Origin of the sequence: Planktothrix pseudagardhii (assembly GCF_904830925.1) — a bacterium.
GTDB classification, from domain to species: Bacteria; Cyanobacteriota; Cyanobacteriia; order Cyanobacteriales; family Microcoleaceae; genus Planktothrix; species Planktothrix tepida.
This window is the reverse complement of the sequence record NZ_LR882967.1, coordinates 1,499,460-1,614,802: the sequence shown is the minus strand read 5'-3', so window position 1 is coordinate 1,614,802 and position 115,343 is coordinate 1,499,460. Positions and strand designations below refer to the sequence as shown.

103 protein-coding genes, 1 tRNA gene and 1 pseudogene (2 of these 105 cut by a window edge) are annotated in these 115,343 nt (G+C 39.2%); 48 read left to right on the top strand and 57 right to left on the bottom strand.

The genetic code is table 11. The features are described 5' to 3' along the window. From NMK36_RS06860 to fghA, 5 genes are all read right to left on the bottom strand, one after another. On the bottom strand, nt 1-174 hold the start of the coding sequence (locus NMK36_RS06860) for a tetratricopeptide repeat protein (RefSeq protein ID WP_245824140.1). Its footprint begins 699 nt before the window's first position; only the first 174 of its 873 coding nucleotides appear in the window; the start codon lies at nt 172-174; its stop codon lies beyond the left edge, outside the window. Nucleotides 175-255: 81 nt separating this feature from the next. Continuing rightward, nucleotides 256-1,656, bottom strand: a complete 1,401-nt coding sequence (locus NMK36_RS06855) for an ATP-binding protein (RefSeq protein WP_254173385.1) — start codon at nt 1,654-1,656, stop codon at nt 256-258. A gap of 117 nt (nt 1,657-1,773) precedes the next feature. Next, nucleotides 1,774-3,630, bottom strand: a complete 1,857-nt coding sequence (locus NMK36_RS06850) for a two-component system response regulator (RefSeq protein ID WP_072717104.1) — start codon at nt 3,628-3,630, stop codon at nt 1,774-1,776. Then, nucleotides 3,627-6,401 (bottom strand): response regulator, encoded by a 2,775-nt coding sequence (locus NMK36_RS06845; RefSeq protein ID WP_254173384.1) that lies wholly within the window; start codon nt 6,399-6,401, stop codon nt 3,627-3,629. The genes NMK36_RS06850 and NMK36_RS06845 overlap by 4 nt, the downstream gene beginning before the upstream one ends. A 365-nt stretch (nt 6,402-6,766) precedes the next feature. After that, nucleotides 6,767-7,612, bottom strand: a complete 846-nt coding sequence (fghA, locus tag NMK36_RS06840) for an S-formylglutathione hydrolase (RefSeq protein ID WP_072717105.1) — start codon at nt 7,610-7,612, stop codon at nt 6,767-6,769. Nucleotides 7,613-7,771: 159 nt separating this feature from the next. Between fghA and NMK36_RS06835 the strand changes: the two genes are divergently transcribed. After that, nucleotides 7,772-8,395: a ribonuclease III domain-containing protein gene (locus NMK36_RS06835; RefSeq protein WP_254173383.1), complete on the top strand. Its 624-nt coding sequence runs from the start codon at nt 7,772-7,774 to the stop codon at nt 8,393-8,395. Between the two features lie 46 nt (nt 8,396-8,441). Then, nucleotides 8,442-8,774, top strand: a complete 333-nt coding sequence (locus NMK36_RS06830; RefSeq protein ID WP_254173382.1) for a YnfA family protein — start codon at nt 8,442-8,444, stop codon at nt 8,772-8,774. On the opposite strand, the gene NMK36_RS06825 is transcribed toward NMK36_RS06830, so the two are convergent. The 10 genes from NMK36_RS06825 to NMK36_RS06785 form a co-directional block, all read right to left on the bottom strand. Further along, nucleotides 8,771-9,880, bottom strand: a complete 1,110-nt coding sequence (locus tag NMK36_RS06825; RefSeq protein WP_254173381.1) for an S-(hydroxymethyl)glutathione dehydrogenase/class III alcohol dehydrogenase — start codon at nt 9,878-9,880, stop codon at nt 8,771-8,773. The genes NMK36_RS06830 and NMK36_RS06825 overlap by 4 nt on opposite strands. A gap of 138 nt (nt 9,881-10,018) precedes the next feature. Beyond that, nucleotides 10,019-11,536: an MFS transporter gene (locus NMK36_RS06820; protein ID WP_254173380.1), complete on the bottom strand. Its 1,518-nt coding sequence runs from the start codon at nt 11,534-11,536 to the stop codon at nt 10,019-10,021. A 184-nt stretch (nt 11,537-11,720) separates the two neighbouring features. Continuing rightward, the gene (recO, locus tag NMK36_RS06815) at nt 11,721-12,665 is read right to left on the bottom strand and encodes a DNA repair protein RecO (RefSeq protein ID WP_072717109.1); all 945 of its coding nucleotides are present in this window, start codon (nt 12,663-12,665) and stop codon (nt 11,721-11,723) included. Between the two features lie 69 nt (nt 12,666-12,734). Continuing rightward, nucleotides 12,735-13,421: a deoxyribose-phosphate aldolase gene (gene deoC, locus NMK36_RS06810; protein ID WP_254173379.1), complete on the bottom strand. Its 687-nt coding sequence runs from the start codon at nt 13,419-13,421 to the stop codon at nt 12,735-12,737. A 71-nt stretch (nt 13,422-13,492) separates the two neighbouring features. Next, nucleotides 13,493-14,812: a DNA cytosine methyltransferase gene (locus NMK36_RS06805; protein ID WP_254173378.1), complete on the bottom strand. Its 1,320-nt coding sequence runs from the start codon at nt 14,810-14,812 to the stop codon at nt 13,493-13,495. Between the two features lie 48 nt (nt 14,813-14,860). After that, the gene (locus tag NMK36_RS06800) at nt 14,861-15,286 is read right to left on the bottom strand and encodes a type II toxin-antitoxin system VapC family toxin (RefSeq protein ID WP_072717113.1); all 426 of its coding nucleotides are present in this window, start codon (nt 15,284-15,286) and stop codon (nt 14,861-14,863) included. Further along, a complete protein-coding gene (locus tag NMK36_RS06795; RefSeq protein WP_072717114.1) occupies nt 15,265-15,531 on the bottom strand; it encodes a hypothetical protein in 267 nt (88 codons plus the stop codon). Before NMK36_RS06795 ends, NMK36_RS06800 begins: the two co-directional genes overlap by 22 nt. Before the next feature lie 89 nt (nt 15,532-15,620). Continuing rightward, on the bottom strand, nt 15,621-15,863 hold the full coding sequence (locus NMK36_RS06790; protein ID WP_254173377.1) for a DUF4926 domain-containing protein: 243 nt from the start codon (nt 15,861-15,863) through the stop codon (nt 15,621-15,623). Between the two features lie 10 nt (nt 15,864-15,873). Further along, a complete protein-coding gene (locus NMK36_RS28935; protein ID WP_367997206.1) occupies nt 15,874-16,071 on the bottom strand; it encodes a DUF6883 domain-containing protein in 198 nt (65 codons plus the stop codon). A 740-nt stretch (nt 16,072-16,811) separates the two neighbouring features. After that, the gene (locus tag NMK36_RS06785) at nt 16,812-17,042 is read right to left on the bottom strand and encodes a hypothetical protein (protein WP_254173376.1); all 231 of its coding nucleotides are present in this window, start codon (nt 17,040-17,042) and stop codon (nt 16,812-16,814) included. Nucleotides 17,043-17,269: 227 nt separating this feature from the next. Here NMK36_RS06785 and NMK36_RS06780 point away from each other — a divergent pair, with 227 nt between their 5' ends. Then, entirely contained in the window at nt 17,270-17,743 is a 474-nt protein-coding gene (locus tag NMK36_RS06780; RefSeq protein WP_254173375.1) for a hypothetical protein, read from the top strand. A 76-nt stretch (nt 17,744-17,819) separates the two neighbouring features. Here NMK36_RS06780 and NMK36_RS06775 read toward each other — a convergent pair whose 3' ends face one another. The 3 genes from NMK36_RS06775 to NMK36_RS06765 form a co-directional block, all read right to left on the bottom strand. Next, nucleotides 17,820-18,440, bottom strand: a complete 621-nt coding sequence (locus NMK36_RS06775) for a J domain-containing protein (RefSeq protein WP_072717117.1) — start codon at nt 18,438-18,440, stop codon at nt 17,820-17,822. A 93-nt stretch (nt 18,441-18,533) separates the two neighbouring features. Then, nucleotides 18,534-19,148, bottom strand: a complete 615-nt coding sequence (locus NMK36_RS06770) for an ATP-dependent Clp protease proteolytic subunit (RefSeq protein WP_072717118.1) — start codon at nt 19,146-19,148, stop codon at nt 18,534-18,536. 30 nt (nt 19,149-19,178) lie between these two features. After that, a complete protein-coding gene (locus NMK36_RS06765; protein ID WP_072717119.1) occupies nt 19,179-19,865 on the bottom strand; it encodes an ATP-dependent Clp protease proteolytic subunit in 687 nt (228 codons plus the stop codon). Nucleotides 19,866-19,920: 55 nt separating this feature from the next. Between NMK36_RS06765 and NMK36_RS06760 the strand changes: the two genes are divergently transcribed. The 3 genes from NMK36_RS06760 to NMK36_RS06750 all read left to right on the top strand — a co-directional run bounded on the left by NMK36_RS06760 (nt 19,921) and on the right by NMK36_RS06750 (nt 22,398). Further along, complete coding sequence (locus NMK36_RS06760) at nt 19,921-21,159, top strand: vWA domain-containing protein (RefSeq protein ID WP_254173374.1); 1,239 nt, start codon at nt 19,921-19,923, stop codon at nt 21,157-21,159. 275 nt (nt 21,160-21,434) lie between these two features. Beyond that, nucleotides 21,435-21,518 (top strand) — tRNA-Leu (locus tag NMK36_RS06755). Between the two features lie 100 nt (nt 21,519-21,618). Beyond that, nucleotides 21,619-22,398 (top strand): TrmH family RNA methyltransferase, encoded by a 780-nt coding sequence (locus NMK36_RS06750; RefSeq protein WP_072717121.1) that lies wholly within the window; start codon nt 21,619-21,621, stop codon nt 22,396-22,398. A 49-nt stretch (nt 22,399-22,447) separates the two neighbouring features. Here the strand turns inward: NMK36_RS06750 and NMK36_RS06745 are convergent, their stop codons facing one another. Next, nucleotides 22,448-22,696, bottom strand: a complete 249-nt coding sequence (locus NMK36_RS06745) for a hypothetical protein (RefSeq protein ID WP_072717122.1) — start codon at nt 22,694-22,696, stop codon at nt 22,448-22,450. A gap of 281 nt (nt 22,697-22,977) precedes the next feature. Between NMK36_RS06745 and NMK36_RS06740 the strand changes: the two genes are divergently transcribed. The 4 genes from NMK36_RS06740 to hisH all read left to right on the top strand — a co-directional run bounded on the left by NMK36_RS06740 (nt 22,978) and on the right by hisH (nt 30,867). After that, complete coding sequence (locus NMK36_RS06740) at nt 22,978-23,376, top strand: hypothetical protein (protein ID WP_072717123.1); 399 nt, start codon at nt 22,978-22,980, stop codon at nt 23,374-23,376. Between the two features lie 126 nt (nt 23,377-23,502). Then, nucleotides 23,503-28,323, top strand: coding sequence for a PAS domain S-box protein (locus NMK36_RS06735; RefSeq protein WP_254173373.1), 4,821 nt, complete (start codon nt 23,503-23,505; stop codon nt 28,321-28,323). Further along, nucleotides 28,320-30,110 carry a two-component system response regulator gene (locus NMK36_RS06730; protein ID WP_254173372.1) on the top strand — a complete coding sequence of 597 codons (1,791 nt, stop codon included), beginning with the start codon at nt 28,320-28,322 and terminating at the stop codon, nt 30,108-30,110. The genes NMK36_RS06735 and NMK36_RS06730 overlap by 4 nt, the downstream gene beginning before the upstream one ends. Before the next feature lie 91 nt (nt 30,111-30,201). After that, entirely contained in the window at nt 30,202-30,867 is a 666-nt protein-coding gene (hisH, locus tag NMK36_RS06725; RefSeq protein WP_254173371.1) for an imidazole glycerol phosphate synthase subunit HisH, read from the top strand. 2 nt (nt 30,868-30,869) lie between these two features. On the opposite strand, the gene NMK36_RS06720 is transcribed toward hisH, so the two are convergent. Further along, complete coding sequence (locus NMK36_RS06720; RefSeq protein WP_072717127.1) at nt 30,870-31,616, bottom strand: phosphate ABC transporter permease; 747 nt, start codon at nt 31,614-31,616, stop codon at nt 30,870-30,872. Between the two features lie 188 nt (nt 31,617-31,804). After that, nucleotides 31,805-32,632 (bottom strand): 4-hydroxy-tetrahydrodipicolinate reductase, encoded by an 828-nt coding sequence (gene dapB, locus NMK36_RS06715; protein ID WP_254173370.1) that lies wholly within the window; start codon nt 32,630-32,632, stop codon nt 31,805-31,807. 217 nt (nt 32,633-32,849) lie between these two features. Here dapB and NMK36_RS06710 point away from each other — a divergent pair, with 217 nt between their 5' ends. Then, the gene (locus tag NMK36_RS06710) at nt 32,850-33,305 is read left to right on the top strand and encodes a CHASE2 domain-containing protein (RefSeq protein WP_254173369.1); all 456 of its coding nucleotides are present in this window, start codon (nt 32,850-32,852) and stop codon (nt 33,303-33,305) included. A 35-nt stretch (nt 33,306-33,340) separates the two neighbouring features. Here NMK36_RS06710 and NMK36_RS06705 read toward each other — a convergent pair whose 3' ends face one another. Continuing rightward, nucleotides 33,341-33,559, bottom strand: coding sequence for a transposase (locus tag NMK36_RS06705; protein WP_254175168.1), 219 nt, complete (start codon nt 33,557-33,559; stop codon nt 33,341-33,343). Nucleotides 33,560-33,597: 38 nt separating this feature from the next. On the opposite strand from NMK36_RS06705, the pseudogene NMK36_RS06700 reads away from it, so the two are divergent. Then, nucleotides 33,598-33,933: pseudogene (locus NMK36_RS06700) on the top strand (EAL domain-containing protein); the annotation flags it as partial. Between the two features lie 42 nt (nt 33,934-33,975). Here NMK36_RS06700 and NMK36_RS06695 read toward each other — a convergent pair. The 4 genes from NMK36_RS06695 to NMK36_RS06680 form a co-directional block, all read right to left on the bottom strand. Next, nucleotides 33,976-34,569, bottom strand: coding sequence for a DUF4276 family protein (locus NMK36_RS06695; RefSeq protein ID WP_254173368.1), 594 nt, complete (start codon nt 34,567-34,569; stop codon nt 33,976-33,978). After that, the gene (locus NMK36_RS06690) at nt 34,566-35,753 is read right to left on the bottom strand and encodes an AAA family ATPase (protein WP_254173367.1); all 1,188 of its coding nucleotides are present in this window, start codon (nt 35,751-35,753) and stop codon (nt 34,566-34,568) included. The genes NMK36_RS06695 and NMK36_RS06690 overlap by 4 nt, the downstream gene beginning before the upstream one ends. A 234-nt stretch (nt 35,754-35,987) precedes the next feature. After that, nucleotides 35,988-37,565, bottom strand: coding sequence for a sodium:solute symporter family transporter (locus NMK36_RS06685; RefSeq protein ID WP_254173366.1), 1,578 nt, complete (start codon nt 37,563-37,565; stop codon nt 35,988-35,990). A gap of 3 nt (nt 37,566-37,568) precedes the next feature. Beyond that, nucleotides 37,569-37,844: a DUF485 domain-containing protein gene (locus tag NMK36_RS06680; RefSeq protein WP_083626695.1), complete on the bottom strand. Its 276-nt coding sequence runs from the start codon at nt 37,842-37,844 to the stop codon at nt 37,569-37,571. 306 nt (nt 37,845-38,150) lie between these two features. On the opposite strand from NMK36_RS06680, the gene NMK36_RS06675 reads away from it, so the two are divergent. Further along, entirely contained in the window at nt 38,151-38,801 is a 651-nt protein-coding gene (locus NMK36_RS06675) for a DUF938 domain-containing protein (RefSeq protein WP_193868206.1), read from the top strand. A gap of 17 nt (nt 38,802-38,818) precedes the next feature. On the opposite strand, the gene NMK36_RS06670 is transcribed toward NMK36_RS06675, so the two are convergent. From NMK36_RS06670 to NMK36_RS06660, 3 genes are all read right to left on the bottom strand, one after another. Further along, a complete protein-coding gene (locus NMK36_RS06670) occupies nt 38,819-39,937 on the bottom strand; it encodes a helix-turn-helix domain-containing protein (protein ID WP_254173365.1) in 1,119 nt (372 codons plus the stop codon). A 102-nt stretch (nt 39,938-40,039) separates the two neighbouring features. Further along, a complete protein-coding gene (locus NMK36_RS06665) occupies nt 40,040-41,224 on the bottom strand; it encodes a CapA family protein (protein ID WP_254173364.1) in 1,185 nt (394 codons plus the stop codon). Nucleotides 41,225-41,363: 139 nt separating this feature from the next. Continuing rightward, on the bottom strand, nt 41,364-42,158 hold the full coding sequence (locus NMK36_RS06660; protein WP_254173363.1) for an ABC transporter ATP-binding protein: 795 nt from the start codon (nt 42,156-42,158) through the stop codon (nt 41,364-41,366). Between the two features lie 317 nt (nt 42,159-42,475). Here NMK36_RS06660 and NMK36_RS06655 point away from each other — a divergent pair, with 317 nt between their 5' ends. Continuing rightward, entirely contained in the window at nt 42,476-43,642 is a 1,167-nt protein-coding gene (locus tag NMK36_RS06655; RefSeq protein WP_254173362.1) for a GIY-YIG nuclease family protein, read from the top strand. A gap of 115 nt (nt 43,643-43,757) precedes the next feature. Here NMK36_RS06655 and NMK36_RS06650 read toward each other — a convergent pair whose 3' ends face one another. After that, nucleotides 43,758-45,137: a YegS/Rv2252/BmrU family lipid kinase gene (locus NMK36_RS06650; protein ID WP_190524131.1), complete on the bottom strand. Its 1,380-nt coding sequence runs from the start codon at nt 45,135-45,137 to the stop codon at nt 43,758-43,760. Between the two features lie 839 nt (nt 45,138-45,976). On the opposite strand from NMK36_RS06650, the gene NMK36_RS06645 reads away from it, so the two are divergent. Then, a complete protein-coding gene (locus NMK36_RS06645) occupies nt 45,977-46,393 on the top strand; it encodes a hypothetical protein (protein WP_254173361.1) in 417 nt (138 codons plus the stop codon). Between the two features lie 9 nt (nt 46,394-46,402). Here the strand turns inward: NMK36_RS06645 and ruvB are convergent, their stop codons facing one another. Continuing rightward, nucleotides 46,403-47,536 (bottom strand): Holliday junction branch migration DNA helicase RuvB, encoded by a 1,134-nt coding sequence (gene ruvB, locus NMK36_RS06640; protein ID WP_072717140.1) that lies wholly within the window; start codon nt 47,534-47,536, stop codon nt 46,403-46,405. A 225-nt stretch (nt 47,537-47,761) separates the two neighbouring features. Between ruvB and NMK36_RS06635 the strand changes: the two genes are divergently transcribed. Further along, nucleotides 47,762-47,989: a hypothetical protein gene (locus NMK36_RS06635; RefSeq protein WP_072717141.1), complete on the top strand. Its 228-nt coding sequence runs from the start codon at nt 47,762-47,764 to the stop codon at nt 47,987-47,989. A gap of 133 nt (nt 47,990-48,122) precedes the next feature. Next, nucleotides 48,123-49,727: a HEAT repeat domain-containing protein gene (locus NMK36_RS06630; RefSeq protein ID WP_254173360.1), complete on the top strand. Its 1,605-nt coding sequence runs from the start codon at nt 48,123-48,125 to the stop codon at nt 49,725-49,727. A 365-nt stretch (nt 49,728-50,092) separates the two neighbouring features. Here NMK36_RS06630 and NMK36_RS06625 read toward each other — a convergent pair whose 3' ends face one another. Then, entirely contained in the window at nt 50,093-50,578 is a 486-nt protein-coding gene (locus NMK36_RS06625) for an allophycocyanin subunit alpha-B (protein WP_072717143.1), read from the bottom strand. Between the two features lie 166 nt (nt 50,579-50,744). On the opposite strand from NMK36_RS06625, the gene rlmD reads away from it, so the two are divergent. From rlmD to NMK36_RS06560, 13 genes are all read left to right on the top strand, one after another. Continuing rightward, a complete protein-coding gene (rlmD, locus tag NMK36_RS06620; RefSeq protein ID WP_254173359.1) occupies nt 50,745-52,148 on the top strand; it encodes a 23S rRNA (uracil(1939)-C(5))-methyltransferase RlmD in 1,404 nt (467 codons plus the stop codon). A gap of 284 nt (nt 52,149-52,432) precedes the next feature. After that, a complete protein-coding gene (locus NMK36_RS06615) occupies nt 52,433-52,918 on the top strand; it encodes a universal stress protein (RefSeq protein WP_072717145.1) in 486 nt (161 codons plus the stop codon). 41 nt (nt 52,919-52,959) lie between these two features. Further along, on the top strand, nt 52,960-54,006 hold the full coding sequence (gene lpxD / locus NMK36_RS06610) for a UDP-3-O-(3-hydroxymyristoyl)glucosamine N-acyltransferase (protein ID WP_072717146.1): 1,047 nt from the start codon (nt 52,960-52,962) through the stop codon (nt 54,004-54,006). A 509-nt stretch (nt 54,007-54,515) separates the two neighbouring features. Continuing rightward, nucleotides 54,516-54,917 carry an AbrB family transcriptional regulator gene (locus tag NMK36_RS06605; protein WP_072717147.1) on the top strand — a complete coding sequence of 134 codons (402 nt, stop codon included), beginning with the start codon at nt 54,516-54,518 and terminating at the stop codon, nt 54,915-54,917. Nucleotides 54,918-54,940: 23 nt separating this feature from the next. Next, complete coding sequence (locus NMK36_RS06600; protein ID WP_072717148.1) at nt 54,941-55,831, top strand: CPBP family intramembrane glutamic endopeptidase; 891 nt, start codon at nt 54,941-54,943, stop codon at nt 55,829-55,831. 40 nt (nt 55,832-55,871) lie between these two features. After that, nucleotides 55,872-56,684 (top strand): radical SAM protein, encoded by an 813-nt coding sequence (locus NMK36_RS06595; protein ID WP_072717149.1) that lies wholly within the window; start codon nt 55,872-55,874, stop codon nt 56,682-56,684. 220 nt (nt 56,685-56,904) lie between these two features. Continuing rightward, the gene (locus NMK36_RS06590) at nt 56,905-57,318 is read left to right on the top strand and encodes an AbrB family transcriptional regulator (protein WP_072717150.1); all 414 of its coding nucleotides are present in this window, start codon (nt 56,905-56,907) and stop codon (nt 57,316-57,318) included. Between the two features lie 171 nt (nt 57,319-57,489). Next, nucleotides 57,490-57,927 (top strand): secondary thiamine-phosphate synthase enzyme YjbQ, encoded by a 438-nt coding sequence (locus NMK36_RS06585; RefSeq protein ID WP_072717151.1) that lies wholly within the window; start codon nt 57,490-57,492, stop codon nt 57,925-57,927. Between the two features lie 5 nt (nt 57,928-57,932). Further along, nucleotides 57,933-58,376 carry a DUF2358 domain-containing protein gene (locus NMK36_RS06580; protein WP_072717152.1) on the top strand — a complete coding sequence of 148 codons (444 nt, stop codon included), beginning with the start codon at nt 57,933-57,935 and terminating at the stop codon, nt 58,374-58,376. A 128-nt stretch (nt 58,377-58,504) separates the two neighbouring features. Next, nucleotides 58,505-58,813 (top strand): DUF760 domain-containing protein, encoded by a 309-nt coding sequence (locus NMK36_RS06575; protein WP_072717153.1) that lies wholly within the window; start codon nt 58,505-58,507, stop codon nt 58,811-58,813. A gap of 141 nt (nt 58,814-58,954) precedes the next feature. Then, on the top strand, nt 58,955-60,121 hold the full coding sequence (locus tag NMK36_RS06570) for a DHH family phosphoesterase (protein ID WP_072717154.1): 1,167 nt from the start codon (nt 58,955-58,957) through the stop codon (nt 60,119-60,121). Between the two features lie 175 nt (nt 60,122-60,296). Next, entirely contained in the window at nt 60,297-60,611 is a 315-nt protein-coding gene (locus NMK36_RS06565) for a hypothetical protein (protein ID WP_072717155.1), read from the top strand. A 9-nt stretch (nt 60,612-60,620) separates the two neighbouring features. After that, on the top strand, nt 60,621-60,896 hold the full coding sequence (locus tag NMK36_RS06560) for a type II toxin-antitoxin system HicA family toxin (protein ID WP_072717156.1): 276 nt from the start codon (nt 60,621-60,623) through the stop codon (nt 60,894-60,896). A 461-nt stretch (nt 60,897-61,357) separates the two neighbouring features. On the opposite strand, the gene NMK36_RS06555 is transcribed toward NMK36_RS06560, so the two are convergent. The 5 genes from NMK36_RS06555 to trpB all read right to left on the bottom strand — a co-directional run bounded on the left by NMK36_RS06555 (nt 61,358) and on the right by trpB (nt 66,021). Continuing rightward, on the bottom strand, nt 61,358-61,984 hold the full coding sequence (locus NMK36_RS06555; RefSeq protein ID WP_072717157.1) for a ribonuclease D: 627 nt from the start codon (nt 61,982-61,984) through the stop codon (nt 61,358-61,360). A 127-nt stretch (nt 61,985-62,111) separates the two neighbouring features. Beyond that, nucleotides 62,112-62,633, bottom strand: a complete 522-nt coding sequence (locus NMK36_RS06550) for a CAP domain-containing protein (RefSeq protein ID WP_254173358.1) — start codon at nt 62,631-62,633, stop codon at nt 62,112-62,114. Between the two features lie 791 nt (nt 62,634-63,424). Beyond that, complete coding sequence (locus NMK36_RS06545; protein WP_072717159.1) at nt 63,425-63,838, bottom strand: hypothetical protein; 414 nt, start codon at nt 63,836-63,838, stop codon at nt 63,425-63,427. Between the two features lie 113 nt (nt 63,839-63,951). Next, on the bottom strand, nt 63,952-64,647 hold the full coding sequence (locus NMK36_RS06540; RefSeq protein WP_139294931.1) for a hypothetical protein: 696 nt from the start codon (nt 64,645-64,647) through the stop codon (nt 63,952-63,954). A gap of 123 nt (nt 64,648-64,770) precedes the next feature. Further along, a complete protein-coding gene (gene trpB / locus NMK36_RS06535) occupies nt 64,771-66,021 on the bottom strand; it encodes a tryptophan synthase subunit beta (RefSeq protein WP_072717161.1) in 1,251 nt (416 codons plus the stop codon). Nucleotides 66,022-66,171: 150 nt separating this feature from the next. Between trpB and NMK36_RS06530 the strand changes: the two genes are divergently transcribed. Next, nucleotides 66,172-67,251, top strand: coding sequence for a hypothetical protein (locus NMK36_RS06530; RefSeq protein ID WP_254173357.1), 1,080 nt, complete (start codon nt 66,172-66,174; stop codon nt 67,249-67,251). Nucleotides 67,252-67,281: 30 nt separating this feature from the next. Here the strand turns inward: NMK36_RS06530 and NMK36_RS06525 are convergent, their stop codons facing one another. Further along, nucleotides 67,282-67,686 carry a hypothetical protein gene (locus NMK36_RS06525; RefSeq protein ID WP_254173356.1) on the bottom strand — a complete coding sequence of 135 codons (405 nt, stop codon included), beginning with the start codon at nt 67,684-67,686 and terminating at the stop codon, nt 67,282-67,284. A 100-nt stretch (nt 67,687-67,786) separates the two neighbouring features. Here NMK36_RS06525 and NMK36_RS06520 point away from each other — a divergent pair, with 100 nt between their 5' ends. Further along, nucleotides 67,787-69,352: a GUN4 domain-containing protein gene (locus NMK36_RS06520; RefSeq protein WP_254173355.1), complete on the top strand. Its 1,566-nt coding sequence runs from the start codon at nt 67,787-67,789 to the stop codon at nt 69,350-69,352. A gap of 44 nt (nt 69,353-69,396) precedes the next feature. On the opposite strand, the gene NMK36_RS06515 is transcribed toward NMK36_RS06520, so the two are convergent. Then, nucleotides 69,397-70,722, bottom strand: a complete 1,326-nt coding sequence (locus NMK36_RS06515) for an IS4 family transposase (RefSeq protein ID WP_254173354.1) — start codon at nt 70,720-70,722, stop codon at nt 69,397-69,399. Between the two features lie 334 nt (nt 70,723-71,056). After that, complete coding sequence (locus NMK36_RS06510) at nt 71,057-72,283, bottom strand: response regulator transcription factor (RefSeq protein ID WP_254173353.1); 1,227 nt, start codon at nt 72,281-72,283, stop codon at nt 71,057-71,059. Between the two features lie 122 nt (nt 72,284-72,405). Here NMK36_RS06510 and NMK36_RS06505 point away from each other — a divergent pair, with 122 nt between their 5' ends. The 4 genes from NMK36_RS06505 to NMK36_RS06490 all read left to right on the top strand — a co-directional run bounded on the left by NMK36_RS06505 (nt 72,406) and on the right by NMK36_RS06490 (nt 75,374). Next, nucleotides 72,406-72,900: a permease gene (locus tag NMK36_RS06505; protein WP_072717165.1), complete on the top strand. Its 495-nt coding sequence runs from the start codon at nt 72,406-72,408 to the stop codon at nt 72,898-72,900. 91 nt (nt 72,901-72,991) lie between these two features. Continuing rightward, nucleotides 72,992-73,759 (top strand): 7-alpha-hydroxysteroid dehydrogenase, encoded by a 768-nt coding sequence (gene hdhA, locus NMK36_RS06500; protein ID WP_072717166.1) that lies wholly within the window; start codon nt 72,992-72,994, stop codon nt 73,757-73,759. A 45-nt stretch (nt 73,760-73,804) separates the two neighbouring features. Beyond that, a complete protein-coding gene (locus NMK36_RS06495) occupies nt 73,805-74,602 on the top strand; it encodes an SDR family oxidoreductase (protein WP_254173351.1) in 798 nt (265 codons plus the stop codon). A 199-nt stretch (nt 74,603-74,801) separates the two neighbouring features. Further along, nucleotides 74,802-75,374 (top strand): Uma2 family endonuclease, encoded by a 573-nt coding sequence (locus NMK36_RS06490; protein WP_254173350.1) that lies wholly within the window; start codon nt 74,802-74,804, stop codon nt 75,372-75,374. Nucleotides 75,375-75,444: 70 nt separating this feature from the next. On the opposite strand, the gene NMK36_RS06485 is transcribed toward NMK36_RS06490, so the two are convergent. Further along, the gene (locus NMK36_RS06485) at nt 75,445-77,436 is read right to left on the bottom strand and encodes a serine/threonine-protein kinase (RefSeq protein ID WP_254173349.1); all 1,992 of its coding nucleotides are present in this window, start codon (nt 77,434-77,436) and stop codon (nt 75,445-75,447) included. Nucleotides 77,437-77,781: 345 nt separating this feature from the next. Here NMK36_RS06485 and msrP point away from each other — a divergent pair, with 345 nt between their 5' ends. Beyond that, nucleotides 77,782-78,762, top strand: coding sequence for a protein-methionine-sulfoxide reductase catalytic subunit MsrP (gene msrP / locus NMK36_RS06480; RefSeq protein WP_254173348.1), 981 nt, complete (start codon nt 77,782-77,784; stop codon nt 78,760-78,762). Between the two features lie 107 nt (nt 78,763-78,869). On the opposite strand, the gene NMK36_RS06475 is transcribed toward msrP, so the two are convergent. Together NMK36_RS06475 and NMK36_RS06470 are read right to left on the bottom strand one after the other, a co-directional pair. Further along, nucleotides 78,870-79,265 (bottom strand): DUF3119 family protein, encoded by a 396-nt coding sequence (locus NMK36_RS06475; protein WP_254173347.1) that lies wholly within the window; start codon nt 79,263-79,265, stop codon nt 78,870-78,872. 110 nt (nt 79,266-79,375) lie between these two features. After that, the gene (locus tag NMK36_RS06470; RefSeq protein ID WP_190521728.1) at nt 79,376-80,167 is read right to left on the bottom strand and encodes an MlaE family lipid ABC transporter permease subunit; all 792 of its coding nucleotides are present in this window, start codon (nt 80,165-80,167) and stop codon (nt 79,376-79,378) included. Between the two features lie 246 nt (nt 80,168-80,413). On the opposite strand from NMK36_RS06470, the gene NMK36_RS06465 reads away from it, so the two are divergent. From NMK36_RS06465 to NMK36_RS06450, 4 genes are all read left to right on the top strand, one after another. After that, complete coding sequence (locus NMK36_RS06465) at nt 80,414-80,701, top strand: hypothetical protein (protein ID WP_190521730.1); 288 nt, start codon at nt 80,414-80,416, stop codon at nt 80,699-80,701. 412 nt (nt 80,702-81,113) lie between these two features. Then, nucleotides 81,114-82,817, top strand: a complete 1,704-nt coding sequence (locus NMK36_RS06460; RefSeq protein ID WP_254173346.1) for a hypothetical protein — start codon at nt 81,114-81,116, stop codon at nt 82,815-82,817. A 96-nt stretch (nt 82,818-82,913) separates the two neighbouring features. After that, on the top strand, nt 82,914-83,315 hold the full coding sequence (locus NMK36_RS06455) for a fasciclin domain-containing protein (RefSeq protein WP_254173345.1): 402 nt from the start codon (nt 82,914-82,916) through the stop codon (nt 83,313-83,315). 103 nt (nt 83,316-83,418) lie between these two features. Then, nucleotides 83,419-84,612, top strand: a complete 1,194-nt coding sequence (locus NMK36_RS06450; RefSeq protein WP_254173344.1) for a DNA cytosine methyltransferase — start codon at nt 83,419-83,421, stop codon at nt 84,610-84,612. 8 nt (nt 84,613-84,620) lie between these two features. On the opposite strand, the gene NMK36_RS06445 is transcribed toward NMK36_RS06450, so the two are convergent. The 5 genes from NMK36_RS06445 to NMK36_RS06425 all read right to left on the bottom strand — a co-directional run bounded on the left by NMK36_RS06445 (nt 84,621) and on the right by NMK36_RS06425 (nt 91,141). Then, on the bottom strand, nt 84,621-85,913 hold the full coding sequence (locus NMK36_RS06445) for a CO2 hydration protein (RefSeq protein ID WP_254173343.1): 1,293 nt from the start codon (nt 85,911-85,913) through the stop codon (nt 84,621-84,623). 112 nt (nt 85,914-86,025) lie between these two features. Further along, nucleotides 86,026-87,519 carry an NADH-quinone oxidoreductase subunit M gene (locus tag NMK36_RS06440; RefSeq protein ID WP_254173342.1) on the bottom strand — a complete coding sequence of 498 codons (1,494 nt, stop codon included), beginning with the start codon at nt 87,517-87,519 and terminating at the stop codon, nt 86,026-86,028. Between the two features lie 213 nt (nt 87,520-87,732). Then, on the bottom strand, nt 87,733-88,455 hold the full coding sequence (locus tag NMK36_RS06435) for a carbonic anhydrase (protein WP_190521739.1): 723 nt from the start codon (nt 88,453-88,455) through the stop codon (nt 87,733-87,735). 92 nt (nt 88,456-88,547) lie between these two features. Continuing rightward, nucleotides 88,548-89,252 carry a carbonic anhydrase gene (locus NMK36_RS06430; RefSeq protein ID WP_254173341.1) on the bottom strand — a complete coding sequence of 235 codons (705 nt, stop codon included), beginning with the start codon at nt 89,250-89,252 and terminating at the stop codon, nt 88,548-88,550. Between the two features lie 53 nt (nt 89,253-89,305). After that, complete coding sequence (locus tag NMK36_RS06425) at nt 89,306-91,141, bottom strand: NAD(P)H-quinone oxidoreductase subunit F (protein ID WP_254173340.1); 1,836 nt, start codon at nt 91,139-91,141, stop codon at nt 89,306-89,308. A 374-nt stretch (nt 91,142-91,515) separates the two neighbouring features. On the opposite strand from NMK36_RS06425, the gene NMK36_RS06420 reads away from it, so the two are divergent. Then, on the top strand, nt 91,516-92,154 hold the full coding sequence (locus NMK36_RS06420; RefSeq protein WP_072717184.1) for a glutathione S-transferase family protein: 639 nt from the start codon (nt 91,516-91,518) through the stop codon (nt 92,152-92,154). Between the two features lie 178 nt (nt 92,155-92,332). Here NMK36_RS06420 and NMK36_RS06415 read toward each other — a convergent pair whose 3' ends face one another. Then, nucleotides 92,333-93,097, bottom strand: coding sequence for an alpha/beta hydrolase (locus NMK36_RS06415; RefSeq protein WP_254173339.1), 765 nt, complete (start codon nt 93,095-93,097; stop codon nt 92,333-92,335). A gap of 148 nt (nt 93,098-93,245) precedes the next feature. On the opposite strand from NMK36_RS06415, the gene gcvH reads away from it, so the two are divergent. The 3 genes from gcvH to NMK36_RS06400 all read left to right on the top strand — a co-directional run bounded on the left by gcvH (nt 93,246) and on the right by NMK36_RS06400 (nt 95,369). After that, nucleotides 93,246-93,635, top strand: a complete 390-nt coding sequence (gene gcvH, locus NMK36_RS06410; protein ID WP_222425193.1) for a glycine cleavage system protein GcvH — start codon at nt 93,246-93,248, stop codon at nt 93,633-93,635. 71 nt (nt 93,636-93,706) lie between these two features. Beyond that, nucleotides 93,707-94,243: a hypothetical protein gene (locus tag NMK36_RS06405; RefSeq protein WP_072717187.1), complete on the top strand. Its 537-nt coding sequence runs from the start codon at nt 93,707-93,709 to the stop codon at nt 94,241-94,243. Nucleotides 94,244-94,295: 52 nt separating this feature from the next. Beyond that, nucleotides 94,296-95,369 carry a class I SAM-dependent methyltransferase gene (locus NMK36_RS06400; protein ID WP_072717188.1) on the top strand — a complete coding sequence of 358 codons (1,074 nt, stop codon included), beginning with the start codon at nt 94,296-94,298 and terminating at the stop codon, nt 95,367-95,369. Between the two features lie 184 nt (nt 95,370-95,553). On the opposite strand, the gene NMK36_RS06395 is transcribed toward NMK36_RS06400, so the two are convergent. Then, entirely contained in the window at nt 95,554-96,453 is a 900-nt protein-coding gene (locus tag NMK36_RS06395) for a GUN4 domain-containing protein (protein ID WP_254173338.1), read from the bottom strand. Nucleotides 96,454-96,739: 286 nt separating this feature from the next. Here NMK36_RS06395 and NMK36_RS06390 point away from each other — a divergent pair, with 286 nt between their 5' ends. Together NMK36_RS06390 and NMK36_RS06385 are read left to right on the top strand one after the other, a co-directional pair. After that, nucleotides 96,740-98,269 (top strand): ATP-binding protein, encoded by a 1,530-nt coding sequence (locus NMK36_RS06390; protein ID WP_254173337.1) that lies wholly within the window; start codon nt 96,740-96,742, stop codon nt 98,267-98,269. Between the two features lie 57 nt (nt 98,270-98,326). Then, nucleotides 98,327-101,134: a beta strand repeat-containing protein gene (locus NMK36_RS06385; protein WP_254173336.1), complete on the top strand. Its 2,808-nt coding sequence runs from the start codon at nt 98,327-98,329 to the stop codon at nt 101,132-101,134. Here NMK36_RS06385 and NMK36_RS06380 read toward each other — a convergent pair. From NMK36_RS06380 to NMK36_RS06370, 3 genes are read right to left on the bottom strand one after another with little or no spacing between them, the layout of a single operon-like run. Beyond that, entirely contained in the window at nt 101,097-102,836 is a 1,740-nt protein-coding gene (locus NMK36_RS06380; RefSeq protein WP_254173335.1) for an ATP-binding protein, read from the bottom strand. The genes NMK36_RS06385 and NMK36_RS06380 overlap by 38 nt on opposite strands. Next, the gene (locus tag NMK36_RS06375) at nt 102,833-103,846 is read right to left on the bottom strand and encodes an ABC transporter substrate-binding protein (RefSeq protein ID WP_072717192.1); all 1,014 of its coding nucleotides are present in this window, start codon (nt 103,844-103,846) and stop codon (nt 102,833-102,835) included. Before NMK36_RS06375 ends, NMK36_RS06380 begins: the two co-directional genes overlap by 4 nt. A 3-nt stretch (nt 103,847-103,849) precedes the next feature. After that, on the bottom strand, nt 103,850-107,992 hold the full coding sequence (locus NMK36_RS06370) for a PAS domain S-box protein (RefSeq protein ID WP_254173334.1): 4,143 nt from the start codon (nt 107,990-107,992) through the stop codon (nt 103,850-103,852). Between the two features lie 230 nt (nt 107,993-108,222). Here NMK36_RS06370 and NMK36_RS06365 point away from each other — a divergent pair, with 230 nt between their 5' ends. Next, nucleotides 108,223-109,434, top strand: a complete 1,212-nt coding sequence (locus tag NMK36_RS06365) for an ISAzo13 family transposase (RefSeq protein WP_072721577.1) — start codon at nt 108,223-108,225, stop codon at nt 109,432-109,434. Between the two features lie 5 nt (nt 109,435-109,439). On the opposite strand, the gene NMK36_RS06360 is transcribed toward NMK36_RS06365, so the two are convergent. From NMK36_RS06360 to gyrA, 4 genes are all read right to left on the bottom strand, one after another. Next, nucleotides 109,440-110,366 (bottom strand): CBS domain-containing protein, encoded by a 927-nt coding sequence (locus NMK36_RS06360; RefSeq protein WP_254173333.1) that lies wholly within the window; start codon nt 110,364-110,366, stop codon nt 109,440-109,442. A 4-nt stretch (nt 110,367-110,370) separates the two neighbouring features. Further along, the gene (locus tag NMK36_RS06355) at nt 110,371-111,492 is read right to left on the bottom strand and encodes a hybrid sensor histidine kinase/response regulator (protein ID WP_254173332.1); all 1,122 of its coding nucleotides are present in this window, start codon (nt 111,490-111,492) and stop codon (nt 110,371-110,373) included. A 128-nt stretch (nt 111,493-111,620) separates the two neighbouring features. Further along, a complete protein-coding gene (gene lnt, locus NMK36_RS06350; protein WP_072717195.1) occupies nt 111,621-113,237 on the bottom strand; it encodes an apolipoprotein N-acyltransferase in 1,617 nt (538 codons plus the stop codon). A gap of 174 nt (nt 113,238-113,411) precedes the next feature. Then, nucleotides 113,412-115,343: the 3' portion of a DNA topoisomerase (ATP-hydrolyzing) subunit A gene (gene gyrA / locus NMK36_RS06345; protein ID WP_072717196.1), read on the bottom strand. Its footprint extends 702 nt past the window's final position; only the last 1,932 of its 2,634 coding nucleotides appear in the window; its start codon lies beyond the right edge, outside the window; it ends in the stop codon at nt 113,412-113,414.

Below are 115,343 nucleotides of genomic sequence, written 5' to 3'. Positions count from 1 at the left end.
TTGAAATCGCGTTAACTGAGCCGCTTCTTCCAGCAATCCTAATCCGGTTTGTTCAAGTTGTTCCGAGTTTAGTGGCGGGGTATAGGGAACTAAAGCTTGTCCCATCACGGGTTGAGCGACATTCCACAAACTAAGGGTGACGGCAACGGACAGAATCAGAGTTCGATTGGGCACAGTAAGAGCCTTAATGCAATGCGTTTCCTTTACTTTTATACCACAGAGAGAACAATCCCTTCTTCATCCCCAGGCTAATTCCTAAATAAATGGTAATAAAATCTCAAATTCTGTCCCAATTCCCGGTTGTGATCGCAATTTTAACTGTCCGCCATGTTTAGCGGTGACAATATGATAACTCAAGGATAAACTGGTTTCTTTTTGAGGGCGTTTGGGACTAGAAAAGGAGTCTAATATCTTTTGTTGTTCTTCAGCAGAAAGTCCGGGGCTATTATCAGCAATGCAAATTGAAACCCAACGTTCAGGGGTATTAACACGATCCGTCGAAGATGAATCTAAATTAATCATCCCGGTGGTAATTATAATTTGGGGAAGCTCAGAAGGCTCAATTCGTTGAGTATTTCCATATTCATCCACCCAATCTTGTTTAATGGCTTGATTGAGCAGGGAATCAAATCCATGAATCAAAATATTAATAAATGCTTGGTTTAATTGTCCAATATAGCAGGTAACAGGAGGCAAATGACCATAGTTTTTGATGATTTTAATGTCCCGATTAATCCGGCTTTTCATCAAGAGCAAAATACTATCTAAATGGCTATGCAAATCTGCTGGCTTGGGATGCACTTCATCAATATGGCAAAAGTTTTGTAAACTGGTAGCTAATTTACTGAGTCGTTCCGTTCCACTTTTAATACTGGATAAAATTCGGGGAAAATCTTGGCGTAAAAAATCAAATTCAATCTCTTCTTTCAACGCTTCAATAGCAACAACAGGTTGAGGATAATTTGTTGCATAAGCATCCAAAAGCTCAATTAAACTATCACTATAGGTAATTAAATGGGTTAAATTTCCCCAAATAAATCCAACGGGATCTAAAATTTCATGGGCGACCCCATCCACTAATCGCCCTAAACTTGCCATTTTTTCACTTTGTAATAGTTGAACTTGGGTACGTTCATAACGAACTTGGGTTTCAATTCCTCGAATTTGCCAATAAGCAAGATTCAGTTCATGACTATTTAAAAGCCGATAGGGTACCATCCAAGGATAATCCGCAGAAGCAAGCCAATTTCCTTGTACGACAATTGGGTCTGCATATCCCGGCGCGGAGCGTTTCAAAGATTGTTGAGTTGCGGTTAAAATAGAAGTCTGTGCTGGTAATACTAATACCGGAGTTCGGATATAGCTATAAACCACATCAAGGGATTGATCCAGAAACAATTCTAACCCCTTCGGACGTAAAAAAAATTCCAAAAGACCTCGCCGAGAAATCATCCCCAAAAATTCTGAAGTGCCGTTTTCTTTTGGATCTACAATAATCACACCCGGAAGTAAGGGATGTCGTTCAAAGTGTTGAACTAAATCCCGAACAGAACACCCCAAAACCACTTGAAAATCATACAAAGGTAAATCTTCTAGGGTAGACTCTAAACCTAAATCTCCCCCGGTTTGATTTTCCCATAAATACGGTATAGACACTCTCGTCAAGGTAGTTTCCCGCAGTATCAATTACACAGTTACCTATAGCTTAGACTAACATTAAGTTGAAAAAAATTGCCAAAAATCAATGATTTTTAACGAATTCATTCATCTCTATTACCAATGGGGATTATCCTGGAGTAAGGCTTGAGCAGCATTAGCATCTACTGGCGGAGAAAAATAGTAACCTTGCCCTTCTTCACATCCTAGATTTTTCAGTAAGGACAACTGTTCTTCGGTTTCTACTCCTTCGGCGGTAATTGTCATATTCAAATGATGAGCCAGGGTAATAATCGCATGAATAATTTCTAAATTTTGGCGAGTTTCAGTAATTCGCTTAATAAAGGATCGATCAATTTTTAAATTATGCAGGGGAAACCGATGTAAATAACTCAGGGATGAATATCCGGTTCCAAAATCATCAATACTTAACTGAATATCTCGGTCTCGGAGTTGTTGTAAAAGTTCCGTTGCTGATTCAGGATGATCCATAATCGCACTTTCGGTAATTTCTAATTTTAGATAACTGCTATTTAACTGAGTCCTTAAAAGAATTTTATCAATATTTTGAATTAAATTAACTTGAGAGAATTGTTTAACAGAGAGATTAACACTCATTTTAATTTTATCTTTAAATAAACCTTGATCTTGCCACGTTTTTAACTGTTGACACGCTTCTTTTAACACCCATAACCCAATGGGAATAATTAATCCGGTTTCTTCGGCTGCTGGAATAAATTCCCCCGGAGAAACTAACCCTTTTTGGGGATGATACCACCGGATTAAAGCTTCAAATCCATTAATTCTTCCCGTTGTTAAGGAAATAATGGGTTGATAATATAAGAGAAATTCTTCACGATGTAAAGCCCGTCTTAAATCGGTTTCTAATTCTAAGCGTTGTTGGGCGTGATAGTGCATTTGAGTATCAAAAATTTGATACCGAGCTTTTCCCAAAGCTTTAGCTTGATACATGGCAATATCTGCATCTCTTAACAAATGTTCGGGCTGTTCATAGGTTTGATCACCAACAACAATTCCAATACTGGCATTAATAAATAATTCTTGATCATCAAATTGAAACGGCCAACTCATGGAGGTTTGAATTTTTTGAGCTAAACGGCTGGCATCCTCGGAACCCTGAATATTTTCTAATAAAATTGTGAATTCATCTCCCCCAAATCGAGCTAACATATCTGTAGTGGTTAAATGGGTTTTAAGACGACGTGCGATCGCAATTAATAACCGATCTCCGGCAAAATGTCCTAAAGAATCATTCACCACTTTAAAGCGATCGCAATCCAAAAATAACACCGCAAATTGATAATTTGGTTCCTGCTGCGTTCGTTGTAAAGCTTGAATTAATCGATTCATAAATAACACCCGGTTGGGTAAACTGGTGAGCGCATCATGGGAAGCCATGTGCAGTAATCGTTTTTGAGTCTTTTGATGTTCTGTTATCTCTTGTTCTAACCGTTGGTTTAAGGTTTTTAATTGCAAATTTGCCGATTCTAATTCTTGAGTTCGTTCTTGAACTCGTTGTTCTAATTCTTCATTCAATTGCCGAATTTCTGCCTTCGCCATTTGTAATGCCATTTGATTTTCAATCCGAGCAATCACTTCTTCAAATTGAAAAGGTTTAGTAATATAATCGGCTCCCCCGACTTCAAAAGCTCTAACTTTATCAATGACTTCATTCAAAGCACTTAAAAAAATCACCGGAATATCACGAGATAGCTCATTGCTTTTGAGATGTTGACAAATCGTATACCCATCCATATCCGACATTTTAATATCGAGGAGAATTAAATCTGGCGGGAGGGTTTGCACTGCCATAATTGCCATTTGTCCGGTCATCACCCCGCGAACTTTATATCCTAGCTGCATTAAAGTCGTAGACAAAAGCCGTAGATTTTCTAAGGTGTCATCTACGATTAAAATATCTGCTTTAAAAGATCGATGGAAAGAATAATTCATTGCTGGGTTGCTGTTTGCGCTAAATCTATTATCTGATCAAAAGAAAAATTATTCACCAGTACCATGAGAGACTGAGCCACATGGCGATGGGATGGGGGAATTTGTTGCAGGAGTTGTACAATTTGCTCCCCGTCGGCAGCGGCGGCACCGTAGCGCAGGGCAATTAACCAGTCGGAAGACATAATTTTCAAAGCGTCGGGGGTTAAAATAGGGGGGTCGATTTTGAGGCCTGACTCGGAACAGTCAATTTCAGGAGCATATAAGTACCGTACCCCTAAATGGTGAGCAATGGTTTCTAAAAGTTGTTCTTCTCGACAAGGTTTTCTGACGAAATCATCGCACCCTGCGGATAAAACAACAGTCCGTTCTTCTTCAAAAACGCTTCCTGTTAAGGCAATAATCACTGTGGCTTCACCTTTTAAATGGGATTTAATCTGTTTGGTTGCTTCATAACCATCCATCACAGGCATTCGCATATCCATGAAGATTAAATGGGGTTGCCAATGATTCCAAATTCCGACAGCTTCTTGACCATTTTCAGCTTCACGCAGATCAAACCCTAAAGGCGATAATAAGTGAAGTAACAGTTGTCGATTTGTTAGATGATCATCCACAATTAAAATTCGATAGTTCGGTTGATTGGGTTCGAGTCCGATCACCTGTTTAGGAGAAATTAAGGGTTTTAAATTCAAAAAATGAACAGGATAAATATTAATATAAAACCGAAATAAGGTTCCTTGATTAAGCCTACTTTCTACTTGAATCTCTCCTCCCATCAAGCGAATAAATTTTTGGCTAATGGTTAATCCTAATCCGGTTCCTTGTTGAGATTTTTTTCCCGTTTCGGTTTGGATAAAGGCTTCAAATAATTGAGTGAGTTCCTCCGGTGCTATCCCAGGGCCAGTATCTTCAATTTCAAAATATAAATAAGTTTGTTCGGATTCATTTTGCTCCCAAAAAGAAGAGTCAAACACTAAAATGCTTTGTTCTAAAGGAGGTTTAATTTTTGCTCTTAATATAACTTGTCCTTGGGATGTAAATTTAATCGCGTTTCCCAATAAATTAATTAAAACTTGACGGAGTTTTCCTTCATCCGATTGAATATATTGAGGCAAGGTTGTATCCCATTCAAAAATAAGCTTGATTCCTTTAGATTTTGCTTTTAATTCAAACAGTTGCTTTAAGGACGTTAAGCAAGAGTAAAGATCAAAAGAACTTAAATTTAAAACCGTTCTTCCTGATTCAATTTTGGTTAAGTCTAAAATTTCATTAATTAACTTGAGTAAATGTTCGCCAGAACGATTAATAATTTCTAAATTTTCTAATTGTTTAGACTCAGCCTTGGACTGACGCAGCATTAATTGGGTAAAGCCTAAAATGGCGTGTAAGGGTGTTCTTAATTCATGACTCATATTGGCTAAAAATATACTTTTAGCACGGTTAGCTAATTCCGCCGATTCTTTAGCTTGTTTGAGTTCAGTGGTTCGTTCTTCAACTTTAACTTCCAGGGTTTCAAAGGAATCTTTGAGTTGAGATACCATTTGATTAAAAGATTGGGATAACAATTCTAACTCATAAATTCCTTGAGAGTGAATTTCTTGTTGAATTTGTTCTAATTCTCCTTGAGCTATTTTTTGAGCCGCTTGATTTAATTCTAAAATCGGTTTCATAATCCATCGTGTCGTTAAAAATCCGAAAATCAGAGCAATAAATAAGGCAAAGAAGCACAGAAAAATAGTTTGATAGTTATTTTTTTTAATTCGTTCCATAAAGTTAGATTCGGGAACGACCAAAATAATTAACCAATCTAATCCGCGTTGATCTGAGTAAGGAATAACTTGTATCAATTGTCGTTCTTTTTGATAAATAAAATTAGACTGATATACCGCTTTAATTCTGTTAAAATTGCCAAATAATTTTAGCAAATATTTACAGGAATCTTGTAAAAGTGGATCAGTGCTATTCAGAGCTTGAATTCGTTGAGTTTTGCCATTTTTATCAATTAAAAAAGGTCGAGACAAGGTGGAACTTGCCACAATTAATCCTTGACGGTCAATAATAAAAATTTGCCCAGATTTACTAACTTTTAAATCTTTAAGAAAGTCACTCAGTTGATTTAAAAATACGTTATTTGCTAATACGCCTAAAATTTTGCCTTGTTTATTCTTCACAATTACGCTGGCAGATAAGGCAATTTGGGGATAAGCATGATAAGTAAAAATCGGGCTCCAAACCGAATGGTTACTCATGATTGCTGCTTTGTACCAAGGTCGTTGACGAATGGGGAAATTAGGCGTTTCTCGAACTAATTTTTTGGGGTTTCCTTGAGCATCTAATTCAAAAAAATGAATCCCCCCTTGGGTAGATTTACCTGCTTTCATCATCAGTAAAGGAGACTGATTAAATCTCCCACTTCCGATAAATTCATTTTTTTCACTAGCAAAAAATACAAAATTGATTGTTTTAAACCGTTGCACTTGGAGCCAAAAGTGATGGTGCAACTGTTGGGGATTATTAATATCAATATAACCGTTATTAATCGCATCTAAATTAATTTGATTAATCAGATGGGGAATTTCTAAAAATTGATTCAATTTTTGTTCAATTCGATCTGAAGTTTCCCGGTGCATTTGATTCACGACATCTTCTACAGAAGCTTGGCTGGAACGAAAGGACATCCACCCAACCAGCCCAACAGTTGTAAAAAGTTGTACAACAAAGGGAACAATTAGTACCCATCGTAAAGGTAGTTTAAGCCATAAAATAGTCATTAAATGAATTTTATCAATAAATGGAGAATTGTTAACTTTTATTAAAATTTTGATCAAGGTTTAACTCTTAGTTTGATCATAAAGCAAAAGCTTTGCTGAACAGCAATTATTAGTCTAAAAAGTTACAATGAGGAACCAAACGGATGAGTCAGGAAGGATTTAAACGGTACAGTCAGTAGCCAGCAGTCCCACCAACACGGTGATTAACTCATACTGATGTAACCAACCTAAACAGTAAAATCTTTTTTTATCGGCTCTATTTTCTTTAATCTCATCGTTTCTGTTTCCCTGTATTCTATCTTTTTTCTTTAATACTACAATTTTAGCGATGAGTATTAATATTATTTCCGGTTTGATTTAGAAATTTAAGTTAATAAACTCGCATGGTGACGAATATGATCCTCGATAAAGGTAGCGATAAAATAATAACTATGATCATATCCGGGCTGCATTCGTAAGGTTAAAACCTGCCCAACGGCTGCACAAGCTCTTTCAAAGACTTCCGGTAATAATTGTTCTGTTAAAAACGGATCAGCCGTACCAATATCAATTAAAATTGGCTGATTAAATTGTCCTCGCTGCACTAATTCACTCGCGTCATAATTGCGCCATTCTTCTTGATTTGCTCCTAAATAAGCATTAAAAGCTTTTTGACCCCAAGGACAACGCATTGGCGCCAGAATCGGAGCAAAAGCAGAAACGGATAAATAGTGTTCAGGGTTGCGTAACGCACAGACCAGCGCCCCATGTCCCCCCATAGAATGACCGAAAATTCCTTGTTTATCAGGAATAGCTGGAAACTGTTCGGCGATGAGTTGGGGTAACTCCTCCACGACATAACTGTACATTTGATAATGACGACTCCAGGGTTCTACCGTCGCATCGAGATAAAATCCCGCCCCAGTTCCTAAGTCCCAGTCCTTATCTTCCCCTGGTGTTCCCGTATTGCGGGGACTGGTATCGGGTACAACCACCATTAAGCCGTATTTTGCAGCTAATCGTTGGACACCTGCTTTAATCGTAAAGTTTTCTTCCGTACAGGTTAACCCCGAAAGGTAGTAAAGTACGGGAACAGCGTGAGATTGAGCTTGGGGCGGTTGATAGACGGAAAATCCCATCTCGCTATCACAAATTGCGGAAAAATGGCGATAGAAGCCTACTTTACCGCCAAAGCATAAACTTTCACTGATTGGGTTCAGGGCAGCGATCATTTGTAAACTCCCAATAGGTAGAGGTTGATGGTTGACGATTACCCTCTACACGATTACAAACTTATTTTATCAATCGGAAAACCAGAGTTTGCTTTTCCGTAACTTCTCTTTAATATCCTGTAGATCACTTTTAATTAACCTTTAAATTTTTCTCGAATCATGATTAATTCAAATTTTGTCAAACACCAACTTGGAATCAAGGCTTTTCATCATCAAGAATTGTTAGAAATTGCTTTAACTCATCCTGATGCTATTGCAGAAAGCGTAGGATTAACGAGGGAACAACAAAAGTCAAGAACCTTAGAATATTTGGGAATTAATCGTTTAGGTTCTAACTTATTCAGTCAGATGGTGGATGATTATTTATATCTGCACTGTTCCCATTTAGGATCAGCAACCCGTATTCTGCTCAAAAGTGATTTGGTTAGTCCTGCTATTTTAGCACAATTAACGATAAAAATCAATCTTGATCAGGGAAGTGATTTGGGGAAAAATTATCCGTTAAAACCCGACTTTGAACAAGAAAAAATATTAGCGGAACTATTTGAAGCGGTGGTCGGTGCTGTTTATTTAGAGTGGGATCGAGATTTTGAAAAAACCTATAATTGGTTAGCCAATCAATTTTTGGCAGAAAGGGTGAATCAAATTTTAATGGATTTGTTTGTTGAGTTTGTCCCGGCTGCGGAGTGGGATGCTAATTTTTATCCCTGGTTTGGTTCTAATCATTTAACCTGTCCTTCTCAAAACTCATCCTCAAAATCCAATTCTCTTTCCTGCTCATAACCGATAAAATTGTTAAGATTAACTTCTATTTTATACTTCAAGCTGAATGCAATCACTGTTTTTTTTCTTCGTTGCAGCTTTGGGGGAAATTTCGGGCTGCTATGCTTTTTGGGCTTGGTTACGTTTAGGAAAAAGTATCCTCTGGCTCATTCCCGGTTTAATCTCGCTGATTATTTTTGCTTCTGCTTTGACCAAAGTTGATGTTTCCTATGCGGCAAGAGCCTATGCAGCTTATGGCGGAATTTACATCTTTTTTTCTATTTTTTGGCTGTGGATAGTTGAAGGAGTCAAACCCGATAGATGGGACTTACTGGGAGCAATAATTTGTCTGGTAGGTACTATTATTATTCTGTTTGCTCCCCATCGAAATCCCGTTTAAAACGTTACTACAGTCCGAATTGATTCTCCTTGGTGCATTAACTCAAACGCTTCATTAATTCGCTCAACAGGCATAACATGGGTAATTAAATCATCAATATTAATTTTCCCTTCCATATACCAATCCACAATTTTAGGCACATCCGTTCGACCTTTTGCGCCGCCAAAAGCCGTTCCTTTCCAAACCCTTCCCGTGACTAATTGAAACGGACGGGTACTAATTTCTTGACCTGCACCCGCGACCCCAATAATGACACTTACCCCCCAACCTTTATGGCAACATTCTAAGGCTTGACGCATCACCTTTACGTTACCAATACATTCAAAACTATAATCCGCGCCGCCTTGGGTTAATTCGACTAAATAAGAGACTAAATCCCCTTCAATTTCTTTCGGGTTCACAAAATGGGTCATACCAAATTTTTCAGCAATTTGTTTTTTCGCGGGGTTAAGATCTACACCAATAATTTTATTAGCGCCCACCATTTTTGCCCCTTGAATTACATTTAATCCAATCCCCCCCAAGCCAAAAACCACAACATTTGCTCCGGGTTCAACTTTAGCGGTATTAATCACAGCACCCAGACCCGTTGTTACCCCACAACCAATATAACAAACCTTATCAAAGGGGGCATCTTCTCGAATTTTAGCTAAGGCAATTTCGGGTAAAACGGTATAATTAGAAAAGGTAGATGTTCCCATATAATGATGAATCATCTGACCATTTTTTGAAAAACGACTACTACCATCCGGCATTAAACCTTTGCCTTGAGTTCCCCGAATCGCTTGACACAAATTGGTTTTAAAACTTAAGCAATATTCACATTGACGACATTCGGGAATATATAAAGGAATCACATGATCTCCGGGTTTAAGACTTTTGACCCCAGAACCCACTTCAACGACAATTCCGGCGCCTTCATGACCTAAAATAGCCGGAAATAACCCTTCAGGATCATCACCCGAAAGGGTATAAGCATCGGTATGACAAATTCCGGTTGCTTTAATTTCAACTAAGACTTCTCCCTCTTTTGGCCCTTCAAGTTGAACGGTTTCTAAAGTTAAAGGTTTTCCAACTTCCCACGCAACAGCAGCTTTAACGTCCATAATTGACCTTCGATAAAGTTAGCAGTTTAACACTTTTATTGAATAGATTTTAATATCCTATTCTCCTAATTAAACTTGGATTTTAGCAGATTGAAATTAAATCTCAACCCCTGATCAGTTCCCAATTTCCCTTATCCCTTACTCAGCAATATGGGGAGCATTTCGAGAGATTAACCAAGTCAGGAAACCCCCGGCGATCGCTAATCCTGCTAAACTTAAAAAGACATTGGATAATCCTATTAAAGTTTCAGCAAATCCTGCTAAGGCGAGAGGTAAACTTAAGGCAATATTAATCGCATTATTCTGAAGTCCAAAGACTTTCCCTCGCATTTCTTCCGGGGTTTCAGCTTGAATAGTGGTTTGCATGGGAATGGCAACAATAGCCCCAAAAATTCCTAAGCATAAAATCAAGCTCAAAGTCGGCCATAATTGTTGATTAAAAATGGATAACCCCACTAATGATCCCGCCACACCTAAAGAACCCATTAATGCCAGTTGGAAATGGGCAAACCGATGACCGAGATGACCGAGAATGGTTGCTCCAATCCCCATTCCTGCCCCTCCAGCCGCTAATAAAAAGCCAAATTGGGAGGAACTAATTTCAGGAATAATTTCCGCTAAACGTACAGCTAAAACCGCTAAGGCTGCAAAAATAGAAAATAGAATGATTAATTGTAATAACGCATTCCTAATTAACGTATGATTGCTTAAATATCGAATTCCATCCCGTAAATCTGCTAAAATATGGGGTTGTTCATGGGGGGAATTATTGTTTTGTTCTTTTGGATTTAACAACAGCAGAATTAACCCAGCAATGACATATTCTCCGCCGACAATCAATTCTTTACCAATGGCTTCAAAACCGAGTAAATTACCCATGAAATCAGCCAAAGCTAATAAAGGTTCTCCGACGGCAAACCCAACAATGACGGAAGCCATCATGGTTGTTGTATAAAGAGAATTCGCGGATAATAAATGACGTTTTTCAACAACTAAAGGAATCGCTGATTGTTCAGCAGGCGCGAAAAATTGAGTTAAAGTAGAAACTAAAAAAGTTGTGATTAATAAAATATAAAACCCAACGGGTAATTGACCCAAGTGTTGACCCTGGAATAGCCACAAAACGACGGGTAAAGCGAGAACGAGTCCCCCTCGTAATAAATTAGTAATCACTAATACGGCTTTTTTTGACCATCGATCAACAAATACCCCCGCCCCCGCCCCAAACAAAACCGCCGGGATAGTAAATGCCATCATAATGGCTGATACCCACCCACTAATCGTTTGATCAGCCTGTTGAAAGCGGGTGGAAATAATCGCAATCATTAACACTAAATACACTTTATCGGCCAATTGGGAGAACAGTTGTCCACTCCAAAGCGCCAGAAAATTCTTGTTTCTCAGAACAGGTAAAAATCCTCGTTCTTCATCATCTTGGGGCAGCTTAGGAAAACTCCCATTGTTGTCAGTTCTGGTGTCCTCGACCTCTGGAGAAACGTGGGGAAAAGAAGGCGTCGAATGCCCATTTTTTACCGGGTCTAATTCTACAGAGGTAGAAGCGGGAATTTCTAACAAGGAGTCAGTCTCCCAATCTTTCATGATGGCCCAGGGTTGATGGAATTTAAACTGTTTTTCTAAATCTTGCGATCGCATCATACATACTATTAAAGCAGCATTCTCAAAGGAGTCAGGCTTGAGGGAAAAATCACGGGAATTCCTGGAGGCGGAAAATTCCGTTCAGGGCTTCTCATCATTTCACACTCTCCTTAACAGTTTAATGATCAATTGGATCAGTCGCGTCACTCTGAACCAAACAAAGGGGAGAAATCCGAACCAATTCTTAAAACGGTGGGTCTACAATAAATTGGTGGGTAAAGGTATCAATCAGTAACCCTGACCGGATCGGATAGCCTAAATGATATTCTGTATATTGTCGTAATATCCGTTCTACCGTCATCCAATCAAGGGCGGAAATTGAGGGAGAAAAAGATAAAGCCCCGGTGTCCAGGAGTTGCGGTTGGGCTAAATGTTGCAAAATCGCTAATTGCGGGGCGGTGAGTTTGGTATTAATCTTAAGTTTGGGTTGAGCAACCGTTTCAATGGTGTAAGAGTTCTCCAACTCAGCAACAGCAATGGGTTTGGAGGCTACAGGAATGGGTTTTTGAGGCTGGGGAGAAGAGGGACGGTGTAATTTTGTCCACTCGGACAGGTTAATAATTCCTCCCGCATCTACGCTAAACCCCACTCGCCACTGTTCATCAGTAAAATTAGGACGCAGCAGACGTTGAGTTAAACAGCATAATTGAACTTGGGGGGCTGTTCCTGCTAAGGCGAGAAGATGGAAAATACCCTGAGTTAAACTGGCAATAATTTGGGTGGAATGGGCAATTAAGGGAGAATTGGGGAGATTTTGTAAACGGTTTAAATGTTCATTCAGGAGAACAAATAAATCCTCTTGGGGATGTTCGCTTAAGGCTTGGTTGAGGACTACTTCTGCTAAATATTGACTCGCGGCTAATTTCCCTAAATTTTTGCCTAATCCTGAATAGGTGGTTAGAGTTTCGGCTTGTGTTATTTTATCAAGCGATCGCCCTTTAGCAATTAATAATTGATTAACAACAAATAATTCACTTCTTCCCCCTAACCAGGATTTCGCTTTTCTAGCTCCCGGTGCAATCACTCGAATTAATCCAAATTCTCTCGTTAAAATCGTTAAAAGGCGATCCGATTCTCCAAAGGGTTTACCTTTTAAATTAATCCCCGTAGCAATATAAGTTTTATTCATTGAATTTTGATGATCAGTTATCAGTTATCAGTTATCAGTTATCAGTTATCAGTTATCAGTTATCAGTTATCAGTAACTATCTTCTTCTTGGATATTTGTAGTCAAAATCTCAACACCACGAGAAGTCCCTAAACGAGTAGCTCCAGCTATAATTAAATCAACCGCTTGTTGGTAGGTTCTAATTCCACCAGAAGCTTTAATTCCTACTCGTCCTTTAGCAATGGATTTAATCAGTTGAATATCGGCAACGGTTGCTCCTCCATACCAACCTGTACTGGTTTTAATATAAGCAATTCCCGCATCCATTAACACTTCAACGGCTAGGCGTTTTTCATCTTCTGTGAGAATTGTCGTTTCAATAATAGCTTTTACCGTTTGCCCAGTTTCTTCACAAATTTCAGCAATTTCTTGATATAATTCCTCGGTTTTACCGGTTTTTAACCAACTTAAATTAATCACAATATCTAATTCCGTTGCTCCATTTTCAACCGCTTCTTGAGCTTCATAGAGTTTAACTTTAGAAGTTGTGGCTCCCGTTGGAAACCCGATCACCGTTGAGACTTTTGGCGGTTTTCCTTGCAGTAGTTCTTTAGCAAGTTTAACATAACTGGGAAATACACAAACGGAAGCAAATTTATAACGTTCTGCTTGATAACAAAACTGTTGAATTTCTTCCGGGGTTGCGGTTTGATTGAGTAAGGTATGGTCAATATAGGGAGCAATATCTAAATCACTATAACTAATTGTTTTAACCATAAGATTTAGGGGAACTGATGAACTAAATTTTATTTTATCTTCTTTAATTTTACCAGGGATTACCTGATTTTTTAAACTTTATTTTTATTTTCTCTTCTTCGGGGTTCTATAATATTAGGATCAACATTATACCATTTTGCCGCTTGTAATCGATTTAGATACAGTAACGTATCATTTCCTAATCGTTTTTCTTCTGTGGGTTGAGTTAAATTAATCCCTAAAACACGAATAATCTCAGCCGCTATCGCTTTTGCTAATAACGGGGGAACTGAGTTTCCAACTTGTCGAAATCCATGCCATTTTGTCCCCTGAAATCTAAACCAGTCAGGATAGGAATGTAAACGCGCAGCTTCTCGAACCGTAATACAACGGGGAGAATAGGGATGAATGGGACGAGGGGAAGTAAACGCGCCTCGGTTACTCGGTGTTCCGGCTCTTAAAGTATTACATAATCCGGTCGGATCGAGTTTATGAAATCGACTAATTTTTTCTATTTTTCCCCATTCTGTCGCTTCAAATCTAGCGATAGATGTTGGGTTATGTTGCGATCGCAAACTACAGGTTAATAAATTTTTATCGTAAATTCGAGGATAAGAAAAATCAGTTTTTAATCGAGATATATTATGCAATATTTTAGCATATTGGCTCGGTTTTTTATACTCTACAAAGGTATAATCTTTTGATTTCAACTCTTGATATTGTTCAATTTCGGGTAAATCTCCAATGGCATCCCAAACCGTCGGACAGGGGAGAAGATGCTTGAATTTCTCCTCTATTTTAGGATTAACCTTTGGGGGTTTAGTTATGGCTGGGGGATAACTCGGTAAAGGTAAATCTTGCCGACAGCCTAAAAGAAATAAACGCGACCGATCTTGAGGAACACCATAATAAGAAGCATTTAAAACTTGATAAGGTTCTACGACTTGATACCCAGTATTGTGCAATGTCTCAATAATCTCAGCCATAAATTGCTGATGTTTACCAATAGTTAACCCCGGAACATTTTCTAAAACAAAATATTTCGGCTGTAATTCCTGAATTAACCGGATAAAATGAAACATTAAACTATTTCTGGGATCATCAAACGCTCGTTTTCCAATTAAGGAAAACCCCTGACACGGTGGCCCCCCAAATACAACATCAATCTCTCGATCACCAATTTCAGAATCCTTCCTAATTTCTAATCCCTTCACCTGTTCAATATTGCCACATAAAACCGTCCAAAAGGGGAAATTATATTCATGGGTTGCACAATGAATAGGATCAAGTTCTACTGCTGCTAAAACATCAAACCCAGCCTGTTCAAAGCCTAGGGTCATTCCTCCAGCACCCGCAAATAAATCGACAGCAATAGGTCGTTGTTGAGTCTGCACAATTAATCGTTCTAACATTCAAACACGGACAGCAAAAATATTATTATAAACTAAGCAAGTTATTCTTTAAGGTAAAATTTCAAAACTCAGACAATGTTGCGGACGAAACAAGCGAAAATCTCGCTGATCTAAAGTCAAAACTGTTGTGATTTTATAACGTTCTGCTACTGCCATAACAGTTGCATCAACAAAATCAATGCGACTATCTTGATATTGTTCTAAAATTTCTGCAACTCGGAGTAAATCTCTATCGGTTAATTCGATTAATTGAAAACGGCTAACAGATAAACCTCGCAAAAATTTAGCAACTGTGGGAATTCCGGCATCCCGACCCACTAAATAAGCCACTTCAGTTAGTACGGTTTGAGGGAGTATTATTTTGGGATATTGGCTATAAATCCTAACAGCATCTTGGTGTTTAATATCACTACGATTTAACAAGGCAACAACAAAACCAGTATCACCAATCACTAAGGTTTTTTCCACGTCCATCCTGAAGTTTGAGTCATTTCTTGCTGTAATTGATTCTCTGCATCACTCGCTAAATTAGGAGAACCAGCAAAGAGTCCAACTAAAGGATCAGATTCTAAATCAGGAACTTTTAATTGCTCCTGTATGTAGAGTTTGACTGCTTCTGTAATTAAGGATTCAACCGATTGATGACGTTGATCCGCTAAAGTCAAGAGTTGATCTAATATTGTTGGATCAGGGTTCCAACTTAAAGTGTTCTCTGGCATGACTTGAATTAATTTCAGTTAAACCTAATTAATTATAGCTGATTCAACTTTGTAGTTAATTAAATCAGGGTCTAGCGGCACGGTTAGTGCTAACTTACAGAGTCTACTAATTCATAATGTAAAAGCATTAACATTGTAGCGGGAATCGTCTCCATTGCATAAGTAGTGCCATCTTGATGAGAAAATTCTACCTCAAAGGCACTGCCATCAAATTCCATCACCACTGTTCCTACTTGTCCTTTAGATAATTTAATGATTTCTTTAGTTTCAAAATGGGTTGCTTCTATGTCTTCTGTTAAAGCAACAATATCTAGGTCTTTAATTGTTTCCATTGTTTTTGCCTCACTTTTTGACGGGATAACAATTTGTTAATCTGGGGAAATTTTCACCCTCGCGGACGATCCAAGCTGCTAGAATCAGAGACTTACCTACTGCGGTTTGAAGCCAGAATTTCATGTTGTAATGTGTGCCGTATTCATTGGTTTTATGAATAACAACATCTTTGTTGATAGCAGCTTCTTTTAAAGCCTGTTTGAGCAGTCCAGCATTAATAATATGAATTGTTATCTAAGTTCTTTGCAATAAAATCAAAAACCCGGTTTCTTCAAGAAACCGGGTTTTTGATGTGTACCTGAAGCACCCCCAAATCGCTATGATTTTTGAAACAGGAAGTGATTTCTCAATAGATACAAACTGATCAGGTTTACAACGGTTATCAGTAAGAATTAGAACGGTAAATGAAAGATTATCTAGAGAATAAATACAAAACTTTTATGCTATGCTGAGTTTCTACGCTTAGACCACTTCAACAGAAATATGTCTCGACTTGCTCTTCTAAAAGACAATTCATGTTTTTTACCTGCAAGCATCGCTCCAGTGTATGTTCCAAGCCAAGCTACGAAAACTACCATGCAAAAGATTAAGAAACCTTCCGAGCTTTCCATTACAATTCACCTTATCCCAATAAAAGGTAATCAATCTCTGGTCAGAGCAAGCAACTTTAATACTTAATAACAGCTACACTCTAACCTTAAACCTTAAATTAATCTCACCGATTTTTGAAAAACGAAATTACAGCAAAAACCACAAAAATAACCAATAGTATCCCAATAACAGACATATAAAAATACCTTAAAGTTGAATTTTCCCAGTTTTTTATGCTTTTATAACAGCAAGAGTAAAAGACTTAAGGTAAAAGGAATAGGCAAAATATTCCTTCAATAATATTTAAGATACCTATTCCAAAGCAAATGATATCTGAAATACTCTTGCTAGAGTAATCATGAATTGAAGTCGGGGGATGTACTTTCAGCTAATTCGTACACATTTTCAGCAAAATGAACTGTGTGTGTTACATCTAGTGCCGTGTGAAATGTGTTCTTTAGCAAATTTTTCTTAGCTTGCTGATGCGTCTTGCCTGCAAGACGAGCGCCTACATAAGTTCCGGCAGAAGCAGCAGCCGTCATACCAGCTACAACTGCTGCCAAAGGCCCTAAATTATGCTGAGTCATAACATTCACTCTAAATTTTCTTCTATACTAAACTCTTCCTAGACCACATGACAAGATACAAAAGGGAGGAAAAGGGAGGATCTTTTTAAAAGTTGTGTAAAAATTTTTAAACTTAAGGCGGAAAAGAGCAGCTTGGGGCGGATTAAGTCAGCTATAATAACTCCAGTTCTCTTACATTTTCACAGATGGACAGTCACGAGGTATCACCACAATTTGTAGATGAAATTGTGTACGCTCAAACAGGCAAGCATCTCAATGATTTGCAACAAGGGATTATCGAGGGAACACTGAATCGGCAAAAGTATTCAGACATTGCTAAAAATTATGGCTTTACAACGGCTCATACTAAAGAAGTCGGTTATAAGCTTTGGAAAATGTTATCTGATATTTTTGATGAACCTGTGGATAAAAAAAATCTTGAATCTGTTTTGAAAAGAAAATCAAATCACAAGACTGTTTTTGGCAATAAAATTACAAATAATATAATTAGTTGTAGCTGTATAAACTTTGGTTCAGAACAACCCAATCCTAGCTCTGTTATAAATCAACATGAAAATTCAGAGTTTGAAAAAAATTGTAACAATTCAATTAGAGTTGCCCTAATTAATAAGTTACGGAAGTTTAAATTAAGCGATGAGCAAATTTCCGAGGTGCTAGAGCTACCTTTGGGCATCGTTAAACAGATAGATTATGAGGATTAAACAAGGTTGATTTCTGAAATTGTATTTTTTTACAAATCTTCACAAAAGTATAATTTAGACATCAGCTTTCTAAAGACTAATAAATTTTCTCCAACTGCCTAAAATCTCGTTCCACTTCTGCCCATAAGGCTCGATTATGGGGATCGGTTTTCAACGCTTTCTTTAAATAATTTCTGGCTTTTTCAACTTGCTTTTCTACAATCAATTGTCGTCCCCAACGTTGATAGGAAATCGCTTGCCATTGGCGAATTTCAGGGTCATGAGGAATCCGTTGGGCTAACCCTTCAATTAAAGCGATCGCACGGGGAAAACGCTTATTTTTTAATAAATTTTGTAACTCTAAATAGAAATTTTGTTTAATTTTTTGTTCTTCTTTAGTTAATTCAACATTAAATTGAATCGGTGGACTTTTAGGTTTAATTGTAACTTTTGGAGCTTGATAGTGAGAAAATCCTGACTGAGATCCTCCGGGTTTAGTCGAAGCCGTCACAGGTTCTAATTCTGCTTCCGGTTTGGCTACCGTTAACAAAAATTTATAAGCTTCTGTAATCGCCATAAACTTTTCTCTGGCGACTTCATTTCCCGGATTCACATCAGGATGATATTGTCTTGCTAACTTCCGATAAGACGATTTCACCGCCTCTAAACTAGCGCCGAATCTTAATCCTAATTGTCGATAGTAATCTGTTGCATCCATCACTAATTTTATCAGTGATTTGATTAATTTAGAAAAATAATTACAGGGTGAATTGGTGGGCAAAACCCACCAATTGTTGTGAATAATAAACAGTTAACCGGCGGTTAATGCCACTGGAACTCGTTCTTCAATCACTTGGTCAATTAAACCATAATCCTTGGCTTCTTGGGCAGAGAGGAAATAATCTCGATCCGTATCTTTCTGAATTTTTTCCAACGTTTGCCCAGTACGACTAGCTAAAATATCATTCAACAAGCTGCGGATTCTCAAAATTTCTTTTGCTTCAATTTCGATATCCGTTGCTTGACCCCTTGCCCCTCCTAAAGGTTGGTGAATCATAATCCGAGCATGAGGTAAAGCCAAACGTTTTCCAGGGCTTCCTGCGGCTAATAAAAACGCTCCCATTGAAGCCGCCAAACCCACACAAATGGTAATCACATCGGCTTTAATGTATTGCATGGTATCGTAAATTGCCATCCCTGCTGTTACCGATCCTCCGGGAGAATTGATATACAAATAAATGGGTTTATTAGAATCTTCCGCATCTAAATACAGCATTTGGGCGACAATGCGATTGGCTAACCCATCGGTGACTTCTTGACCTAAAAATAAAATCCGTTCTACACCCAAACGGGTATAAATATCAATCCATCTTTCGTATTGACTACCTGGAAGACGATAAGGAACACTCGGAATCCCAATAGGCATAGCTTTACCCCTTTTGAAGTCTAATCAATTTTAAACCGTTACCGCCAAGGAAGGCAGTTCTTTTCGACTTTTTAACACCCGGTCAATCAAACCATATTCTTTGGCTTCATCGGGTGTCAAATAGAACATCCGATCTGTATCTTTAGAAATTTTTTCCACCGATTGTCCGGTACTTTTTGACAAAATTTCTAACATTGTTCTTTTATTATCAAGAACTTCTTTCGCCCGAATTTGAATATCCGTTGCTTGACCTCTAGCCCCGCTTTTCGCTTGATTTAAAACAATGGTGGCATGGGGTAAACTCGCCCGATATCCTTTGGTTCCGGCTGCTAAAATCATGGCAGCAGTTCCCATAGCTTGACCAATACAAATGGTATGAACCGGAGGCTTAATATAGCCTAGGGTATCGCAAATGGCAAAGGCTTCGGTTTCAAACCCAATTGCATCTCCTCCATACCAGGAAGTTCCCGTTGAGTTGATGTAGAAATAGATGGGTTTCTCTGGATCGTCAAACTGTAAGTAAAGCAGTTGAGCGATAATCAGTTCAGTAACATCAATCCCCACTTGACGTTTGATGTCATCTGATGAATACAGGGGAAGTCCCAGATAGACAATCCTTTCCTTCAATAGAAGGGATTCCAAATCTGGCGGGGGAGTCCGAATTGGGCTATCGGTGTAAGAATATGCCGATTGCACAGCTTGAATGGGTTCTCTCATGAGGAATTCTCATCCTTAAACTTATAAAAATAGTAGCGCAACTCCAGGTAATCCTATGAAAGTCAGTTTGCAAGCGATTCTTAGCGATCCCAACTTCGATGTCTCCCAGGCAACCAGTCAACGTCAGCTTGCGATCTCCATTTCGGCTTTTCCCTCCCAAACTGATGCCGATGTACCCTTAAATTTGTGCCTGATTTTAGATCATAGCGGTTCCATGAGTGGAAAACCCTTAGAAACTGTCAAACAGGCGGCGATCGAGTTAGTGGATCGATTAAAACCCGGCGATCGCATTTCTATTATAGCGTTTGATCATCGCGCTAAGGTTTTAATTCCCAATCAAGATATTAAAGATTTGGACAATATTAAACGCAAAATTCAAGCGTTAAAAACATCCGGGGGGACAGCCATTGATGAAGGCCTAAAATTAGGCATTGAGGAATTAGGGAAAGGCAAAGCTGAACGAATTTCTCAAGCCTTTTTATTAACCGATGGTGAAAACGAACACGGCGACAATACACGTTGTTTGAAATTAGCCCAACTTGCTGCTAATTATAACTTAACCATCAATACTTTAGGATTTGGGGAAGATTGGAATTCGGATGTTTTAGAAGAAATTGCGGATGCGGCAGGAGGAAGTTTAGCGTATATTGAATATCCTGAACAAGCCCTCAATGAATTTAGCCGTTTGTTTAATAAAATGCAGTCGGTGGGGTTAACCAATGCTTATTTACTCTTGGATTTAATGCCCAATGTGCGGTTAGCCGAACTCAAACCCATCGCCCAAGTCGCCCCAGATACGATTGAATTACCTGTTCAAAAAGAAGGAGAAAAATGGATTGTTCGTCTAGGGGATGTGATGAAAGATGTCGAACGGGTGGTCTTAGCCAATTTATATTTTGGTCAATTTTCTGAAGGAAAACAAGCGATCGCCCAAGTGCAAGTTCGTTATGATGATCCCGCTTTAGATTTACAAAATTTATATTCTGATCCGATCCGGGTGGATGGAAATTTTGTGAGTTCCTACCAACCGAAATCTGATGCGTTTGTACAACAACAAATTTTAGCTCTAGCCAAATATCGTCAAACTCAAATTGCGGAAACCAAACTGCAACAAGGCGATCGCGCCGGAGCCGCAACGATGTTACAAACCGCCGCTAAAACCGCTTTACAAATGGGAGATAAAAACGCCGCAACGGTACTTCAAACCAGTGCCACTCGCTTACAATCGGGAGAAGAATTATCCGAAGCTGATAAGAAGAAAACCCGAATTGTCTCTAAAACGGTATTAAAATAATTGGTTAAACCTTACTCCTCACGCCTAACCGCAAATCATCGGTTTTTGTGGGGGGTAAAAACAACTCTCGATAATTAATCATTCCCCCTCCCTCTCCTCCCCTGATCCCCCCGTCCCCCGTCCCCCCGTCCCCCCGTCCCCTTGTCCCCCCGTCCCCTTGTCCCCTTGTCCCCCCGTTCCCTGTTCCCTATTCCCTACTATAATTAAATCGAAAGAGGGATTGACAAATTTAAAAAACCATGACAAGATTGATAATTGTGCAAATGAATAAAAAAGCGGAACTGGCGGAATTGGTAGACGCGCTAGATTCAGGTTCTAGTGTTCGCAAGGACTTCCGGGTTCAAGTCCCGGGTTCCGCATCTGACAGGTAGGGGCGTGGTTTCCGCGCCCTAATCTTATTTTACTCTTTTGGTAAGCCACACCCGATTTAACAGGCAAGATGCCTGTTCCACACTGATCATGTTAACGAGTCTGCAAAATCCATTAGTGAAGCAAATTCGCAAACTTCACCAAGCGAAGGGACGCAAAGAACAACAGTTATTTTTATTAGAAGGAACCCACTTAGTTGAAGAAGCTTCTGCTGCGGGCTATCCCTTAACCACAATTTGTTATACTTCACTGTGGCAAGATCGTCACCAACCTTTATGGGATAGTTTACGCCAACAAACTCCCCGATTTGAATTGGTCAGTCCAGAGGTACTGGAAGCGATGGCGACAACGGTTCATCCCGATGGCGTAATTGCTTTAGCACCTCGCCTGGAGTTAAAACCCCAAGCACTTGAGGGTTTAGGAATTGCCTTAGAAACGTTACAAGATCCGGGTAACTTAGGAACCATTATTCGCACCGCAACCGCCACCGGAGTAGATGGGTTGTGGCTGAGTGCTGATAGTGTCGATTTAGATCACCCCAAAGTGTTAAGAGCTTCTGCGGGAGCTTGGTTTCGTTTAAATAAAACAGTAAGCCCTAATTTAGCCGACGATATTATCCGGTTTCAGCAACAAGGATTACAAATTGTAGCGACGGTTCCCCAAGCCTCCCTATCCTATTGGCAATTAGATTTTACCCAACCCACGTTGATGGTTTTTGGGAATGAAGGGGGTGGACTTTCTCCTGAGCTTCAGGCTTTAGCGGATCATCAAGTTCAAATTCCTTTACAGCGAGGGGTAGAGTCTCTGAATGTTGGCATTTGTGCAGCCCTCATGCTCTATGAAGCTCAACGCCAACGAACCGGGGTGTGACGGTTGACAGGTAAAGCTTACTCTACTGCTCTGGCTAATACCCTTACCCTTATTTTTGTGTATGTCGATCTTTTAAATATTGTTCAATATCAGAAATCGCTTCTTCCAAATCTGATAAGCTAATCCCTTCCGGGTGTTTGGAGGGACGAGGGGAAGATACCGATTTTTCTGGGGGTGCAGCTTGAGGAGGGGGAGTCACGGTATCTGGCTCTTGAAATGCACTTAATAATTCTTGATCAAAAGACTCAATGAATTTTTCGGCGGCACTACGACGAAGATCTTGCTGATTTTTATTCATGACGGGGTGACTCCTGAAACGGTAAATCTCTCTCGCTAAAAACAAATAAACCTGTTAAATTAGATTCCCAAAGCATAGAACGGTCGGAGAACTTCAAGCTCAAGGTAAAGACACGGAGGAAAGGTTAGACTAAACCTAACCTAACACGTTTACTAGGGCTGATTTGTTTTGAATTGTGTTTTAACACGAACAGAACCTCGTGGCTTGGCACGGAAGCATCCACAAGGTCTAGAATGTTGATCTAAACTACTCACATTCATTCTTGATGGAGCCGTTGATTCATGGACGAGAAAACCCCCCCCGCTATTGTCAGACCCAAACCTGCTCTGGAAATTCAATTGACACCCGCAGGAAGTGAAAAATCCATTCGTCCTTCCCGTCCACATTCTGATTCTGATAGAAATAAACCCTCTTTTAGTAAACCCCGGCGAGTAGATCACACACCCCCTAAACCCTGGGTTGAACTCGAAGAAGCCCAAAATGCAACCGGGGATGTTTTTCATTTGGGGGATCTGATCCAGGTGAGAGCACCTTGGGGAGAAATAGCGATCGCACAGATCGACCATTTCTATGAAGTGGCTCCAGGGAGTCTGTGGGCACAGTTTGTCCCCACCGAGGAACGAGAGGAGTGGACGTGGAAAGGCGGCTCGATCCGGGCAGAATTATTAAAAAAAGCTTAGGATCAGGAATTAGTCATCAGTTATCTGTTATCTAAAATGGGTTTTGAGTTAACCATGAACGGATAACAGACGACTGATGAGTGATGACGAATTACAGAGGGCTGGCTCAATCAGGATACTGGATGGATGAAAGCTGAATATCAAGCTGTTAATATTTTAATCATTGATGATTCTCCGATCAACCTTAAATATTTAGGAAAACTCCTGAGTTTGCAAGGCTACCAAGTGCAACTGGCTAATTCTGGGGAATTGGGATTAAAGGTTGCCTGGGGAACCCTTCCAGATGTCATCCTATTGGATATTATGATGCCCGGTTTGGATGGGTATGAAGTCTGTCAACGCCTGAAAGGCGATTTGAAAACGCAGCATATTCCGGTTATCTTTGTTAGCGTGATTGAAGAGGTTTCTGAAAAAGTAAAAGCGTTTCAAATTGGGGCGGCAGACTATCTGACTAAACCTTTACAAAAAGATGAAATTTTGGCTCGCATTCACCATCAACTAACGATCCAAAGTTTACATCGTCAATTAAAAGCCCAAAATCTGCAACTCCGGGCTGAAATTACAACCCGTCAACAACTCGAAGAAAAATTTACGAAAGCCTTTTTTAATAGTCCGAATCCTATAAGTTTAATGACCTATGATGAAGGCTATTTTTTAGATGTTAATCCCAGTTTCCTCAAAACCTTTGGGTATGAAGAATTTGAAGTAATTGGTCAAACTGCGATTGCGTTAAACCTGTGGGTTAATCCTGAAGATGAATCTCAATTAAAACAATATCTGCAACAGGGAAATTCGATTCATAACCAAATGATTCAACAGCGAACCAAAGCGGGTCAAATCAAAACGTTGTTATTATCAGCAGAATTAATTGAATTAGAAGAAAAAACTTGTATTTTATCAATTATTAATGATATTACTGAGCAAGAATTAGCTCAACAAGATCGGCAGGAAGCTGAAGAAGCTTTAAGAAAAAGTGAAAAAAAATATCGCAATTTAGTTGAAACTTCTCAAGATATTATTTGGTCAGCTAATTTAAAGGGTTGTTATACCTTTGTGAATCCAGCCGTTAAAACGATTCTGGAATACGAACCCGAAGAAGTTATGGGTCGTCTTTTTTCCCATTTTGTTCCTCTGGCTCAAGTTTCTTATGTTCAAAAAGTCTTTCAACCGGTTTTAGCTGGTCAAGCGTTGATGCGACACCACTTAATTAATGTTTCTAAATCAGGAAAATGGGTACATTTGTTAGTGAATGCGTTTCCGGTTTATAACGCTCAAGGAGAGGTGATTGGGATAACGGGAACCGCATCGGATATTACAGAACAAAAAACAACGGAACGCGCTTTACAAATGATTGTGGAAGGAACTGCTTCCAAAACAGGTCAAGAGTTTTTTCGTTCCTGCGTTTACTATTTAGCAGAAGTTTTACAAGTTCGTTATGTGGGGGTTTTTAAACTTTTAAAGACTGCTCCCCCTCAACTTGTCAATTTAGCTTTTTGGGATGGGGAAAAATGGAGCGATCGCTTGCTTTATAACTTAATAGGAACCCCCTGTGAGCAGGTGATTAAAATGGCTCAGTCCTGTCATTTTAGCGAAAATGTACAGATTTTATTTCCTGATGATCGAGAATTGGCGGAATTACAAGCCCAAAGTTATTGGGGGATTCCTTTATTTGATTCTAATCATGATATTATTGGAATATTAATTGTTATAGATATTCAAAATAAACAACTGAATGTTAGTCAAGAATCTATTCTGAAAATTTTTGCTGATCGAGCCGGGGCGGAACTGGAACGACAATTAGCAGAAGAATTATTGGAATATCGATCCCGAATGGATCATCTCCTCAGCCATATTTCTCGGCTGTTTATTAATGAAACCCTAGAAAATACAATTCGTTCTACCCTACAAGAAGTTGCTCAATTTCTCCAGTGTGATTGGACATTTATTTTTAATTGTAATTCTCCCCATGCTCCCTGGAATATTACGGCTCAATGGTGGCTGAATGAACCCCAAAAAACCTATTCTAATCGGGTTTTATCGGTGCAAACGTTACCCTGGATTCATCAACAATTACAATCCAAACGAACCGAAATTTTAGCGATCGCCAATTTGGATGAATGTCCTGATTTATCCCCTCAAGATCTCAAAACCCTGCGTTGCATCGGTTGTCAATCCCTGATTTTTATTCCCTTAATTAAATCGGGAAAAACCAAAGGATTTATGGGAATTATTAATTTCCATTCCATAGAAAAGTGGACAATAGAAACCCAAAATTGGCTGAAACTGATTGGAGAATTAATTGCAATTCGTCAAACCACTCAAGAAACCCAACAAGCCTTAGAAAAAAGTAAAACTCGCTATCAAAATTTAGCCGACAATATACCTGGGGCGATTTATCAATTTATGCTGCATCCCGATGGTTCTATGAGTTTACCCTATATTAGTTCTGGGTGTTGGGATTTATATGGGATATCTCCGTCCCAAGCGATGATAGATGTACATCAATTATTTGCCAAAGTTCATCCTGAAGATTTACAAGGAGTCCTTAATTCCATCTGTGATTCTGCTGAATATTTAAGCCCTTGGACTTATACCTGGCGAATTATCCCGGCTCCCGGTCAGATGAAATGGTTACAGGGAAATGCCCGTCCTGAACCTCAAGGCGATGGTAGCATTTTATGGGATGGTTTAATTATTGATATTACTCAAAATAAACAAGCCGAAACCGTACTACGAGAAACAGCCCAACGTCAACAGACCCTAGCCCGAATGATTGGTCGAATGCGCCAAACGTTGGATGCAGATACGATTTTCAGCACCACCACTCAAGAATTACGGTATGAATTAAACAGTGATCGAGTCGGAATTTATCAATTTAATACTGATGGTCGGGGTCAATTTGTAGCAGAATCTTTTGCATCCGGTTGTCAATCTCTACTTTATCAATCGATTCATGATCCCGATTTTGATCCAACAATTTTGGAAACTGAAAATTGCGTTTTATTGAGTTTAAACCAAGAAGATCGGGTTCAAGATACTTATCTTCGAGATATTCAAGAGGGAGTGCATCGGGATGGTCTGAGCTATTTGTGTATTGATGATATTTATCAAGCTGGATTTCCCGATTGTTATTTGCAATTGTTAGAACGAATGCAGGTCAAATCCTATTTAATTGTTCCGATTTTCTGCCAAACTGTATCAACAGCGACTTCCTCCTTGGTTTCCTCTCGGCTAAAATTGTGGGGACTGTTGGCGGTGTATCAACATTTTAATTCCCGTCAATGGCAAGAATCGGAAATTAATTTAGTCGTACAAATTGGTGCCCAATTAGGAGTGGCGTTACAACAAGTGGCGTTATTGACTCATACCCAACAACAGTCGGAAGAACTGTGTCAAGCCAAAGAGGCGGCGGATGCAGCCAACCGAGCTAAAAGTGAATTTTTAGCGAATATGAGTCATGAATTACGCACGCCTCTGAATGCAATTTTAGGCTTTACTCAACTGATGAACCGAGATTCTAGCCTGAGTTATGAGCAACAAGAACAGATCAAGATTATTCATCGAAGTGGAAAACATTTATTAGCCTTAATTAACGATATTCTGGAAATGTCGAAGTTAGAAGCTGACCGAATTAGTCTGAATGCCACCCAGTTTAATTTATTTCAGGGGTTAGATTATGTCCAAGATTTACTGAGTACCAAAATTAAAGCGAAAGGCTTAAAATTTGAGGTGCAACGAGATCCAAATCTTCCCCAATGGATTATTGCCGATGAAAATAAATTGAGGCAAATTCTTTTAAATTGTTTAGGACATTTGATGACTTGGACAGAAGCGGGAACGTTATGCTTGCGCGTTAAACCCCTATTGCCCAATTCGGAGATTCTCATGTCCCCTTCCCCATCGAATTCTCCGCCAGAAGCCATCAAACTTGAATTTGAAATTGAAACCACCGTGTTGAATCAAAATTCCCTAGAAATTAAAGATTTATTTAAACCTTTTACCTCCGTTCAAAGGAGTCTAGCCTTTCCAGAAGCAGAACATTTGAGCTTACCCATGAGTCAACAATTTTTACATCTGATGGAAGGAACAATGGTGATGGAACGTTCCTCCAATCAAGGCGTAAAATTAACTTTAGTGATTCCTGTGCAACTTGGAGAAGTTCAATCTCAAGATCCGGTTTCTGCTTCGGGGAAAATTATCGGTTTATCCCCCAATCAACCCAACTATCGTTTGTTGGTCGTGGAAGATCAAATTGCTTGGCGTTGTCATCTAACTCAGTTTCTTGAACAAATGGGGTTTCAAGTCCGCGAAGCAGAAAATGGTCAGGAAGGTTTAATCCTTCAGCGTGTTTGGAAACCCCACTTAATTGTGATGAAGATGTGGATGCCGATTATGAGTGGTTATGAAGCCATTCAAAGAATTCGCCCGGAAGAATGTCCCCTTGACGATTCACCTGAGTTCAGAAACTCTGAAACCGAATTTGAGGAAGGACTTCCCCATCAAACGATTATTCTAGCCATGATCCCATCAGGATCGGAGGAGGATAAACAGTTGGCTTTATCGGTGGGTTTTGATGATTTTTTGTGTATTCCGTTTCAAGAGGATGAACTTTTGGACAAAATAAGTGAATATTTAAAGGTGGAATATCAATATGCGCCCGAATTTTTGTCTCAACGGCTAGGATCACTTTCCCTATCCCCCCCTACTCTTTCTTCACCTTTGGTTATTTCCCCTGCATTAGAGATTATGCCGCCAGAATGGGTCGAACAACTCTATTATGCGGCGGCTCAATGTAGTGATCGTTTGTTACTTCAGCTAATTGGTCAAATTCCACCTGAACATGAAGCAATGGCTCAACATTTGAGTGATTTAGTGGATAACTTTCACTTTGATCAAGTCATGGAATGGGCGAAACAGCCTGAAGATTCAGTGCGGAAAAAACAATGATTCAGAAACAACCTGATATTTATAGCGGCAATATTCTTATCATTGATGATAATCCTGAAAACTTACGATTATTATCAAAGATGCTGATTCGGCGTGGGTATGACGTGCGCCAAGCTTTGAATGGCATCATCGCATTAAGAGCGATTGAAATTCAAGTGCCTGATTTAGTTTTATTAGATATTATGATGCCTCAAATGGATGGGTATGAGGTTTGTAAGTCGATTAAAGCGAATCCTAAAACTACTGAAATTCCGGTGATCTTTTTAAGTGCTTTAGATGAAGTTCAAAATAAACTCAAAGGGTTTGCTGTTGGGGCGGCAGATTATATTACCAAACCCTTTCAATTTGATGAAGTTTTAGTGCGAGTCCAAAATCAACTGTCGTTACAATTTGCTCGAAAAAAAATTGTAGAATTAAATACAGAATTAGAAAACCGGGTTAAGGAACGCACCCAACAACTGGAAGCGGTTCATGCTCAACTGCTCAAAAAAGCCTTGTATGATGAGTTGACGACCTTACCCAATCGAGTTTTATTTATTCAACGTTTAGAAGTCGCTCTGAATCAGTTACAAGCTGATCCGAATTGTCAATTTGCCGTTTTATTTTTAGATTGCGATCGCTTTAAAGTTATTAATGATTCTTTGGGTCATTCCGTTGGGGATCAATTATTAATTGCCATTGCTCAACGATTAGAATCAGCGTTTCCCGATGTGGATATTTTGGCTCGATTTGGGGGAGATGAATTTGCCATTTTATTAACTAATTTAACTGACCCTGAAACCGCGATTAAAATGGCAGAAACCATTATTGATATTTTAGCTCAACCGTTTTCTATTTTATCTTATCCTATTTATATTAATGCCAGTATTGGAGTTGCCTATAGTCAACCGGACTATACCCGACCAGAACAAATTTTACGCGATGTGGATACGGCCATGTATCGTGCAAAATACCGGGGAACTTCGTGTTATCAAGTATTTGATCCTTCTATGTACCAAAATGCCTTATCTTTTTTACAGCTTGATACCGATTTACGCACAGCGATTAAAGAACAACAATTAGCCGTTAAGTATCAACCGATTATTGCTTTAAAAACAGGTGAAATTGTCGGATTTGAAGCCTTAGTCTGTTGGCATCATCCTCAACAGGGTTTAATTCCTCCGGCTAAGTTTCTTCCGGTGGCTGAAGAAACTGGTTTAATTATAGAAATTGGCAATTGGATTTTACGACAAGCGACAGAACAAATCCATGATTTGCAACAACAATTTCAGGAAATTCCGTTAACCATTAGTATTAATCTCACCCCGCGACAATTTACCCAAAGTAATTTAATTAGTCAACTGGATGAAATTCTTCAAGAAACTCGCCTGAATTCTCGATCTTTAAAATTAGAAATTAAAGAAAGTGCCATTATGGATAATTTGAAAACAGCACAGATTATTTTAAATCAGTTACGACAACGAGAAATTCAACTAAGTTTAGATGATTTTGGAACCGGATATTCTTCCTTGAGTTACCTCCATTCTTTTCCTGTAGATACCTTAAAAATTGATCGATCCTTTATTCAAGGATTAGATGAAATCCCGCAAAAATTAGGCTTAGTTCCGGTGATTATTAATATTGCTCAAAAGATGGGAATGAATGTGATTGCGGAAGGTATCGAAACAGCCGAGCAATTAGCACAATTAAGGCAGTTAAATTGTGATTTTGGTCAAGGGTATTTTTTCTCAGAAGCGTTAACACCTGAACAAGCGGTTAATTTACTGCAATCTTCCCCGAAATGGTAGTTAATCAGTTATCAAGTATCCGCATCATCAGTTATCAGTGGGTATGGTAAAATTAGAATTATTTTAACCCACAGGATAAGGACAGCAATCAATGTCTGTGATCGCCGTTATTGACTACGATATGGGGAATTTGCACTCCGTTTGCAAAGGCTTGGAAAAAGCGGGTGCAAACCCCCACGTCACTGACTCAGCAACAGAAATTAAAAACGCAGATGCAGTTGTCTTACCCGGAGTGGGTTCCTTTGACCCCGCCATGCAACATTTGCGATCGCGTCAGTTAGTAGAACCGATTCAAGATGTGATTGATTCGGGTATTCCGTTTTTAGGGATTTGTTTAGGCTTACAAATTCTATTTGAATCTTCAGAAGAAGGTCAAGAACCAGGCTTGGGAATATTTTCTGGAACAGTGCGACGCTTCCAGTCAGAACCGGGATTAACCATTCCCCACATGGGTTGGAATCAACTGTGTTTAACTCAACCGAATTTACCGTTGTGGAAAACCATTGGTTCTGAACCTTGGGTTTATTTTGTACATTCTTATTATGTTGATCCCGCAAATCAAAATTTAACCGCCGCCACCATTCAACATGGGAGTCAAATCGTTACGGCGGCTATTGGTCAAAATAACGTGATGGCGGTACAATTTCACCCGGAAAAATCCTCGACTGCGGGACTTAAAATTTTAGATAATTTTGTTGAATTAGTTCAAGGTAAAACTCAACCTTTAGTGGGGAGTTCTACAACCCTTAAAATTTAAGTTTAAGGTTCTGGATCATCATACCTTTGCTGATAACGGTTCATCGGATCATAGCGTTCAATAGCGGAAGTTTTGGAGGAAGGAGGTGCTTTTTTCGGGGAACGACGGGACTGGAAACGGCGACTAATTTCTTGAAAAATATCTCGACGGACATAAGGATAGTCACTCACCCAAAGATTTTGGCTGGGAATATAGATATCAGAAACTTCATTAATTTCGCTTAAATCATCTAAATAAGACATGACAACCATTTGGGCAACTTGACCCCGACGCAACCGTTTGTGATTGCGATTTAAAGGCGCTTGAATTAAGGTTGTAAACCCGGATTCATCCCCGACTTCAACATTAATTCGGCGTTCTAAGTTTTCAATAATAATCAATTCTCCCCGTTTATTGACCGATTCCTGTTGTTCCGTCACGGCTTCACTAATATAAAAATCGAGAATTTCTCCCTGTAAAAATCCAGCATAGGGATATTTTCGATATTTAGCATTCCGCCAACTCGCTTCCCAAACAGGCATCCATAACCAAAATAAACAGGAGATAATTCCCGCAATGAACACTAAGATTTTAAGCGCATCACCTTCGACGGTATATTCCAGAAAAATCCAAACGGCTAAACAAACCGCAGAAACTAATAATCGTTTCAGAAAATCTCTGGGTTTTCCCCAACAATATTTATACTGTTCACCCGTCGCAGCGGCTGGAATTAAGTCTTCAAAAGTTTGACGAGTTATGGGAACAAGCATTTTTCAGTGATGAGTAATTGGTGGTTAATTATTGGGGTATTCAATACACCCCTACCCATTAATTAAATATTATAGAGCAGCCTCAGAACAGGAATTGACTCCTAGGGATGCTCAAATTCTTTCTATTCCCTATTCCCTATTCCCTATTCCCTATTCCCTATTCCCTGTTCCCTGTTCCCTGTTCCCTACTATAAAATTTTTTCTAGCCCATAAACAAAGGTTTTGAGTTCTACAACTTTGCGAATGGCTAAGAGAACTCCGGGCATATAACAAGAGCGATCGCTGGTATCATGACGCAAGGTATAAATTTGACCCGCCGCCCCAAAAATCACTTCTTGATGAGCAATTAACCCCGGTAAACGCACACTATGAATCCGAATTCCTTCTCCAGCTTCGGCTCCTCTGGCTCCGGTTAATTTTTCCGTTTCTTTAACTAAAGGAACATTATAAGTTTTCCCTAATTCTGCTAATAATTGCGCTGTTTGTACTGCTGTTCCACTGGGCGCATCGGCTTTTTGATTATGATGTAATTCAATAATTTCAACGTGATCAAAATAGCGAGATGCTGAGATTGCTGCCTGTTGTAACAATACCATTCCAATAGAGAAATTGGGAATGAGCAAACAGCCGGTACTGGCTTTATCGGCAAATTCCGCTAATTCCTGAATTTGGGTCGGACTTAACCCCGTTGTTCCCACAACCGGACGCACTCCATAGGCGATCGCAGCGCGAATATTGTCATACACTGAATCAGGATGGGTAAAATCCACCATGACCCCCAGTTGTTTTTCCTGGGCGGCCATGGCTAAAAGTCCTTCGCGATCATTCATAATCGGAACTTCCAAGGGATCAATCCCCGCTAAAGTTCCAGCATCTTGTTCGAGATAAGCAGGGTTATGATCAATCGCGCCCAACAAGGTCATATCAGGGGAAGCCGCCACCGCTTTAATCACCTCGCGGCCCATTTTTCCCCCAGCACCATTAACAATCACAGGAATCGGAAGTGAATTAGTCATACCAGCACGGATTAGCCTTAAATACAACGACAAAATTGAGAAGTTGTTCCAAAGGAAATTAGAATAGAAGGGAATAAGGGTGTGAACTATAAAAGATGAGCTTTGTTTAGAATACACCGAACCCAGAATTTCCAGTGATAGAAAAGATTTCCTGTAAATTATACCCAAAAGGGGAATTTACTTAAAATGGTTTCTTATTGTATTTTACCTTGAATTCATGTTTTCTCGAAAGCTCAGTTTTCTCGAATCTTGGGTTAAGATGCGCCATCAGGTGTCTGGGATGCTTAGGGACAAAGGCAATATCTTACCAACCTCAGTGCGGTTATCCCCAGCTTTATTAACCAGTTTAATTGTCACCTTGTTTGTGGTGGGATGTCAAAAATTAGGAGGGTTAGAATCCTTTGAATTAAGGATGTTTGATGCCTTCGTTTGTTTGCGACCCATTCCCGACCCTGACCCTAATTTATTAATTGTTGCGATTACTGAAGAGGATATTCAATCTCAAAAAAAATGGCCTCTTACAGATCAAGTTTTAGCACAGGTTTTTGCCAAACTTCAGCAACATCAACCTGATGTTATTGGGTTAGATTTATATCGAGATTTACCGCAAGAACCGGGGGGTAAAGAGTTATTAAAGCAGTTAAAAGCAGATAATGTAATTGTGATTAAGTAGGTAGGCGAGAAAATCGACAAGTATGTAACGAAAAGTTAACTGGGTTGTTGCTGCGAGTGAAATTTCATCCGTTGTGTGCTGTAGTTTCCTCTTTCTCCCCTAGCTTGAATACCATTCATTACCGCATAGGCCAGGTCTAATTCATCCTCAAATGTTTGTCCTGATAGTTCATCTTTTTTGAGATGTTGCCACTCTAATTCAATCGGATTCATTTCCGAACAATATTTAGGCAAATAGAAAATATACAAACCCATACTTTCCCATTTTGGCCAGAGTTTTTTGACTTCATGGCATTGATGATTTTGGAACCGGGTTTTCTTCCTTAAGTTATTTACCTCGATTTCCCATTGATACAATTAAAATTGATCGCTCTTTTGTTGGACAAATGGAAGTGGATGAAGGCGGAGAAAATTTAGCTATTGTTCGCACGATTATTCGGTTAGCTCATGCGTTAAATAAAGATGTTGTGGCTGAAGGAGTAGAAACCGCTTATCAACTGGCACAATTACGTTCCCTCGGTTGTGAATATGCTCAAGGGTATTTCTTTCTTAAACCTGTTCCTGCCGATATTGTGACCGCTTTTGTAGAGTCTCATCCTCAATGGGATAGCAACCATCAAGACAGTTAGGACGCTAGATGCGATCGCTCTATAGCAGTTACCAAAACATGATCACATACTTTTTTGTGTTCTGATAATTTGGGTTTCTAATAACATTTTGATGCCTTGCATAAAAACCTGAAAACTTTTAGATTTATTATCGGTTAGAGATAGATAAGGAGCGATTTGTTTTGAGTGAGTAGCTGAGTAATATTCTGGGACTAAATTTTTGAGTTCCTGTTTAGCACAGTTAAGTTGATCAGGATTACGGTATTTTCTCTTATTTTGTTGTTGACTCAAACTATTAGGTTTAAGATTATAGGCTTTTTCTACCGCCACTAAATCGCCTAAAAACCATGATTCTAGTTCATGACAAATAATCCTAATCATAGGGGTATTTTGTCCAGCCGTTTGACAAATTTGTAATAATTCATCCTTAAGTTTTTGGCAATTATGAGAATCTTGATCATGAACTATGATAAATTGAGTATGGGGGCTGGTTTTGAAAGCTCTAATTTTAATAGGAATAGATTTAGCTAAGTCTTGTTTACCTTGATGAGCAATACAAATAAATGAAATTTGCTCAGGAATGATTTTTGGTAAGATTTCTTCTAAAACATTTTTCATCGAAGGTTCTTCTAATAAAAAAATTAAGTCATAACTCATGAAGGTGCAACTCCTTTAAACCAACCTTGATTCCATAAATAGCCAGGTAAATCTCCTTCTGCCACTAATTTTCTGAGGATTTCGTCGTCTGAGGCTTTAAACATTTTAGTGATCCCTTTTTCTTTGATTAGCCAAAATATGCTGTCTAAAGGAACCGCATTTAAAAAGTCAGGGGAATGGGTAGAAACAAAAACTTGTCCTCCTCTATTCGCATAACTCGCAAATTCTTCAGCAAGTTCGGTTAAAAGAGTGGGATATAAATGGTTTTCTGGTTCTTCAACACAAAGTAAAGGATGAGGTTTAGGATCAAAAAGTAAAATTAAATAGGCAAACATTTTCATTGTGCCATCAGATACATAACGATCAATAAATGGATCTTTAAATGCTTCATCTTGAAATTTTAAAATTAATCTACCGTCTTCTGTATTTTTTGCTTCTACTGTAGAAATGCCGGGGACTCTTTCTTTCATTTTGGTTAAAATGGTTTGGAAAATTTTAGGATATTCTTGATAGAGATATTGTGCAACTATCGCTAGATTATCCCCAGTGGGAGAAAGATGTTCAGCATAAAGTGAATCTTTACTGCCCCATGATCTGCTAATATGAAAGTCGCAAACGTGCCAATTTTCGATCAGGGAACGAAAAGCACTAGCGGCTTGAAAACGTTGAAATTGTCCTAATCCTTTAATAGCTAAAATATCATTGGATTGTAGTTGTTGTTCTTCTCTTTGTAATTCTTCATCGGGTTGACTAAAATTTTCTTCATTGGTGATCGCATAACCTTTACCTTTACTAAAATTAAGGAACTTATAGGGAGAGCCATATTCACCGCGTTCATAAAGCAATATTTCTCTTTGGATCACGGGTTTTCGATTTTCTTGTCCAATAATCAATATATAAGTAAAAAGTCGTTTTTTACCTAAAAGATCCATCTGAAATTGTAGCTCTATTTTTATATCTTCTTTTTCTTTGCCTCTAGTAACAACTTCTCTGTAACCACCTCGAATTTGCAGAGCTTGACGAATGTTATTTTTTAAAGCATCTTGCAAAAAACCAAAAATATCAAACAAAGTTGATTTCCCGGTACCATTAGCACCGATTAATACACAAAAAGGGGGGATATTCTCGACTCTCAAATCTTGAAAAACTCGATAGTTTTTGATTCTGATACTGGTAATTTGCATAATTATAATTATATTTTACAAGTAACTTGACTGATAGTGATCTATTATATATTATTCCCCATTTCTCATCTTTCCCAAATCGTTATCTGAGCACTCTCATCTCGCCACATCGGATTCCCTTTTTGGATGTCAAAGGGTAAGCTTGCTATATTTATACGAATTATCAAAAAGTAATTGCCTTTTTATCAATCTCTATAAAAAGGCAATTACTAACTTTTTCTCAATCGTTGTTTTTTACAATTCTACATCGATATCCTGGGCGGGTAAGGTAGAGGGAAATTGTAAATCGCTAATATGAATCAATTGCTCAACTTCTGTAAATTTGGTAAAAGCTTGGCGATCGCTTTTTAGCAAAGAAACAATAATTCCTACGGCAAATGATAACGGAATGGTGATTAAACCGGGGTTTTTAAGCGGAAAAATGGCTTCTGTATGTTTGAGTAAATCGATTTGAATGGTGGGAGACAAATAAATCAAAAACAAAGAAGTCAGTGTTCCGGTAATCATACTCGCAACAGCACCATTTGTGGTAAATCGTCGCCATAAAATTGACATCAATAAAGCGGGGAAATTACCACTCGCTGCGATCGCAAAGGCTAAACCCACCATATAGGCAACATTTTGTCCTTTAAAAACGATTCCCAAAATAATTGCTAAAGCCCCTAAAAACATCGTGGCGCCCCTAGCAACTTTCAATTGTTCGGTTTCATCCGCAGAACCTCCGCGCACCACATTCACCCATAAATCATGGGATAAAGCTGCCGCACCGGAAAGGGTTAATCCCGCCACAACTGCTAAAATGGTGGCAAAAGAAACCGCCGCAATAAACCCTAATAAAACGTTTCCTCCCAAGACTTCTGCTAACATTGGGGCTGCCATATTTCCCCCTTTATCAATGGCTTGAATTTGTTCTCGACCTAATAAGGTCATCGCTCCAAAACCGAGGATAAATGTTAGCAGATAAAAGAAGCCAATAAACCAACTGGCATACATCACGGATTTACGCGCGGCTCTGGCATCGGGTACGGTATAGAAACGCATTAAAATATGCGGGAGTCCGGCCGTCCCAAACATTAAAGACATCCCTAAAGAAATGGCATCTAAAGGATTAGCAACTTGTTTCCCTGGAGCTAACACTTCCGGCCCATATTTTTGGGCAGCGGCGGCAAATAAATTGAAGGGATTAAAACCAAATTTTGATAAGACCAAAACGGTTAATAATATCGCACCCCCCAATAACAAAAAAGCTTTGATAATTTGTACCCAGGTGGTTGCCATCATGCCGCCAAAAATGACGTAGGCTAACATGACACCGCCGACAATCATCACGGCTAATTCATATTCCATCCCAAACAGTAATTTAATTAAATTACCAGCCCCCACCATTTGGGCAATTAAGTAGAAACTAACTACTGATAAAGTGCCAATAGCTGAGGCAATTCTCACCGGGGTTTGACGCATCCGATAGGCAACTACATCGGAAAAGGTATAGGTGCCTAAATTTCGCAGGGGTTCAGCAATTAAAAACATCACAATTGGCCACCCGACTAAAAAGCCAATGGAGTAAATTAATCCATCAAAACCATTCAGGGCGACTAAACCAGCGATGCCTAAAAAACTCGCCGCACTCATAAAATCGCCAGCGAGGGCTAAACCGTTTTGAAATCCACTAATTTGTCCGCCGGCGGTGTAAAACTGTGCTGCACTTTTCGTATGAGTAGAAGCCCAATAAGTAATCCCTAAAGAAGCAACAACAAACAGCAGGAAAAATGTAATAGCGACGGGGTTAAATTGTCCGAGAGTCGTTGACATGACTTAATCCTTAATGAGGTCTTCAATTTTGCGATCGTAATAGTTATTAGTCCAGCTAACGTAGAAGTAAATTAATACCCAAGCTGAAATAATCACTAAGGCTCCTAACAAAATGCCCCAACTTAAACCGGGCATAATTAAAGACCCCATTAAGGACTTATTGAAGGCCACTAATAAGATAAATCCGAAGTAAATAAACATCATGGCTAATGTTAAAGCCAAAGATACTCGCCATCGTTCTTCAGCGAGTTGAGTTAATATTTTGTCTCTATCGTCCATTTTTATGTCCCTGAACATGAGGGGAATTATATCGGAAGATGTACCTATTTTTGAATCAGGGATGAGAAAGAATTTGCTTTTCTTAATGAAGTTTTGTAAAATCTACTTTACATTTATTGATATTTGGATTGAAACCCGATTAATTTATGAAGATTAAAGGAGCACTTGACCCAGTTTTAAATTCGTTAGGGGTTCTGTCTAATGACTAAATCTTAAATACTGACGTTGAATGTTATCCAGAATGGTAAACTCAACTCCTAAACCTCTTAATTGTCAACTTTCACTATTCTAATCCTAATTACCCTCATGAATATTTCCAACAACTCTCGCCAGTATGCTCCAGCAACAGAACGGAATCAACACCCTATTTTAGAAGTTTTAAAACAGGTACTTCCTCCCACAGGAACAATTTTAGAAATTGCCAGTGGAACAGGACAACACGCTGTATTTTTTGCGCCTCAGTTGCAACCCCGCAAATGGCTACCTTCAGAAGTTAACCCTATGTTGCGAGAAAGTATTTTAGCTTGGCAAACTGATTGTCCCTCGGATAATTTATTCCCCCCTTTAGAATTAGATGTGCAGAAATCAACTTGGTTAGTTGAAGATCCCGATTTAAAATTGCCCTTTTCTTTGGCAGAATTCCCCATTACTGCTATTGTTAATATTAATATGATTCATATTTCCCCTTGGTCGGCTTGCTTGGGATTAATGGCAGGTGCAAATCGAATTTTGCCATCCGGGGGAATTTTATATTTATATGGGGCTTATAAACAACAGGGAAAACACACTGCACCCAGTAATGAAGTCTTTGATACCTCGTTACGATTATCTAACCCAGAATGGGGAGTGAGAGATTTAGAAGCAGTTGTTGAAATAGCAACCTTAGAAAATTTACGGTTAGTAGGAATTATCCCCATGCCCGCTAATAATTTATCGGTGATTTTTGAGAAAATTTAGGGTAAAATTTAGAAGAACTAAGCGCTCACACCATCCATCATTTCAGGAGGAGAAAAATCTAACCCAATTTGAATCTGATTCGGGTCTGATTGCCTTCCTGGTATAGGAGTTGATGATTCTTGTCGATGAGATTGGGGCGATTTTTGTTCTAATAAATTCTGAATATCAGGGGGAAGGGTTACATCAGGAACACTTTGTTGAGATAACCAAGCAAAACCCCCCATAGAACCTGCTAAAATAGCGGCATAACCTAAATATAAATGCACTGAATTGAGATAAAATTCTGAATCAACATCGACTTTAGACCCATATTGTCCAACCTGTCCGCTAAATTCTAAACAGGGAAAAGACGCTGCTATTTTCCCACCTTCTAATCCTAAAGCATTCGCTACCCGACAAATAAACCCTCGAATATAAATATCTTCTGGTAAACGCTCAAGTTCTCCCTGTTCCAAAGCTTCTAAATGATGCAGGGGAACTAAAGTAAAATAGTGCATTTGTTGTAAACTCAGGTGATAGGATTCTCTCGCTTTTCGCAATTCTTCCCCAATTTCTTGTAAATAAATTTTTTGCTTTTGATGAATTTTCTGATTAATTTCAGCTTGAGTCAGGGGTTGACGTTTAGATTGGACTTGCGAGGTATTATCCCCGGAATAAATATCAGATGAAGTCGAGGTTTCTTCTGAGGATTCAGAGGTTGTATTTGGGGGTTGATATCCAGCAATAAAACCGAGGGGAGAAACAACCGAAATCTGAACTTCGGGAGGAGTAGATTTTGTTTTTTTTGGACTTTGTTTTACCGATGATGGGGAGGAATAATCTGAGGAAATGGCGGTAACAGAAATAGACTCATTCACCGAAGGAGATTCTGTTGTACAGATAATTGCTGTTTCTTGTTTCGCAATTTGTTTTAAAGCGAGTTGAATAGCTTCTCGTCCCACCGCTTTAATGACAATTTCGGCTTTACTAGCCGCTTGTCCTAACATTTTTTGTAAGCTTTTTAAAGCAATATTATAAACTTCACTACAATATAGTTCTGCTTCAATTTGACGCACCAGAGAGCGTAAACTGTCAGGAGACACCTCTGTTGTTGTCGGTGCTGTCACACCAAAACCTGTTACCGGATTTAGTTCCATACTTTCTACTCCGCCTCAGTACCACCTATCTGAGTTCTTTCTTCTATGGTTTGATTCTGATTCCGGATGCGGAGAAGAAAGTGTCTTGAAGGAACCGGATTTCTATTGAAAAGAATGGAGATGACGATTCATATTTTTTAGGTCGGTTTCTAACTGTTGATAATCCGATGGTGATAATAAGGGGTGTTTACGAGTTTTTAACACCTGTTCAATCGGAAGGACACGAAACTGATATTTTCCTCCTTGGCTATAGCGATGTACCCAAGTGGGTATGGCTTTAATCTCTTTAATTTCAGTAGTTTCATCAGGAAATTTTTTCAAAACCTTGACTTTAAAAATTACCCCCAAATCTCGATATTTTTCCCGTTGATTGGAGATAAAATTCCCCATAGAATAAATTACAACTGCTTTTTTCGGTTTTTCTGATTTCCCTGTTTTTTCAATAATTTGATAGGGTTGAACAACATGAGGATGACTCCCTAAAATAATATCAGCACCTGCATTCACTAACTGTTTAACTAAGGCTTTTTGTTCAGCACTAGGTTGACGTTGGTATTCTAAGCCAAAATGTAAAATAACGGTAACAAGATCAACCCCAGCTTGACGAGCTTTAGTAATATCTTGGGTGATTTTTTGAGGATTAATTAAAGAAACTAAATAATTTTTACCTTTGGGAATGGGAATACCATTTGTTCCATAGCTATAGCCTAAAATTGCCATAGAAATATTATTTTTTTCAACGATAGTGATTTTGGCTGCTTCTTTCGCTGAGGTCGCTGTACCGATGGGAATTAAACCCCGTTTTTTCACATTTTCTAAGGTTTTTAAAACCCCTTTTTCGCCTCGATCTAAAGAATGATTATTGGTGGTAGAAATAATATTAAACCCGGCTTTTTTAATCGCATCAGCTAAGGGATCTGGAGCGTTAAATAACGGATATCCCGTATACCCCGTTTCTGGGCCTGATAAAGTTGTTTCTAAGTTACCAATAATCCAATCTCCAGAGGATAAAATTCCTTTAACTTCGGTAAAAAAGTTATCATAATTATAGGTTTTTGTAGTTGGGTTATAACCGGATTTAATTTGAGCACCGTGCATCATAATATCACCCACAGCCACTAATTCTGCTTCTTTTGTATAGGGTTTTGGAGGTTGAGTAGCTGTGACTTCAGCGACGGCTTCCGATTGTTTTGTTTGAGTTGTATTGCGATCGCACCCCCCTATCAAAACAAGAAAACTGCTCGTTAATAGGAAAGTAATTAAGCGAAGTTGTAATCCTAAATTCATAAATTCATCCTTAATAATGATTGAATCCTATTTTAATTTCCGATGAATCGCAACTTTAACCCTGTGGCGGTTAAAAACTATCGTTCCCCTTAAAAATATCTTCTGGGATTTTACCATATTTTTAATCACAAAGATGAATTTATCCCAATAAAAGGGCATCATCTGTTAAAGACTCCTGTTGCTGTTCTTCAAATAAATGCAGTAAATCGGTAACGGTTAAACCCTGACGTTCTGAACCAGAAATATCAAAAATAATTTGACCTTCATGTAACATTAATGTGCGATCGCCTAAATCTAAAGCTTGGCGCATACTATGAGTTACCATTAAGGTTGTTAATCGGTTTTCAGCCACAATTTCACGGGTTAATTGTAGAATATAATTCGCCGTTTTAGGATCAAGGGCGGCTGTATGTTCATCGAGGAGTAAAACTTGATGGGAAGCTAAAGTTGACATTAATAAACTTACCGCTTGACGTTGACCGCCAGATAATAATCCCATGCGATCGCCTAAACGATTTTCTAACCCTAAATTTAACCGTGCTAAACGGCAGCGAAATTCCTCTCGTAAGCGATGATTTAAAGCAGAACGAAACCCCCTAAAGCATCCTCGACGATAGGCTAACGCTAAATTTTCTTCAACAGTTAAATTGGCACAGGAACCCGCTAAGGGATTTTGAAAAACTCTTGCTACAAATTTCGCTCGTTTTGATGTTGACCAAGTGGTTACTTCTTGATCATTAATCCAAACTTTACCCGCATTCGGAAGAATATCCCCCGTTAAAACATTCAATAAGGTTGATTTACCAGCCCCATTGCTCCCAATAACAGTAATAAACTGACCTTCAGGAATTGTTAAATTAATATCCCTGAGTGCTGGTTTTTCTAAAGCCGTCTTTTGATTAAAAGTAACATGAATAGAGTGGGTTTTAATCATGGTTTATATTGAACAAAAGTTTTGATCTGCAATTTATCTATTATAATGAAGTCATGAACAGCTATTTTCGGCTGATAAGCGCAATGACTGTTGGTTTACCCGTTCTGGTTCCGCAGTTTAACATGACCTAGCCCTAGTAGCTAGATGACTTGATCGAGTTTGATGATCTCGTTAACAAGACAGATCATCAGATAACCAGACTCAACTTTTGTCAACACTTATTCTAATTTTGAATACCCTAGAAATGAGATAAAATTAAATCTAACCTTTGACAATAAAAGCCATCTATTCAGATCATAAATGAGGTTTAAATTAAGATGACAGAGTTAGAGAGCAATATCTATCTATTACAAGCAGAAGGAACAAAACGATTTAAAATTGAAAGATCTTTGCAGGTATTAACCCGGAATCAAATTCTTAATGATCAAATTCCCTATGCGTTAAAAGTCATTGAAGTTTTTAGCACTCCTGATCCTCAAAAAGATGAAACAAAATTGCATGAAATGTTTGCCTATCGTCGCTTACAAAGTGATTGGTTTGAATTTGATTCTCCTGAATATGCAGCCCGGTTAATTCACGATTATTTTCGTCTACGTCAAGAAACTCATCACCAAATTAGTACCCTTTCCCAACAATTAAAATCGGCAACTCAAAAATTAAAAAATACAGAAGAAAAATTAAATCACCTAGAACAAGACTATCAAAAATTGCAACAGGAACGAGATCACCTGTTTCAATTTAAAGTTGCAATTCAAAGAGATATGACCCGCATTTTATCTCGTTTAGAATCTCATGGATTAAATGGAAATAGTATTTATACTGAACAATCCTTAAGACATAGCGCCATGAGTCTAATTCGTTATCGCTTAGGAGTTGCCCAACAAAAACGTTGCTTACAGTTAGGTGATACTGTGATTATGGTGGGGTTTTCCTTGTTTGAATATGAAACTAAATTTGAGCAATTCAAAAGCTGTTTAGACAAATATTCTATTACCGCCGAGGAAGAAAATACGGTAGATACCTCCTTATTAGAAGCAGGAGTTCCCCTGGGAATTTATTTTACAACGGATAAACCCTATGCTCGTTTAGAAATTGAAATACCTCGACGATATTGGGCTTTACCGGGGATGGTTCCTGAACTGTTTAAAGAATTAAAAGAATTTGGGTTTGAAGCCCGTTATTGTCGCTTAGTTCATATTGAAGAAGACGGAGATACAGGAGAATTAGGGTTTATTCCTTGTGATAGTTTAGATGAAATTTGGCATCAAGTTTTAACTCAAATTAGACCATTAGGAACCCAAACTTTATTGCGTCAGCAGGGAAGTTTAATTGAATTAAGCCCAGAAAGTACCCGTGTAGGTGTTACCAGTCGAACCTTACTCAAAATGATTCAAGATAAAATCCCTCATCTGGAATCTGCTTTTGAAGAAATATTAGGAATTCGCTTTTGTGTCAATGTTGAATTAATTAGTGATTCTCCTTAAATTATCTTATCTTTAAATTTTCCACCAAGGGAATAGTTTAAGAACTTCTCTTTGAATCACTTGATAGACTCTCGGTTGATGGTAATTTGTGTTAAAGAGGGCGATCGCTTATTTCTTAAAGCCCTGGCTTTTCAAGGGGGAGGATCTCCACTAAGCTATTCTCTATTTCATTAACTTCCATCTCAACCTCATTCAAAGTTGCAACTTCTTCAACATTTGGTACAGCAGAAATCGCAGGAGTCATAATTTTTAATCCTTTAGGAACACATTCTACTTCTATCGGTGTTGTGCCAATAATTTCCCCATCTAAAACAACTTTTTGAGGAGGATTAGTTGTAATTTTAAGGCGTTGAGTCCGAAAGGCAATCATATTATCTCGTTGAATTTCTGTTTTCAGTAAACCCGCCCCTAATAAACGCACCATTCCCGCCAAGGCTTGCATTTTATCGACAGGAGAGGTATACATTAAAACTTCTAACAATCCATCATCAGGAATCACCTGACCTAATCCTTGTGCTAAAACAGAAGTAGCAGGAGCAACATTGGCAACCGTAATCGCGGCGGCTTCACATTGATTGATTTCACCATTAATTTCTATTTCCGTTTCAAAATCTGTTTGTTCATTTAATTGTTGCCATCCTGCCATAATATAAGCTAACGGCCCCCAGCGTTTTTTCGTTTCTCGATCTGCTTTACTCACCGTTTCGGCTTCAAACCCAATTCCGGCTAATAAAATCATCGGTAAACCATTACAATTTGCCACATCAATCGTACGGATTAATCCGGCAATAATCACTTCACAAGCCCCCTGAATATTCGTCGGAATTCCTAACGCCACCGAAAAAGCATTCGCCGTGCCTCTGGGGATAATTCCTAATGGAATATTGGTATTAATCACCGCTCCTGCTACAGCCGAAACCGTCCCATCTCCCCCCGATGCAATCACTAAATCAACTTGTTGTTCTACCGCTTCTTTTGCTAATTCCGTTGGATCAGTTTCCGGTGTTGTTAAGTGAACTTTTAAATGAAAATAAGGTTCTAATAATTGTCGAATTAATAATAAATCTTGATTAGCATTTCCTACCCCTGAAACAGGATTAAAAATTAAATACGCAGAACGAGTTCGGCGCAGTTGAACAATAATTGCTTCTGCGGTTCCAATATTACTCGCAATCGGAATATTGTAGATATTGCAAACTCGGAGTAATGTTAAAAGCGGTAACTCAGAAAAAGTCGTTTGGGTGGGTTCTACTAAATAAATAACCGCAGCAATCTCTTCCCCTGCAATTATTTTTGAGGCGATGACCATATCCCCTGCTTGTCGCAGAGGTAACACTGTCTCAATCCTTAACCATGTCCTCTGTTTTAAAGCACCTGCAAGATTGTCTAAACCCATGAGGCGGTAATGGGATAGGACATTCTCGTGTTGAGTTATAAAATTCACGAGCTTTTCTTGCTGAGTCTCATCAGCGAGTAGGGCAATGATCGCAGTCATAATTCAACCCTTATCTTAATTGTGACTATGATATCGTGAATTGCCTTGAATCTGCCTCTACCCTGACAACTGTACAGCCTTAAAAAATTGTCCCCTAAAAAAGAAAAAAACTCCGTGAGTTCACAAAGGCGTGATTTCACGGACTTTTGTCCCCTGGTATAACAATCGGTGAATTTACTAATTATGTTTGCATATCCATCCGGGAAGAAGCGGAGTGATTCATCGATTTCATGGAATCTTTACAAAAAATCCCGCTTATTTGAATTTTTGATAAAATTAAAGTTCTCCGTTTAATCGTCTGAACCGATCCCATCACCTGAAAAAATCTTCAGCGTGTTTCGCTGTTGAGTCAATTCAAGCTTGTATGGTTTTTGATCAAACTTTTAAGATCAACAGAGGTCGTTCGTCTCAATCCCTCTTAATGAGCTTTTAATTTTAACCGATTTAGAGTTGATAGATTAAAAACTTAAGCAAAAATCTATAGCAATACTTGAACAGGGAACAGGGAACAGGGAACAGGGAACAGGGAACAGTAAGCAGTGAATCCTTTTCAGGATTTAGAAATGTCCTAACTGTAATGCGTAGCGTTATAGAATTAGTTCTGTTGTTCAAATAAATATACATTTCTTTAAAATTTAATATCAAAACCATAATCTGTATTGACAGAATTTAACCGTGCCGCAAACTCACCCCTTCAGCAGTTAGGATCAATATTGTATAACTTCAGATAGATGAAAATTGAGCTATTTAATTTCACGCTATTGAATTAGGAATGTATTTCTAGTTTCAGCAAATCATAATTCCGGGTTAATGTTTAGCAAACTGATCAAAAGGTGATTATGCAGCGTTTAATTTTGACCTTAAAGCAATTCAGTATAAAATGGGTGATCGCCGTTATTTTAGTGGGGTTGATATGGGTTGGGGCTGGAATTTTTAGCACTCCTGTTTTTGCTAAAGCACTCACTCCAGAAGCCGACTTTTATCATGTCAAAGGCGGAAATACTGAGAATTTAGATTTACCAAAAGCCTCTGATGCAGCTAAAGATGCGTCAGAAAAAGTATTTGATCAACTTGATACTACTAAAAATTTAGTCGGTAAAACCGAAAAAAGGAAAGCAGCCATTGAAGATGCTAGAAAAATCGCTCATAAAAAGTTAAATGAGCAAGCAGACCGAGCTAAAGTAGCAGAAAATAATGATGCTTCTTTAGCACCCAATGACAAGCTATTTTATAAAGGATTACAAGGAGAATTGTAAACTTTAACTTTAACGATTTTCAGGATGATCAAATCCTAAATGTTTCCAAGCCGCAGGTGTCGCCACACGACCCCGGTTTGTGCGTTGAATAAACCCAATTTGCATTAAATAAGGTTCATAAACTTCTTCAATGGTTTGGGTATCTTCCCCAGTAATTGCCGCCATTGTTTCTAATCCCACTGGCCCGCCTTTAAAGTTTTCAATCATCGCACTTAACATATTGCGATCTGTCCAATCTAATCCCATGGGATCAACATTAAAAACTTCTAAGGCAATATTGGCAATTTCCGCATTAATTTCTCCTGTACTTTTGACTTGAACATAATCTCGAACTCGACGTAATAACCGATTTGCAATTCGAGGCGTTCCCCTAGCACGTTGAGCAATTTCGATCGCTCCTTCTGGGGTAATGGGAGTATTTAATAATTTGGCAGTGCGTTGTACAATTAAACTTAATTCATCAATTTCATAAAAGCGTAATCGTTGAATAATTCCGAAGCGATCGCGCAATGGAGCCGTTAAGGAACCCACCCGTGTTGTCGCACCCACAATGGTAAAGGGTTTGAGAGGAATACTGCGAGTTTTTGCCGCTCGCCCTTGACCAATGGTAATATCTAATCGGCAATCTTCCATCGCCGGATATAAAATTTCTTCAGCAACTTTTGATAATCGATGAATTTCATCAATAAATAACACTTCTCCCGGCTTTAAACTCACTAATAATCCCGCAATATCACGGGGTTTTTCTAACGCTGGAGCCGTTGTAATTTTACACGTTACCCCCATTTCCGACGCTAAAATCAGCGACATGGTGGTTTTTCCCAACCCCGGAGGGCCATATAATAATAAATGATCTAACGGTTCCTGACGAGATTTGGCAGCCGCGATCGCAATGGATAAAACATCTTTTAAATCTTTTTGTCCAATATAATCTTCTAACCGATGGGGACGAATTTTTTCATCCTGTTGACGATTAATTTCTTCCTGGGGTGTTGCTTCTGCTTCTAATAAATAATCCAACTCATCAATCGGCTCCTGGGTCTTAGATTTTCTGGATTTTTTAGCTGCTGGAGTCGCCAACCCAGAGAAATTATCCGAGGGTTCAGGTTCAGGGGACTGCTTTTTGGAAGAAATAATCGCCATAATAGACTTACGCTATATAAGGGCTATAGGTTACAGGTTAGCAGGTTTGGGGATGAATGAGTTTTGATCCTCTCCTATTCTTCCCTTTCATATTTAACCATCAATTGTGAATAGATTTGAGGAGTTCATTCATGTCTTCCAATTACATCAGTGATCATGCTTTAGTCATGGGGAGGAGTATGGCCGGCTACCGAAGGGGGAAAGCCGAATGGGATAACAAAATTCTTGCACCAATATTTAGATCAGATTCTGACGTTAGGAGTCAAACATCCTAAAATTTATCAGTCTTTTGTAGAAGTCATGCACATGACAAAACCAGCCCATACATTATTTTATCCTGAATATATTTTAAGGGTATTAGGACAATGGATTGTTTCACAGGAGGCTCAAGAGGTTGCTGTTGAAGACCAACCGATCCCAAAACTGTTATCTGAATCTCGCAGATCAAGATAAAATCAAGATTAATCTAATGATTAAAGTTGACGGTTAATCGTTAACCCCGAACAAAAACTCCAGTCTGTCCTCTTGTTGCCTTTTCTCCCTAACTCCCCTTTTTTTCCGGCTTTCTCTGGTCTTACCCAATTTAATGACTAATTTCTACGATGTTGAAACACTGAAAAGACGGCTGCATCAGTTGAGTGATGAACAACTCAAACAAGACTATTTGCGAGGGGCATTAACCTTTGATTTTCTTGCAAAAGTGTTGAAAGAAGTTGAATCCGAAGACTTGATGCTACAGGTGGTGAGTTTGGCTTTAAAATTAAATGTTATTCAAGGAACGTTGTTAACAAAAACCGTTAAACCTGAATTTCAAAACAAAGCCTTTTCTCTGGTCATTCAATTAAATCTTCCCCTGGCTTTTAAAATTCGTTTATTAGCCCAAACCCGTTCACCTCTATTACTTCCTTGGTTTTTTAAAGGATTACATCATCCCAATGAACTTGTTAATGCTTGGTCAGCTTGGGCAATTACTCAAATCGGTCAAGCCGCCGAACCTTTATTATTAAAAGCATTAAAAGATCCCTTACAAAAAACTCGCCTTTGGGCAACTTGGGGATTAGGACAAATTGCCAGTGATCGAGCTATTCGGGGATTAATTGTTGCTCTTAATCATGAAGATAGCCAAGTTCGTTGGCGAGCAGCGACGGCATTAGGTAAAATAAAAAATCGTTTAGCGATAACAAAATTAAGAGAAATTTTAGCTTCCGATCCTGATCATTATGTTCGAGGTCGAGCCGCAACGGCTTTAGGATTTTTAGGAGGAGTATCGGCAATTACAGGGTTAAAAAATGCCCTTGATGATTCAGAATTTTATGTTTATACCAATGCCGTTTATGGATTGGAAATGATTAATGATTCCTTTGCTATTAAGGTACTTTTACAAGCCCTTAATCATAATAATGCCGATGTCAGAACTCGGGTTGTTGAAGTGTTGGGACGCATTGGCAATGAATTTGTAATTAATAAACTGCTCAAGAAAATTCATGATCCCGATCCTTTTGTGCGGGCAAAAGTGGTTGAAACTATTCAATCGATGAATACCCCTTCAACAATTAATGGATTAAAAACTGCTTTAAATGATGCGGATGTTTATGTGCGATCTTGGGCAGAAACAGCTTTAGATAAATTAGATTCTTCAGAATCAAAAATATTTTTAACAACCTTATTTAATCCTAATATTGTTTCGCCTTATTCCCATTTACCTAAACTTTGGATTTCCTCTAGAGCCGAAGCTAAAAACTATATTTTAGAACACTTTCAAGGAGCCAAAATTGGCTATTTAATTTCTATTGGTAGTCCCGGTAGTGAACTTCCTGAAGGGTTTGATCAAGTTCCGAGTCGATGGCGATTAGAATTTGATGATATTGATACGCCTTATCATGATCCTGAATATATTTTACCGAGTCTTAAACATATTTTAGAAGCGCTGCATTTTATGAAATCGGTTCAAGCCAATCAAGGAGATTTATTAATTCATTGTCAAGCGGGAATTAGTCGTTCTACTGCGATCGCATTTATCCTTTATGCCTATCGTTTAGGGATAGGAAAAGAAGAAGAAGCCCTCCACTATATCCTAACAATTCAACCTCAAGCAATGCCCAATCAATGGATTGTAGAATTAGCTGATATTGCTCTGAAACGAGGCGGGCGATTAATTCAAGCACTACGCAACTATCGCCGTTCTTTTTGAAATTCTTGAGAGAACAGGGAACAGGGAATAGGGAATAAAACGAAAAACAATTTATCATCTAGGTTTGGGCTATTAGGAATTAAAAATAAATAACTTGCACAATTAAACCCTAGAAACCTTGATCTACCGTAAACTATTGCTCAATTAGTCACCTTATTGGTTTTTCATTCCTTAGTTTCTAATATTTCATCCTTTAATATTTGCTACAAATAATTGCTAGGGTGGCTAATCACTTTTTTCTATCTCCCATTCCCTATTTTCTTTTCCCTATTTTCTTTTCCCTATTCCCTGTTCCCTACTATAAAAAATCTGTGGAGACGCACGCCAGGTACGTCTTCACAGACAGTTGAAACCCATGTTCAAAATTAGGACATGGCTTGAATGATAAAGTCAAAGTAGGGGGCTGCTTCTTTAGCATCTTCGTCATCGAGTAACGCCAGAGACGCTTCTTTGAGACAAACAATGGCTTCTACCATTCCTGGCATGGGAACGCCTAAAGAGTTGTACATTTCTTTGACTCCCACCAAACCAATGCTTTCAATGGGATCTTTGTCACCGGACAGAATCCCATAGGTAATTAAGCGCAGATACCAGCCATAATCCCGTAAGCATAAAGACCGTTCCCGTGAACCTGACGCATTACCACCGGGGGCAATAAAGTCAGGGCGTTTTTTCCACAGTTGGTTACTGGCACGATCTACAATCTTTTTTTCATTATCAGCCAGTGTGGAAGCAATCCGCACGCGCTGTTCACCCGTTTTCAAAAAGTCATTGATGCTTTTGAGTTCACCAACACTCGGATAACGGAGTTCATCATCAGCTTTGAGAATAACTTGGCTAACTACTGTCATCTAAAACCTCAAGAGCTATTAAAGTTTTTCAAGATACCATTAAGTAGTTTAGCGACTCAGGGGGATCTGGGGAAGCAGTTAATTGTAAATCGAGAGTGATTGGCTTAAATCGGTGTGAACAATCCCCCCAAAATCGTTAACAATTCTTAATTTTTAATCCTTAATCATGATGTGGCAGCAAGGACAACAAGTAGAAATTGAAATTACAGATTTAACCGATGATGGCAATGGAGTGGGCCGTTACCAAGATCGAGTGGTATTTGTTCCAGATACGGTTCCGGGCGATCGCCTACGGGTGCGACTGGTGCGGGTCAAAAGTAAGTATGCTGAAGGGAAAGTGCAGCATATCTTAGAAGCATCTCCTGATCGGGTTTCCCCGCGATGTATTGTGGCGGATAAATGTGGGGGCTGTCAGTGGCAACATATTGATTATGAATTTCAATTACAAGCCAAACGGGATTTAGTCGTTAAAGCCTTAGAACGGATTGGGGGATTTACCCAGCCTCCGGTGGAGCCAGTATTAGCAGGAGAGTCGGCTTTAGGATATCGTAATAAAGTCACCTATCCCCTGGGACGTTCTGCAAGCGGTCAAGTCCAGGCGGGTTACTTTCAGAAACACAGTCATCGTTTAGTTAACTTAAATCAATGTCCGGTACAGGATCAACGTCTAAATCCTTTACTGGCGAATATTAAGCAAGATATTCAAAAGCGAGGGTGGTCAATTTATGACGAACCCCAACACCGAGGAAAACTTCGCCATCTGTCCCTGAGAATTGGACAACGCACCGGGGAAATGTTGTTAACTTTAATTGCAACCCAGGGGAGTTTACCCGGACTGCAAGAACAAGCGGAAACTTGGTTAGAACAATATCCTTCCTTAAAGGGGGTTTGTTTAAATATCAATGCGGATCAAACAAATGCTATTTTTGGTCAGGAAACACGCTGTTTAGCGGGTCAACCCTATTTAACGGAAGAATTTGGGGGACTCCAGTTTTTGCTGAGACCCGATACGTTTTTTCAAATTAATACAGAAGTGGCAGAAGCGTTATTACAAATAATGCTACAAGAACTTAATTTACAAGGAACTGAACGGATTGTTGATGCCTATTGTGGAATTGGGACATTTACTTTACCTCTAGCGAAGGATTTACTGCAAAAACAAGCAGGTTCTAAGCCGTCGTTACAACCGCCTCAAGTGATCGGTTTGGAAGTACAAGAAATGGCGATTGAGCAAGCTCGGCAGAATGCTATTTTAAATCAAATTGACACCGTTGAGTTTAAACTGGGAACCGTGCAAAAGTTATTACCTCAGTTAGGGTATAAACCTGATATTGTGTTACTTGATCCGCCTCGAAAAGGATGCGATCGCAGGGTATTAGAAACCTTGCTAGATCTCCAACCTCAACAACTGATCTATATCAGTTGTAAACCCGCAACCTTAGCACGGGATCTAAAAGTTTTATGTGAAATGGGAGTCTATGAATTAATACGGGTACAACCTGCGGATTTTTTCCCGCAAACGTCCCATGTTGAATGTGCTGCTTTTTTAAGTCGTTCATCCCAGCAATGACATCAAACCCTGGATTCATGACCCCTTAAGGAAATTTCTGTTTCTATTTTTTGTGATCAAAATTTGTGAAACAGAAATCCCATTCATCTTATAATGGGTAAAACATTAACACTAAATTCTGGCTAAGGTCGTTCTCCTAGATCATTAAAAACTTCTTGGAATCAATTCCTAGGGAGTCATCTTTAAAAAACCGAACCAATTCCCCGGTTCTGTTGCTTGGATCTGTCCTTAGTCCCCCATGAGTGGTTTAACAATTGCCCCTTACAGATCAACATATAAAAGGTATGTTTAAGAAAATTCTTGCGCCTTTGGATCTGTCTTCCAACAGTCAGGCTGTGTTTGAGCAAGCTTTAGAACTGGCAGTATGCAATCAAGCGAATTTGATGTTACTGCACGTTTTGTGTACGGACGAAGAAAGCAGTCCTGATTTTGGCATCTTAGTCGGGTTAAGCTACTATCCAACGGCAAATCAAGAATTGCTCTATACCTATCAGCAGCAATGGCAAGAGTTTACCCAAAAAAGTTTAGATGCCCTTAAATCTTGGCACCAAATCGCAATAGATGCAGGGGTGGCGACGGAATATACACAAACCGTCGGTAAACCGGGTAAAACGATTTGTGAGGTTGCCAAACATTGGGAAGCGGATTTGATTTTGATGGGACGTCGGGGTTACTCGGCTTTAGGAGAATTGCTTTTAGGAAGTGTTAGTCAATATGTTGTTCATCATGGGCCTTGTTCGGTGTTAATCGTACAATCCCATCCGTCTTAAATTGATTTAAAATTTGCTACCCCTGCCATTTTTTCTGAAGAATGAAGTTTAGTGAACTGGTTGAAAAACTTAACAGTGGAATTACGGGCCATAGTTTGACAGATAACCCCTCCCTCGATCCCGATATTCATGGGGTGGCGGCGGTGGATAAAGCGACCTCTGGAACTCTTAGCTATATTGAAGGATTAAAATTTGCCTCCTTTGTGCAGCAGTCTGCTGCGAGTGCGCTGATTTTACCTGTAGATGAAGGGTTACAAACTCAAGCAACCGAACGGGGTTTAGCGTGGGTGGCGGGGGCAAATCCCAGGGCGATTTTTGCGGCGGCGATCGCATTATTTTATCAACCTTACCAACCCCAACCCTCGATTCATCCCAGTGCGGTGATTGATCCGAGTGCCCAAATTGGCTCAGAGGTTTATATTGGCCCCCATGTGGTGATTCAAGCGGGGGTGACGATTGGAAATCAGGTGTGTTTGCATCCAAATGTGGTGATTTATCCCCAGGTCACGATTGGCGATCGCACTATCTTACACGCCAATTGCACGATTCATGAACGCGCCCAAATCGGTTGTGATTGTGTGATTCATAGTGGGGCTGTCATCGGGGCTGAAGGCTTTGGTTTTGTTCCCACCGCTTCGGGTTGGATGAAAATGGAACAATCGGGAATTACCGTATTAGAAGACGGGGTAGAAGTGGGATGTAATAGTACGATTGATCGCCCCGCCGTGGGAGAAACCCGCATCGGAAAAGCTACGAAATTAGACAATTTAGTGCATATTGGTCACGGCTGTACCATCGGCGAGAATTGCGCCTTTGCCGCCCAAGTAGGATTAGCTGGGGGTGTCACCATTGGGAATGGGGTGTTATTAGCGGGTCAAGTTGGTATTTCCAATCAAGTCAAGGTGGGGGATGGGGTCATCGTTACGGCTCAATCTGGCGTTCATCATAATATTTCACGGGGAGAGATGGTCTCTGGTTCCCCGGCTCTTGCTAACAAGCTTTATTTAAAAACGGCGGCGGTTTATAGACGATTACCTGAACTGTACCAATCTTTAAAAGCGTTAGAACGTCGTTTTAGAGATTCTTAGGGGTTGACGGTTGAGGGTTAACTCTGTTTCCTAATTCCTAATGGCTTTCTGGGTGGGAAAGGGTCGGGAATCGGAAAGACGAGGGTGGGATTTTTTGAAGTCTAATCACGGATATATTGATCTGTCTTAACGGCAGATTTTTTTTAATGCCATGGCTCAAGGGAGTGGGATGATTTTTCTTCAGGGGAGATGGCGGGCTGAAAAAATTGCGCTCCTGACTCTAGGGGCGTAAAATAGGGCGGCTATCCAATTTTCAAGACAGAGCTAAGGGATGAGTTCTAGTACCATCGAATAAGTCTATATTCCCCTGCTCAATCTCAACGGGATTTTGAAGTCCCGTTTTTTTGCTCAGGGTAGAGATGGTGATTCCTGTATGGAAAGATTTGTAACTTAGAAAAAAAAATATTTGTCAAATTGATGAATTTAAGTATATATTATTTTTTATAACTCCAAAAAGTTGAATTGGATAAAAATTACCTACCTAGAGAAGTAAGGAGATTAAGAACAACATGAATAAACCTGCACCAACTCCCTTAACCGGAAAGGCTCTGCTTCAAAAAGTAAAAGAACTGTCTCATATGCCTCGGCGTGAAACAGCAAAGCTGTGCGGTTATTACAGCACGACAAAGGACAACCAAGTTCGCGTCAATCTCACAGATTTTTATGATGCAGTGCTGAAAGCACGGGGGATTCCGCTTAGTCCCGATGGTACAAAAGATGGTCGGGGTCGGGAAGCAACTTATATGGTGAGCGTTCACAAAAACGGTCAAATTGTAATAGGCTCAACCTATACCAAAGAAATGGGACTTAAACCGGGTGATGAGTTTGATATCAAGCTCGGATACAAGCATATTCACCTGATTCAAGTCGAAAATGGAAAAGATGCCAGCAGTGGCGATGAAGAAGAGTAAATTCGCTCACCTGAGCCATTAGAATGATATTTTCATGGCTTGCAAATGCGCCAACCCTGATTAAAATTGCTGTTTTTTTTGGGGTGTGGATGGGTTTATGGATGCCAATTGCTGTTGTCAGTGCATTCGCTCTCAATTGGCGTCCTTCTGAACCCCTAAATGAAACCCAAAAATTAACGTTGCTGGCGTCACTTTATGGAATTGCTCCCATAGTTTTGTGGAAAGTTAGCCAAGTTGAGGGTCGATCCTTCTTCGATTATGGTTTAGCTTGGAGATCGCAGTTTTTCATATCAATTGCCATTGGTTTCGGTCTGGCTGTTATCAGCCTGATCGCCTTATTTGGTTTTCAATTTATCCTGGGTTGGCTCAATTGGCGGCAACAACACTGGGAAAATACAGGTGAACAGTCCTCTTCCCTAAATTTTTTGCTTCACCCTATAAAGGGATGGATTAAATTATGGAAAAAAATATTAGTTTTTGGGCCAATTTTTCTGATAGCCCTGTGGATTAGTAGTAACGAGGAGTTAATCTTTCGAGGATTTTTACAAAAACAATTACAGCAAGAGTATTCAGCCTTTATCGCCGCCGTGATCGCCAGTGTGATTTTTGCCCTTTCCCATCTGTTGTGGGACGTTCGCAACACATTACCCCAATTACCCGGATTAGGATTAATGGGAATGGTGTTGACTTTCGCCTGTTTGGGTCAGGGGGGGTCTTTAGGTCTAGCCATTGGACTACACGCGGGTTGGATTTGGGGGATAGCCAGTTTGGATACCCTGGGAGGAGTTGAGGCTACCCAGAAAGTTCCTGAATGGGTAACAGGGTTAGGGGGAAAACCCTTAGCCGGAGTATTGGGAATAGTAATGTTGTTGCTGGTCGCGGGTTTATTAGAAATCGTTTACCCTTTAAGCTAAATCTTGATCTTGCGGTGGCATTTTGCTACCTTGAAAAATTATGACAACCGCAACAGTTTCTACTCCAGAATTTACCCCGGTGTATGGCCCTGTGTGGTCGTGGCGCTATGGAAAATCCTTGGGAATTGATCCCATCGGTGAGATTTCCACCTGTTCTTTTAATTGTGTTTATTGTCAACTCGGAGAAATTAAACTTAAAACCCAACAACGTCAAATTTATGTTCCCACCGATCAAATTTTACAAGCCTTAGCTGAGTTTGCGCCTTGGGATGTGGATGTGATTACCTTAAGTGGAAGTGGAGAACCCACCTTAGCCGCAAATTTAGGGGAAATTTTAATCGGAATTAAAACCCTCACACAGCGTCCAACTTTGGTGTTAACCAACGGGACAACATTATCAGATTCTCAAGTTCGAGAACAATTAGCTTTAGCCGATCGGGTGTCTGTAAAACTCGATGGTATTTCAACCGCCCAACTTCAAAGAGTGAATCAACCCGTCAGGGAAATTGATTTAACACAGCTACTCATAGATCTGCAAGAATTTCGTCGCATCTTCCCTGGAGAATTAGGAATCCAAACGATGATTTTATCGCCTTGGTCATTATCAGATCGCCAGGAATATCAACGTTGGATCAAAGCGATCGCACCGACCGAAATTCAACTGAATACTCCCACTCGTCCCAAACCGTTAAAACATGAATTAGCCGGACGAGAAAATCATCCCTCCCCTGAAAATCTCCCCTATCAAGCTCGGAAACTCAAATCAGTTGAGCCTTCAGTCTTACAAGATTTTGCTCAAGAAATTCAAGCGCAAACCGGAATTTCTGTCCGCTATCCTCCCCTATCTCATTGATCATCAAGTCCTAGTTGTTTTGGGAACAGCGAGCAGATTTTGATTAAAACTTCAATATATCAATTAATTTGATATGTCATGGAGATCAAAAAAGGCTTTTTTTTTAAATGATTCTTCAGGTTCCTAAAATGTATTGAAATGTTAACAATACCGAAAATTTTATAGAAGAAAATAAAATAAATATGATAAAATAAAATTTAGTTACACTTGGAGAATATTTATGGCAAAAACAATCACAGAAAAGCCTTCAACTACTCCCCTAACAGGTAAAGCCTTATTACAGAAAGTTAAAGCTTTGGGCAACTTACCTCGTCGGGAAGCGGCTCGCTTGTGTGGGTATTATACCCAGACAAAAGATAGCCAAACTCGCGCCAATATGACAGAATTTTACGATGCGTTACTGGCTGCAAAGGGCATCGCCTTAGACCCAGGACGCACGAAAGATGGACGGGGAAGGGAAGCAAGTTTTCGCGCTTGTGTTCATAAAAACGGTTCCCTGGTTATTGGTGCGAACTATACTGAATCTATGGGATTAGAAGCTGGAGATCAATTTGAAATTCGCTTAGGTTCAAAACACATTCACTTGATTCAAGTTGGGGAGAAATCTGAAGAAGATGTCCTCGATGAAGAATAACTGCTTAACTCTGATTTAAGGGGTCAAGGTTAGCTTGTCTAATTTTAAAAAACCCGCATCCACAAGCTACTGTAATTCCACATTTAATTAAACATAAAACGTTTAATCGACCCACAAGCTAACCTTCTCCCTTCAAGTCAGGAAAATCTTCTGTTTTTTTTAGGTTCATCTATGTCTATTATTTATCGTCTGATTGAAATTGAAACGGAAACCGGAATTGGAATCTATAATATTACGCCTCAGATTGTAGAACAGTTAAAATCAACAGAAATTCAAAATGGGCAAGTGTTAGTCTTCTCCCGACATACCACAACCGCACTGGCGATTAATGAATATGAAGAACGTCTGTTAGAGGATATTAAAGTTCATTGGCAAAAATTAGCTCCTGCTGATGCCAAATATCTTCATAATGACTTACATTTAAGAATTGTTCCTCCCGATGAACCCATGAATGCTCATTCCCATTTAATTGCGATGATGTTAAGTACCAGTGAAGTGATTCCTATTGTAAATGGAGAGTTAGCGTTAGGAACTTGGCAATCGGTTTTATTTTTTGAATTAGACGGCCCTAGAACCCGCACCGTTGCGATTCAATTCAGTGGAGAATAGAGAGAATGGAAACTTTTATCACACTCACTCCCGAAGAATATAACGCTCAAATTGAACGAGTGATTACGACGTTGAATCAGGATTTACCGATGTTATTTGAACGAGATATTTCCTATGATATTTATACCTCGGATATAGAGTTTATTGACCCCGTAAATCGGTTTAAAGGTAAGTTTAGTTATCGGATTATTTTTTGGACATTACGGTTTCACGGTCGGTTATTTTTTACAGAATTGTATTTTGATTTACATGATGTTCAACAAACTCAATCAGATATTATTACTGCTAACTGGACAGTGCGGGGAACTTTACGTTTACCCTGGAAACCTCAATTATTTTTTAATGGATATTCTACCTATAAGCTTACTTCTCAAGGCTTAATTTATTATCATCAAGATACTTGGGATAGACCACCTCAAGCTATTTTAAAACAATTCATAAGCTCGTAATTTTGATTAAGAGTCGAATAAGCCGTTCTCTAAGTTCGGTTTTACACACTATAACAAGTTGAAAAAGGTTAGTTACATTAAAAATAAGAACAGAAAGCAATAACAAGATTAAATTATTTGATAAGACTATGACAAACCCTGTATCTCATCGTCAACTCTCTGCAAATAATGTGTTGTGGCAATATGTTCAATCTATGGAACCCGAAACTATTGCCAAATTGTCTCAACCGGAACCCGAAGTTGCTCAAATTATGGAAAATAGCTTGATGCAAATGTTAGGTGGTTTACCCTCAGAGCATTTTGATGTTACGATTACCACAAACCGTGAGGATTTAGGCCGTCTTTTAGCATCAGCAATGATGAATGGTTATTTCCTCTACAATGCCAAACAACGCCTGGAGTTTGAAAAATCTTTATCTCCTTCTCAAGAGGCTTGATTTTCGCAGAAAAGTTGCTACAGTCAAAAATAGTTGCACTGCAACACATTGAACAATTCCAATGATTCGGCTTTATTCCTTCCATACCGATTGGTGTGGGAGGAAACCTCTATTACAACTTAGTTTTATTTATATTTTACAGTGAACAATTCCACTCAATCTGAATCCCTAACGGTTTCAAGGGAACCTTCTCTCTCCCTGTGTCCTGAATTTGTTTTACCCATTCAGAAAAAACAGGCTTTTCAGCAAGTTTTAGAACGTCATTCGGGAGAACATCAATTAATTATTATACAAGACTTTCCCGATCCTGATGCGTTATCTTCGGCTTGGGCTTATCAGTTAATTGCTAAACAATATAATATTGACTGTGATATTGTCTATGCTGGAACCCTCAGCCATCAAGAAAATATTGCCTTAGTGAAATTAACAGGATTACCTGTCCATCGCTGGCCATTAGAAATGGCAAAAACCAAAGATTTATCAATTTATTCCGGTTGTGTTTTAATTGATAATCAAGGAACAACCAGTCAACTAACCCCTTTAATTCACTCGGCTAAACTGCCAATTACGGTATTAATTGATCATCATAGTTTACAAAAGGATTTACATCCCGAATTTTGTGATATTCGTCCTCAAATTAAAGCGACGGCTACAATTTTAACTCAATATTTACAATCGGGATTTTTAGAACTCGATGATAGTGAAATTGATCATATTAATTGTACAACGGCGTTAATGCACGGGTTACGTTCGGATACGAATCAACTTCGACAAGCCACCCGTGAAGACTTCTTAGCCGCAGCTTATCTCAGTAATTATTATGATGCGAGTTTATTAGATTCTGTGTTGCGTTCTTCTCGGTCTAAACGGGTGATGGATGTCATAGAACGAGGATTATCAAATCGTCAAGTTTTAGATAATGTCTCAATTTCAGGGGTCGGTTTTTTACGCGCTTCTGACCGAGATGCTATTCCGCAAGCGGCCGATTTTCTATTAACTGAAGAAAACGTTCATACGGCGGTGGTTTATGGATTAGTTCATGATGATTTTAATGAACTGGAGATTATTGTGGGTTCCTTGAGAACGAATAAAATCACCCTTGACCCGGATGAATTTATTAAGGAAGCCTTTGGAACGGATGCTACGGGTAAGTTTTTTGGAGGGGGAAGAAGTCAAGCAGGAGGGTTTGAAATTCCGTTAGGGTTTCTATCGGGTTTTAATGAAAATAAAGATTATGCAGAGATGAAATGGAAGGTATTTGATGCTCAAGTGAAGCAAAAATTATTGCGTTTAGTGAATCCTGATTAAAAGGTTTAATCTGTTTCAGGCTCTTCCTCAGCATTCAACTGAATGGATAATTTGATATTTTTTAAGACACTTAGGCTAAGGGGTTGACATTTCCTAAAATTCTATACTATAGTTAATATAGTGTGGCTTATCTTATAAAAAACAGGATTATTATTGATTGTCAAAAGGAACGCCAATGAAAAACACATTATTAAGGTGTTTTCTAAAACAAGAAAATAATCAATGGGTCGCTGTTTGCATCGATCTAAATTTAGCATCTCAAGCAGATACCTGTAACGAAGCTAAATTAAAATTAGAAGAGATGATCAATTCCTATGTTCAAGAAGCTTTGACAGTAGATAGTGACTATGCAGAGCAATTATTATCTCGTAAAGCTCCTTTCACTCTCATTTTAGAATACTATTTTGCAGTTTTGCTTGAAAACTTGCCTGCTTTTAACCCTGCTCATTTTCAGATTTTTTCTGGCGTTTCACAGTCTCAAGTGGTTTAGGAGAAGATCTTGGGATTTTTTACAAAGTTTGCGCCGCCAACCTGTAAGCAAGTTAAAACAGCCCTTAAAAATATGGGTTTTGAACCCCAGAAACAAGATGGAACTTCCCATGAACAGTGGAAAAAAATTGTTAATGGGAAATTATACAAAGTTACTGTTGACTGTCCCAAAGCTCCATTTAGCAAAACCCTAGTTAAGTCCATGGCCGCCCAGGCTGGAGTATCCAAAAAAGTCTTTCTTGAATACTGTTTTGATAAAAAATTAAAAGATGATCCTCATCAGTAAAAAACTATCTTTTGTCTTCTCTTTATCCCAAAGGCAGTTGGGGAATTTTTTTTGAGAATTTTCCTGAACAGAATCATCGATAGAGGAATAAACAGGAGTAGATGCACCCTGATGGTTTTCCTTCAACTTCGGTTGAGGGATTTTTTTTGAGAATTTTCCTGAACAGAATCATCGATAGAGGAATAAACAGGAGTAGATGCACCCTGATGGTTTTCCTTCAACTTCGGTTGAGGGATTTTTTTTGAGAATTTTCCTGAACAGAATCATAGATAAAGGAATAAACAGGAGTAGATGCACCCTGATAGTTCCCCCTCAACTTCGGTTGGGGGAATTTTTTTTTGAGAATTTTCCTGAATAGAATCATAGATAAAGGAATAAACAAATGTAGATGCACCCTGATAGTTCCCCCTCAACTTCGGTTGGGGGGTTTTTGCTTGGGAAGGCTTCCTACGTCAGTTCTATTAATGGTGTTCAAAAATACCTTGAAATTGTAATAAATCTAAAGTGACTATTACAGGTAAACAGGAAAAACATTGTTGGGCGAGTTCTAAACGGTCTTCTCGTTCTAACATCGACACTAACTTTTTCTGAACACTTAATAAATAGCGAACATCATTAGCGGCATAGTTTAATTGCTCTTCGGACAGGTTACTCGCATTTCCCCAGTCAGAACTTTGGGAGGTTTTATCGAGTTCAACTTTTTCTAATTCTTGGACTAATTCTTTCAGTCCGTGTTTTCCGGTATAGGTTCGGACTAATTTACTGGCTATTTTAGTACAGAATATCGGGTTAACTTCTATTCCTAAGTAATAGCGAATAGTGGCAATATCAAATCGAGCAAAATGGAAGACTTTGAGAATATGAGGTGCTTCTAAGAGTTGTTTTAAGTTCGGTGCTTCTGTTTGACCTTTGGCAATTCTAATGGCGGTGACTTGACCTTTGAGGTCGCAAATTTGAATTAAGCAAAGGCGGTCTCGCCAAGGTAATAACCCCATTGTTTCGGTATCAACGGCTAACGCATCGGCGGTTAGGTATTCAGATAATAACGTTTCAGAAATATCCCCATCACAAACTTGAAAATTAAACATAGGATTATTGACGGTTGACGGTTGACTGTTAGCTTTGTTAGTTTTTAATAAAACTATTCCCAATTCGTAATTCGTAATTCGTAATTCGTAATTCGTAATTCGTAATTCGTAATTCCCTATTCTACATTTAAAGCCATGCTTTTCTTACAAAAATCTGAGTAAAATAATACTCGCCTTTGGCATTTCTGACAATCCCAACTCCGGTTAATTCATAATTTCCCACCATATTGCGTTGATGACCTGGACTTTCTATCCATCCTTTTACAGCTTGTTTTCCAGGGTCAACATAACCCGAATTAAAAGCGACATTTTCAGCAATTTCTTGCCAACGAACCACTTGACGAACAGCTTGAAATCGAGCTTTTGACCCCCCATGACCAAAGGGAACTTGACCGTTAGCCATTAACTGACTATGAATACGACATTGTTCACTAATTTGCGGGTCTAGTTTCAAAGGGGGTAAATTTTTAGAAGCCCGATAATTATTAACTTGTTGATGTACGGATAATTCCAATTGGGCGAGATTAGAATTATTAGGGGTAACAATGGGTGTCACTTGCGGTAGGGGCTTTCCAATTGAATTAATTTCTGCTAAAAATGTACACCCTCCCAATAATAAGGCTATTCCCATGAATGGTAATTTAAACATAGTTGATTTTAGCAATATTGTTGACGCGGTACAGTTGCGATAGGTTTGGGAAATTGTTATCGCTTTTTTTAGCTTACTGCATAAATTGTGATTTTTGTCAATACCCCTAGTTGTGGCTTACCGTTTTTGTCCAAAAATTCGTGTATCGTAAAGTCGTAAATTCGTTAAAAAACATTGATCTTATACGAAAGAATGAGGGTTTTAGCTGCCATTTTTGTCTTTAGACACAATAAACCCTTGAGCGGTGTTATCCTCAGTGTACCAGAACCTCTATAATCTCGTCAACTATTTGAGAACTATTTTCAATAAAATATCAAAACTTCCTGACAAACTTTTAAATAAAAAAATTATACGCTTATATAAATTAGAAAAATTAATATTAACTCTGCAATTAGGACTGATAACCGTAGGGGGTAACATCTAAACTGAAACTAATAACTTTCTAGTACAGTATCGTCATTTAATTCGAGAAAAGCTAAAGGAATTATAGGCTCAAATTTAGGCAAATAATAATCTTTGCTGAGAACCCTAATAAGCTTTTTAAGGAGTAAACTTGATTAAAATTTTCGGTCGGTTCAATGCTTGAATTACGGTACTGAACACGACCGAGATGAGAATGCTTCAAAAAATCTAAATCAAGTCGGGATAGGGCAATGCCACGACTCTAAACGGACACTCCAGACAGAGTAAGACTACCCTCGGTAGCGTCGTCAGTTAGTGAACTGTCAAGAATCACCGCATCGTCACTGTTGCTGAGTATGTCAATACAGAATAGGTATTCTAGAAGGTGATCAGTATGATCGCCATTCATAGTCACCACCACACCAGTCAGAAGTATCAACACCAGAAATAACTCTGTAGTTGTTTGTATACCACTCCAGTTCTCTGATGTTTGGAGTGTCCTTGGCATAAACGATGTGTCCATATTGCGGATACCTTTGCCCATCGGAATCTGGGACGAAAAAGAAATTCAGCATAGATCCCCAAGGTATACCACAGCGATTTTGGAACTCTTTTCTCGTGTTTAAGGCTGCATCATAAGAGTCATCAGCCGCATACCAAGTAGGCCATTTTTCCTTAATGATGATAGGCTTGTATCCTTTGCGGTCTACTCCTTGCTCATTGTAACCGTACTCATTAAATCCGTCTGCTCCGTAATTATCCCACGCTTTAGTCCCAACTTGATAGGCTGGATAACGGCTCATTTTTCCTCTCCAATTTAATACTGAATAAATACAACTTTGGGTGCATGAGTAATTTGTTAAAATTAAGACACAAATCCACTCACGATATCAACGTTGAACAACGATGTACTTGATCAACCCTGACTGCTATCATCAGCTTGGTAGTTCAAAGCATGATTTGTGCAGTAATCTACAAATATTGCCTCTTCATCAAGTCCTTGAACCTTCTCCCAAATTTCTCTGATTTCATGAATCATCTCCTCCACTTCTATACCGTCAGCCTGCTCTAATACAAGGTGAATTAGTTCATCTAAGCTAATTTTAGTATGATTGACGAGCGACTTAGCAAACAGGCAACAAAAAACGTTTTTGTGATTTCCAATTACACCTTCTTCGCTGAAGCCATACTTCCAATATTTTGCATCAACCCTTACAATTGCACCGTTTTCTGGAATCACATAAAGGGCTTGCACCTGTTTTCCCCCAACTGACGCATCATCGAGAATGCTTTTCAGACTTTGAGTGATTAATCCTTGAAATACATTTTTAGCAGTGTCTGAAGCACCTGGGAAAAAATCATTAATTACTTCATATATTTTATCATCGGTCTCTTCTGTGATATCTACCATGTACTCCGAATGATATCTGAGGACACGATTTCCAAGAATCTTAACTTTTCCGACTGCTTCTAGATCGTGAAGCATATCGTGAAGTTTCTCTTTATATAAACGTAGTCGAGTTGTTGCAGCACTTCTAAGAAACTCAAGCTGTTCTTTCTCCTTTGCTGATAAAGTGGCATCTTCAAGTCTTGCCATTAATTTTGTCATCATGAATCCCTCGGATTTTTTCATGAACGTATAATAAACTGAACTATGCAAGCAATTGATAATTGTTACATAATTTTAATCAACCATAACCAAACTTAATAAATGGTTTTGCTTTTAGTGCTGAATTTAACTGTTAGGATGATTCAAGAATTTTTGTACCGTTTGTACATCTTTATCTCCCCGTCCTGAACAATTTAAAATAATCCGAGGACTGCCTTCTAATTGCGGACAAAGCATTTCTAAATAAGCGATCGCATGGGCCGTTTCTAAAGCAGGAATAATGCCTTCTAAACGAGATAACTGTTGAAACGCATCCAACGCTTGTTGGTCAGTCACACTATAATATTCCGCCCGACCCAAATCTTTTAAATAGCTGTGTTCTGGCCCGACACCGGGATAATCTAACCCAGCACTAATGGAATGGGCTTCCATCACTTGACCATCATCATCTTGTAATAGATAACTCATCGCCCCGTGTAAAACGCCCACTTGACCATGAGTTAAGGTAGCGGCGTGTTTTCCGGTTTCTACCCCTGAACCTGCGGCTTCTACCCCAATTAAACGCACAGAAGATTCATTCACAAACTCATTAAATAGCCCCATGGCGTTTGAACCGCCACCGACGCAAGCTAATAAAATATCCGGTAAACCGCCCCATTTTTCTAAACATTGGTTGCGAGTTTCGATACCAATTACATTATGAAAATCCCGTACAATCATCGGATAGGGATGGGGGCCAGCAACGGAACCGAGAATATAATGGGTCGTTTCCACGTTCGTTACCCAGTCGCGGATGGCTTCAGACGTCGCATCTTTTAACGTTCCAGTTCCCGCTTCCACTGGTCGAACTTCCGCCCCTAACAACCGCATTCTAAACACATTCAGGGCTTGACGTTCCATGTCGTGAATGCCCATATAAATTACACAGTCTAGGCCATAGCGGGCGCAAACCGTCGCCGTCGCCACCCCATGTTGACCCGCCCCGGTTTCTGCAATAATGCGTTGTTTCCCCATTTTTTTCGCTAACAACGCTTGGGCGAGAGCATTATTAATTTTATGAGCCCCCGTATGGTTGAGGTCTTCCCGTTTCAGATAAATTTGCGGGCCTGTACCGTCGGGTTTAGCATAATATTGGGTGAGGCGTTCGGCGAAATACAGAGGGCTAGGCCGTCCCACATAGTCTTTAAGCAGGCTTTGGAGTTCCGTTTGAAATTCAGGATCTTGACGATAATGGTGATAGGCCGTTTCCAGTTCAGCTAAGGCAGGCATTAAGGTTTCAGGAACGTATTTGCCGCCAAATTGTCCGAAGCGTCCCAGGGGGTCAGGGCGTTGTGTTGCGGTGAGTTGGGGGTTGGGAGGTAAGGGAGTGGTAGTCACGGCGCAGGAAAATTATCAATATTGAACAATCTTTTTATTATATAGCGAGTCTCAATCAAAAGGTTAGGAATCTAACCAACTCAGTTGTTGGGAGTTAGGGAACAGAAGCCGCTTTTTGGAAATGAAATGACATTGATGGGGAAAAATGCTATGAATCAAAATTCTAATTCTTCGGTGGTTCCAGACGTAAATTTAAGCCAAAATCAATTGGATTTCCAAGCTCAAGGGTTCAATCAAAGATTAACACAAACATTAACGATTACTAATTCTGTTCCTAAAACACTGTTACAAGGAAAATGGAATATTATTCCCCATCCCAGTGATCCAATTATAGAGGATGGTAAACATCCTTGGATTGAGATTAAACCTCAAAGATTTCAAAAAAATCAAGTGGTTTGTTCTATAACGGTAGAAACAAATTTATTAAAAGCGAATCAAGTCTATGAACGTCAACTGAATTTAAAGACAAATTCTAATCCGCAAAATTATCAAATTCCTTTAACTGTTAAAACGGCGTTGCTTCCTGTTCTTCTTGGCAAAAAATTCTATATCCTGTTAGGGATAACTTTTTTAATCTTGATAGTCGCTTTAACTCCGGCTTATACTTATTTAAGTTTTGCCACAACCTTCTCAACTCCCCAATTTCGACATCATCCGGGTTTTTCTCAAATTTTAGTCGATTTATTTTGGAAAGGATTAAGTTTATTAACGGCGATAATCTGGCTTTATCTAGGAATTAGAATTGGATTATCTCGTCGTGGCGGACTCTGGGTCATTCCTTCAGCGTTCCTCTCTTATTTTCTGTTAATTTTGATGGTACAATTAATTGGGATGTTATCAGCAATAGTCATTCCCAGTGGTTCTGATTCACCTTTGAGTTTATTGTTTCAAGATGGCGGGAAATGCGGACGAATTTTGAGTCGAATGTTAATTTCTGTTTTGGGGGGTGGAAGTGTTTTAAATATGGGGGTCGTTTGGGGATGGTTAACCCAACGGTATCAAAAAATTGGCTTTGAACCAAAAGAGTCTAATATTTTAGCGTTTCTGATAATTCTATCGAGTTTTAGTTGGGGAGTTGTATTTTTTATAAAATGGCTTTTACCCGTGATGATATTAACGGGAATTTTGAGCTTAGTCGGAATTTTTAAATTAATTCAAACTAGCGTTAAGAAACGTCAGAAAGTAATTCAAGCCTATTTTCAATCAGAATCTCAAAGAATTCCTGAATAAGCAATTTAGGATTAAGTTATTCTGATTCTACTAATTAAGGTTTTTTGACGGGGACATAGGTTGAATATAACGTTGATTCGCTCGAACATAACAAGGGTTATTTTCAGGATATCTCCGAACAGGCATCCAAGGCAATTGTTGACTATCTTTGGCATTGATTAAGACTTCATCAGAACCGCCTCGATAGACTTCTGCTTGTAAAATATCTCCTTGTTTAAATTGTTGAATAATGGGGGAATTAATGTTGGGTGTTTGACGACAATTTAATGTTGTTGTAACAACTTTCCATAAAGAACCTGCCATCAAACGGGGAGAAGCTTGACCTTTAACTGGTGCTTCATTAGAGTAATAATTTCCCTGACTATCGGGGATAGGAATAGGCCGTTGACTCAATAAAACCATTGTAAGGTTTAAAACTGCTAATGGTATTTTCATAAATATAAATAATAGTAAGCTTTTCTCAATGAGGGAATTGGTGTAATTGTGATAATATAGAATCAACTATATTTTACCTCAATCAGACCAGTCCTGAACCATGAGTCAATGCCTTAACCCAGATTGCCTTCAACTCAACTCTAAAACAACAATTTTTTGTCAAAAATGTGGCTCGAAATTGCTATTAACAGATCGATATCGAGCGTTAAAAATATTAGGACAAGGAGGATTTGGTCGAACGTTTCTAGCGGTTGATGAGCATAAACCATCTCAACCCTATTGTGTGATTAAACAATTTTTACCCCAATCTCAAGGCACGAATAATCAACAAAAAGCCGAGGAACTATTTAAACAGGAAGCGATACAATTAGAACAGTTAGGCAAACATCAACAAATTCCTGAATTATTCGCCTATTTTATCCAAGATCACCGTCAATACCTTGTTCAAGAATATATTGTAGGAGAAAACTTAGCTCAAGAATTAGCTCAAAGTGGAGCTTTTTCAGAAACTAAAATTGTTAATTTGTTAGGAGATTTATTACCTGTTTTAGTGTTTATTCACCAAAAGCCATTAATTCACCGAGATATTAAACCGGAAAATATTATTAGAAGAAAGAGCGATAATAAATTTGTTTTAGTGGATTTTGGAGCAGCCAAAGCAGCGACTAGAACGGCGTTAGCGGTGACAGGAACAGTTATTGGTTCGGCTGGATATGTCGCACCAGAACAAGCGTTAGGAAAACCGACTTTTGCCAGTGATTTATATAGTTTAGGGGTGACTTGTATTCATTTATTAACGAATAAGGAACCCTTTGATTTATTTGATGTTAGTGAAGCAGATTGGGTTTGGCGAGATTATTTAAAGGTTAAAGTTAATAATACTTTGGGTCAAGTCTTAGATAAACTCTTACAACAGGGAACAAAAAAACGTTTTCAAACGGCTCAAGAAGTGTTAGAAGCATTACAATTAACCCAAAAACCGATATCATCACCAAAACTAAAATTTACACCGCAACCAACAGTCAAACCAACAGTCAAACCAACAGTCAAACCAAAACCCCAACCAACAGCCCAACCAACACCCGAACCCAATATAGAATTAAAGTCAGCTAAAGGTGTGAGTTATCGTAAATTAGAACAACTTTTGAAAGCCGGAAAGTGGAAAGAAGCTGACGAAGAAACTGCTAAAAAAATGTTAGAAGTAGCCGGAAGAACAAAGGAGGGATGGTTAAGGACTGAAGATATTGATAATTTTCCCTGTGAAGATTTACGAACGATTGACCAACTTTGGGTAAAATACAGTAATGGACGCTTCGGCTTTTCGGTACAGAAGCGCATCTATCAAAGTCTGGGTGGAACCCGGAATTATGATAGTAAAGTCTGGGAATCGTTTGGTGATCAGGTGGGTTGGCGTGTTGGAGGTAGCTGGTTGTATTACTACGATCTAAAATTCGATCAGACAGCACCAGTGGGCCACCTCCCGGCTGAACAATTCAATCAGACAGCACCAGTGAGACAGCACGACTTCAACACCAAGGTCACCTCCCGGCTTTTTTCCTCCCGGCTTTTTGTGGTGGCACCTCCTTCGGGTACATCCTTCCTTCCGGGTCGAGGCGGGGTACATCTCTGTTCTCTCGCGTCGAGACTTGTAGACTGTAACATATAAGGCTTTTAACCCGACAGTGTAGGGGCGAGGCGCGCCCATTGGCGTCAACTTAAGGAGCGATCGCCCCAAACCTGCTGTGTAAGAGCATCGATTTCTCGATGTCGTTTTCGAGTGGATTTGACCAAGCCAAATAACTTCTGATGTGAGGTTAAATAGCTAATAACATCAGAAGTTTCTCCCCGTAAACTAGCTCGAGAAAAATGATATAAAGCGCGAAATACCATTTCTGTAGAAATTCGTTCTTTCGGTTGACCTAAAGCCATAGCGACATCAGTACACAACTGATTTAAGACGGCATAAAATATCCAGGTTGATAAAATTTGAATTTGGATTCCGTTGCTATCTCCCACCCAGAGATAGGCTAATCCTAATAATCTCTTCGTTAATAAAAAGGCTTGTTCAATTTGCCAGCGATTTCGGTACAACTCACAAACTTGTTGAGCCGATAATTCCTCTGGATCTAAGACATTGGTTAAATAGCGATACCAAGTTTTTCCCCATAAGACTGAGACTAATCGTACAGGCTGATGACATCGGTTAGAACGGTACAATCCCATCTGGATAATTTCATCTTGATAGTATAACCCTTGGCTTAATGTTTTTTTGACTTGATAGGCTGTTTTTTCTCTTAATCGGGTTACAAAAAATTTTTTTTGTTCTGTAAATTCATCAAACCACCCAAACTTAAAAAAACCTAAGTCAAAAATCATTAATCCCCCTTGGGGAAGTTGTTCTAACAGTTGGTCAGTAAAGATTTTATCGTTAGCTTTTGATTCTTCTGTATACCACATTTTCACCGGTCTATATGTCCAGGCTTCTACAATCACCATCATCTTTCCCCCTAACACTGTGTTACCCTTTCTCAGCACTTTTAACTTTTTAAATATTTCTTCCAGTGTCGAACCATCTGCTATCCAAATTCCTGTAAACTTTTCTGAGATCCCTTGCCATTTTTCCGGCACTCCCTTCAGATTTTCTTCGCTTTTTAATTTCTCTATCACCTGTTCAAAGATTTCTACAAATAAACTCGCTGGTAGCGTTCTTAATCTTTTTGATAACGCTTCCACACTCACTTGCATCGGTTCTATCCACAGCATTCCTTCTTCCGTTAGGATTCTTAACAGTTCTCGCAATCCAGCTATTCTTCTATAGACTAAGCCAATAACTACTGCCATCATCACTGGTAAATTTAATACTCGCGAACGCAGTTTTTTTTCCTGAATTCCTCGGCTTTCCTTTAACGGTTTAAAATTTTCGGGTGTTAGTAGTCTATACAGTTCTTTTTCTAGCACTTCTAATGGTGGCCCTGCCATTTGACTTTGATGCCTTAAATCCGCATTTCTCAAAATTCTCCCTGTTGTTTTACTCATCTGATTTCTTTCCCCCTTCCACTAACACTGACCTTGGCGATCGCCCCTTTAAACTAACACCTACAGTTGCCACGTTGCCAGGGCGACTACTCATCGCCCTCTTCAACTCCCATTAGTCGTTGCGATCGCCTTTCCTTAAGTTGACACCAATGGGCGCGCCTCGCCCCTACAGGGGATTAATAGGGTTGCGGGTTTCCGATAGGGTCAGAAACCCGGTTTCTTAATTGAGCTTTTTGTTAGTAGCTCATGTTAGGGCAGAAACCCGGTTTCTTGGAGGTGTGGGTGGGGGTCAGAAACCCGGTTTCTTAATTGAGCTTTTTGTTAATAGCAAAGGTTAAGGTAGAAACCCGGTTTCTTGGAGGTGTCGGAGCCATTGAGTGACATCAAAGGTCGTTCCTGTTAACTTAATGATCTGGCCAGAATGATCAAAAACAGGGCCGCCTCGGGCGTTGATGTAGCGAATTTCTCCATCATTGGCGCGAATGATGCGTAAGTTGGCTTCAAACGCCTCCCTTCTGAGTGCCCGATACTGAATGGCTTCCTGATGAAGTTGGCGATCATCAGGGTGAATTAAAGCTAAAATTTCTTCAGCAGAAGGAGCAGGCTGATTCGGGTCAAGACCATGAATCAGAAAAAGCTCCTCCGTCCAATAAATTTCACGAGTTATGACATCGAACTCCCAACACCCGACTTGAGCCACTCGTTGGGCATTTCGCAACATCATTTCTGAGCGTCGTAGTTGGGCTTCAATGTGTTTGCGCTGCTCAATTTCCTCGTGTAGACGGGCATTCGCCGCCATCAATTCTTGCCAGATATTGGCGGTAATTGAATCAACTATCCCTTCTAGGAGATAAGGATCTCGGTTAAGCGACTGATTTTCCTTGTTATAAACCGGATTGAGACAGTACCCCAGACCATAGTGGGTTTGAATAAAATCTTGAAGACCCGCCTGTTCAAGCTTGCGGCGAATACTGCGAATATGGCTCTTGAGGGTGGCATCGCTGGGTAATTCATCGTCCAATGTCCACAGGCGATCGCCTATCTCGCTGCGAGAAAACATTTGTCGGGGATAAGTGAGAAATAGCTTCAGAATTTGGTATTCCTTGCGGTTGACCTTCAAAATTTGACCGTGACAAGTGATTTGTTGGGCGGCAGGATTGAGAGACAATGGCCCCCAGGTGAGCAGAGGGCTGGCCCGACGAAGACCCCGCCGCGCCAAAGCACGCAGTTGAGCCAGGAGTTCAGGAAACTGAATCGGTTTCACTAAACAGGCATCCGCCCCACTATCTAAGCCATCGACACAAGTGTTGGCATCCGCAGGCTCCAGCATCAGCAAAATCAGGACGGGGTTGCCAACCTCGCGCAAGCGACAACACAGGGTAACTCCATCCATATCAGGCAATACCGCCTCCAGCAAAACCCCATCGTACATGAACGCCTGAAGCAATTCCCAGGCTTCCTCGCCATTGGTTGCAATATCAACAATAAAGCTATGGCGCGATAAAACCTGATGTATGACCCTACACAATGTTGGGTCTGGGGAAACCAGCAGAATTCTCATGGTTTAGCGGTTCAGCTTTCACAAGGGCTATCCCTCCAGAATTACACAAACTTTTCACCTTTTTCTGTCATACTTTCTCCAAGTTTTTTAGTCCAGACCAAATTCTGAAAGGGTTGCTCTATATGGTTCCCGCCTCCCATCACGTCTATGATTTCATTCAAAAGAATGCCTTGATCAGTGGTGTGATCAATGGTGTCATCAACGGTGTGATTGGCTGGTTTATGTTTCGCGCAAAAGAGGCTCTACCCCTTACCGTTGATACCATATCAGCCCATGAAAAAACGGTTTTCTCAACGGGGGTGATGACGGCGTTTATGCTGTCGCTGATCTTGGGGACAATCGCCTTTTTTACCTTCAGCAAAAAAGCCAAAACTTTCCCCGTGCCATTTCCAGAGCTTTTGGATCGGCCTTTTTTCTTTTTTGGGGTGAGAACAATTCTGTTTTATTCTCTGTTTGCCTTTGGTACAGCGGCATTGGTTGCCCTATTTTTGCAAAAGTTTTTAGGAACAATTCTAGTCACGCCTTTGATCGGTGCAATTCTTTTAGGGATAATCGCCGGGATAGCGTCCTGGTTTATTAATGCGGCGGTCATGAAAGCGATGTTGCGACCTGAGTAAGTTTTTGAGTGATGGCGTTTGATTTGGACTTTGTTGAGAACTCCGATAACAAAGGGTTCTAAGTCTTTAACATTATGGAGATTATGTCGATATGACCGTTTTGGACGCATTCAAGCTCGATGGCCAGGTCGCCATTGTGACCGGAGGTGGGGCAGGCATTGGCCGGGGCATTGCTGAATTGTTTGCCCAGGCTGGGGCTGCTGTAGTTGTCAGTGACTTGAAGGAAGACACTGCTGCTGCGGTCGTTAAGGGCATTCAGGAAAAGGGAGGTAAAGCCCTTGCTGTAGCCTGCGATGTCACCAATGACCAGGCTCTTGAAAATCTCGTCAACGCGACCTTGGAGGTCTTTGGCAAAATCACCCTCTTGATCAACAACGCTGGGGGCGGTGGGCCAAAACCCTTTGATATGCCGATGGACACCTTTATTTGGGCCTACAAACTCAATGTATTTTCAGTGTTTCATCTGTGCCAACTGTGTGCTCCCCATATCGAGGCAGCCGGGGGGGGAGCCATTTTGAATATTTCCTCAATGTCGGCAGAGAATAAAAACGTCAAGATGGCGTCTTATAGCTCCTCCAAGGCTGCGGTTAGCCACCTGACTCGGAATATTGCCTTTGATTTGGGGCCAAAGGGCATTCGGGTAAATGCGATCGCTCCGGGTGCAATTAAAACCGATGCCTTAGCGACGGTGCTGACCCCGGAAGTTGAAAAAGTCATGCTTAAGCATACCCCCCTAGCTCGGTTGGGAGAACCCAGTGATATTGCCTATGCTGCCTTATTCCTGTGTTCTCCGGCCGCCAGTTGGGTGAGTGGACAGGTGCTCACCGTCAGTGGGGGCGGTGTGCAGGAATTAGATTAAGTGTCCATAAGTCTTTCACCGTATTCAACCTTAAAGGAAACCACTATGAGCAACTTTGATGCCTTTGCTGACTTTCGGATGGATGGTCATGTGGCCATCGTTACGGGTGGCGCCCAAAATATCGGGGAAGCCATTGCTAAAACCTTTTCGGGCGCAGGAGCCAAGGTAATGATTGCTGACCTCAATGGGGAGAAGGCCCAGGCAACGGCGGCAGCGCTCCAGGCTGAAACGGGTAATGAAGTGTTGGGGATTGGCTGCAACGTCACCATTGAAGAAGATATTCAACAATGTGTCGCCAAAACTGTCGAAGCCTTTGGCGGTATTTCAACTTTAGTTAATAACGTTGGCTGGGGCAAATCCTACGACGACCCCCTGGATGTTCCTTTGGAAGAGATGATCGAGAGTTATAAGCTGAATACCCTATCGGCTATGCGAATGACGGCCGCTTGTCGTCCCTATTTACTCGAAGCTGAAAATGCCACCATTACTAACTCCGGTTCTCTGGTGGGGGTGTTACCTGCTTTTGACTTCATCGCCTACTCGGCCGCCAAGGCAGCCCTTAACCACATGATGCTGGGTCTAGCTCACTATTTTGCCAAGCAAGTTCGCATCAATACCGTGTTGATTGGTACGGTGATTACCGAGGGCTATGCCGCAGCAGGTTTGGATGAAAAAGCCCAGTATGCCTTAGCCCACTCGGACAATTTGACCGGACGTGCTGGAAAACCGCAAGATATTGCTAATGCCTTCCTCTGGCTTGCATCTCCGGCTGGGTCTTGGGTCAGTGGTCAAACCTTGCAAGTCTCTGGTGGGGGCAAGCGTGTGCGCCTCAAACCCGAATAAATCCCGCGCAAGGGAACACCGAACACCGAACAGGGAAGGATCTCTACTGCGTTATCGAGAAAAGTAGAGATTCTTCACGGAGTTTACCCTCGAAGGAAGTGAAAGGTTCAGAATGACGAATGATTTTCAATTATTATTAAAATCCTCAAAATCCTTTTTTGTTATAATAACATTAGACCCCATTAGAGGCTAGAAACTCATGATGGTGCAAACTGCTCCTAAAACCTATAGTTTTGACGATTATCTTAATTATAGAGATGATAGCGATTTTAAATATGAACTGTTTAATGGAAAATTAATTCAGATGCCTCCTGCTAGTGGTTTACACGCTGAGATTTTACGTTTAATTTATGATATTTTAAAAGCCGAAATTCAACGATTACAATTAGATAGGGTTGTACAACCGGGAACAGTTGGAGTGAGAACTGGAATCAGAAAATCCCGAATTCCTGATATTTTAGTTATGACAGAAACTCAGCGTCAACTGTTGAGGACATTACCTTCAGCTATTTTAGAAGAACCACCTGTATTAGTGGTAGAAATTGTTAGTCCGAATAATCCAGAAGATGATTATCGTTATAAACGTTCAGAATATGCTGCATTAGGAATTCCTGAATATTGGATTATTGATACGCAAGAATTGAAAATCTCGATTTTAACGTTAGTTTCTGGATTTTATGATATCGTAGAATATAGAGGAGAAGATATAATTAATTCTGCCAGTTTTCCCGAACTTCAATTGACAGCCGAACAAATTTTAAATGCTTTATAAATTCAAGGTAAAACCTGGAGAAACCGGGTTTCTAATGGGTGTTTAAAAACCCGGTTTTGGGAACGTTGAATCAGTTTGGGGGTAATAACGGCCAAACCTTTAACGTATCATCAAAACTCCCCGTAATTAACGTATGATTTTGAGGGTTAAATACCACATTGACCCAAGCTTGATGTCCTTTAAAGGTTCCGACGAGTCCTCCATTTTCCACATTCCAAAGTTTAACCCCTCCCCCAAAATCACCACTGGCTAAGGTTTGACCATCGGGGCTAAATGCCACCGATTGAACCTTTTCTTGATGACCGAGAAGAATGTGCTCTGGAGTATTATTAAAATATTGAGATTCTAATTGTTGTAAATCCCACAATTTAACGGCATGATCCCAACTTCCCGTTGCTAACCGTTGACCATCGGGACTTATTGCTACTGACCAAATCGCCTCAGTATGAGCTTTAAACGTTCTTAATAATTCTCCGGTATGCCAATTCCAAATATCAACAATTCCGTTATTTCCCCCACTCACTAAGGTTTGATTATCCCCACTAAAAGCGAGAGATTGTACCTCAATTCCATATCCGTTTAACGTCCTTAACGTTCGTCCGGTGTAAATATCCCACAGACGAATGGTTTGGTCACGGCTAACACTCGCTACCGTTTCCCCATCGGGACTAATCGCCACCGCATAAACCCATCCTTGATGACCGTAGAGCATTTTTTTCTGACGACCACTCCACAAATCCCAAACTAAAATGGTTTGGTCACCGCTTCCACTTACTAACGTCCGGCCATCCCGACTCATCGCCAAGGTTCCCACAGGTTGGGAATGTCCTAACAAGGTGTTAATTAATCCTCCGGTATTGGCATCAATGATATTAATTGACCCATCCGTATTGCCATAAACTACAAATTGACCATCGGGACTCACCGCCACCGACCACACTGGGCCCGTATTTTTGGATAAAGTTCGGACTGTCCCAGGGTTTTGAAGAATGGGGGGGGCAAAATTCTCAATTTGGGGTACAGGAATTTGGATATCAGGAACTTGATAAATGGGTTCTGGAGGTTGGGAAGAAATTTGAGGGACAATAGAGGGTAGGCGAGAACTCATGAATAAGGAAAATAACGCTAAAGCTGCACCCCCCCAAGCCGTTAAAATCCATTTACGTTGGACAACTTTTGTTAAGTGAACCGGAATGGGCCCTGATTTTAAATCCTGCATCACCGCCGTCGCAGAGGGATAACGTTTGCTAGGGTTGCGTTCAATTAATTGAGTTAAAATTCGGGTTAAACGCTGACTAATGGGTCTTTTCAAATAATCCCGCCAAACCCAAGTATTCGTTTTAATGTTAAATAAATCAAAGGGAGACATCTGGGTTAACAGATGTAGACAAGTTATCCCTAAACTATAGAGATCGGTTTTAGCATTAATTTCCCCTTGAAGTTGTTCCGGTGCGGCATATTCTGGGGAACCTTGAAGGGTTGTTGGAAAATTTTGTTGCGGATAAATTCCAGCAAAATCAACTAAAATTAACGGTTTTGTAGGAGGAATAAAAGCTGAACGACGGATAATATTTTCAGGTTTAATATCCCCATGTATCATTCCCTTTTCATGAATGAATTGAAGCAAGGGTAGAATTTCACTGAGGATATACCAAATTTGCAATTCCTGAAACACGCCTTCTTGTTCAAGTTCTTCAGCTAAATTTCGCCCTGAAATATAGTCCTGTACAATATAACCACAATCTTTTTCTTCAAAGGACGCTAACAAGTCTGGGAGGGCGGGATGTTGGCTGATGGGGTCTAATTTGCGGGTATAAACACGGAACTCGACACGGGCGTCTGGTTGGGATGGCGGATAAAGACATTGCTTAATGACGCATCGAGGTTGAGACGGTTTATCTTCATCAACGGCTAAAAATGTTCGGTTCCATTGACTTTGACCTAAAATTCGGATAGCACGATAGCGGTCTTTGAGGCGCAATTGTGAGCCACAACTCTGACACAAAAGGGCGTGAGTCGGGTTTTGAGGCTTCTGACATTGGGGGTTGATGCAGTAACTCATAACCAGAATTTTTTAGTATATTTTTTCTATGATACGTCTTTCCTAAACTTTAGTCTGATTCAGGGAAGGCGATCACTAATTCTTAAATAAACGCAACATCTTTGAGGGAATTTTCTATCATTGGGGGGATGACGACATCAAATGTTAAACTGTTTAGCATTTAAACGTCACGATAGTTTTGTGACATTCGGTATGGGGAACAGACCTCTGACCTCTTAACCGAGATGGGAGAAAAAGATCACCCAAATCTCAACGCCTGAAATTCAGATTATCCGTTCAAATCCGTGATTTTTTCTGGATTTTTTTTCTAAAATTAACTGAATTAATCCTAACCGATTTTAACCTATGGCTTTCATTCGTATTGTTCCCAGTTGGCAACTCTCTGAACATCAAATTACACCAGAGTCCGTATTTCTCAATCGTCGTCGCTTTATGAAAAGCTTAATTGGGGCGGGATTAACAGCAACTATTTTACCGTTAACCGGATGTCAATCTTCCTCGACGGGTAAAAATCAGGATAATTTTTCAACCCAAGTGATCTCAAATTTTACCCCAAATCCGAATTTTGCTGATGTCAATCGTCCGGTTACGGCTGAAGATTTAGCCACAAAATATAATAACTTTTATGAGTATGGCGGTTCCAAATCGATTTGGCAAGCAGCCCAAGCATTACCGTTAGAAGATTGGAAAATAGAGGTTTCAGGATTAGTCAAAAATCCAACTACATACACTTTAGATGATCTTCAGAAAAAATTCCCCTTGGAAGAACGAATTTATCGCTTTCGCTGTGTAGAAGCTTGGGCGATGGTAGTTCCTTGGTTAGGGTTTCCCATGAACAAATTAATGGCGGCGGTTGAACCCACTTCTGAGGCAAAATTTGTGCGGTTTACGTCTTTTTATGATCCTAAAATTACCACTGGCCCCGGATTTTGGGCGAATGGTTATCCTTGGCCCTATACCGAAGGATTAAGGATTGAAGAAATGGCAAATGAGTTAGCTTTTTTTGCCATTGGAATGTATGGAAAAACCCTACCAAAACAAAATGGTGCACCGTTACGGATGGTGACTCCTTGGAAATATGGATTTAAGGGAGCCAAATCCATTGTTAAAATTGAATTTGTTAAAAACAGACCTGCTACGTTTTGGAATACATTAGTTCCTGATGAATATGGTTTTGAAGCCAATGTAAACCCGAATAAACCTCACCCTCGATGGTCACAAGCGACGGAACGAATTGTCAATAATAGCCCTAGTTTTTCGTGGGAAAAACAGCCAACTTTATTGTATAATGGGTATGAGGAATATGTGGGTAATCTTTATTCTTAAATTCAGGGTTTGAGGGGATCTAAACGATAAACAAGTTGGGTGTTGGGCGGTAGCAAACCAGAGAGGCTAAAGCCCAACAACATTACAAGCTAAAAGTCAAGAAATTCTTAATTTTGTTTCAAATGTCCGCAATATTGTTTTAAACAGCTTTGTAACAATTGAGCATCAAAAATAATCGGGACAAAGTGAATACTTTTGACTTCTCGGAAATAAAATAAAATGGGTACAGGAGTCCAAAAAATTTCCCAGTTCATCCACTCTTGATAGGGAAACCGACGGATGAGCTTACCCGAACGATAAACATCTAAATCCGTTGGGGTAAATTGTAGACGAATGAGGGCGGTTTGGATGAAGAGAAATAAGGCAAAAAACGCCAGTGCTAAACTTCCCCATCTTTGAATTAAAAATAGGGGAAATGCAGTAATCATCAGCACGATTGGAATAATATAATTGGGTGGTAATTCAACAATATTAGAGCTTTGGGTGGTCGGTGTTGTGGTCATGGGGTAAACCTAATTTAGAAAACTTTAAATTAATATTACCAAATTTATACCCAGAAAGAGGAAATTGGGGTTCTGGGCGGGACAACCCCGCCCCTACAAGGATAACTGAATTAACCCATAACAGCACTTCCCATGCCTTGAAACATAATCCAAGATAGGAAAAAATCAAGGATAAAAATCGATAATAAAGCCGTAACAACAGCCGTTGTTGTGGATTGACCTACTCCTTTTGCTCCCCCAGTTGTCGTTAATCCCCAACTCGTCCCAATAATGGCAATAGTCGCCCCAAATACTAACCCTTTGACTAACCCACTACAAACATCCCAAACTTGGATAAAATTTCGGACTGAATCTAAAAAAGCCGTTGGAGAAATATTGTACATACTGTTAGCAATTAATAACCCTCCGGCTAATCCCGTAATTAAGCAAATAATCGTTAAAATCGGTAACATTGAACAACAAGCAATCACACGGGGAATGACTAAATAATCTACCGGGTCAGTTTTCAACATATAGAGGGCGTCAATTTGTTCTGTAACCCGCATCGTGCCAATTTCTGCTGCAAAAGCTGAACAAACCCGTCCCGCAACAATCACGGCCGTTAATACCGGGCTGAGTTCCCGTGCTAAGGACAGAGCTAGAACTCCCCCCACAATATTAACAGCACCTAACGCGACGAATTCTCGTGCAACTTGAATGGTGAACACCATCCCCACAAAACTCGCTGTTAAGAGGGCAATCATTAAGGATTCTGGGCCAACAGTGACCATTTGTTCCAAAGTGTTACGACGGTGAATTTTACCCTGAAGTAAATGCACCACCACTTGTCCGGCCAATAACAGGGCGGAAATAAATCGTTGTAGCCAAAGTTCAAAGCTGGAACGAGTGTTAGAATTGCTCAAGGGAATAACAACTGTATAAAGTTCAATCAATAACTAGAAATATACAAATCTTCAACAAGATTTATAAAGCAGAAAGTTTAATTTTTTTGACTTTATATTTAAGATTTCTCACAGATTCGATTAAAACGCGCGATCGCTCTTATCTTAGAAATTAGCAAGTTAGATTGACAGTGATACCCAATCCAACAAAGGTCAATGATACTAGCATCCAAATATAAGATATAAGATCCTCCTAGGGATAGATTTATGAGTATTTTCCCTCATCTGATTCGTTCTTTGCTTCTGGCGATTACGTTTAGTTTCATCGCCCCTGTATTATTAATCGCGATGGGATTAATTACTTGTGTCTTCATGAGTCACCTTCCTTTGATGCAAAGCTTAGGGGAGTTTGGCTGTAAGCAAATGCTCAAATTTCTTGCCACCTTTGGCAGTGGACATCCTGTGCAGGGATGTTTAGTCATTGCCCTAACCTGTAGTTTGGTCGGAGGGTTATTTGATACCTATGCTTGTTGCCAAAACTTACGGAGCAATTAAAAAGCTATTATAAAATCAAATGGTAATCCGGGGAAAATTAGGCTAAACAAATATTATAACCCGGATTCAAATCGCTAATTGAGTTTAGTTTATAAATCTCTACAGTTCTACCGGATTTTTTTCCCTAAATTGTTAAGAAATGAAAAGAAGATTTGGATTTCATTATAACCCTTGGTAATATATACTTAGCTAAAATAGAAAAGTGAGGAAAATTAGCCAAAATCAGGTTTTTTACCGTTCTCTATTCTCTGAGTTTGATATAAGCTGGAAGCTGTAATTTTTATTGAAAAGCTTCTTAAATTGAACTCGATTTCTATTATCTTAATTCAAAATTTATGATTAAAAAACCTGTTTTCTCCCTACAATTCTCAGATTAAAATCATCAAAAATACAGAAAAAGAGGTATAGTTCTATGTCAACTAATTTAGATGTAGCAGTCATTTCACCCTGGAAAGCTGAACTGGTTAAAGATATTGTTCCAGGCTTCTTTGACCTTTCGGCAAATAATCTAACCAACGTTAACAATACCCTCTATTTTGAATCACAGCAAACTCAAAGTTATTATTCTTCTTACTATGCAGCCAAGGAACAGTTGTGGAAAACTGATGGTACAGAAGCGGGTACAACTTTAATTAAAGATCTAGGATTATTTGAAAATCAAGCTTTTTCCTCAGAGGTTAACAACGATATTTTATACTTTGAAGTTCTTGTTCAAGATCCGAATACCAATCTTTCCAGCCTTCAGTTGTGGAAAACCGATGGGACAGATACAGGAACTCAATTAATAAAAGATTGGGGAAGTTCCTTAACGATTAATCGTTTTATCCCCGTTGACAATTCCCTATATTTTTCGGCTGGGAATTACTGGAATGATACTCAGTTATGGAAAACCGATGGTACAGAAGCGGGAACTATTTTAGTTAAGGATTTTGGCAATGGTATTTCTGATATCACAGAAGTTAATAATAGTTTATATTTAGACATTTCTCAATACGATTCCATGACTACAACCTCAACAGCGCAGTTGTGGAAAACCGATAGTACAGGTACAGGGGTTGAATTAATTAAAGACTTTGGGAATTTAACATTTGGTACTGCTTATGAAGATAGCAAGATCAGTGTTAATGATATCTTATACTTTGAAATCGGTCAGAGTTATAGTTATTATTCATCATCTCCTTCTCCTGCCCTGTCTCAATTGTGGAAAAGCGATGGAACTAATACGGGAACAACGATAGTTAAGGATTTTGGCAGTAGCAAAGATATTAATAATTTTTGGGACAATCTGAATAATATGTTTTACTTTTCTGCATCAATCCCTAACTCAGAGAATTACTCTAACACAACTTACGAATTATGGAAAAGTGATGGTACAGATGGCGGGACGACCTTAGTTCAAGACTTCGGTAAATCTTCTCTTAATTACTTAACAACCGTCAACAATACCCTGTATTTTACGGTTAATAGCTTTGATTCTTTGACCAAGATTAACGACCGTGAGTTGTGGAAAGTCGATAGCAATGGTAATATCAGTTTAGTCAAAAATTTTGGAGATTTTTTAATTGAAGAATGGGAAGTTATTGATAATACCTTGTATTTTCAAGCCTCAAAAACTGACCCTGATACCTATACATCAACGGCTCAGTTGTGGAAAACAGACGGCACGGATATCGGTACAATATTAGTCAAAGAATTTCCTAACTCGGATTGGCTAATCACCTACAACGGTACTGGATTAGAAGTCATCAATAATACCCTTTATTTTCCATTAACTGATCCCAATTATGGTACAGAATTATGGATGAGTGATGGTACAGAAACAGGTACAATCATGGTAGCAGATATTAATCCCGGACAAGCCAGTTCTGATGCTTCGATTCCGGTTGATGTTAATGGTACACTTTATCTCCTCGCTGATGATGGAATTCATGGAAATGAATTATGGAAATTAACCCCTACTGGGAGTAACTTAATTCCACCAGATGAATTAAGAAATAATGCTAAGGCGTTGGCGATGAGTCATCTGAATTCCATGTCTGAATTAATCAGCAGTGCTTATCCAACCCCAACTTTTTCTAATGTCTTTGAAACCCCTTCTAACTTAGGGTTGATTTAAACTAACCTTTTAAGGACAATCAGTTCTCATTCTGTTCAAAATTCGTTTACTATTTTGAGAGGAACTTTTGTTTTTAATTTAGGTTAAATTTGTTCAATGGCAGATATTGTTGATATTGCTGTAGGTGCTGGTTCATTTACAACCTTAGTGGCTGCTGTTCAAGCCGCAGGTTTAGTAGAAGCCTTAAAAAGTCCTGGCCCGTTTACGGTTTTTGCGCCCAATGATGATGCGTTTGCTAAACTTCCCACAGGAACCGTACAAACCTTAGTTCAAAATCCCCCCCAGTTAGCCAGAATTTTAAAATTTCACGTCGTTTCGGGGAAACTTTCAAAAGCTGATTTAGAAAAATTGGGTTCTGTCACGTCTTTAGAAGGTTCACCTATTCCCATTAACTGTTCCGATGGGTTTGAAGTGAAAAATGCAACGGTTCTCGCCCCCGATATTGAAGCGGATAATGGCATTATTCACGTTATTGATACGGTGATTTTAATGGGTTAATTGATTGGGAAAAATAACCCGTAGGGGTGGGGTTTTCCCACCCATCCCAAGAGTATTAACTCAATTACCGAGACTATTAATAATTCATCAAGGAGAATAAAATTTGATTGGGTTTAAAAAACAAACAGCGATTGAATTGTTTGCTGGAATTGGAGGTTTTCGTTTAGGGTTAGAAGCCAGCAAAATTCAAACGATTTGGGCGAATGATATTAATGAATTGTGTTGTCAAGTTTATGAGAGTAATTTTGGTCAAAATTCTATTGTATTAGGAGATATCCAAAGTATCAATTTAGCGGATATTCCTGACCATGATTTATTAACCGCAGGATTTCCCTGTCAACCCTTTAGTGCGGCTGGTAAAAAATTAGGAATTCGAGATCAATTTCGCGGAACCCTATTTGAAAAAATTGTAGAAATTATAGATACTAAAAAACCTCACTATTTTTTGTTGGAGAATGTTAAACGTATTTTAACAATGGAACAGGGACACCATTTTAAAGTGATTTTAAATGCTTTAGCGTCTCTCAATTATTTGATTGAATGGCGCATTATTAGCCCTATTAATTTTGGGATTCCTCAAAACCGTGAGCGTATTTTTATTTTAGGATCTCGCTGTAAATCGGATTTTAACCCTATAAATTTAGAAGATCATTTAATTTTTTTAAATCAAAGCGAGACTGAATACTTAAATTTTGATTTCGAGAATTTTGAAAAATATTTATATCCTATTTTAGATTCCCCGATTAAAAATTATCCTTGGGGAATTGCTTACCAAAATAAAATGTATAGTCAATCTCTCCCATTATTTCCTGATATCTATCCCCCTACGCGATTAAAAAATATTCTTCAATCTGAATCAGAAGTTGAGCCTCAATTTGATTTTACCACAGATACGTTAGAACGGATTAAAAACAGTAAAGCAGTTAATCGCTATTGTAATGGTGTGGAAATTTTATATAACCAAGATGGGGGTGCAAGGTTAGGGTATACTATTTTTGGTGTTAATGGAGTTGCTTCTACTTTGACCGCATCCACTTCCAGACATTATGAACGATATCAAATTGGGAATAAATTTAGACGATTAACGCCGATAGAATATGCACGTTTAATGGGTTTTCCTGATAATTGGTGTCGAGTCGCTAAAATTTATGATCAATATGCTTTATTTGGTAATGCAGTTGTTCCCATTTGTATTGAATGGATTTGTCAAAGAATTGGGCAAAAAAATATAACAATTCCACCTAAAAGATATCAACTGTTAACTGTCAATGGTCAACGGTCAACAGTCAACAGTTAACATCTAATTTAACGATAATCAGAGCGTTGAATATCTCTTAATCGAGCTTCGGGACGTTTAAATCGATCTAATTGCGCTTCAAAAAATTGACGATTTGCCATCAAATGTTTAGGATTTTGATCATCTAAAGGATACAGTAAAGCCGTGCGTAACGCTTGAATGACCGCAGAAGTAACACAATACATTGAGCGTTGGAAACTATTCGCCAACTGAATCAACATATCATCCTCACCTCGACAATATTTTTGGTAATATTCGACTAAATAAGGAGGCAAGAAATGTAACATATCTTGCATTAATAATGTTGGAGGAATTCCGGCTGTCCCAACGGGGAAAATATCAGCATAAAGAATGCCATAATGGAAGTCTTTTTGATCATCAGGAACTTGCTTTGCTTGCGCGTTATAGGATTTTGTTCCTCGGAAGGGAGACGTCCGATAAAACACCGCTTCAACGTAGGGTAATGCCGCTTCATATAACCACATAAACCCTTTTGATTTGGGGATAATTTCATAACATTCCCCATCAATATAAACGTGATGATAAATGGGACGACCTGCGATCGCAAAAATCCCATTAACCAGAAAATTCATCGCTTCAGGAACACTGGTAATTTTGCCTTCATCATAGAGATCACTCATTTCAAAAAACACCGGAGCCATGACTTCCCAAAACAGTCCTAAATTGCTATAATAGGACATCATTCTCACCTGTTCTATAAATAAATCTGGGAATAGTTTATACAATCCCATCATCATCGGATTTTTCTTAAAATAAGCTTTAATCGCTTTATCTGCGTTAGTTTTATATTCATCGGTATCTAAATAAGGGTCAAATAATCCCCCCATATCTCGATGCCAAAACATCGCCTGCATACAAGCTTCTGCAAATTCCATATTAACCCGATCATGCCATAAATGATGCAATAATTTAGGCATTTTTCCCGTTTCACCTTTTTCAATAAAGGCTAATAATTCCGGGTGTGCAGTGGCTTCTCCTCGCCATATTCTTAAGTCAGCATCATCTCCCGCATAATGATTATGCAGGTCTAAATAGTCTTTAGGAATGAAATATTTTAAAAAGGGTAAAGGATTTAAAAAAACTTGTTCAGCAATATAGAGTAAATCCCGCCAATAAAAATCCATCGGCACTGCATAAGCTTTATAAATCCCGATAATTTGCATTAAATTTTCAGGGGTATCGGGTAACATTGCACCCCCTGCTTCTAAGCGATGAATAATCTCCGAAAATTCATGGGTTGAGGGGGGTAATTTTGTTTGAGGTAAGGTTGCTGTTGTCATGATTTTTTCCTAGTTTTAATTGTTGTTAAGGGGGGACACAGAAACCGGGTTTCTTAACAAAAAATCCTGATTTTATCTGAAAATTAAAGCTATAAACCCGGTTTCTAGGGGGTTATTGTTTAATTGCAATTTGAGTGGGAACAGCGTTATTTAAAGCAATTACCATCGACTGTGCAGTGGGTTCCATCCATCGGAATAACCAAGTGGGTTGGATACCGAGAACAAAAATTAAAGCAGCTAAAATTAAGGCTGGAGCTTGTTCGGATAAGCTAACTTTCGGATAATAAGCCAAGCTATTATCGAGTTTTCCAAAACAGGTACGGTTGAGGAGAATGACAAAATAAACCGCAGTTAAACCAGAGGCAATAATACACAATAAACTGTGAATGGGGAAGACGGCAAATGTTCCTTGGAAGACCGGAAACTCAGCAACAAATCCAACTAAACCGGGGATACCAGCGCTCGCCATTCCTGCCATAATTAACAGGGAACTGGTGAGGGGTAAACCGCGAACGGGGTTCATTAAACCATTGAGAATATTTAAGTCACGGGTTCCCACTTTTTCTTCCACAACGCCGACTAATTGAAATAGAATTGCCAGGATTAAACCGTGAGCAATCATTTGAGCAATTGCCCCAATTAAACTTAATTCATTAGCAGCAGCAGCGGCAACTAAAATATAACCCATGTGACCAATTGAACTATAAGCCACCATGCGTTTAATATCCTGTTGAGCAATAGCAGTTAAGGCTCCATATAACACACTAATCACGCCAATTGTTGCCAGTCCAGGGCTGACAATATGCCAAGCTTCAGGAAACAGTTGTAAACCAAATCGAATTAAACCATAGGCTCCTAATTTTGCTAGAATTCCGCCTAATAAAATTGTGACTGGGGGAGAAGATTCAACATAGGCATCGGGCAACCAAGTATGCAGGGGAACTAGGGGAATTTTGATGCCAAATCCTAACAGTAAAACCGTGAGTAAAATTAACTGAGTATTTAATGCAAAGTTCTGGGTTTGAATGGCAGAATAATCAAAACTTCCGGCTTCACTGAGCCAAGCCATGCCTAAAAATCCGGCTAAAATCAAAATCCCTGAAAGGGCGGTATAAATTAGAAACTTCATCCCCGCATAGGCGCGTTTTTCACTGCCCCAAATGCTAATTAAAAGGTATACGGGAATTAGTTCGAGTTCATAAAATAGAACAAACAGCAGCAAATTTTCGGATAGGAATGCTCCAGCTATGCCTGCATTGACTAACAAAATCATGGAGTAATAAAAACGAGGGCGGTGAATATTTCCATGACTGCTGGCAATGACAATTAAGGTTAATAAACCATTTAATCCGATTAAGGGAAAGGATAAACCATCTATGCCTAAACTGTAAGATAATCCTAATTGGGGAATCCAGGCTAAATATTCTTGCAGTTGAAAATGAGGATTAGTTAAATCAAAATCAAAGGCAAGTTTTACTGTCCAAACTAAAATGATACTGGTAATAACTAAGGCAATGGAACGAACTTGCTGGGTTGACAATTGTTTAGGTAACAGTCCTATTAACAAGACTCCTAAAACGGGAATAATAATTAAAGCACTCAACATAAGCTTAGGGGATTAAAATGAGGGGTAATTTCAGGGATATTTAAGTAAACCCAAAAGTAGGTTTTAAATTCAGATTCCAAACTTTTTTTATCATAACTTACCGAGTTGAAAAAAAGTAAAATGATCAGTTTTAAAGTTTGGATAATAGCAATAGAAATGATTTATCAGAAGCCGAGTTCTTCTGGGAATATAATTTCTATTGCCAGAACGGGTTTAGGTAATCAGTTTAACTTTTCCAGTTTCTAATTCATAAAAACCACCGACGACTTTTAATTTATCATTGGCAATTAATTGAGTCATAACCGGAGAAGACTTTAACTTTGTGATTTGGAGTTTAACATTGGCAGTAACCGCTTCTTCCCACGTTGGTTTGCCTTTAATGGAAGGTTTAATGGCATCAATAATACTGCCAATCTGACCGGGAACAGAATTTCCGTCCAGAGTAGCTTTAACGGCTCCACATTTTTGATGACCTAGAATCATAATTGTTTTAATTCCTAATTCTAAGGCTCCAAATTCTAAGCTTCCCATTTCTTCAGGAGTAACAACATTTCCCGCATTACGAACTACAAAAATATCGCCTAACCCTTGATCAAAAATAATCTCGGCGGGTACTCTGGAGTCAGCACAGCCTAAAATAGCAGCAAAAGGTTTTTGACCTGCGGTAACTTCTTTCATGCGTTCCCGATTTTGGTTAGGATGTTTGGGTTTATTTTCCATAAACCGTTCATTTCCTAACATTAAGGTTTCTAAGGCTTTTTCTGGGGTGATTTCTGGGGGTTCACAACTCGAAGTTTCAGCGACAATTTTCTTTTTTTCTCGGTCTAAAACTTTTGTTGTGACTCCAGCCGTTAATAAGGCTGTTCCCACAATGCAAACTCCATATTGTAATAAATCACGGCGGGTATAATTGGGTTTATCGTAATCTGGGGCCATGTTGTCCTCCCTGGTTATGATATTGAAACTGTTCAAAAAGCAAGTTTATCTTTGATGCAATGGAATTAATTATAAACTTGCTTGAGACAGGTTTATGCAACCACTTTTACCATTCCCGTATCCAGGTTATAGTAACCTCCGACTATTTTTAATTTAGCCTCTTTGATTAATTGGGAAATAACCGGAGAAGCTTGTAAACGACTGATTCCTAATTTGACATTAGAAATGATGCTTTCTTCTAAGGTTTGATTCATCTTAATAGCAGGTTTAATCGCGTCTAAAATACTGCCAATTTTACCCGGAACGGCATTCCCATCAATGGTGGCTTGCACGGCTCCACAATTTTTATGTCCAATCACCATTAGGACTTTTGCTCCTAACACTAATGTGCCAAATTCCAAGCTGCCAATTTCTTCAGGTGTAGCAATATTTCCCGCATTACGAACTACGAATAAATCTCCAAAACCTTGATCAAAAATAATCTCTGAAGGAACTCTTGAATCTGCACAACTGAGAATAGCAGCAAAGGGGGTTTGTCCTTGGGCAACTTCTTGAATTCGTCCCATACTTTGATTGGGATTTTTGCGTTTATTTTCGATAAACCGCTTATTTCCTTCTAACAGTTGGTTTAAGGCTTCATCAGGGGTAATATTATTCCCTGCAATTGCAGGTTTCTCTTTTAACCAATTAGCTTTTGTTCCTAAACCGACGGTTAAAGCAGCAGTTCCCGCAGCAACAGCCCCAAATTTTAATAAATTCCGGCGAGAGACGTTGAGATTGTTTTCAATTCCGCGCATAATTTCCTCACACTTAATTCAAGGTTAAAACAGTCATCCAAAGAATGCTGTTTTTAAAACGGATTTAGGGAAAAGAACCCTAATAATAAGGTGACTCCGACAATAATCGTCAGGGCATAAAATTGGGTTTGGCCAGAAACGTTATATTTCAAACTTTGTCCACTAAAAACCGTTACAAGTCCCACTAAATTTACAAAGCCATCAACGATATAGCGGTCAACCCAATACATGAGATTAGAGATTAATCCGACTACAAAAATAATCGTGACTCGATACAATTTTGCGGTGTAAAAATCGTAAGCAAAAAAGTCTTGTAATGCTTGGGAGGGAAGTTTAACGGGTTTCGGCCAATTGTTATTGAGATAAATTAACCCACTAAGCCCACATCCGACCAAAGTTGAAGCAGTTAATAATCCAGCAACGGTGAGATTAATATGTTCTCCTTGGGGTAACAAATTCCACTGTTTTAATAATAAGGGAATATGTAAACAAAATCCCGCTAAAATTGTCATGGGTAATACCATCGCCCATAACACTTCCGGGGAACGGGTGGTCATTTGTTTCGGTTTTCCAGCAAACAGTAACCCAAATTCACGGGTTAAACTAAAAGCTGTTAAACCATTCACTAAAAACAAGCAAAATGCAATCGCAGGTTCATTTTCCCAAAGGGTTTCTGCTAACTCTAATATTGTCCAAAAGCCACCAAAGGGAGGAACGGCAATTAACGCCGCCATTCCCGCTAAAAAACACAATCCTGAAATCGGACGTCGTGACCACAATCCCCCATATTGAGTTAAATCTTGAGTGATATTATTGCTAATAATTCCCCCCGTGGTCATGACTAATAAAGCCATTGGAAAAGCATAAGTTAATAACAGAGAAAGAGCCGTTTGAGTTTGTCCTGTTCCCACTGCAATAAAGGTGATGCCCATATAGGTACTCACGGAATAGGAAAGGGAGCGTTTAATATCAATTTGAGCAATGGCAATACAACTGGCTCCCACAGCCGTTGCCAACCCAATAAACACCGCCGTTGACATTACAAAAGGAGACAAAGCAATAACAGGTTGCATTTTGACTAAGACCCAAGCCCCAACTGCAACGACAACGGAATTGCGTAAAATCGTACTGGGAAGGGGGCCTTCCATCGCTTCATCTAACCATAAATGCAGGGGAAATTGAGCGCATTTTCCCAATGGCCCTGCTAATAATGCTAACCCTAATAAGGTGGCAACGTTCGGGTCAATTTGAGCCGTTTGTGACCATTGAGCTAATTCTGTAAAATCCCAAGTTCCAGCGAGGGGAAATAGGGCGACCACTCCCATTAATAGGAATAAATCTCCGACCCGTTTGGTTAAAAAGGCGTCTCTAGCCCCTGTTACTACTAAGGGTTGGTTAAACCATAACCCGACTAATAAATAGGTTCCCAGGGTGAGAATTTCCAAAATAATGTAACTGTAGAATAGGGAGTTACACAGCACTAATCCACATAACCCCGCTTCAAATAAAGCTAAAAGCGAATAAAACCTCGCCCACCCCCAGTCCATTTCCATGTAACCGATGGCGTAAATTTGGGCCAATAAATTTAACCCAGTAATCACTAAGGTGGCGCCAATGGTGACAACGGAGACTTCTAAGGGAATTGATAAATTGAGGTCAACGATGCTAAACCAAGGAATAATCAACCGTTGGGGGGGATGACCCCAAATTTCCGTGAGGGCGACTAACCCATGCACAAAGGCGAATAAGGAGGTGATGATATTGACATATCCAGCCGGACGGGGGCCAGTGCGTCGAATAATAGAGGGAAACCAGAGGGTAGATAATAATGCTCCGATTAATGGGTAGCACGGTATCCACCAAATGGTCTTTAGAAAAAAATCAGCCATTGGTGTGACCTATTGATCAGTTTGCAAAAAGATTAAAAATGGAGTAAACCCTTACTCCTGGGGCTTTGTAGCTTTTTGGAGTTTCATCGACCCCGGAAGACCACATAGATTTTTTGCTGTTGAATACAAACATACCATAGATATTAGTATATAGATAGTCCTAAAGGTATATCAATATAAGAGATATTTCTCATCTTATTAATAAAGTTTGATTATATAAGCACAAATACTTAACAAAGCATCTTTTTTAGAAGCCAGAAATGAATCATCAGTTTGATAGGAAGAGAGTCAAGAAATAATACAAAATAGTAGCTTTTGGTCAGGTTGTATTAAAATAATTTTGGTATTTTTGTATATAAAAAATCCAGATCAAAATGAAGTTATATTATATTCCAACAACCAGAGCCGTGCGTCCCCGTTGGATATTAGAAGAACTCGGAATATCCTATGAATTAGTTTATGTGACGATGGCAATGACTCAGGAGCCAGGGTATGAAAAATTGCATCCCCATCGAAAAGTTCCTGTATTAGTGGATGGCGATATCATCATGTTTGAATCCGCCGCCATTTGTGCCTATTTAGCCGATAAATTTCCTGAAAAACAATTAGCACCCAGCCCAACTTCTGCGGCTCGAAGTTATTACTATCAATGGCTATTTTATGCTTCTTTAACTTTAGAAGCACCTGTTGAACAATTTATGTTTAATGTTTTACCGAATTTACCTGAAAAACTTCTACCTCAAAAAGAAAAAACAAAAGTTCCGGCTGAAGAAGCCTTAATTTGGTTTAATAAAGTCGCCCAACCTCTCAACGAATTATTAAAAACTCAAACCTATCTTGTAGATAATCGTTTCAGTGCTGCGGATGTAGTGACAGGGGGTGTATTAGTATGGGCGTTACGATTAGGAATGCTTTCTGAAAATTCTCCGGTCAAGGATTATGTACAGCAGCTAATGGAACGTCCTGCATTGAAAAAAGCGGATGAAGATTTTTATGCAAGAAAATTAACTTAGAGATTGATTTTTTAGATGCTATAGAAAGTCTAAATAGATTGTACAATCCTAAGTATCAAGATTATTAATCCCAAAAAATAGACACAAATCTCTGACGATAGATTAGGTTTTAAGTCATTCATACCCCTGATTTAGATTTGCTATATATCCGAGAAAATATCACAAGGAATTAGAAAAATTAATTTTTAATAATTTGGATAAACTCTTGTAATTTTTGTTCATAGCGATCACCTGCAACTTCAATCACATTATTATGATTAGCTCCTTCCAGCCAAAAGGATAATTTAGGGGTTTTTACCGCGTCAAATAACCGTTGTCCATGACTAAAGGGAATCACTTGATCTATCGTTCCATGAATCACTAAAACGGGAGCTTTAACGAAAGGAATTTTTCTAAGATTAGCAAACCGATCAAAAGGATATAAAGGAAAATCTATTTTGACTCGAAAGGTACTCATAAATGTACTTTCCAGAACTAATCCCCCCACCGGTTGACGGGACGCTAAATCTACTGATGGCCCCCCACCGACAGAACGACCATAAACAATAATCTGATTAGGGGGAATCTTTAACTGTTGTGTAAGATAATTGTAAGCAACATCAATCGCTTGATAAGTACCTTGTTCTGAAGGTTTTCCTTCACTGGTTCCATAGCCGGGATAATCATAAGCAAAAACAGCAAATCCCATTTGACGAAATCGTTCCAACAAAAAACGATTATCCCCTAAATCTTCAGCATTTCCATGACTGTAGAGAATCGTGTATTTTGCTTTTGAGTTCGGTAAATATAACGCGGTGATCTTCACACCCTTGACTGTTTTTAGGGTTAAGAATTCGGGAGTTTGTACATAACTCGAAGGTTGAGGGACAAAAATCAAACGTTCTGAGTAGAAATAAGCCCAAGCCCCAACAGCGACATAGATAATTATCAGAGAACGGATCATTCGTTTTAGGGAAAACTCACCAATAACAAAGCGTTTGATCAACGTCTGGCGGTTCATGGCAATCTTTCAGAGGCAAACCTGTTTTGATTCTAATTTTGTAGTTTAATAGGTTTGGTGAACAATTAATAGAGTTAATCGATAGTGAGGAATGACTATGGCAAACTATCCTGACGACCTCAGATATACAGATGATCATGAATATGTCAGACTAGAGGGCGAAATTGCCACTATTGGCATTACGAGCTTTGCTGTGAATCAACTCGGAGATATCGTCTTTGTGGAATTACCTCGTGTAGGAACTGAGGTTTCTCAAGGTGAAGAATTGGGAACCATTGAATCTGTGAAAGCAGTGGCAGAATTTTATACACCCATCGGGGGTACAGTGATTGAATCCAATACAACCCTCGAAGATTCCCCTGAATTGATATCAGATGATCCCTATGGAGAGGGATGGTTAGTTAAAATTCGAGTTAATAATTCCATAGAGTTAGAGAATACCTTGTCTGCTGACGAATATCAAAACTACCTCAGAGAATAAAGACGCTTAACAGCATTTTGGGTTTTGGGTGTCATCAAAATCTTGATTAAACAGTTTATCAAACAATATCTATGTTGAATTTATCCTCCCTATCGGTTCCCGAAAATATCACGTTTGAGCAAGCCATTGAAATTACTCAAACCTTACTGGATAAAATTGAAGAAAAACAGTTATTTGAGGCCGAAATTGAAACGGTAATCGTTCAGTTGGTGACAACTCAAAATGGCGCAAGGGGATTTTTTGTCACCTATTTAACTGATCCTCGCCCCTTCTGTAATCAACCTACAGATGCTGTGATCCAAGCTCTACAAAAATCACCCGAAATTGTATCCGAATTACTGGTGAAAAATATAGCAATGTCGGCAGCAATGGCTGTATATCATCGTCGGCATAATAACACCGAAATGGAGAGCAGTTCTCAACGAGTTTCTCAACGGTCTTCTAATTTAATTCAACGGTTGAATTTTCCCCAGTTGCGATCGCGAGTTCAACAACTTTTTGATAGTGCGAAAACCGGTGAAGGAACCTATCAAGAATTTTTAGACCGTTGGGGATATGATGCAGAACAACAAGATGTAATCGCCGAAGTCTTGCAACCTTTATTATAAACTGTTTAACAACGACATAACCTCACCCCATTTAACTCGCCCTCAAATCGATATGACTCTAACACAATCCCTTAAAACCCTAGGCTGTTTAGGAGATGTTACCCTAGAAGCCAATCATGTCCGCTTGAAAGGATGGATCACCTCTATTCAAGGAGAACCCATAGACCAGTTTAAATTAAGGATTGGGAATCAAGAAATTACTGAATTTAAGCTTGAAAAAAATCTCCCTAGTCCTGATGTTCAAAAGCTTTTTCCGACTTTACCGAATTCTGATCAAGCTCGATTTTTTATTTATATCCCTTTAGACAAAATTGCACCAGAGCAATTTAATACTTTAGTGCAGTTAATTCCTATTGTAAAGGGAGAAGAGGGAGAAGTTTTATTTAATTTATTAGAATCAACCCTTCCGGTTCCTGAAAAAGAAGATCGCTTAGGAGTAGGTGGTAGTTTTAAATTTGTCGCGTGTGATTTTCTGGGTCATTTTGTGAATAAAGCGCAATTAAAACCCCATGAATCGATTTTAGATGCGGGATGTGGAGTCGGGCGCATGGCCTATTCCCTCAGCTATTATTTAGATGATACCGCCCGTTATGAAGGGTTTGATATTGTGGAAAAATGGATTAACTGGAGTCAATCTGTTATTCATGAACATCGACCGAATTTTAACTTTCAATGGGCAAATATTTATAATAAACGCTATAATACAGAAGGAACAATTAAAGTAGAAGACTATTCTTTTCCCTATGGAAATGAACAATTTGATTTTGTTTTCCTAACCTCTGTCTTTACCCATTTATATGCGAATGCGGTTCAGAATTATCTGAAAGAAGTACATCGCGTTCTGAAACCCGGAGGACGGTGCTTATGTACGTTATTTTTATTAAATGAAGAATCAGAAGCTTTAATAAAAACTGGGAAAAGTTCTCAGAACTTAATCCATGAGATAGAAGGTTCTTTTTGTACCGATTTAGACATTCCTGAAGCTTCAATGGGTCATCGGGAATCTTCTGTTATGCAGTGGATTGAAGCATTAGGATTTACCGTTTCAGCGAAATATGATGGCTTATGGTGTGGAAGAAATTTTGGGACGAATTACCAAGATATGTTAATTCTAAAAAAAGCCTAACCTCGTAGTAAGCCCTTCAGGGCTTTCTTCCTTCCCTCTCTCTTAATCATCCCAATCTTTCCCATAATCTTTAACAGGATTATGAAACAGCTAGAAGTATTACCCCTGTTCCCTGTTCCCTTTTGAGCAGAAATTTTGGATACAACTCAAATAGAATTGCTATAGAGGGATTGTTGTTATATTTTTAGGTTTTGGGGAATTCAGCCCTTAAGGGCTTACTACACATAGATAAGCGGGAAAAAAATGAGGATAAATTTTCATCGGGGGTTGTAGTTCCAACACCGTAACACGCTCGTTTTCGCCAAGCAATAATCGGTAAATGTCCTAGAGGTGCATTCAAGGTAAAATTTAATTCCTCATAATAAATCCAACTGTCTCCCATTCGCCAACCGACTTGCTCACAAAATTTTGTATAATCTCCATCTAAATCATAGAAAATTTGCCATTGACTGGTTAAACTAAATAATCCATGACTATAATATTCCCAAAGCCAGTTTAAAGTGTTTAAATCCGTACAGGGAAATTGTTCAATATCTTCAACTCTTAACCATTTTTCGGCTTCCCGTTCTCCAATATATAAAATTAATTGCCAAGTATATTCATCTGCTGTTTTCCAATCTCCCTTTGCTAATAATTCAATTAGGGAACTATAATCTATTCCAACTTCTGATAAGGGAAATGTAGAAGTGATATTAGAATCAAAATCTGTAACAGATGGGAAGGTTTGATTGAGAGATAATTCAGAATTGAACGCTTTTAAATAGTGTAAAATCGAATCTAACAAACTTTGTAAATGTTGTCGTTCTAGGGTTGCTTGTTGCAGTTGAAGTTCTAAACTTTCTAAGCGAGGTAAAATATCAGTAAGAGTTAATCTTTTTTTTGATGAGAAATGAGGTTTTTGTTGAGAAAGTTTAAGAGTTTGTAAGCGTTCCCATGTTTTTTTTGCCCAGTCTAAACGCTTTTGTTCCTGTTCTAAATCTTCCGGTATTGATAGATTAAATTGTAAATCCCATCCACAGACTAAACAAGCTTCAGGAATCGGTTTTTGATAGGGAGAGTTACAGACGGGACATTGAAAGCTCATGGAATCAATCCGGTAAAGTTGGTGTTCAGGAGTTTGTGGTATGTTAACATTTCATACAATCTGCACTCCACCGTCACGACTTTACGCCCCCTGTTTCCTGTCTTTTGATCACAATATTGTATGATTGAACTATCCGGGGTAATCTTTAGGGAATGTTAGGGCAAGCCAGTTAAAAGAAACGATAAATTATACCTTTTTTGAAACTGTTCGTTGTCCACGCCCATCTTTAAGTTATGTATCAAAGGCAATCAATTGTGAAGTTTGCCTATCCATTGGGGGACAAGAAATGATGAACAAGTCTGACTTAACCACTGTTTTAATTATTGATAATCACTCCCTAGACCTTCAGGCTGTATTGAATTTGTTCAGCCTAGAAGAGGTTAATTTATTGTCTTTAAATCCGGTGGAAGCAGATCTAAATTCAGTGATATTTTCTCTCCCCGATTTGATTTTTATCGCCGTTGACAAGCTAGATGAAAAACAATTGCGGTTGTGTGAACAGTTAAATATATCTGATGCAACTCAACATATTCCCATTATTTGGATTACAGACAATCCCGACAAAGACTGTTTTAAAAAAGCATTAAGTTTAGGAATTATTGATTATCTCTCCACCTATATAGAAAAAGATGAGTTATTTCTGAAACTCAAAAGCTATTGTAAAATGGCTAAAGAGCGAAAAGCCATCCTAAAAACCTATGAATTATTAGAAGAAGAATTAGTCTGCCAAACCCAGGAGAATCTGGAGTTAAAAGAAATTAATAATAAATTAGAGGTAAAAGTTGAATGTTATTGTCAAGAATTGGCTGAAGCTCAGGACAAATTAAAACAAGAAATTACAGAATCCCAAAAAGCTAAAACGGCTTTATATGAATCTTTAAGTCAAATTAAAGTTATTCAAAATCAGTTGGTAAATAGCGAAAAAATGTCAGCATTAGGGCAAATGTTAGCAGGAATTGCCCATGAAATTAATAATCCGGTTAATTTTATTTATGGAAATTTAGCCTATGTTCAAGAATATATTGATGATATTTTAAAGATTTTTGAACTGTATCAACAGTATTATCCGCAACCTAATCCTACCATTCAAGAAGAAGCGGAAGCTGTGGAATTAGATTTTATTTTGGAAGATTTGCCCAAAATGTTAGAATCGATGCAAGTGGGAGCAGAACGTATTCGAGAAATTGTTTTAAGTTTACGCAGTTTTGCCCGTCAGGATGGATCAAAAATGAAAGCGATTAATCTTCATGAAGGAATTGATAACACCTTAATGATTTTACAAAATCGCTTAAAATCTAAACCGGATCATCCTGCCATTCGCGTGATTAAAGAATATAGTCCTGCTTTGCCTTTAGTCGAATGTTACGGGGGAGAAATGAATCAAGTTTTTATGAATATTCTAGCCAATGCCATTGATGCCATTGAAGAAAATAGTCAACACAAAAATTTAGAAGAACTTAAAGTTAATCCGAATAAAATTTGGATTAAAACCGATATTATTAATGATCATAATATTTCGATTACCATTCGGGATAATGCCGGGGGAATGGCAGAGGATATTATTCATCATTTATTTGAACCTTTCTTTACCACAAAACCCGTTGGAAAAGGCACAGGAATTGGTTTATCGATTAGTCAACATATTGTAGTAGAAAAACATAACGGAAGTTTACGCTGTATTTCCACCCCAGGAGAAGGAACAGAATTTATTATTGAAATTCCTATGACTCAGGAACTACCAACTCCCAAGAATATAGCCGGGAATACAGAGGAAAAAAGTTCACGATTTCGGTTTGAGCATCAGCCTTTGTCTTAATCATTCTGGTAACAGCTAAACCCTAAAAGTTTTACAACCTAATTCAAGGGATTAAATATGAATAATCATCTTAAAAATTATAAATTTTTGCCCAAAATACGATTAATTTTATTGACATTTTCTTTGATTTATGCTGGGAATGTTCAAAAAGCGATCGCCCAAATCATACCCGATCAAACCTTACCTCAAAATACCAGAGTTACCCCCGATGGTAATCTGATGAAAATTGAAGGGGGAACCCAAAACGGAATCAATTTATTTCATAGTTTCCAAGAGTTTTCAATTCCTGAAGGTGGTGCCGCTTTTTTCAATAATTCCGTTGATATTCAAAATATTATTAGTCGCGTCACAGGACATAATATTTCCAATATCCAAGGCTTAATTCAAGCTAATGGAACCGCCAATTTATTCTTAATTAATCCCAATGGAATTTTATTCGGCCCTAACGCTCAACTCAATATTGGGGGTTCTTTTACAGCCAGTACCGCCAATAGTATTATTTTTGATAATGGCAGCGAATTTAGCGCCACAAATCCCGTAGCACCGCCTTTATTAACCGTTAATGTTCCCATTGGGTTACAGATGGGAAATCAACCGGGTTCTATCACTAATCAATCCCAAGGGTTAGGCATTGGTATTGATGGAAAAGCTGCCAATACAGGATTACAAGTTCAACCCGGTCAGACTATTCGTTTAATCGGTGGAGATGTCATTTTAAATCAAGGAAATCTCACGGCTTTTGGCGGTAAAATTGAATTAGCTGCCTTAAAAAATGGCACTTGGTCTTTACAACCTGCAAATTATGTCTTTACGTCCCCTGATTTTCAATTAGGTTCAATTCGACTCTTCCGCCAAAGTCAAATTGATAGCAGTGGAGCCGGAGGAGGGTTAATTGTTATGCAAGGGGGAGACATTTCTTTAACCGATGGTTCCCGGATTCTTTCTAACACCTATGATGCTCTTAATGGAGGGGGTATTAAAATTCAAGCGGAACAATTTAGTTTAGATAATCGGGCGTTTATCTCTTCATCAACCATCGGCACAGGCAATGCAGGCAATATTAATATTACGGCTAAAAATTCCATTAATTTAGTGGGAACTGACCCCCTATCGTTTCTGGAACAATTATTAACCGAAAAGTTTAATCCCCAAAGTCTCTATGATGGGATTTTTAGCGTCACGGCAGGTGAAGGAACTGGAGGAAACGTTACCCTGGATACCGCCCAATTGCAAGTCATGAATGGGGCGGCTATTCTAACCCCAACCTTGGGCAAAGGTTCCGGGGGAAATATTTCCCTCTTCGCCTCTAGGTTCGCGGATATTACCCAAGGTTCCATTCTAATTACCGGAACCATTGGTTCAGGAAGTGCCGGAAATATTAATATCGTTACGCCTCAATTGCGGGTTCTGCAAGATGGATATATTATCACCAGTCCAGGACGTTCAGGAGCAGGTCAAGGAGGCGATATTACCCTGAATGCGGATACCGTAGAACTCCGGGGGGTGACATCCGGTGTCGCCGTCCCGGCGGGGTTATTTACCGCCACCTTGGGAACCGGAGCCGCTGGGGATATCCTCGTTAATACCCGTCAACTCACCGTTGCAGAGGGGGCGCAAGTGTCTGCATCGGCGGCGGGGGCTGGCAAAGGCGGCAATTTAACGGTAAATGCCGAGTCTGTCAACCTGCGGGGGGTGTCGGAGGATGGACGGTTTTTGAGCGGGTTATTAACTTCTTCTTCCCTATTAACTGTCCAGGGACAAAAAGGAACCGCCCCGGCGGGAGATTTAACCGTTAATACCCAACGATTAGTGGTACAGGATGGTGCCCAAATTTCGGCAGCAACCGGAGGAGAAGGGTCGGCGGGAAATTTAACCTTAAATGCCTCGGAATCCATTGATGTTGTTGGATTTGGCACTAATATTGATAAATCCGTTGAATCCGTTTCCTTTGGAATCATTGGCGATGGCATTGTGCCGAGTTCCATTGAGTCTAATACCAGTGGGGCTGGAAGTGCGGGGGATTTGCGGATTAATACCGGACGGTTAACGGTGCGAAATGGAGCGGAAATTGGGGTGCGAGGAACCAATGAAGGGGCGGCGGGTAACTTAGAAATTCAAGCGAATCAAGTTCGATTGGATAATGAAGGAACCATCAGTGCTGCAACGGTTGCGGGTACGGGGGGAAATATTCGCGCCACAGCGCAAAGCGTTGAATTGCGGCGGGGGAGTCAAATTACCACCAATGCTGGAAACGCTGACGGGGGAAATATTACCCTGGGTACTTCCGATTTAGTCGCTTTAGAAAATAGTGATATTACGGCGAATGCGGAAGCAGGAAAAGGCGGACAGGTGAGAATTAATGCTCAAGGGGTTTTCGGGACACAATTTCGAGAATTCCAAACCCCCCAAAGTGATATTACCGCCACCAGTGAGTTAGGGGCCGAGTTTAGCGGGGCGGTGGAAATTAGTAGTCCAGAAGTTGACCCCAGCGCGGGGTTAGTGGAGTTACCAACCAATTTAGTTGACCCCACCACCTTAATTGCAACGCGATGTTCAGGAAAGGAAGGGAATCAATTTGTGATTACCGGACGGGGAGGTTTACCACCAAGTCCCAATGATGCGTTAACCTCTGAACCGACTTTCATAAATTGGATTAATCTCGTAGAGACGCGCCATGGCGCGTCTCTACCGGGGACTATTGGCGCGTCTCTACGGGGGGCTGTAAAAACAACCCCTAACCCACCCATTCAAGAAGCCCAAGGATGGATTGTCAGGGCGGATGGAGCGATAGAATTAGTCACGAATCCCCCCCAAGGGACACCACAGCCTACAGGTGTGTTACCGCCTCAGTGTTCGACATTGTAGATAACGGTAAGGTGATCACAAAGGTACTCCCCTCTCCAAGTTGAGAGGTACACAACAGTTGACCTTGATGCTTTTCCACCACAATTTGATAACTAATGGCTAATCCCATTCCGGTTCCTTGACCAACGGGTTTCGTCGTAAAAAAGGGTTCAAAAATTCGGTTTCGCACGGTTTCAGACATTCCCAAACCGTTATCCGAAATTTCAATTTGTACCCAGGTTTTGTGTTCGGAGTCAATCAGGGTTTCAGTCTGAATTAAAATTTGAGGAGACGTTGAGGTTCGGACTTTACAAAACTCATTGTCTTGAACCGAGCCTAACGCATCAATGGCATTAATTAAAATATTCATAAATACTTGATTAAGTTGACCCGCATAACAGTTAATTAAGGGAATATTGCCATAATTTTTAATGACTTTAATTTCTGGGCGAGAAGATTGTGCCTTGAGACGATGTTTTAAAATCATCAAGGTATTATCAATATTTTCATGCAAATCAACGGTTTTAAGATCGGATTCATCTAACCGAGAAAATGAACGTAAGGATTGAACAATATCAGCAATTCTTTGACTTCCAACTCGCATTGACTGGAAGATTTTTTTAAGGTCAGTTTCCAGAAAGTCTAGCTCTAAATCCTCTAATTTGGCTTGAATTTCGGGGTAAGGTTGGGGATAATATTGTTGATAGAGAGCAATTAAATCGAGTAAACTATCGGTATATTCTTCAGCATAAGTAATATTTCCAAAAATAAAACTAACCGGGTTATTAATTTCATGGGCAATTCCCGCAACGAGTTGTCCTAAACTAGACATTTTTTCACTTTGTAATAATTGAGTTTGAGTTTGTTTTAATTGCGTTAAAGCCGTTTCTAATGCGGTGGCTTTTTCTTGTAATTCGAGTTTAGATTGTTGTAAATCATAGGTATCCTGTTCGATTTTTTCAGCCATTTTATCAAAAGCATGAGAAATTTTTGCTAATTCATCAGATCCGGGTAAACGACTGCGATCACTTAAATTTCCCTGAGCTAAATTCTGACTCACTAAGACTAACCGCGAGACTCGTTTCGTTAAACTCAATTCAAAAAATAACCAAACTAAAAAACAAATTCCTAAGACTACAGCATTCATTTTTAGAGAGCGATTTAAAGCATCTTGAAAAGCTTCTTTTTTGAGTTGATTTAAGTCATAAATAGATAAAAAAGTTCCAAATCTCGACCGCAATTCATTCGGCTTTGGAGGTAGCGTAACGGGAGTAATCACTTTTAAAGATTGTCGATCAGCCGACCAAATCTTTTGTTGCATTTGGGTTTGTTGAACCTCTTGAATTTTCGGGTAAAGATAAGCTAAATCAGTATCTTTTATAGCTTGTTTTTGTAAATCGTAGTGAGTGGAAAAGATAATAATATTATTTTCATTCAGAAATGCCGATAATTCTAAATTCGGTTGTTCCCCTGTTTCCCCAACAACTATTTTTGCCCCATCTAAACTGCTACTGGAACTGGTAGATCGGCGTAAGATAAATTCTAATAATTGCACGGTTTTTTCACTATAAAAATCCGCCTGCTGATAAATTTCAGTTTCCTGATATTCATAGGTTTCTTTTACCTCTGTCATGAACCCATATAAACCCAGTCCACTACCCAAAAAGAGTAATAAACTAGGAATAGCGACTCGCAGAGGGATAGTAAAAGCCAAACGTTTCATGGATTAGATTTATAAAATTGAGTCACAAAACGCTGATCCAATAAAGACGAAAATTGGATATCTGAGTTGAGCAGTTTTTTTTCCTGCATTAATTTAGACAATTTTTGGGATGCCTTCACCAAACTTGGATCAGTTTGGGAAAGAAGGTTTTGATTTTCAACGGGAGTAAAGAATTTTAGGAGTTTCAGAGAAGATAAAAATTCTTTCGGTGTAATTCCTCCCCGTTCTGCCATGATTTGAGCAGCACTCTCCGGTTGTTGTTTCAGATAATCTAAAGCCATAAACCAACCTCGAATTAACTGTTCTAAATCTTTTGAATGTGTTTCTATAATATCTTGACGCACCACCAACACATCCACGATTTCACCCGGAATTTTACTACTGTCAAATAAAACGTTCGCTCCGGTTTCGATTAATTTAGAACGAGTGGGTTCAAAGGTAACAACGGCATCAATTTCACCCTGTTTAAAGGCATCTTCATGTTCCGAATACCCTAAAGAAACAATTTTAATATCTTGCACTGAAAGTCCCACTTGATCAAGTGCCCGACTTAACATATAAGCCCCTAATGCTGTATTTTCTACCCCGACCTTTTTTCCTTTAATGTCCGATAAGGTATTTAACTGCGGTTTTCCCAGGATAACATCTGCACCATTGGATAAATCAACTAACAGAATCACCCGAATTTGAGGAAAAGTTTCGGCTAATAGTAATGTTTCATCAAGACTAATTGCTCCTGCTTGTAAATTCCCACTGCGAATGGCGCGATTAATTTCTGTTGTGGAAGGATAATCTACAATTTTAATCGAACTATTTTGATAGTAACCTAACTGTTTGCCTAAATATAAAGGGGCAAAACCTGGCCAATCATTGATCCCCACTAATAGAGGGGTTGTAGATTGTTGAAAACAACTGGCTAAGATTCCCAAACCCAGACAAAGCAAAATCCCGATTAAAAAGAAATAGATTTGCTTTCGAGTTTTTCCCAGGTGAATATTGTGATAATTCATGAATTAATTCCTGTGATAATCATGGATCAGACTCTGAATTAACTGAACTAACTGTCGCAGTTGTACAGGTTTAGGAAGATATTCATTCGCCCCTGCGGCTAAACATTGTTCTCGATCTCCCTGCATAGCTAAAGCTGTTAATGCAATAATGGGAAGGGTTGTGAGTTTAGGATCAAGCCGAATTTGGCGCATCGCTTCTAAACCATCCATTTCTGGCATGGAAATATCCATCAAAATCACTTGCGGTTGCAAACTCCGAGCTTTTTGAATGGCTTCAATTCCATTGAAGGCTATTTCCACATCAAATCCTTTGGCTTGTAAATAATTGAGTAGGGTTTGAATATTATCAGAATTATCTTCAGCCAGCAGAATTAAAGGACGTTTTAATCCATGAGAAGATATCCCAGAAAAGGGTAAGCGATCTAACGGTTCGCTGGGTGTTAATCGGGGTGTTTCTCTCCACGATACACGAGTCCAAGGCAGTGTCACCGTAAAACAACTTCCCTGTCCTAATTGGCTGTCAATCTTCACCGTCCCCCCGTGCATTTCGACGAGTTTTTTAACTAAAACTAATCCTAAACCTGTTCCTTCATAACGTCGAGATAAACGACTATCAATTTGAACAAAAGCTTCAAACAATTGATCTTGATCATCCTGACCAATACCAATACCATTATCAATCACAGAAAAACTCACTGTTTGTTCATCGAGATCTCCTCGAACTTCCAGTCTCACCCGTCCTCCTTCGGGGGTAAATTTTACGGCATTATTGAGTAAATTAATTAACACCTGACGGATTCGTCGTTCATCAACATTGAGTGCTTCTGTTACATCTTCAATTTGATAACTGAGGCGAATATTTTTTTGATGGGCTTGTTGTTTAACAAAGCTTAAACTGTGTTGACAAAGTTCATTAACGGACACTGGAGAACAGTCTAAGCCTAATTTTCCAGCTTCAATTTTAGAGAGATCGAGAATATCATTAATCAGTTCTAGTAAGTGTTTACCGTTGCGGTAAATCATTTCTAAAGCTTGATTTTGTTTATCATTTAATACCCCAAAGGTTCCTTCTTGCAAAACTTCTGACATTCCTAAAATTGAGTTGAGCGGAGTTCGGAGTTCATGACTCATATTGGCTAGAAATTCATCTTTAAGACGCGATGCACGAGCAAGTTGAGCGTTTGCGATCGCCAATTGTTCATTGGTTCGTCGCAGTTGAATTTCGGCATTTTTCCGTTCCCGGAGAGCCGCTTGGCGTTCACTAATATCTTGACAAACACAAATATAATCTCCGTCCTCTGTCAGTGTTAAGGACACTTCTTGATTAAAGGTTGTGCCATCTTTTCTTAAAGCAATGGTTTCTCCCCGCCAAAATTTTTGTTGGGTTAAAATTGGCAAGACCTGATTTTCAAACCATTCGACTACATCGGGGGTGTAAAGAACTCGCCAACTTTTCCCTAATAATTCATCAGGATGACGATAACCAAAAAGCTTTAAGTGAGCATTATTAAGATAAATATATTCTTCATTTTTAAGAATTGAAATCCCATCAATAGAAGCTTCTACTGCTGCTAATTGTCGTTTTAAATTGTCTTCAGCTTGTTTATGTAAGCGTTCAGTTCGATCAGCTTCAATAATATTACTACAAGTTGCTAAGAAAGGCTGTAAATAATCAATCAGTTCTTGGTCATACCCTCCGGGTCGATTTGCGATCGCCACCACACCCAATAATTCCTTATGGGTATAAAAGGGTAGACCTAAGAAACTATTTAGAGTCAGATGATTTTCGTCGGGTAAACGTTCTGGGTGTCTTGTGGTGCTTAGAATTGAATGATTAATCATAACGGGCTTTCCCGCTAAAATGACGGTACAAAAAAAGGCTTTTATATTAAAATATTCAGCTTGTTTTGTCTCCTCCTCAATACAGTTAAAGTCTAGGCTGCACATATTATGAGTCATGGGATGGATTTCTAAATGGGGATTTCCTTGTTTTTTCAGATAATATTCTTCGAGATAACTTTCTCCATTAAGGCCAGAGAAGACTTCTGCCATAAACCCATACTCACTTTGGGTTAATGTTAAGATTGAAGATAGCAAATTTTCCAACAGAAGATAGGAGTCTCCATTGGTAATAAATTGAGCTTGAGCATGGCTAATGGCTTCTAAAATTTGATTACTTTCATATAAATCTAATTCAGTTTGTTTACGGTCAGTTATATTTTGAGCAACCCCTAAAATCTGTTGAGCCTTACCTTGTTGATCTCGTTTAAAAACAGTTGCATGACTAGAAAACCACAGCCATTCCCCATTCTGATGCTGAATTCGATATTCAATATAACTCACCTCTCGATCATTGAGTTGGGCTGTTTTTTGAAGATGTTTGCACACCGCTTTTTGATCATCAGGATGAAAAATCCTTAAGAAATGATCACCCATTGCCGAAATGTCTAGGGGAGTATATCCTAGAATGGGAGTTAAGGATCGACTATTATAAATACTGCGTTTTTCTTCTAAATCATAAATATATAAAATATTCGGACTACTATCAGCAATACTTTCAATAAATTGTTCTCGTTCTCGAATGGTTTCTACTAATTGAGCTTGTTCTAATGCCACACCCACTTGATCGACAATTTCGCGCATCAGTTCGATTTCAAATTCTGTCCATTGTCGCGGGCAAGTACACTGATGGGCAATCATAAATCCCCACAAATAATGATTTTTTAAAATCGGAACAATCAGTTTTGCTTTAACACACCATTCCTGCAAAAATTCAACTAAACACGGTGTTACCTCTTGATAGGTTTGATGAATATCAGCAATTGCTTTTACCGTTCCATGATCATACAATTGTTGATATTCGGGGGGAAAAACTTCTTCAGGAAAATCAACACTCAAAACAGAACGCCATCCGGGTAATACACTTTCTGCGATCGCCCGTCCTGTGCCATTAGAAAACACCCGATAAATTAAGAGACGATCACAACCTAAAATCTTTTGAACTTCGGTGACAGTGGTTTGTAAAATTTGGTCGATATCTAAAGATTGACGAATTTTTAAAGCGATTTCTGCAAATAAACGAGATTTGCGTTCTTGACGTTCTAATTTAGCGGTTCGATCCAGAATTCGGGTTTCTAATTCTTGATTTAAAAGTCTTAATTCTTGTTCGACTTTCTGGCGTTCTTCTAGTTCCGTTTGCACCGCTTGATATAACTGAGATTGTTGAATTCCTAGAGACAGTTGAACGGCAATTTCATCTAATAATTCTAATTCGGTTGGATACCAATTCCGAGGGGAAAAACATTGATGAGCAATTAATAACCCCCAAATCACAGTTTCGTTTTCTCGATTTTTATCGGGAATTAAAATGGGAACAACGAGATTTGCTTTAACATTAAATTGCTCTAAAAGGTGTTTATGGCATTCTGTTATTTTAGCGGTTTCAATATTGTTGATTAAGCTTTTTTTACCCTGAAAGTAAGGTGAAATTTTTCCGGTTTTAAAACAAGTATCTTCTAAATAAATTCCTAAGCTAGACGTTAAACCTTCAGCAATAGATTCCGCTACAATGGTGCCATTCCATTCCGCATCAAATTGATACACTAAAACCCGATCACAATTGAGAATGGCACGAATATCAACCACGGCATTATTCAGAATATTGGTTAACTTCAACGATTGACGAATATGGAGTGCCGTTTGGTAGAATAGTCGTTCCCGTTGTACCTGCTGCTGTAATTTCTGTTCCGCTTCTTTGCGTTCACTAATATCAAAACTAATCCCGATTAAACCGATTGGATTTCCCGCTTGATCTCGAATTAACGTATCAAAAACATGAATAGGCAATGTGCTACCATCTTTGCGGGAAATGGTAAATTCTCCTTCCCAGTATCCTTGATTTTGAACTTCTTTAACAATTTCTTCGGCTAAATTTTTATAATCTACAGGAATAAAAAAATTAATAATATTATTTCCCAGAGCTTCTTCCTTTTTCCACTGATATAACATTTCAGCATATTGATTCCAATAGATAATTTTTCCCTGGAAATCTGTGGCAATAATGGCATTTCTGACTTGATCTAACAAAGAAGCTTGAAAAGCAATTTTAGCTTCAATTAAACTCCGGTTTTTGATCTCGCTTTGCAATTTTTGATTGGCAATTCTTAACGCTTCTGTGCGTTTGTGAATTTTCTCTTCTAGTTTGGTATTTTGACTTTGGAGTAACTGAAGTTTATCCGCTTCTAAGGAATGAAAAAGTAATAACTTGATGGGCTTCAGGTATAATGAAGTATAGGCACTGATGGCAGATTTTACAAAAATTGAGAGAACCGGGCAACGGATTTTTCGATTAAACTACACAACTTAACTTAAAACCTATGTTTTATTCTAGTTCAATTGAGGAAGAAATGAAAAAGTTTTATAACTCTTTATCAGAAAAGGATAAAAGAAGATATGCAGCGATAGAGGCTCAAAAACTGGGATGGGGAGGAATTAGTTATATCATCAAACTGTTGGGTTGTACTCGAAACACAATCGTCCGAGGAATAAAAGAGTTAAAAGAACTGGATGAACAGACTATTAATGATGTAAGAATTAGAAAAAAAGGAGGAGGAAGAAAAAGTATTTTTTCCACCCAAATTGGAATAGATGAAGCCTTTTTAGAAGTGTTAAAGTCCCGCACAGCCGGAGATCCTATGAACGAGTCAATTAAATGGACTAATTTAACCCACAAAGAAATTGCTTTGGGACTTAAGGAAGCCGGATTTAATATCAGTCCTCCCACCGTAAAGAAACTCTTAAAAAAGCATGGGTATGTCAAGCGAAAAGCACAAAAAAAGCAAACTACAGGAATTAATAAAGACCGAAATGCTCAATTTGAAAATATTGCTAGACTCGATACCCTGTATAGAGAAGCCGGTAATCCTATTATTAGTTTTGACACTAAAAAGAAAGAAGTTTTAGGGAATTTATATCGTCCAGGTACTCTGTATACAACTGAGCCTGTTACTACTTGGGATCATGATTTTTGGAGCTTAGGTCATGGAAAAGTCATTCCCCATGGCATTTACGATACTCAAAAAAACCGAGGATATGTAACATTAGGTAACAGTAAAGATACCAGTGAATTTGCTTGTAATGCTCTTAAACATTGGTGGAATCATTATGGAAAAGCTCTCTATCCTCATGCCAATTCGATTTTAGCTAAGTGTGATGGGGGTGGCAGTAATAATGCTAATCATTATATTTTTAAACAAGATTTACAAAAGTTAGTGGATGAAATTGGAATTGAGATCAGAATTGCTCATTACCCTCCCTATACATCTAAATATAATCCCATTGAACATCGACTTTTTCCTCATCTAACTCGAGCTTGTCAAGGAGTGATTTTTACCAGTCTTGGTTTGGTCAAAACTCTCATGGAAAAAACTCGTACTAATACAGGGCTATCTGTCGTTGTTAATGTCGTTGATCAGGTCTATCAAACGGGTCGGAAGGTAACTGATCATTTCAAAAAAACTCTGAAAATTGTTTTTGATGAATATTTACCCAAATGGAACTATCGAGCCGTACCTCAACTCACTCATTAATCCATTTATTGATTTTTCATTCCTAATTGATTAACTTTCTGATTTAAAACCTCAACCATCTGTAATAAATCAAGGGGGTTAATCGCTTTTAAAATACTGCTGGGCGTAATAATCCCAACCAGTTCACCGCGATCGCCTACAATTGGGATTCGATTAATATAGCGTTGCTGCATCAACACATGAGCCGCTAATAAACTATCATGGGGGTGGAGGCAAAAAACGGGGAAACTCATGACAACTTGAGCTTCTAAATTCCAATTTAAACCCAAGGCTTGAAACCTGAGAATATCTCCTTCTGTCAATAAACCAACAGGAATATTTAAGGATTCTTCATTACAGATTTTTTCCTCAACTAAAACAATACAACTCACCAGAGCAGCACTCATTAATTCAGCTAGTTCTAATAAAGAAGTTGTCGTCGGTGCTTGCACAACAGTTGTTGTCATTACCTCTTCAATAATTCTGAGTTTTAATAAATCCGTTGGTTCTAGGGAATGTCTTAGATCTCGATGGGTGAGTAAACCGACTAATTTTCCCTCAGAATCTACTAAAGGTAAATGACGGATTTGATGGTGTTGTAATAAGTTTAAAGTTGCATTCAGATGGGTCAATTTACTTTGTTCGAGAGTAATCACAGGTTGAGTCATCACTTCGCCAACACTGAAATTTTCAATCTTAACTTTTTGAGCAATCAAGCGAACAATATCTCGATGAGTTAATATTCCCACAGGTCGGTTATTTTCAATCACAATTAAACAGGTATGTGCAGAATTCAACCCCAAGGAATGAAACGTTAAGGAACAAGTTGTTTGAGATTGGTTGAGGAGGGCGATCGCATCTATTAATCTAGTCTGTGGTTTCACCGTCAGAGGGTTGGGAATAATGGCTTTTTGTAGAGGTAAAATAAAAAGGCTATCGGAATCGCTAGACATAGAATTAAGAATTAAGAAGGGAGTGATATTCGGTGTTTAATTCCAAGGTAAAAATTGAGCCTTGGGGTTGATTATCTGTCAGGGAAAGGCAACCTTGATGAGCATCAATCACCATTTTACAAAAGGCTAATCCTAATCCGGTTTGATTAACGCCTTCAAAACGTTGACCAATCTCATATTTTTGAAAAATACTTTGCTTGAGTTCATCTTTCACCCCCCTTCCCGAATCTCGAATATAAACTTTAACGATATTAGCATCGGGAGGATATTCAACTTCCATTGAAACCCAACTGTTGGTTGGGGAGAATTTAATCGCATTATTCAGTAAATTTTCAAGTACCCGTTTAATTAAATCTGGATCAGCCATTACTAACCGTTTTGCTTCGGGAATAGTAGCCGTTAAGTTAATTTTCTTTTTAATCGTTTGAGTTTCAAATTCATTGACAACCTCTTGAACCATAGCCGAGAGATTTACCAGTTGAGGATTCAGCAGTGCTTTACCGGATTCTAGCTTTGCCATTAACAATAAAGAATTAATCAGGTTGTTTAAATGTTTTCCTGAAATGGCAATTTGCTCTACTTTTTGAGATTGTTTTTCTGTTAAATCCGTGAGCATCAACAGTTCACAAGCTAATGTAATCGCCACCACTGGATTCCTTAGATCATGAATGACAGCATAAGCCATATCTTCGCGTAATTGCAATAAGTGTTCTAATTTTTGATGGGATTTTTCTAACTCATCGTGCTGTTTTTTGAGTCGCAGCATGGAACGAACTCTCGCTCTAACTTCCAGCGCACTCACCGGTTTTCCAATAAAATCCTCTGCCCCAGCTTCTAAACATTGTGCTAAAGTTTCTTTAGAATTGAGTGCCGTAATCATAATAATGGGAATCGGATTCCATTCAGGAATTTGTTTAATTTGGCGACAGATATCCATCCCATCAGAATCAGGCATCATCACATCTAATAAGATTAAATCAGGTTTACCCCATTCTAAAAATTTAAACACCTCAAATCCACTGGAGGCATAATGTAATTGATATCCCTCTCGAAATAGAATTCCTTCGAGAACGTCAAAGACATCCGGTTCATCATCCACAATCAGAATTGAGTCCGACTTGATCATGGCTATTCGTTAATTTTCAATAAAAATTTAACGCAATTTGAAGTTTAATCGGGGGAAGAAAACTTCTCACCGCTTATTTTTTAGAGATATCTGTATGACCTTAAATTCTTCAGACGTTGTGATAAAATTTAGGAGAAAAGATCGATTTTTATAAAAAATACAGTTATCCCTATTATTAATAATACAGGCATAAGCCAATTTCCCCAACGCACATAGAGGGTTTGAGTCTGATAACGATAAATTATATCAGCATACAGTTCATAAGTATTGTGATGGGAAAGCCAGAGAGTTCTACCATGAGGATCAACAACGGCTGAATATCCTGTATTGGTGGCTCGAATTGTCCAGCGATCATTTTCAATGGCACGCATCACATCAAGGGCATGATGTTGAGCTAACATAGTTGAGGAATAGTGGGCATCATTGGATGCGGTCAGGATAAATTCTCCTCCTTGAGCCGTTTGGTTGCGAAAATGGCTTGCAAATGCGGAATCATAACAAATTCCTACCGTTGCTTGACCGAAAGGGGTTTGAAACGTTTGACCCGGTTTCCCGTGAATTAAAGTGGCTTCTAACGGAGATAATCGTCGAATAAATTGTCCTAAAATTTCACTAAATGGGATAAACTCTCCTAACGGAACTAAATTGATTTTATCATATTCGCTGATAATTTTTCCGTCCTGATTAATCGAAAATAAACTATTGGTATATCCTTCTTCTTTTAAAGCAAAACTGCCAACTAAAGCCGGAACTTTTTCCTTTAAAATGGCTTGATAAAAAGAACTATTGTGTCGCTGAATGGGGTCAGTCCAAAAAAAAGGTAGGGCTGTTTCGGGGGTTAATACAAGGTCTACGCCTTGATTCGCTAAGGTAATATATCCAGTGGTATAACCTTGTAAAGCTTGCAAAAAGCCTACCGGATTTAATTTAATTTCATTGGGAATATTGCCTTGAATAATTCCCACTTTTAAAGCTTGTTCGGGGTTATTATTCAAAGGGCGACTATATAATATTAACCCCAAAATATGAGAACTGATAAAAAATATTAACGCTAAAATTAATAATTTAACGGTTTTTTGATTCTGATCAAATATTAATCCTTCTGCGATTAATCCATTCACGATTAACAAAATAGCTGTAACTGTTGTGGGGCCAGAAATTTGACCTAAATGTAAAATGATTAAATTTCCGAAACTTTGAGTATAAGATAACGAAGACCACCATAACGCCCCGGAACTCCACAAAGATTCTAATCCACACCATAAGGCTGTTCCAATTAAAACCCGTGTTAAAGCCAGGAAAATTGCCGAATGTAGAGATGCACCATGGCGCGTCTCTACAGCAGATAAAATTAAAAATAATCCTGTCCAAACCATCACTAAAGCTGTTCCCCAAAGGGTAATAAAACTCCAACAAAATAAAGCAATTGCTAAACTCGCTAACCCAGGAATTCCTAACCAAGTCATGGGGTGAATTCCAGTAATCCAAAATAAAGCAATTCCGTAATAACCAATTCCCCAAATTAACGCGAATATTAACGGAAGTTTTAACCCGTTTAACATCTGTAGAGGCGAGACAGAGCGCGTCTCTGCGGGGATTTTAGCAATAGTAAGACAATTGACCCAAAGGGGAACTAATGCCACCCAAGCGAACCCCCAAAGCCCCCAAGGTTCTGTGGCTAACCCCATTAAAACCCCACCTATTGCTGTTAATAATAAACGTTGAATAATTTCCCGTCTGTTCATAACAAATTGTCGTGAAGCGTGAACACCTCAAAAATACTTTTAATATGAAATCCTTAAATGTTTGCTCTGCATTTGTCTACTGTAGAGACGCGCCTGGGCGAAGCCATGCCGCACTTGCTATTGGCACGTCTCTAGGGGCTTAGGGGGGTAATTCCGGGTAAAAATCAACCCGATTTACTCTTCTTCTCCAGATTCTTCAGCAGTGGATGTCGCTTCCGCATCTTCTCCAGAGGCTGGAACAATGGCAACCGCCGCAATTGAATCTTCTTCGTATAAGCGCTGAACTCGAACCCCTGTAGCACTGCGAGACTGAAGGGGAATGGCATTCACCACTTGACGAATAATAATTCCGCGACTACTAATTAGCATTAACTCCTCAGTTTCATCGACGACTTTTAAGGCGACAACTTCATCTTTTTTGGCATGGGGTTTAAACTTAGTGGCAATAATGCCTTTCCCTGCCCGATTTTGTAAGCGGAATTGAGACACTGGAACCCTTTTTCCATAACCACTAGCGGTGATGACTAAAACGGATAATCCTTGAGCAGTTCCCTCCGTTACAACTTCGGTTTCGGTTTCATTTTCCTCGGTGGTTTCTGTTGCTATTGCCGTTAATTCTTCATCGGTTTCTGGTTCTTCACCTTCGGCTTCCGCCAAATTAGAAATAATCGCACTGGGCAAAATATCCATGCTAATTAAGCTATCATCTCCTTTCAATTTCATGGCTTTAACGCCTCGGGTTGCCCGTCCTAACGGTCGCAATTGTTTATCATTGGCTTTAAAATGAATTGCCATGCCATAACGGGAACCAATAATAATTCCATCTTCAACTTTTGCCCGTCTTACCCAGCGTAATTCATCTCCTTCTTCTAAGGAAATGGCAATTAAACCATTAGTCCGAATATTACTAAAGGCGGATAATTGGGTTTTCTTAATAAAACCTCCTTTGGTTAACATCACCAAGTATTCATCATCGCTAAATTCGCTAACGTGAACAATGGATGTAATTCGTTCTTCCTTGGGAATGGGTAACATTTGAACGATGGGAACTCCTCGCGCGGTGCGGGAAGCAACGGGGATTTGATACGCTTTGATACTATAAACAACACCCCGTTCGCTAAAGAATAAGACAGTATCATGATCGCAACAAGTGATAAAGTGTTGAACTTCATCATCTTCTTTCATTTTTGTGCCTTGTTTACCTTTTGTTGCTCGACTTTGGGCGGTAAACGTATTTACAGGCATTCGTTTCATATAACCTTGTTCTGTTAACAGAATTAAGGCTTTTTCATTGGCAATTAAATCGGTTTCATCTAACTCCCCTTCAGTATGTTCAATCACAGTCCGCCGAGGGGTATTGAACTTTTGTTTCAGTTCTAGGGCTTCCTGTTCAACAATTTCTAAGATTCGTTCTCTTCGCGCTAAAATATCGTACAAATCAGCAATTTTAATTTGCAGTTCTTGGTGTTCTTGGTCAATTTTTTGAGCTTCTAAAGCGGTTAACCGTCGCAATTGCATTTGTAAAATTGCATCGGCTTGTTGTTCAGATAAACCATAGTTGGTCATTAATTCTTGCTTGGCGATGGGAATATCAGCCGCGTGACGAATTAAGGCAATAATGGCATCTAAATTGTCTAAAGCAATTAATAATCCCTGTAAAAGATGATCTCGTTCTTGGGCTTTCCTGAGTTCATATTCCGTGCGTCTGCGAATCGTTTGTTCCCGGAATTGTAGGAATACTTCTAAAAATCGTTTGAGGTTAAGAATTTCCGGGCGACTATTAACTAACGCCAACATATTAGCCCCAAAATTGGTTTGTAAGGGCGTTTGTTTGTAGAGGTTATTGAGAACTACACGGGCATAAGCATCTCGTTTGAGTTCAATCACGATTCGCATTCCATCGCGATCGCTTTCATCCCGGATATCAGAAATTCCCTCTAATTTCTTATCATTGACCATTTCTGCAATCCGTTCAATCATTGCTGCTTTATTGGTTTGATAAGGCAGTTGCGTAATAATAATCGCATCTCGATCGGGTCGTCCGCGATGTTCGATGGTTTCAATGGTAGCAACCCCACGCATGGTAATCGAACCCCGACCATCGGT

Coding starts and splice junctions, on each gene's coding strand:
- NMK36_RS06595 (WP_072717149.1), top strand. CDS start 55,872: ATGACAACCGCAACAGTTTCTACTCCAGAATTTACCCCGGTGTATGGC.
- NMK36_RS06510 (WP_254173353.1), bottom strand. CDS start 72,283: ATGAGAATTCTGCTGGTTTCCCCAGACCCAACATTGTGTAGGGTCATA.
- gcvH (WP_222425193.1), top strand. CDS start 93,246: ATGACTATGGCAAACTATCCTGACGACCTCAGATATACAGATGATCAT.
- NMK36_RS06385 (WP_254173336.1), top strand. CDS start 98,327: ATGAATAATCATCTTAAAAATTATAAATTTTTGCCCAAAATACGATTA.
- NMK36_RS06525 (WP_254173356.1), bottom strand. CDS start 67,686: ATGAAAATACCATTAGCAGTTTTAAACCTTACAATGGTTTTATTGAGT.
- NMK36_RS06765 (WP_072717119.1), bottom strand. CDS start 19,865: ATGAGAGAACCCATTCAAGCTGTGCAATCGGCATATTCTTACACCGAT.
- NMK36_RS06355 (WP_254173332.1), bottom strand. CDS start 111,492: ATGATCAAGTCGGACTCAATTCTGATTGTGGATGATGAACCGGATGTC.
- NMK36_RS06710 (WP_254173369.1), top strand. CDS start 32,850: ATGTTTTCTCGAAAGCTCAGTTTTCTCGAATCTTGGGTTAAGATGCGC.
- NMK36_RS06785 (WP_254173376.1), bottom strand. CDS start 17,042: ATGACTCAGCATAATTTAGGGCCTTTGGCAGCAGTTGTAGCTGGTATG.
- NMK36_RS06645 (WP_254173361.1), top strand. CDS start 45,977: ATGCAGCGTTTAATTTTGACCTTAAAGCAATTCAGTATAAAATGGGTG.
- NMK36_RS06685 (WP_254173366.1), bottom strand. CDS start 37,565: ATGTCAACGACTCTCGGACAATTTAACCCCGTCGCTATTACATTTTTC.
- NMK36_RS06540 (WP_139294931.1), bottom strand. CDS start 64,647: ATGATGACAAAATTAATGGCAAGACTTGAAGATGCCACTTTATCAGCA.
- lpxD (WP_072717146.1), top strand. CDS start 52,960: ATGAAGTTTAGTGAACTGGTTGAAAAACTTAACAGTGGAATTACGGGC.
- NMK36_RS06625 (WP_072717143.1), bottom strand. CDS start 50,578: ATGACAGTAGTTAGCCAAGTTATTCTCAAAGCTGATGATGAACTCCGT.
- NMK36_RS06690 (WP_254173367.1), bottom strand. CDS start 35,753: ATGCAAATTACCAGTATCAGAATCAAAAACTATCGAGTTTTTCAAGAT.
- NMK36_RS06565 (WP_072717155.1), top strand. CDS start 60,297: ATGAAAAACACATTATTAAGGTGTTTTCTAAAACAAGAAAATAATCAA.
- NMK36_RS06850 (WP_072717104.1), bottom strand. CDS start 3,630: ATGAATTATTCTTTCCATCGATCTTTTAAAGCAGATATTTTAATCGTA.
- NMK36_RS06395 (WP_254173338.1), bottom strand. CDS start 96,453: ATGAGCTTTCAATGTCCCGTCTGTAACTCTCCCTATCAAAAACCGATT.
- NMK36_RS06575 (WP_072717153.1), top strand. CDS start 58,505: ATGACAAACCCTGTATCTCATCGTCAACTCTCTGCAAATAATGTGTTG.
- lnt (WP_072717195.1), bottom strand. CDS start 113,237: ATGAACAGACGGGAAATTATTCAACGTTTATTATTAACAGCAATAGGT.
- NMK36_RS06445 (WP_254173343.1), bottom strand. CDS start 85,913: ATGACAACAGCAACCTTACCTCAAACAAAATTACCCCCCTCAACCCAT.
- NMK36_RS06795 (WP_072717114.1), bottom strand. CDS start 15,531: ATGCCAGAGAACACTTTAAGTTGGAACCCTGATCCAACAATATTAGAT.
- NMK36_RS06420 (WP_072717184.1), top strand. CDS start 91,516: ATGAAGTTATATTATATTCCAACAACCAGAGCCGTGCGTCCCCGTTGG.
- NMK36_RS06615 (WP_072717145.1), top strand. CDS start 52,433: ATGTTTAAGAAAATTCTTGCGCCTTTGGATCTGTCTTCCAACAGTCAG.
- NMK36_RS06485 (WP_254173349.1), bottom strand. CDS start 77,436: ATGAGTTACTGCATCAACCCCCAATGTCAGAAGCCTCAAAACCCGACT.
- NMK36_RS06695 (WP_254173368.1), bottom strand. CDS start 34,569: ATGAGTTATGACTTAATTTTTTTATTAGAAGAACCTTCGATGAAAAAT.
- fghA (WP_072717105.1), bottom strand. CDS start 7,612: ATGATCGCTGCCCTGAACCCAATCAGTGAAAGTTTATGCTTTGGCGGT.
- NMK36_RS06390 (WP_254173337.1), top strand. CDS start 96,740: ATGATGAACAAGTCTGACTTAACCACTGTTTTAATTATTGATAATCAC.
- recO (WP_072717109.1), bottom strand. CDS start 12,665: ATGAATAAAACTTATATTGCTACGGGGATTAATTTAAAAGGTAAACCC.
- NMK36_RS06360 (WP_254173333.1), bottom strand. CDS start 110,366: ATGTCTAGCGATTCCGATAGCCTTTTTATTTTACCTCTACAAAAAGCC.
- rlmD (WP_254173359.1), top strand. CDS start 50,745: ATGATGTGGCAGCAAGGACAACAAGTAGAAATTGAAATTACAGATTTA.
- NMK36_RS06760 (WP_254173374.1), top strand. CDS start 19,921: ATGAAAGTCAGTTTGCAAGCGATTCTTAGCGATCCCAACTTCGATGTC.
- NMK36_RS06380 (WP_254173335.1), bottom strand. CDS start 102,836: ATGAAACGTTTGGCTTTTACTATCCCTCTGCGAGTCGCTATTCCTAGT.
- NMK36_RS06520 (WP_254173355.1), top strand. CDS start 67,787: ATGAGTCAATGCCTTAACCCAGATTGCCTTCAACTCAACTCTAAAACA.
- NMK36_RS06530 (WP_254173357.1), top strand. CDS start 66,172: ATGAATCAAAATTCTAATTCTTCGGTGGTTCCAGACGTAAATTTAAGC.
- NMK36_RS06585 (WP_072717151.1), top strand. CDS start 57,490: ATGTCTATTATTTATCGTCTGATTGAAATTGAAACGGAAACCGGAATT.
- NMK36_RS06825 (WP_254173381.1), bottom strand. CDS start 9,880: ATGGACGTTAAAGCTGCTGTTGCGTGGGAAGTTGGAAAACCTTTAACT.
- NMK36_RS06750 (WP_072717121.1), top strand. CDS start 21,619: ATGTTAACGAGTCTGCAAAATCCATTAGTGAAGCAAATTCGCAAACTT.
- NMK36_RS06845 (WP_254173384.1), bottom strand. CDS start 6,401: ATGACTATTTTATGGCTTAAACTACCTTTACGATGGGTACTAATTGTT.
- NMK36_RS06545 (WP_072717159.1), bottom strand. CDS start 63,838: ATGAGCCGTTATCCAGCCTATCAAGTTGGGACTAAAGCGTGGGATAAT.
- deoC (WP_254173379.1), bottom strand. CDS start 13,421: ATGGTTAAAACAATTAGTTATAGTGATTTAGATATTGCTCCCTATATT.
- NMK36_RS06820 (WP_254173380.1), bottom strand. CDS start 11,536: ATGATGCGATCGCAAGATTTAGAAAAACAGTTTAAATTCCATCAACCC.
- NMK36_RS06505 (WP_072717165.1), top strand. CDS start 72,406: ATGGTTCCCGCCTCCCATCACGTCTATGATTTCATTCAAAAGAATGCC.
- NMK36_RS06770 (WP_072717118.1), bottom strand. CDS start 19,148: ATGCCTATTGGGATTCCGAGTGTTCCTTATCGTCTTCCAGGTAGTCAA.
- NMK36_RS06835 (WP_254173383.1), top strand. CDS start 7,772: ATGATTAATTCAAATTTTGTCAAACACCAACTTGGAATCAAGGCTTTT.
- NMK36_RS06650 (WP_190524131.1), bottom strand. CDS start 45,137: ATGACTGCGATCATTGCCCTACTCGCTGATGAGACTCAGCAAGAAAAG.
- NMK36_RS06680 (WP_083626695.1), bottom strand. CDS start 37,844: ATGGACGATAGAGACAAAATATTAACTCAACTCGCTGAAGAACGATGG.
- NMK36_RS06375 (WP_072717192.1), bottom strand. CDS start 103,846: ATGAATTATCACAATATTCACCTGGGAAAAACTCGAAAGCAAATCTAT.
- NMK36_RS06430 (WP_254173341.1), bottom strand. CDS start 89,252: ATGCGCGGAATTGAAAACAATCTCAACGTCTCTCGCCGGAATTTATTA.
- NMK36_RS06400 (WP_072717188.1), top strand. CDS start 94,296: ATGACTCTAACACAATCCCTTAAAACCCTAGGCTGTTTAGGAGATGTT.
- NMK36_RS06675 (WP_193868206.1), top strand. CDS start 38,151: ATGAATATTTCCAACAACTCTCGCCAGTATGCTCCAGCAACAGAACGG.
- NMK36_RS06455 (WP_254173345.1), top strand. CDS start 82,914: ATGGCAGATATTGTTGATATTGCTGTAGGTGCTGGTTCATTTACAACC.
- NMK36_RS06580 (WP_072717152.1), top strand. CDS start 57,933: ATGGAAACTTTTATCACACTCACTCCCGAAGAATATAACGCTCAAATT.
- hisH (WP_254173371.1), top strand. CDS start 30,202: ATGTCTGTGATCGCCGTTATTGACTACGATATGGGGAATTTGCACTCC.
- NMK36_RS06605 (WP_072717147.1), top strand. CDS start 54,516: ATGAATAAACCTGCACCAACTCCCTTAACCGGAAAGGCTCTGCTTCAA.
- dapB (WP_254173370.1), bottom strand. CDS start 32,632: ATGACTAATTCACTTCCGATTCCTGTGATTGTTAATGGTGCTGGGGGA.
- NMK36_RS06435 (WP_190521739.1), bottom strand. CDS start 88,455: ATGGCCCCAGATTACGATAAACCCAATTATACCCGCCGTGATTTATTA.
- NMK36_RS06460 (WP_254173346.1), top strand. CDS start 81,114: ATGTCAACTAATTTAGATGTAGCAGTCATTTCACCCTGGAAAGCTGAA.
- NMK36_RS06440 (WP_254173342.1), bottom strand. CDS start 87,519: ATGTTGAGTGCTTTAATTATTATTCCCGTTTTAGGAGTCTTGTTAATA.
- NMK36_RS06665 (WP_254173364.1), bottom strand. CDS start 41,224: ATGAATTTAGGATTACAACTTCGCTTAATTACTTTCCTATTAACGAGC.
- NMK36_RS06415 (WP_254173339.1), bottom strand. CDS start 93,097: ATGATCCGTTCTCTGATAATTATCTATGTCGCTGTTGGGGCTTGGGCT.
- NMK36_RS06800 (WP_072717113.1), bottom strand. CDS start 15,286: ATGGACGTGGAAAAAACCTTAGTGATTGGTGATACTGGTTTTGTTGTT.
- NMK36_RS06830 (WP_254173382.1), top strand. CDS start 8,442: ATGCAATCACTGTTTTTTTTCTTCGTTGCAGCTTTGGGGGAAATTTCG.
- NMK36_RS06365 (WP_072721577.1), top strand. CDS start 108,223: ATGTTTTATTCTAGTTCAATTGAGGAAGAAATGAAAAAGTTTTATAAC.
- NMK36_RS06730 (WP_254173372.1), top strand. CDS start 28,320: ATGATTCAGAAACAACCTGATATTTATAGCGGCAATATTCTTATCATT.
- NMK36_RS06805 (WP_254173378.1), bottom strand. CDS start 14,812: ATGTTAGAACGATTAATTGTGCAGACTCAACAACGACCTATTGCTGTC.
- msrP (WP_254173348.1), top strand. CDS start 77,782: ATGGCTTTCATTCGTATTGTTCCCAGTTGGCAACTCTCTGAACATCAA.
- NMK36_RS06735 (WP_254173373.1), top strand. CDS start 23,503: ATGAAAGCTGAATATCAAGCTGTTAATATTTTAATCATTGATGATTCT.
- NMK36_RS06670 (WP_254173365.1), bottom strand. CDS start 39,937: ATGGAACTAAATCCGGTAACAGGTTTTGGTGTGACAGCACCGACAACA.
- NMK36_RS06475 (WP_254173347.1), bottom strand. CDS start 79,265: ATGACCACAACACCGACCACCCAAAGCTCTAATATTGTTGAATTACCA.
- NMK36_RS06495 (WP_254173351.1), top strand. CDS start 73,805: ATGAGCAACTTTGATGCCTTTGCTGACTTTCGGATGGATGGTCATGTG.
- NMK36_RS06515 (WP_254173354.1), bottom strand. CDS start 70,722: ATGAGTAAAACAACAGGGAGAATTTTGAGAAATGCGGATTTAAGGCAT.
- NMK36_RS06600 (WP_072717148.1), top strand. CDS start 54,941: ATGATATTTTCATGGCTTGCAAATGCGCCAACCCTGATTAAAATTGCT.
- NMK36_RS06425 (WP_254173340.1), bottom strand. CDS start 91,141: ATGGCTGATTTTTTTCTAAAGACCATTTGGTGGATACCGTGCTACCCA.
- NMK36_RS06790 (WP_254173377.1), bottom strand. CDS start 15,863: ATGGAAACAATTAAAGACCTAGATATTGTTGCTTTAACAGAAGACATA.
- NMK36_RS06590 (WP_072717150.1), top strand. CDS start 56,905: ATGGCAAAAACAATCACAGAAAAGCCTTCAACTACTCCCCTAACAGGT.
- NMK36_RS06490 (WP_254173350.1), top strand. CDS start 74,802: ATGATGGTGCAAACTGCTCCTAAAACCTATAGTTTTGACGATTATCTT.
- NMK36_RS06775 (WP_072717117.1), bottom strand. CDS start 18,440: ATGGATGCAACAGATTACTATCGACAATTAGGATTAAGATTCGGCGCT.
- NMK36_RS06630 (WP_254173360.1), top strand. CDS start 48,123: ATGACTAATTTCTACGATGTTGAAACACTGAAAAGACGGCTGCATCAG.
- NMK36_RS06555 (WP_072717157.1), bottom strand. CDS start 61,984: ATGTTTAATTTTCAAGTTTGTGATGGGGATATTTCTGAAACGTTATTA.
- NMK36_RS06745 (WP_072717122.1), bottom strand. CDS start 22,696: ATGAATAAAAATCAGCAAGATCTTCGTCGTAGTGCCGCCGAAAAATTC.
- NMK36_RS06720 (WP_072717127.1), bottom strand. CDS start 31,616: ATGCTTGTTCCCATAACTCGTCAAACTTTTGAAGACTTAATTCCAGCC.
- NMK36_RS06740 (WP_072717123.1), top strand. CDS start 22,978: ATGGACGAGAAAACCCCCCCCGCTATTGTCAGACCCAAACCTGCTCTG.
- NMK36_RS06465 (WP_190521730.1), top strand. CDS start 80,414: ATGAGTATTTTCCCTCATCTGATTCGTTCTTTGCTTCTGGCGATTACG.
- NMK36_RS06405 (WP_072717187.1), top strand. CDS start 93,707: ATGTTGAATTTATCCTCCCTATCGGTTCCCGAAAATATCACGTTTGAG.
- NMK36_RS06705 (WP_254175168.1), bottom strand. CDS start 33,559: ATGGGTTTGTATATTTTCTATTTGCCTAAATATTGTTCGGAAATGAAT.
- NMK36_RS06660 (WP_254173363.1), bottom strand. CDS start 42,158: ATGATTAAAACCCACTCTATTCATGTTACTTTTAATCAAAAGACGGCT.
- hdhA (WP_072717166.1), top strand. CDS start 72,992: ATGACCGTTTTGGACGCATTCAAGCTCGATGGCCAGGTCGCCATTGTG.
- NMK36_RS06550 (WP_254173358.1), bottom strand. CDS start 62,633: ATGTTTAAATTACCATTCATGGGAATAGCCTTATTATTGGGAGGGTGT.
- ruvB (WP_072717140.1), bottom strand. CDS start 47,536: ATGGCGATTATTTCTTCCAAAAAGCAGTCCCCTGAACCTGAACCCTCG.
- NMK36_RS06655 (WP_254173362.1), top strand. CDS start 42,476: ATGACAGAGTTAGAGAGCAATATCTATCTATTACAAGCAGAAGGAACA.